The organism is Escherichia sp. MOD1-EC6162, assembly GCF_002965125.1.
Lineage (GTDB): Bacteria > Pseudomonadota > Gammaproteobacteria > Enterobacterales > Enterobacteriaceae > Escherichia > Escherichia marmotae.
The window spans coordinates 57,672-173,014 of sequence record NZ_PTSB01000003.1 but is presented as its reverse complement, the minus strand read 5'-3'; the positions used below and the strand labels follow the sequence as shown (position 1 = coordinate 173,014).

At 50.8% G+C, this 115,343-nt stretch carries 103 protein-coding genes, 7 tRNA genes, 2 pseudogenes and 1 riboswitch (2 of these 113 cut by a window edge); of the genes and pseudogenes, 61 read left to right on the top strand and 51 right to left on the bottom strand.

Going from position 1 to position 115,343, the window contains the following annotated elements:
* Together A9587_RS04630 and A9587_RS04625 are read left to right on the top strand one after the other, a co-directional pair.
* A protein-coding gene (locus tag A9587_RS04630; RefSeq protein WP_123057488.1) for an HAL/PAL/TAL family ammonia-lyase crosses the window boundary here: on the top strand, window positions 1-964 show its 3' portion. Its footprint begins 707 nt before the window's first position; 964 of the gene's 1,671 nt are visible here — the last part of the coding sequence; its start codon lies off the left edge, out of view; it ends in the stop codon at window positions 962-964.
* A 266-nt stretch (window positions 965-1,230) separates the two neighbouring features.
* Entirely contained in the window at window positions 1,231-2,136 is a 906-nt protein-coding gene (locus A9587_RS04625) for a LysR family transcriptional regulator (protein ID WP_001214252.1), read from the top strand.
* A gap of 167 nt (window positions 2,137-2,303) precedes the next feature.
* Here the strand turns inward: A9587_RS04625 and A9587_RS04620 are convergent, their stop codons facing one another.
* The 7 genes from A9587_RS04620 to glmS form a co-directional block, all read right to left on the bottom strand.
* Window positions 2,304-3,956 (bottom strand): class I fumarate hydratase, encoded by a 1,653-nt coding sequence (locus A9587_RS04620; RefSeq protein WP_000042551.1) that lies wholly within the window; start codon window positions 3,954-3,956, stop codon window positions 2,304-2,306.
* 284 nt (window positions 3,957-4,240) lie between these two features.
* Window positions 4,241-4,558: a DUF4387 domain-containing protein gene (locus A9587_RS04615; protein ID WP_000813902.1), complete on the bottom strand. Its 318-nt coding sequence runs from the start codon at window positions 4,556-4,558 to the stop codon at window positions 4,241-4,243.
* Window positions 4,555-5,925, bottom strand: a complete 1,371-nt coding sequence (locus A9587_RS04610; RefSeq protein WP_000101359.1) for an acyclic terpene utilization AtuA family protein — start codon at window positions 5,923-5,925, stop codon at window positions 4,555-4,557. Before A9587_RS04610 ends, A9587_RS04615 begins: the two co-directional genes overlap by 4 nt.
* Before the next feature lie 3 nt (window positions 5,926-5,928).
* The gene (locus A9587_RS04605) at window positions 5,929-7,170 is read right to left on the bottom strand and encodes a methylaspartate ammonia-lyase (RefSeq protein WP_105263748.1); all 1,242 of its coding nucleotides are present in this window, start codon (window positions 7,168-7,170) and stop codon (window positions 5,929-5,931) included.
* Window positions 7,170-8,615, bottom strand: a complete 1,446-nt coding sequence (locus A9587_RS04600) for a methylaspartate mutase subunit E (RefSeq protein ID WP_105263749.1) — start codon at window positions 8,613-8,615, stop codon at window positions 7,170-7,172. The genes A9587_RS04605 and A9587_RS04600 overlap by 1 nt, the downstream gene beginning before the upstream one ends.
* 18 nt (window positions 8,616-8,633) lie before the next feature.
* On the bottom strand, window positions 8,634-10,022 hold the full coding sequence (gene glmL, locus A9587_RS04595) for a methylaspartate mutase accessory protein GlmL (RefSeq protein ID WP_001516005.1): 1,389 nt from the start codon (window positions 10,020-10,022) through the stop codon (window positions 8,634-8,636).
* On the bottom strand, window positions 10,022-10,471 hold the full coding sequence (gene glmS / locus A9587_RS04590) for a methylaspartate mutase subunit S (protein ID WP_105263750.1): 450 nt from the start codon (window positions 10,469-10,471) through the stop codon (window positions 10,022-10,024). The genes glmL and glmS overlap by 1 nt, the downstream gene beginning before the upstream one ends.
* A gap of 1,387 nt (window positions 10,472-11,858) precedes the next feature.
* On the opposite strand from glmS, the gene cydA reads away from it, so the two are divergent.
* The 20 genes from cydA to pnuC all read left to right on the top strand — a co-directional run bounded on the left by cydA (window position 11,859) and on the right by pnuC (window position 23,688).
* A complete protein-coding gene (cydA, locus tag A9587_RS04585) occupies window positions 11,859-13,427 on the top strand; it encodes a cytochrome ubiquinol oxidase subunit I (RefSeq protein WP_001516006.1) in 1,569 nt (522 codons plus the stop codon).
* Window positions 13,428-13,442: 15 nt separating this feature from the next.
* Entirely contained in the window at window positions 13,443-14,582 is a 1,140-nt protein-coding gene (cydB, locus tag A9587_RS04580; protein WP_000568264.1) for a cytochrome d ubiquinol oxidase subunit II, read from the top strand.
* Between the two features lie 14 nt (window positions 14,583-14,596).
* Entirely contained in the window at window positions 14,597-14,710 is a 114-nt protein-coding gene (cydX, locus tag A9587_RS04575; protein WP_000270283.1) for a cytochrome bd-I oxidase subunit CydX, read from the top strand.
* Window positions 14,710-15,003: a cyd operon protein YbgE gene (gene ybgE / locus A9587_RS04570; RefSeq protein ID WP_000034596.1), complete on the top strand. Its 294-nt coding sequence runs from the start codon at window positions 14,710-14,712 to the stop codon at window positions 15,001-15,003. Before cydX ends, ybgE begins: the two co-directional genes overlap by 1 nt.
* A gap of 149 nt (window positions 15,004-15,152) precedes the next feature.
* Complete coding sequence (gene ybgC / locus A9587_RS04565) at window positions 15,153-15,557, top strand: tol-pal system-associated acyl-CoA thioesterase (RefSeq protein ID WP_001098372.1); 405 nt, start codon at window positions 15,153-15,155, stop codon at window positions 15,555-15,557.
* Window positions 15,554-16,246 (top strand): Tol-Pal system protein TolQ, encoded by a 693-nt coding sequence (gene tolQ / locus A9587_RS04560; protein WP_000131311.1) that lies wholly within the window; start codon window positions 15,554-15,556, stop codon window positions 16,244-16,246. The genes ybgC and tolQ overlap by 4 nt, the downstream gene beginning before the upstream one ends.
* Before the next feature lie 3 nt (window positions 16,247-16,249).
* The gene (gene tolR / locus A9587_RS04555) at window positions 16,250-16,678 is read left to right on the top strand and encodes a colicin uptake protein TolR (protein ID WP_000090096.1); all 429 of its coding nucleotides are present in this window, start codon (window positions 16,250-16,252) and stop codon (window positions 16,676-16,678) included.
* 64 nt (window positions 16,679-16,742) lie between these two features.
* Window positions 16,743-17,975: a cell envelope integrity protein TolA gene (tolA, locus tag A9587_RS04550; protein ID WP_001516008.1), complete on the top strand. Its 1,233-nt coding sequence runs from the start codon at window positions 16,743-16,745 to the stop codon at window positions 17,973-17,975.
* Window positions 17,976-18,107: 132 nt separating this feature from the next.
* Window positions 18,108-19,400, top strand: coding sequence for a Tol-Pal system beta propeller repeat protein TolB (gene tolB / locus A9587_RS04545; protein ID WP_010352214.1), 1,293 nt, complete (start codon window positions 18,108-18,110; stop codon window positions 19,398-19,400).
* A 34-nt stretch (window positions 19,401-19,434) separates the two neighbouring features.
* Window positions 19,435-19,956: a peptidoglycan-associated lipoprotein Pal gene (pal, locus tag A9587_RS04540; RefSeq protein WP_001295306.1), complete on the top strand. Its 522-nt coding sequence runs from the start codon at window positions 19,435-19,437 to the stop codon at window positions 19,954-19,956.
* 9 nt (window positions 19,957-19,965) lie between these two features.
* The gene (cpoB, locus tag A9587_RS04535) at window positions 19,966-20,754 is read left to right on the top strand and encodes a cell division protein CpoB (RefSeq protein ID WP_000097584.1); all 789 of its coding nucleotides are present in this window, start codon (window positions 19,966-19,968) and stop codon (window positions 20,752-20,754) included.
* A gap of 164 nt (window positions 20,755-20,918) precedes the next feature.
* Window positions 20,919-20,994 (top strand) — tRNA-Lys (locus tag A9587_RS04530).
* 35 nt (window positions 20,995-21,029) lie between these two features.
* Window positions 21,030-21,105 (top strand) — tRNA-Val (locus A9587_RS04525).
* A 2-nt stretch (window positions 21,106-21,107) separates the two neighbouring features.
* Window positions 21,108-21,183, top strand: a tRNA-Lys gene (locus A9587_RS04520).
* Window positions 21,184-21,234: 51 nt separating this feature from the next.
* Window positions 21,235-21,310, top strand: a tRNA-Val gene (locus tag A9587_RS04515).
* 3 nt (window positions 21,311-21,313) lie between these two features.
* Window positions 21,314-21,389, top strand: a tRNA-Lys gene (locus A9587_RS04510).
* Between the two features lie 48 nt (window positions 21,390-21,437).
* Window positions 21,438-21,513 (top strand) — tRNA-Lys (locus A9587_RS04505).
* 33 nt (window positions 21,514-21,546) lie between these two features.
* Window positions 21,547-21,622, top strand: a tRNA-Lys gene (locus A9587_RS04500).
* A gap of 265 nt (window positions 21,623-21,887) precedes the next feature.
* On the top strand, window positions 21,888-22,931 hold the full coding sequence (gene nadA / locus A9587_RS04495) for a quinolinate synthase NadA (protein WP_016248492.1): 1,044 nt from the start codon (window positions 21,888-21,890) through the stop codon (window positions 22,929-22,931).
* A 37-nt stretch (window positions 22,932-22,968) separates the two neighbouring features.
* Window positions 22,969-23,688 (top strand): nicotinamide riboside transporter PnuC, encoded by a 720-nt coding sequence (gene pnuC / locus A9587_RS04490; RefSeq protein ID WP_001516011.1) that lies wholly within the window; start codon window positions 22,969-22,971, stop codon window positions 23,686-23,688.
* Here pnuC and zitB read toward each other — a convergent pair.
* Together zitB and A9587_RS04480 are read right to left on the bottom strand one after the other, a co-directional pair.
* Window positions 23,685-24,620 carry a CDF family zinc transporter ZitB gene (gene zitB, locus A9587_RS04485; protein ID WP_016261826.1) on the bottom strand — a complete coding sequence of 312 codons (936 nt, stop codon included), beginning with the start codon at window positions 24,618-24,620 and terminating at the stop codon, window positions 23,685-23,687. The two genes, pnuC and zitB, sit on opposite strands and share 4 nt — an antisense overlap.
* Window positions 24,621-24,733: 113 nt before the next feature.
* Complete coding sequence (locus tag A9587_RS04480) at window positions 24,734-25,114, bottom strand: YbgS-like family protein (RefSeq protein WP_105263962.1); 381 nt, start codon at window positions 25,112-25,114, stop codon at window positions 24,734-24,736.
* 315 nt (window positions 25,115-25,429) lie between these two features.
* On the opposite strand from A9587_RS04480, the gene aroG reads away from it, so the two are divergent.
* A complete protein-coding gene (gene aroG / locus A9587_RS04470) occupies window positions 25,430-26,482 on the top strand; it encodes a 3-deoxy-7-phosphoheptulonate synthase AroG (RefSeq protein WP_001109190.1) in 1,053 nt (350 codons plus the stop codon).
* Window positions 26,483-26,654: 172 nt separating this feature from the next.
* On the opposite strand, the gene gpmA is transcribed toward aroG, so the two are convergent.
* The 7 genes from gpmA to modE form a co-directional block, all read right to left on the bottom strand.
* Complete coding sequence (gene gpmA, locus A9587_RS04465; protein ID WP_001295305.1) at window positions 26,655-27,407, bottom strand: 2,3-diphosphoglycerate-dependent phosphoglycerate mutase; 753 nt, start codon at window positions 27,405-27,407, stop codon at window positions 26,655-26,657.
* 202 nt (window positions 27,408-27,609) lie between these two features.
* Window positions 27,610-28,650: a galactose-1-epimerase gene (gene galM / locus A9587_RS04460; protein ID WP_000931379.1), complete on the bottom strand. Its 1,041-nt coding sequence runs from the start codon at window positions 28,648-28,650 to the stop codon at window positions 27,610-27,612.
* A complete protein-coding gene (gene galK, locus A9587_RS04455) occupies window positions 28,644-29,792 on the bottom strand; it encodes a galactokinase (protein WP_105281898.1) in 1,149 nt (382 codons plus the stop codon). Before galK ends, galM begins: the two co-directional genes overlap by 7 nt.
* A gap of 3 nt (window positions 29,793-29,795) precedes the next feature.
* The gene (gene galT, locus A9587_RS04450) at window positions 29,796-30,842 is read right to left on the bottom strand and encodes a galactose-1-phosphate uridylyltransferase (protein ID WP_000191515.1); all 1,047 of its coding nucleotides are present in this window, start codon (window positions 30,840-30,842) and stop codon (window positions 29,796-29,798) included.
* 9 nt (window positions 30,843-30,851) lie between these two features.
* A complete protein-coding gene (gene galE / locus A9587_RS04445; RefSeq protein WP_001516015.1) occupies window positions 30,852-31,868 on the bottom strand; it encodes a UDP-glucose 4-epimerase GalE in 1,017 nt (338 codons plus the stop codon).
* Window positions 31,869-32,128: 260 nt separating this feature from the next.
* Entirely contained in the window at window positions 32,129-33,601 is a 1,473-nt protein-coding gene (modF, locus tag A9587_RS04440) for a molybdate ABC transporter ATP-binding protein ModF (RefSeq protein WP_105263963.1), read from the bottom strand.
* A gap of 67 nt (window positions 33,602-33,668) precedes the next feature.
* Entirely contained in the window at window positions 33,669-34,457 is a 789-nt protein-coding gene (gene modE, locus A9587_RS04435) for a molybdenum-dependent transcriptional regulator (protein WP_001147452.1), read from the bottom strand.
* 128 nt (window positions 34,458-34,585) lie between these two features.
* Here modE and acrZ point away from each other — a divergent pair, with 128 nt between their 5' ends.
* The 4 genes from acrZ (at window position 34,586) to modC (ending at window position 37,425) form a co-directional block, all read left to right on the top strand.
* The gene (acrZ, locus tag A9587_RS04430) at window positions 34,586-34,735 is read left to right on the top strand and encodes a multidrug efflux pump accessory protein AcrZ (protein WP_000891515.1); all 150 of its coding nucleotides are present in this window, start codon (window positions 34,586-34,588) and stop codon (window positions 34,733-34,735) included.
* A 166-nt stretch (window positions 34,736-34,901) separates the two neighbouring features.
* A complete protein-coding gene (modA, locus tag A9587_RS04420) occupies window positions 34,902-35,675 on the top strand; it encodes a molybdate ABC transporter substrate-binding protein (RefSeq protein WP_001516017.1) in 774 nt (257 codons plus the stop codon).
* Complete coding sequence (gene modB / locus A9587_RS04415) at window positions 35,675-36,364, top strand: molybdate ABC transporter permease subunit (RefSeq protein ID WP_000604034.1); 690 nt, start codon at window positions 35,675-35,677, stop codon at window positions 36,362-36,364. The genes modA and modB overlap by 1 nt, the downstream gene beginning before the upstream one ends.
* Before the next feature lie 2 nt (window positions 36,365-36,366).
* Window positions 36,367-37,425, top strand: a complete 1,059-nt coding sequence (gene modC / locus A9587_RS04410) for a molybdenum ABC transporter ATP-binding protein ModC (protein ID WP_105263964.1) — start codon at window positions 36,367-36,369, stop codon at window positions 37,423-37,425.
* Here the strand turns inward: modC and ybhA are convergent, their stop codons facing one another.
* Entirely contained in the window at window positions 37,426-38,244 is an 819-nt protein-coding gene (gene ybhA / locus A9587_RS04405) for a bifunctional pyridoxal phosphate/fructose-1,6-bisphosphate phosphatase (protein WP_000213424.1), read from the bottom strand.
* Between the two features lie 154 nt (window positions 38,245-38,398).
* Here ybhA and pgl point away from each other — a divergent pair, with 154 nt between their 5' ends.
* A complete protein-coding gene (gene pgl / locus A9587_RS04400) occupies window positions 38,399-39,394 on the top strand; it encodes a 6-phosphogluconolactonase (protein WP_016248496.1) in 996 nt (331 codons plus the stop codon).
* Between the two features lie 41 nt (window positions 39,395-39,435).
* Here pgl and A9587_RS04395 read toward each other — a convergent pair whose 3' ends face one another.
* Window positions 39,436-40,389: a LysR family transcriptional regulator gene (locus A9587_RS04395; RefSeq protein ID WP_001516019.1), complete on the bottom strand. Its 954-nt coding sequence runs from the start codon at window positions 40,387-40,389 to the stop codon at window positions 39,436-39,438.
* 183 nt (window positions 40,390-40,572) lie between these two features.
* Between A9587_RS04395 and A9587_RS04390 the strand changes: the two genes are divergently transcribed.
* The 3 genes from A9587_RS04390 to A9587_RS04380 all read left to right on the top strand — a co-directional run bounded on the left by A9587_RS04390 (window position 40,573) and on the right by A9587_RS04380 (window position 45,463).
* Entirely contained in the window at window positions 40,573-41,625 is a 1,053-nt protein-coding gene (locus tag A9587_RS04390) for a 4-oxalomesaconate tautomerase (protein WP_001516020.1), read from the top strand.
* Window positions 41,626-41,700: 75 nt separating this feature from the next.
* Window positions 41,701-43,134, top strand: coding sequence for an anion permease (locus A9587_RS04385; RefSeq protein ID WP_001036492.1), 1,434 nt, complete (start codon window positions 41,701-41,703; stop codon window positions 43,132-43,134).
* A 67-nt stretch (window positions 43,135-43,201) separates the two neighbouring features.
* On the top strand, window positions 43,202-45,463 hold the full coding sequence (locus tag A9587_RS04380; RefSeq protein ID WP_105263965.1) for a hydratase: 2,262 nt from the start codon (window positions 43,202-43,204) through the stop codon (window positions 45,461-45,463).
* Window positions 45,464-46,337: 874 nt separating this feature from the next.
* Here A9587_RS04380 and A9587_RS04375 read toward each other — a convergent pair.
* The 3 genes from A9587_RS04375 to bioA all read right to left on the bottom strand — a co-directional run bounded on the left by A9587_RS04375 (window position 46,338) and on the right by bioA (window position 49,597).
* Entirely contained in the window at window positions 46,338-47,621 is a 1,284-nt protein-coding gene (locus tag A9587_RS04375) for a putative acyl-CoA thioester hydrolase (RefSeq protein WP_001091591.1), read from the bottom strand.
* 151 nt (window positions 47,622-47,772) lie between these two features.
* Complete coding sequence (locus tag A9587_RS04370) at window positions 47,773-48,249, bottom strand: kinase inhibitor (protein ID WP_001516024.1); 477 nt, start codon at window positions 48,247-48,249, stop codon at window positions 47,773-47,775.
* Between the two features lie 58 nt (window positions 48,250-48,307).
* Window positions 48,308-49,597: an adenosylmethionine--8-amino-7-oxononanoate transaminase gene (gene bioA / locus A9587_RS04365; protein WP_001516025.1), complete on the bottom strand. Its 1,290-nt coding sequence runs from the start codon at window positions 49,595-49,597 to the stop codon at window positions 48,308-48,310.
* Window positions 49,598-49,683: 86 nt separating this feature from the next.
* Between bioA and bioB the strand changes: the two genes are divergently transcribed.
* The 5 genes from bioB (at window position 49,684) to uvrB (ending at window position 55,885) form a co-directional block, all read left to right on the top strand.
* The gene (gene bioB, locus A9587_RS04360) at window positions 49,684-50,724 is read left to right on the top strand and encodes a biotin synthase BioB (RefSeq protein WP_000951218.1); all 1,041 of its coding nucleotides are present in this window, start codon (window positions 49,684-49,686) and stop codon (window positions 50,722-50,724) included.
* Entirely contained in the window at window positions 50,721-51,875 is a 1,155-nt protein-coding gene (gene bioF / locus A9587_RS04355) for an 8-amino-7-oxononanoate synthase (RefSeq protein WP_000220206.1), read from the top strand. Before bioB ends, bioF begins: the two co-directional genes overlap by 4 nt.
* Window positions 51,862-52,617, top strand: coding sequence for a malonyl-ACP O-methyltransferase BioC (gene bioC, locus A9587_RS04350; RefSeq protein WP_105263410.1), 756 nt, complete (start codon window positions 51,862-51,864; stop codon window positions 52,615-52,617). Before bioF ends, bioC begins: the two co-directional genes overlap by 14 nt.
* Window positions 52,610-53,290 carry a dethiobiotin synthase gene (gene bioD / locus A9587_RS04345; RefSeq protein ID WP_105263409.1) on the top strand — a complete coding sequence of 227 codons (681 nt, stop codon included), beginning with the start codon at window positions 52,610-52,612 and terminating at the stop codon, window positions 53,288-53,290. The genes bioC and bioD overlap by 8 nt, the downstream gene beginning before the upstream one ends.
* A 573-nt stretch (window positions 53,291-53,863) precedes the next feature.
* Window positions 53,864-55,885 (top strand): excinuclease ABC subunit UvrB, encoded by a 2,022-nt coding sequence (gene uvrB / locus A9587_RS04340; RefSeq protein WP_000042544.1) that lies wholly within the window; start codon window positions 53,864-53,866, stop codon window positions 55,883-55,885.
* A gap of 192 nt (window positions 55,886-56,077) precedes the next feature.
* On the opposite strand, the gene yvcK is transcribed toward uvrB, so the two are convergent.
* A complete protein-coding gene (yvcK, locus tag A9587_RS04335) occupies window positions 56,078-56,986 on the bottom strand; it encodes a uridine diphosphate-N-acetylglucosamine-binding protein YvcK (RefSeq protein WP_001246027.1) in 909 nt (302 codons plus the stop codon).
* 264 nt (window positions 56,987-57,250) lie between these two features.
* A riboswitch (molybdenum cofactor riboswitch) is annotated at window positions 57,251-57,395 on the top strand.
* Between yvcK and moaA the strand changes: the two genes are divergently transcribed.
* The 7 genes and pseudogenes from moaA to A9587_RS25630 all read left to right on the top strand — a co-directional run.
* On the top strand, window positions 57,383-58,372 hold the full coding sequence (gene moaA / locus A9587_RS04330) for a GTP 3',8-cyclase MoaA (RefSeq protein ID WP_010379654.1): 990 nt from the start codon (window positions 57,383-57,385) through the stop codon (window positions 58,370-58,372). Its footprint overlaps the riboswitch before it by 13 nt.
* Window positions 58,373-58,393: 21 nt before the next feature.
* Complete coding sequence (gene moaB, locus A9587_RS04325) at window positions 58,394-58,906, top strand: molybdenum cofactor biosynthesis protein B (RefSeq protein WP_001516030.1); 513 nt, start codon at window positions 58,394-58,396, stop codon at window positions 58,904-58,906.
* 2 nt (window positions 58,907-58,908) lie between these two features.
* Window positions 58,909-59,394, top strand: coding sequence for a cyclic pyranopterin monophosphate synthase MoaC (gene moaC / locus A9587_RS04320; protein ID WP_000080885.1), 486 nt, complete (start codon window positions 58,909-58,911; stop codon window positions 59,392-59,394).
* Complete coding sequence (moaD, locus tag A9587_RS04315) at window positions 59,387-59,632, top strand: molybdopterin synthase sulfur carrier subunit (protein ID WP_001516032.1); 246 nt, start codon at window positions 59,387-59,389, stop codon at window positions 59,630-59,632. The genes moaC and moaD overlap by 8 nt, the downstream gene beginning before the upstream one ends.
* A gap of 1 nt (window position 59,633) precedes the next feature.
* A complete protein-coding gene (gene moaE, locus A9587_RS04310) occupies window positions 59,634-60,086 on the top strand; it encodes a molybdopterin synthase catalytic subunit MoaE (protein ID WP_000852287.1) in 453 nt (150 codons plus the stop codon).
* Between the two features lie 137 nt (window positions 60,087-60,223).
* Complete coding sequence (locus A9587_RS04305; RefSeq protein ID WP_000373618.1) at window positions 60,224-60,928, top strand: Bax inhibitor-1/YccA family protein; 705 nt, start codon at window positions 60,224-60,226, stop codon at window positions 60,926-60,928.
* A 214-nt stretch (window positions 60,929-61,142) separates the two neighbouring features.
* Window positions 61,143-61,259: pseudogene (locus A9587_RS25630) on the top strand (Bax inhibitor-1/YccA family protein); the annotation flags it as partial.
* 211 nt (window positions 61,260-61,470) lie between these two features.
* Here the strand turns inward: A9587_RS25630 and A9587_RS04295 are convergent.
* Genes A9587_RS04295 through A9587_RS04285 form a run of 3 tightly spaced genes read right to left on the bottom strand, consistent with a single transcriptional unit; the run spans window position 61,471 to window position 64,426 of the window.
* Window positions 61,471-62,427 (bottom strand): lysylphosphatidylglycerol synthase domain-containing protein, encoded by a 957-nt coding sequence (locus A9587_RS04295; RefSeq protein WP_105263408.1) that lies wholly within the window; start codon window positions 62,425-62,427, stop codon window positions 61,471-61,473.
* Window positions 62,427-63,668, bottom strand: coding sequence for a cardiolipin synthase ClsB (gene clsB / locus A9587_RS04290; RefSeq protein ID WP_000649633.1), 1,242 nt, complete (start codon window positions 63,666-63,668; stop codon window positions 62,427-62,429). Before clsB ends, A9587_RS04295 begins: the two co-directional genes overlap by 1 nt.
* Window positions 63,665-64,426, bottom strand: a complete 762-nt coding sequence (locus A9587_RS04285) for an endonuclease/exonuclease/phosphatase family protein (RefSeq protein WP_001516034.1) — start codon at window positions 64,424-64,426, stop codon at window positions 63,665-63,667. Before A9587_RS04285 ends, clsB begins: the two co-directional genes overlap by 4 nt.
* 132 nt (window positions 64,427-64,558) lie before the next feature.
* Here A9587_RS04285 and A9587_RS04280 point away from each other — a divergent pair, with 132 nt between their 5' ends.
* Entirely contained in the window at window positions 64,559-64,969 is a 411-nt protein-coding gene (locus tag A9587_RS04280; RefSeq protein ID WP_000871975.1) for a YbhQ family protein, read from the top strand.
* Here A9587_RS04280 and A9587_RS04275 read toward each other — a convergent pair.
* Genes A9587_RS04275 through cecR form a run of 5 tightly spaced genes read right to left on the bottom strand, consistent with a single transcriptional unit; the run spans window position 64,931 to window position 70,572 of the window.
* Window positions 64,931-66,037, bottom strand: a complete 1,107-nt coding sequence (locus A9587_RS04275) for an ABC transporter permease (RefSeq protein ID WP_000469021.1) — start codon at window positions 66,035-66,037, stop codon at window positions 64,931-64,933. The two genes, A9587_RS04280 and A9587_RS04275, sit on opposite strands and share 39 nt — an antisense overlap.
* A gap of 10 nt (window positions 66,038-66,047) precedes the next feature.
* Window positions 66,048-67,181, bottom strand: a complete 1,134-nt coding sequence (locus A9587_RS04270; RefSeq protein WP_016248501.1) for an ABC transporter permease — start codon at window positions 67,179-67,181, stop codon at window positions 66,048-66,050.
* Window positions 67,174-68,910, bottom strand: coding sequence for an ATP-binding cassette domain-containing protein (locus A9587_RS04265; RefSeq protein ID WP_105263407.1), 1,737 nt, complete (start codon window positions 68,908-68,910; stop codon window positions 67,174-67,176). The genes A9587_RS04270 and A9587_RS04265 overlap by 8 nt, the downstream gene beginning before the upstream one ends.
* Window positions 68,903-69,898, bottom strand: a complete 996-nt coding sequence (gene hlyD / locus A9587_RS04260; RefSeq protein ID WP_001516038.1) for a secretion protein HlyD — start codon at window positions 69,896-69,898, stop codon at window positions 68,903-68,905. The genes A9587_RS04265 and hlyD overlap by 8 nt, the downstream gene beginning before the upstream one ends.
* Before the next feature lie 2 nt (window positions 69,899-69,900).
* Window positions 69,901-70,572, bottom strand: coding sequence for a DNA-binding transcriptional regulator CecR (gene cecR / locus A9587_RS04255; protein ID WP_024191852.1), 672 nt, complete (start codon window positions 70,570-70,572; stop codon window positions 69,901-69,903).
* A 228-nt stretch (window positions 70,573-70,800) separates the two neighbouring features.
* On the opposite strand from cecR, the gene rhlE reads away from it, so the two are divergent.
* The gene (gene rhlE, locus A9587_RS04250; RefSeq protein ID WP_000007078.1) at window positions 70,801-72,165 is read left to right on the top strand and encodes an ATP-dependent RNA helicase RhlE; all 1,365 of its coding nucleotides are present in this window, start codon (window positions 70,801-70,803) and stop codon (window positions 72,163-72,165) included.
* A gap of 233 nt (window positions 72,166-72,398) precedes the next feature.
* On the opposite strand, the gene A9587_RS04245 is transcribed toward rhlE, so the two are convergent.
* Complete coding sequence (locus A9587_RS04245) at window positions 72,399-72,881, bottom strand: NADAR family protein (RefSeq protein ID WP_072274915.1); 483 nt, start codon at window positions 72,879-72,881, stop codon at window positions 72,399-72,401.
* Between the two features lie 119 nt (window positions 72,882-73,000).
* Here A9587_RS04245 and dinG point away from each other — a divergent pair, with 119 nt between their 5' ends.
* The 3 genes from dinG (at window position 73,001) to A9587_RS04225 (ending at window position 77,361) form a co-directional block, all read left to right on the top strand.
* Window positions 73,001-75,151, top strand: a complete 2,151-nt coding sequence (dinG, locus tag A9587_RS04235) for an ATP-dependent DNA helicase DinG (RefSeq protein ID WP_001218667.1) — start codon at window positions 73,001-73,003, stop codon at window positions 75,149-75,151.
* Between the two features lie 27 nt (window positions 75,152-75,178).
* A complete protein-coding gene (gene ybiB / locus A9587_RS04230) occupies window positions 75,179-76,147 on the top strand; it encodes a DNA-binding protein YbiB (protein WP_105263406.1) in 969 nt (322 codons plus the stop codon).
* Between the two features lie 140 nt (window positions 76,148-76,287).
* Window positions 76,288-77,361 carry a malate/lactate/ureidoglycolate dehydrogenase gene (locus A9587_RS04225; protein WP_000146184.1) on the top strand — a complete coding sequence of 358 codons (1,074 nt, stop codon included), beginning with the start codon at window positions 76,288-76,290 and terminating at the stop codon, window positions 77,359-77,361.
* 222 nt (window positions 77,362-77,583) lie between these two features.
* Here A9587_RS04225 and ybiJ read toward each other — a convergent pair whose 3' ends face one another.
* The 5 genes from ybiJ to mcbA form a co-directional block, all read right to left on the bottom strand.
* The gene (gene ybiJ, locus A9587_RS04220; protein ID WP_000849310.1) at window positions 77,584-77,844 is read right to left on the bottom strand and encodes a DUF1471 family protein YbiJ; all 261 of its coding nucleotides are present in this window, start codon (window positions 77,842-77,844) and stop codon (window positions 77,584-77,586) included.
* A gap of 263 nt (window positions 77,845-78,107) precedes the next feature.
* Window positions 78,108-78,374: a C4-type zinc finger protein YbiI gene (gene ybiI, locus A9587_RS04215; RefSeq protein ID WP_000146371.1), complete on the bottom strand. Its 267-nt coding sequence runs from the start codon at window positions 78,372-78,374 to the stop codon at window positions 78,108-78,110.
* A 73-nt stretch (window positions 78,375-78,447) separates the two neighbouring features.
* Window positions 78,448-79,125 (bottom strand): PKHD-type hydroxylase YbiX, encoded by a 678-nt coding sequence (ybiX, locus tag A9587_RS04210; RefSeq protein WP_001516044.1) that lies wholly within the window; start codon window positions 79,123-79,125, stop codon window positions 78,448-78,450.
* A 212-nt stretch (window positions 79,126-79,337) separates the two neighbouring features.
* A complete protein-coding gene (locus tag A9587_RS04205) occupies window positions 79,338-81,620 on the bottom strand; it encodes a catecholate siderophore receptor Fiu (protein ID WP_105263405.1) in 2,283 nt (760 codons plus the stop codon).
* Between the two features lie 263 nt (window positions 81,621-81,883).
* Window positions 81,884-82,144, bottom strand: a complete 261-nt coding sequence (gene mcbA, locus A9587_RS24390) for a DUF1471 family periplasmic protein McbA (RefSeq protein ID WP_001516045.1) — start codon at window positions 82,142-82,144, stop codon at window positions 81,884-81,886.
* Between the two features lie 275 nt (window positions 82,145-82,419).
* On the opposite strand from mcbA, the gene rlmF reads away from it, so the two are divergent.
* Entirely contained in the window at window positions 82,420-83,346 is a 927-nt protein-coding gene (gene rlmF / locus A9587_RS04195; RefSeq protein WP_001516046.1) for a 23S rRNA (adenine(1618)-N(6))-methyltransferase RlmF, read from the top strand.
* On the opposite strand, the gene ybiO is transcribed toward rlmF, so the two are convergent.
* The 6 genes from ybiO to rhtA all read right to left on the bottom strand — a co-directional run bounded on the left by ybiO (window position 83,343) and on the right by rhtA (window position 90,147).
* Complete coding sequence (gene ybiO, locus A9587_RS04190; RefSeq protein ID WP_105263404.1) at window positions 83,343-85,568, bottom strand: mechanosensitive channel protein; 2,226 nt, start codon at window positions 85,566-85,568, stop codon at window positions 83,343-83,345. The two genes, rlmF and ybiO, sit on opposite strands and share 4 nt — an antisense overlap.
* A 252-nt stretch (window positions 85,569-85,820) precedes the next feature.
* Window positions 85,821-86,543 (bottom strand): glutamine ABC transporter ATP-binding protein GlnQ, encoded by a 723-nt coding sequence (gene glnQ / locus A9587_RS04185; RefSeq protein ID WP_000569100.1) that lies wholly within the window; start codon window positions 86,541-86,543, stop codon window positions 85,821-85,823.
* Entirely contained in the window at window positions 86,540-87,199 is a 660-nt protein-coding gene (gene glnP, locus A9587_RS04180) for a glutamine ABC transporter permease GlnP (RefSeq protein WP_001159054.1), read from the bottom strand. Before glnP ends, glnQ begins: the two co-directional genes overlap by 4 nt.
* A gap of 108 nt (window positions 87,200-87,307) precedes the next feature.
* Window positions 87,308-88,054: a glutamine ABC transporter substrate-binding protein GlnH gene (gene glnH / locus A9587_RS04175; RefSeq protein WP_105263403.1), complete on the bottom strand. Its 747-nt coding sequence runs from the start codon at window positions 88,052-88,054 to the stop codon at window positions 87,308-87,310.
* 402 nt (window positions 88,055-88,456) lie between these two features.
* Window positions 88,457-88,960 carry a DNA starvation/stationary phase protection protein Dps gene (dps, locus tag A9587_RS04165; protein WP_000100800.1) on the bottom strand — a complete coding sequence of 168 codons (504 nt, stop codon included), beginning with the start codon at window positions 88,958-88,960 and terminating at the stop codon, window positions 88,457-88,459.
* Between the two features lie 299 nt (window positions 88,961-89,259).
* The gene (gene rhtA, locus A9587_RS04160) at window positions 89,260-90,147 is read right to left on the bottom strand and encodes a threonine/homoserine exporter RhtA (protein ID WP_001119539.1); all 888 of its coding nucleotides are present in this window, start codon (window positions 90,145-90,147) and stop codon (window positions 89,260-89,262) included.
* Between the two features lie 233 nt (window positions 90,148-90,380).
* Here rhtA and A9587_RS24385 point away from each other — a divergent pair, with 233 nt between their 5' ends.
* Both A9587_RS24385 and ompX read left to right on the top strand, forming a co-directional pair.
* Complete coding sequence (locus A9587_RS24385) at window positions 90,381-90,446, top strand: protein YliM (protein WP_120795379.1); 66 nt, start codon at window positions 90,381-90,383, stop codon at window positions 90,444-90,446.
* Between the two features lie 52 nt (window positions 90,447-90,498).
* Window positions 90,499-91,014 carry an outer membrane protein OmpX gene (ompX, locus tag A9587_RS04155; RefSeq protein WP_001516050.1) on the top strand — a complete coding sequence of 172 codons (516 nt, stop codon included), beginning with the start codon at window positions 90,499-90,501 and terminating at the stop codon, window positions 91,012-91,014.
* Between the two features lie 50 nt (window positions 91,015-91,064).
* On the opposite strand, the gene opgE is transcribed toward ompX, so the two are convergent.
* Together opgE and mntS are read right to left on the bottom strand one after the other, a co-directional pair.
* On the bottom strand, window positions 91,065-92,648 hold the full coding sequence (gene opgE, locus A9587_RS04150; RefSeq protein WP_001054649.1) for a phosphoethanolamine transferase: 1,584 nt from the start codon (window positions 92,646-92,648) through the stop codon (window positions 91,065-91,067).
* A gap of 267 nt (window positions 92,649-92,915) precedes the next feature.
* A complete protein-coding gene (gene mntS / locus A9587_RS04145; protein WP_001001759.1) occupies window positions 92,916-93,044 on the bottom strand; it encodes a manganase accumulation protein MntS in 129 nt (42 codons plus the stop codon).
* Window positions 93,045-93,229: 185 nt separating this feature from the next.
* Here mntS and mntR point away from each other — a divergent pair, with 185 nt between their 5' ends.
* Window positions 93,230-93,697 carry a manganese-binding transcriptional regulator MntR gene (gene mntR, locus A9587_RS04140; protein ID WP_000091026.1) on the top strand — a complete coding sequence of 156 codons (468 nt, stop codon included), beginning with the start codon at window positions 93,230-93,232 and terminating at the stop codon, window positions 93,695-93,697.
* Window positions 93,694-94,812, top strand: coding sequence for an anion transporter (locus A9587_RS04135; protein WP_105263402.1), 1,119 nt, complete (start codon window positions 93,694-93,696; stop codon window positions 94,810-94,812). Before mntR ends, A9587_RS04135 begins: the two co-directional genes overlap by 4 nt.
* Before the next feature lie 57 nt (window positions 94,813-94,869).
* Here the strand turns inward: A9587_RS04135 and ldtB are convergent, their stop codons facing one another.
* A complete protein-coding gene (ldtB, locus tag A9587_RS04130) occupies window positions 94,870-95,790 on the bottom strand; it encodes a L,D-transpeptidase (RefSeq protein ID WP_001056379.1) in 921 nt (306 codons plus the stop codon).
* Between the two features lie 218 nt (window positions 95,791-96,008).
* Here ldtB and A9587_RS04125 point away from each other — a divergent pair, with 218 nt between their 5' ends.
* Window positions 96,009-97,601 (top strand): ABC-F family ATPase, encoded by a 1,593-nt coding sequence (locus A9587_RS04125; protein WP_000961451.1) that lies wholly within the window; start codon window positions 96,009-96,011, stop codon window positions 97,599-97,601.
* Window positions 97,602-97,822: 221 nt separating this feature from the next.
* Here A9587_RS04125 and A9587_RS04120 read toward each other — a convergent pair whose 3' ends face one another.
* The 4 genes from A9587_RS04120 to A9587_RS04105 form a co-directional block, all read right to left on the bottom strand.
* Window positions 97,823-99,082: a DUF1479 domain-containing protein gene (locus tag A9587_RS04120; protein WP_000144645.1), complete on the bottom strand. Its 1,260-nt coding sequence runs from the start codon at window positions 99,080-99,082 to the stop codon at window positions 97,823-97,825.
* A 150-nt stretch (window positions 99,083-99,232) separates the two neighbouring features.
* Complete coding sequence (ybiV, locus tag A9587_RS04115; RefSeq protein ID WP_016248513.1) at window positions 99,233-100,048, bottom strand: sugar-phosphatase YbiV; 816 nt, start codon at window positions 100,046-100,048, stop codon at window positions 99,233-99,235.
* A gap of 145 nt (window positions 100,049-100,193) precedes the next feature.
* Window positions 100,194-102,626, bottom strand: coding sequence for a glycyl radical protein (locus A9587_RS04110; RefSeq protein ID WP_000209339.1), 2,433 nt, complete (start codon window positions 102,624-102,626; stop codon window positions 100,194-100,196).
* A 5-nt stretch (window positions 102,627-102,631) separates the two neighbouring features.
* Window positions 102,632-103,531 carry a glycyl-radical enzyme activating protein gene (locus tag A9587_RS04105; protein ID WP_001516054.1) on the bottom strand — a complete coding sequence of 300 codons (900 nt, stop codon included), beginning with the start codon at window positions 103,529-103,531 and terminating at the stop codon, window positions 102,632-102,634.
* A gap of 128 nt (window positions 103,532-103,659) precedes the next feature.
* Here A9587_RS04105 and fsa point away from each other — a divergent pair, with 128 nt between their 5' ends.
* A complete protein-coding gene (gene fsa / locus A9587_RS04100; RefSeq protein WP_105224615.1) occupies window positions 103,660-104,322 on the top strand; it encodes a fructose-6-phosphate aldolase in 663 nt (220 codons plus the stop codon).
* 87 nt (window positions 104,323-104,409) lie between these two features.
* Here fsa and moeB read toward each other — a convergent pair whose 3' ends face one another.
* Both moeB and moeA read right to left on the bottom strand, forming a co-directional pair.
* Window positions 104,410-105,159 (bottom strand): molybdopterin-synthase adenylyltransferase MoeB, encoded by a 750-nt coding sequence (gene moeB, locus A9587_RS04095; RefSeq protein ID WP_105263401.1) that lies wholly within the window; start codon window positions 105,157-105,159, stop codon window positions 104,410-104,412.
* Entirely contained in the window at window positions 105,159-106,394 is a 1,236-nt protein-coding gene (gene moeA / locus A9587_RS04090) for a molybdopterin molybdotransferase MoeA (RefSeq protein WP_105263400.1), read from the bottom strand. The genes moeB and moeA overlap by 1 nt, the downstream gene beginning before the upstream one ends.
* Window positions 106,395-106,598: 204 nt before the next feature.
* Here moeA and iaaA point away from each other — a divergent pair, with 204 nt between their 5' ends.
* The 6 genes and pseudogenes from iaaA to A9587_RS04060 all read left to right on the top strand — a co-directional run.
* Entirely contained in the window at window positions 106,599-107,564 is a 966-nt protein-coding gene (gene iaaA / locus A9587_RS04085) for a beta-aspartyl-peptidase (protein WP_000513756.1), read from the top strand.
* Window positions 107,551-109,422: a glutathione ABC transporter ATP-binding protein GsiA gene (gene gsiA / locus A9587_RS04080; RefSeq protein ID WP_010379674.1), complete on the top strand. Its 1,872-nt coding sequence runs from the start codon at window positions 107,551-107,553 to the stop codon at window positions 109,420-109,422. The genes iaaA and gsiA overlap by 14 nt, the downstream gene beginning before the upstream one ends.
* 19 nt (window positions 109,423-109,441) lie before the next feature.
* A complete protein-coding gene (gsiB, locus tag A9587_RS04075; RefSeq protein WP_105263399.1) occupies window positions 109,442-110,980 on the top strand; it encodes a glutathione ABC transporter substrate-binding protein GsiB in 1,539 nt (512 codons plus the stop codon).
* 17 nt (window positions 110,981-110,997) lie between these two features.
* A complete protein-coding gene (gene gsiC / locus A9587_RS04070; protein ID WP_105224614.1) occupies window positions 110,998-111,918 on the top strand; it encodes a glutathione ABC transporter permease GsiC in 921 nt (306 codons plus the stop codon).
* Between the two features lie 2 nt (window positions 111,919-111,920).
* Entirely contained in the window at window positions 111,921-112,832 is a 912-nt protein-coding gene (gsiD, locus tag A9587_RS04065; RefSeq protein ID WP_016248520.1) for a glutathione ABC transporter permease GsiD, read from the top strand.
* Window positions 112,833-113,009: 177 nt separating this feature from the next.
* Window positions 113,010-115,343 (top strand): annotated as a pseudogene (locus A9587_RS04060) (sensor domain-containing phosphodiesterase); it runs 14 nt beyond the window's last position.

Here is a 115,343-nt window from a genome sequence, read left to right as displayed (position 1 = left end):
TGCGATTGAAGCGGTACGGTCGGCACGCCAGTTGCTGAATGTCAGCCCGGTGGTTTTCGCTATGAGTCTGGAAGCGTTGAATGGTAACGTCGCGCCGGTACTGCCGCAGTCGATCGGCGTGCGTCCTTTCCCGCAGTTGGCTGATTCCGCGAAAGAGATCCGCGATGCGTTAATCGGTTCTTATTTATGGCATAAGGATGACAAACGTGCATTGCAGGATCCGTTATCGTTCAGAACAACGGTGTATACCCTTTCTGAGTCGGTACGTGCGCTACATGACGCAGAAGATATCATTACCGTGCAGATCAACAGTTCTGACGATAACCCGGCAACTGTGCTGAATGCTGATAAGGCGTACCAGGATTCCAGCCAGGTCGCGCAATATTTTGTTAAAGATGGCGCAATCAGCGGCGGGATTTTCCCGACGGCAAACTTCGAATCGTTACCTGTTGCGCTTGCCACCCAGCGTTTGACCGTGGCGTTAGTGCATGTTTCGCATAACAGTATGCGTCGCTCGCTGCACCTGGAAGATGATCACTTTACGGGTTTAACGCGCTTCCTGTCGGCACCCGGTAATAAAGGTCACGGCTTTGGTTCGCTGCATATTCCTTTTGTCGCGCTGCATGCAGAAAATGTTGATCTCGCCAATCCTGTTTCTTTCGATATTCAACCGGTTGCCGGAGGCATTGAAGATACCGGTGCCAATAACGACCATGCAGCCAGAAGACTGAAACAGGTGGTTGATAATTTGAACATTATTTATGGCATTGAATTGATGCATTCCGCGCAGGCAATCGATTTGCGGTTGCAAGCCGATCCACAACTGGCATTAGGTAAATCAACAAAAGCGATGTTTACCGCCTACAGAAAAGTCGTGCCATTTGTCGAGCAGGATCGCATCTTTACTCCGGATATTGCAGCATCGCAAAAATTCTTAGAAGGATATGCGATAAATCAAAAATAAAATCGGTGTTGGTTGTTTATCATAATATCCATAGATATGATAATTATCAGTTTAATAGTTTTTCTTAATATTGATTATAATAATCCGAAGGGCGTTTTGCTTTTCGGATTATTATTGCCTCATTAAGGTAATTGCCATGCCGAACGTGCTGGGTTATAAATATCAATCATGATACTTATAAATTATTTATTGCTGCTTTGGTTACCATTACTTAGTAATAAGTAATGTATTTTTGATAGTTTAAACTATTTTTAAGGGACGGCATTATGAGAGGAAAAATACCCAAAACGGAATTGCTGGTGACTTTTGAGGTAGTCGCACGTCATGAAAGTTATACCAGAGCAGCAGAGGAGTTGGCGTTAACCCAAAGTGCAGTATTCAGACAAGTTAGCGCACTGGAAGAGTTTTTACATATATCATTATTTGCGCATTCTAAAAAAAGAATATTCCTTAATGATGCCGGTAAATATTATCTGGGAATTGTTAAAGAAACATTGAATAAACTGGAACGTGACACAAATACAATCATGACCTGGCAACCCACGGTTCAGGTTATTGAGCTTGCTGTCAATCCTACCTTCAGCACGCACTGGTTGATCCCCAATTTACGTGAGTTCAATAAATTGTATCCCGATATTATTGTCAATATCCACTCATTAGCCAATAACGGGGATTTTCTTAATCGGGAATACGATGCTGTCATTATGCGCGAAAATTTTTGCGCCCCCTGGTCGAAGGTAGAATATCTCTTTGAGGAAGAGATTCTGCCAGTATGCAGCGGCAGTTTGCTTTCACTGCCCGATCAAAAGCTGTCCGTTGCAGAACTACTTAGTGAGCTACCTCTTCTGCATCAGAGCACCCGTATTACTGGCTGGGAAGAGTGGTTTGCGCTATCGGGCGTTAGCAGTCCGCTGGTCAATAATGGGCCGCGTTTCGATTTGCTTTCGATGCTGATTGCCGCCGTGCGCTCTAATCTCGGCGTGGCATTGCTGCCGCGGTTCGCTATCCAACACGATTTAGATAGTGGTGATATGGTGATCCCGTGCGATGTGCCCATTCTTACCGGTAATCGCTTCATTATGACGTGGCGGGAAGAGAAGGCTGAATATCCGCACTTGCAGCTCTTTCGTGAGTGGTTGCTGGCAAAATCGGTGGTGCCGGAGGAGATGTAAACCTACGCCTGGCGAAATGCCAGGCGCAGATATTAACCGTCGAGACCTGGTTGTGCCTGATGGGGCAATTTTGCAGTGAGGCGTTCACCTCTTCAGTATCCAGAAAATGGTAAGCCAGCATAAAGATCAGCTCACCCTGCACGACTAAAGCGTAACATTCACTTTCATTAATGCCCCGCAGGGCAACTGGCACAGCGGTGTTGCTGCTCAAACTGGCTAAAGAAATTATTGCCTTTATCATCCACCAGAATGAATGCGGGCAGATTTTCAACTTCCATCATCCACACGGCTTCCATGCCCAGCTCCGGGTATTCCAGACAGCGAAGGCTTTTGACATATTCTTGCGCCAGTAACGCCGCCGCACCGCCAATACTTCCCAGATTAAAGCCGCCATGTTTGTGACAGGCATCGGTGACCTGCTGGCTGCGGTTGCCTTTCGACAACATGACCAGACTGCCGCCCGCTGCCTGAAAGGTATCGACATAACCGTCCATTCGACCGCCAGTGGTTGGCCCCAATGAACCGCAGGCCATGTTTTCTGGTGTTTTCGCCGGCCCTGCGTAATAGACAACATGATGTTTCAGGTAATCCGGCATCGGTTCACCGTTATCCAGTCGCTCTTTAATTTTTGCGTGGGCGATATCGCGCGCCACCACGATTGGCCCACTTAACGACACGCGGGTGCCGACCGGTAACGTGGCGAGATCTTGCATCACGTCACGCAATGGACGATTCAGATCGAGATGCATATGATGCGTGCGATTTTCTTCCCGCATTGATACAGGAATATATTGCCCCGGATTATGTTCGAGTTTTTCCAGCCAGATACCGTGTTTGTTAATTTTGGCCTTAATATTGCGATCGGCGGAACAGGAGAGCGCCATGGCAATTGGGCAGGAGCCGCCGTGGCGTGGCAGACGAATAACACGAATATCATGAGCGAAATATTTGCCACCAAACTGAGCACCAATACCAAATTGCTGGCTGGCGTCGAGCAATGTTTTTTCCAGTTCAACATCGCGGAATGCTTGTCCCTGCTCGTTTCCGCTGGTGGGCAGATTATCGTAGTATTTCGTTGAAGCCAGTTTGGCGACTTTTAACGCTTGATCGGCAGAAAGTCCTCCGACGACAAAGGCGATATGGTAGGGCGGACAGGCGGCGGTGCCCAGCGATTTCATTTTTTCAATTAAAAATGCGGTCAGTTTTTCCGGTTGCAGGAGAGATTTTGTTTCCTGATAAAGCGCGGCTTTATTGGCGGAGCCTCCCCCTTTATTAACACACAGAAAATGGTATTCGTCGCCGGGTACGGCGCTGATATCAATCTGCGCCGGGAGATTGGTTTGGGTATTCATCTCGGTATACATATCCAGTGGCGCATTTTGCGAAAAACGCAGATTATTTTCCTGGAAAGTGCTGTAAATACCTTTGCTCAGGGCTTCAGCATCATTGCACCCGGTCCAGATATGTTGTCCCTTGCTGGCAACAATCGTTGCTGTGCCTGTGTCCTGACAGTTGGGTAATATTCCCTTTGCCGAGACCTCTGCATTTCGCAGTAACTGCAAGGCCACGTATTTGTCATTACTGCTGGCTTGCGGATCGTTAAGAATGCTGGCGACCTGTTGCAAATGAGCAGAGCGTAAGAAAAAAGAGGCTTCATAAAATGCCTGTCGGGCAAGCAACGTTAACGCGTCAGGGGCGACTTTTATTACGTCTTCACCGTCTAACTTCGTTACCATAATATGTTGATCGCTAATTAATTTATATTCTGTACCGTCTTTATCTTGCAAAAACGGATCCTGCCAGACGAATGGTTTAGACATGATCTCTTCTCACGTTGTGGTTATTTTTACCGAATGCTAAGACAGGCCATTTTTCCAGCAGGAGCTGGATGTTTATATCACGTTGTCATTCGGTATTTACTTAAGCATTTTTTGTTTAATTACGTGTGATTTTTAGAGGGACGTAGTTCACCCATTATTTAAGATGTGATAATACCAGCATGCTTCGCAATTTATTTTATTGATATATTTAGATAAATGTACCTGTCATGAATAAATCTGTGCAGGTACATTTATGAGGTTGATAATCTAAAAAATATTAATTATTAAATATCAAAATGAATACTTAATAAAGGTGCGTGTTGCTGTGCACCATAAACATCACTATCACCCACATTTCCGGAAATAATATCTCGTGGCATGACGATTTTTACTGCATTAGAAGGATCAAACCAGACAATACGATGAATAAATTCAGGTTCAACATGATATAAGCCAGCCACCAGTTCTGGGGTTAATTGCCCAGATGATTTAACTCGCTCATAGTTTTCTTTCGTTTTAAATAAAATATCTAAAACCAGTTCATAGGGTCCGGCGTTTTTGGAGCGGATCACCTGCGCCAGTGAACGAATTGACTGTTTCATGCCTGAACTCCTTCCGGCGTCACCTGTTCGATGTGGAAATCAAAACGCAGTGCGTCGTTGGCTTCAATCAGGTGATAGATCGAGAACTCATATACCGGCCCAGCCTGTACATCTGAGGGCGAGAACGGGAAGGCGAGGTTACCTGCGGTAGCGATGCGATTTTCATAGCCATAGTGCAACATGGTTGAACGCACCAGCGAGCAAACGCTATTGGCAATCTCCTGAGTTGGCGCGACGACATCCAGCAGGATCCCCAGTTCGTGTCCGGCAGTTTGCGTGGGTTCATGAGCACCCATGACGCCATTTTTTCCGTACAGGTGGAATGTAATGCGGATGCTGTCATCGTCCAGCGAAAGGTTACTCGCTACGCTTGCTTTCACTTCTTCGATAATTTTGTCGATCCCGGCAATCATAATAGGATCGCGGGTCCCGGCAATGGTCAGGCAGCGGAAGCCAACCCGACGGGCGCCTTCCAGTTTCAGGGCATACGGCGTTTCTTCATGTTTTGAACCGCTGACATACACTTCGCCATCATTGACCGCTTTAAATGTACAGCTCTTTAGATTCAGTACGCCGCCAGGTCCAGGCAGGAAGTACGGATCAGATTTCTCATACAACGTATGCGCGGCGGCGGACGTTTCGGTAAATTTACGCTGTGGATTAAATGTCTTCAGCGTAAAGCCGTTGTCGTCAATGATACCCATTGCACAGTCTGAACCGGAGCCAGGCGTTGCGGCAATGGCCGCGCACTCAAGGATTTTCCCGCAGTGCAGCGCCAGCCCTTCGTCAAACCCCTGCATGATAGGCAGTGCGGCAAAGCAGGCCGGGTCGTAAGCGCGCCCACCCAGAACCACCTGAGCGCCTGCTTTCAGCGCCCGCTGGAAAGGCTCGATCCCCATTTGCGCCACAATGTAGGTACTTTCGTCGATTGCTTCATGGGTTAATGCCGGGACAAAATCCAGCGCCGTGATTTTGCCATTATCCAGCGCTTCGTGGACGAGTGCTTTGTCGACGTCAGCAGGAATCAGCGCCATCGAGAACGAGAGTTTTTCTTCTTGCGCAATTTCATGAATAATTTCACGGCACCACTCCAGATGTGGGGCCGCGCCGGAGCCGCCTGCCGTACCGATTACCACCGGAATGTTGTTCTTCACGCCAGCGGTTATCATGTAACGCAGGTCGCGTTTGACGCCCGCCCGGTCGGTAAAGGCTTTACCCGCCCCCAGGTAATGGGGACCTGGGTCAGATGAACCGGCGTCAACGGCGATCAGATCCGGAGATTCTTCCATCGCCTTATTAAAACTTTCTTCCGGGAAACCATAACCAAGAATGGCTGTTGGCGATAACACTTTGAATTTACGAGCCATCTGTTATCCCTTAGCCTGCAACAGTGCGATAGTACGATTCATTTCGTTGAAGACGATGTTGAGGCCTTCGTCGAAACCCATCCCTGGCTTGACCAGCATACGCATTGGGCGTGCGGCCAGCGCAACGTGCACACAGGTGCGGGCGCTGATCTCTGTTTCGTTGCAGGTACCGCCCTGGTAGGCTTCCATCCCGTGTTTGTTGCAATACAACACTGCGTCAACGATGTTATGAACACCGCCAAGATCCGGCGTTTTAATTTGCACCATATGACAACTGCCTGCATCGGTGAAATCAACGATATCCTGGTAGGTGTTACACCACTCGTCAGCGACAATTTTCACGCCGGAACCGAGGCGCGTCAGCTCTTTGGTGATGGCGGTTAACAAGCGAATTTGATCAGGTTTATTACCGGCATCGACAGGACCTTCAATGTACAGTGGCAAACCTTGTGCTTCGTCTTCCAGACTGGCGATGTATTGGGCGCAGCGCACCGGATCCATATCGAAGATCAGACCGATAGTGCCGTAAACGTCAATGTGCAGGGTAGGGCGATAGCGTGCGCTGGTGCGTTTGCCCAAAATGCGATCCGCCAGCCAACGGATATATTCGCGTAGTTTTTCATCTTTATAGCCCAGCTTCTCTTCAACGTTATTAATCAATGCATGTGGCAGGACATCGACGCCTTTAAGGATCATTTTATCCACAGCGATGTAACGGTCGTCACCGCTTTGACCAAATAACGGAATGGATTCCGCTACGCAGGGTAATTGCCATTCGGCACAAACGACCTCGGTTTTCAGGCGACCGGTTGCCAGCGCGGTGGCGTCAAGTAATGCCTGCGATAAACCATAACGCACGGCAGTGTGCAGCAGGTTGCCGTCAATACGCAGTTTGTCGAAGAAACGGGCATTCGGCAGGAATGCGTCCACATCGCGGCCTTCCAGCAAAGGTTTGATATGCGTGTTGAGGAACGGAATAAAGTGTTCAGCAAGGAATAGTGGATCGCGGCCACCGGCTCCGGAGTATTGAACAGCAGCACAGTCACCGACGGCGACGGCACCGTTTTCCAGAATCAACTGAACTGAAACGCACTCCCCGGCCTGGCGCACAGCGCTAAAACCGGGCGTTACTGGCTCCCCGGTATAAAAAAAGCCGTCATGACCCGCTCCGTTTTTTATCGCCTGCTGGTCGTCGAAATAGAACGATGAGTAACCAGCGGTGAAAAGGGCCTGTTTTATTTTCATTATGGTCTTCCTATTAATTTGCTGTGGGATACGGCATTGATGTCATCTACAACCATCTGGAATGTCGGTTGGCGTCCTTCAACGCGTGCGCGTTCGGCAACGTAATCGTGGTGGAGGTCAAGAATCTCTTTTGGCAGAGGAACGGCTCCGGCTTCAAGTACGCGGATAGCCCCGGTGTTGTCACGAACCGGAAGAAGTTTGCCCGCGTTGCAGGCGGCTGGCGCAAAGGGTACATCCAGTACACCCGCTTCAAAAGCCAGCACTGTACCGCGCGCGATATCACCATTGCCCAGTTCGAACACTTTATTCAGGACGGCACGAACTTCACTTTTAATCAGCTCAATTTCCAGTTCAACCACAGGGCATGGCGGGAATTTTTGATCGCTGACCATATTGAGCATTTGACGGGAGGCTTTCAGCCCCTGCACGTTGGCGGCGGCGGTAGGTATACCCCATGCTTCATGTGGGCTTTTGGTGATAACTTTAGTTGCGCCCGACATGCCTGCTACCGCCGCGCCCCAGGAGATAATGGCGAACGCTTTCGATTCGTCTTCCGGAAAACCGTCCATCCACTGGTGGAACACCGTACTTAACTCGTAGTCTGTATAACCATTGTTTTGGAAGTATTCGTGCGCGAGTTCACGTAGAGACCGGATCGCCGCAATATCTTGTGTCAGGCAGCCGACCTGGCCATAACCAACAGTGATAGATTTTACGCCTTGTTCCAACGCCAACAGGCCCTCGATAATCGCAACAGAGTGCGAGATAAATGGCGGGATCAGCGTTCCAGTCAGTGGGCCAAATGGTTCGCGGTTGATACGAATGCCATGTTCTTCATACAACCCCATTAAGCGGTCGCAGTACTGCCAGTCGCGGATAGATTTTTCCAGCGTTACACGTTTGGCATACGGAATATTGTAGGAAATGCCGCCGCCTTCATAACTGGTGAAGCCACTGGCCATTGAGATTTCAGCCAGCAGGCGCGCATCTGGCGTGCCGTGGCGGATCTGTAACGGTTTTTGCAGGGTTTCGGTCAGACGGCGGCACGCTGCGACACCGTGGTTAACCACCGGTAAACCGTTCAGTTTAGATGTTCCGGCTTCGATGGACTTCTTAATTCCCACCGCCGCTTCTTCGTAACGATTCAGACGGGTGTAGGCATCAATGGTGCTCGGCAGCAGATCGCACTCTTCTTGTAGTGTTTTCAGTAGTTCAATGTGTTCGTCCATCAGCGCCACGCCAGCGCGCGGCTGGCTAAGTGTTTTACCTTCCAGGTCTGCTTTCAGCAGGGCAAGGGAGAAGCGTTTATGTTCAGGTATGGTTTGTTGGTATTTAACGCCATCTTCGAATTTTTCAACGTCCTTGCCAGTTTCCCAGGTTTTCAGTACCTGTTGCCGCTCGGCCATGAATTCGTCATGGGTTAATTTCTTGTTTCGAAGTTCCATTGGTTGCTGCCTTAATTGTTATAGGGTTAAGCATTGAATACTGGTGAGCGCAGCGGCTTGCGGGTCTACTCTGGCGACGTTTGCCAGCAGTGGAAATAGCCCCTGTGAATCACGGTAATATTCAAATTGAGTCGGTAAGAGAATGCGTTTGCCGTCGTCGTTTAACTCGCGGTACTTCAGCCAGTGATGAATATCAAACTGGCTGGCGCGCGACAGCCATCCACCGGAGCCGATGACTTTGTGCACGGTGGTAAGGTCGCGTCCCATTTGTAAATCAACATTACCGACGCAGGTGCAGACTTCTTTTTTGGTGCCCGCATGACGTTCTGTGGCGTAACCCACGCACAGCCCGGCCAGCACAGCATCGAAATATTTTTCTTCTGTGTTAGCGGGTAAGTATTCGGGATGAGCGGCCAAATGACGAAGGTAATGATAAAAAGCCTCCTGCTGCACGGGTTGCTGAGCAAAGATCATATTGACTAAGTCTTTTGCGTTTTCACCAACCACCGCCGCCGAGACGCGCATCCCCAGATCGCCTTCTACGGTTCGTTTTATGAATGGTTCTGGTACGCCGTGCAAAACGGTATCTGGCGCGAGATGATTAATGCAGGCGGAATAGACGTCGGTGGTTGCGCCGCCCATGTCGAGAAGAATGAACTCTTTCCAGTGACTATTTACATTGCTGATGGCCTTTACCAACTCATAGACCGTCCACGGTGTCGGCATCGGTTCTTCGCCCGTTTCATCAACAATGACATCCAGTCCTTTTCCTTTAACAATACGTTTGAGAAAAATGTCGCAGATGGCCTGACGCGCGGCCAAAGGGGTTGGATGGTCAAGGTCAGGCAGGACGTTATCGACGATAGTCAGCTCTTTATGCCCAAGGATGGCTTGCACTTCATCCTGAATATCCCTGTTTCCGGCATAAATAATGGCGCAGTCGAGTTTTGATTCTGCCAGCACGCGGGCGTTATTCAGTCCGTAACTTTCTTCACCGCCGTCGGTGCCGCCGGTGAACAACAGGATGTCTGGCGGTGTCTCTTCCAGCGCCTGAATATCACGGCGGTTCAGCTTGTAGGCGTAATATTGCGTGATTTTAGCGCCAGCAGAGTGAGCGGTTACTTTCGCAGTTTCCAGGGTGATAGAAGGCACTAACCCCATTGCAGCGACCGCCAGTCCCCCTTTGGCTGAGGAGGAATACTTCAATGCAACCTCACCGCAGTTTAACAGGGGGAGGGCATTATCTACGTTTAACACCTGGTTCAGGCTGGAGAAAAAACCTTCCGCCAGATGGTGCGTGGTGGTTGGAGTCAGAACGTGGTTAACCAACGTTAACGCGTCCCCCTCCCGAGTGAAGAGGGCTGCTTTGGTCCACGTCGATCCAATATCGACAGAGACAATTTGCATCAGATTGCCTCTTCGAGAATGTGTATTTCTACGTCATGACGTTGGTTGATATCGTTGGTCATCAGTTGGCAGACATCTTCTAAGTCATGGCTGGGGGCGAAGACGCGATCAAAACCCATTTCTTTGAATTTGATTTCCACGTCAGCGAAGTCATGTTTACCCACCACCAGGTTACCGCCCACATAAAGCAGAATGTCACCCAGCCCGCGCTCGATGCAGCGTTCACGCATGCCCAGACAGTCGATATCGCCATGACCATAGATAGAGGAAACCACAATCGCGTTAGCGCCAGTTTCAATGGCGGCATCAATATATTCGTCCTGGCTGACCATAACGCCCAGATTAATGACCCTGAAGTCATGGGTGGTAAAAACACGATCCAGAACTTTATTGCCTACTGCATGGCAGTCAGCGCCAATAACGCCAATCACAAGTGTTGCTTTCTTCATGGGTAATCCTTTGTAAGACAGAGAGTAAAATAAGTTACACACGTTGTATTTATGGCCATACATAACGGCACATGCTTAATATCACTGGAGTTTCTTTGCCCAGTCATTAGGATGCAATTGATCTATTTTCAAAATATCTTTCGTAAAATGCTTGTTTATAATGTGTGTTTAAATAGGTTAGAAAATTCAATGCGTTGCGATGCCTTGCGCCATTGATTTTAATTTTTTTTAAATTCTATTGATCTAATATGTTGATATAATTGTGATCAACATCTAATTTGCATTTTGGGCACACTTTTAACCCCTATAAAGGCAATTAAAAAAGTTTGATGTATGTATCCAATACTATTCGCTTCTGGCTTAACGCAGAATTGTAAAAATAATGTTGTAAGTAACAAGTAGTTAATATCCTGCACAGGTTTATGCCATTCGTTGGAGCTAATCAACTTTACGCCATAGGAGTATTTTTTAGAGGCAGGGTAACGTATTGTTCGAAGGAATCTGGAGTTTTATAACACTCACTTACAATCCCACTTCGTTGTTTCGTGTTGCTGTTAAATGAATAACAATATTCTATATATAACAGCCTGCGGTAGACTTACTTGCTGAATTACCTGCTATTTTTCTTAATTGTTAATTGCTGAATTAATCGTAGAGGACAAGAGCGGGAAAATACCTATACCCTATAATTTCGCTTAAAAAATTTTCGTCCCGCCTGACTATACCCAATACATCTATCCCTGTAAGTGATTATTACCAGAGAAACAATAAAATAATGGACTCATAGGAATGTGCTCATAAAGACAACAATCGATTAACTTTGATAAAAATATGTTATGTAAAATGGCAACAAATTGGCTACTCTAACTAATTAGTATTATAAAAAGTCGATAAAGCAGCTCTGTTAAATAAAATACTGGTTTTTTATCTATATCTCTCCATTGCGATAATAATTATGCATTTATGGTTTACAATATGTTAACAATAAAATTACTAACAATCTCTAATTCACACATAATTAACATATCTGATTGATTTTGATATAAATCAATTTTTAATTCTTGAAAAAAATCTGCAAAACACGATAAATTGTCGTAGATCAAATTGGTGAGATGGTGACAATTTCGCTATAAATTGATCACTGTCGAAAAATGCAAATTTGTTCAATAAAAACCTGTTTATTGTAAGGATTTTGCGGCGTAATATAATTGCGGGATCAATTTGGTTTATTCATTAACATGTTTGTAACTTTTTATCATTGTCTTTTCCTCTTTTGATGAAATGGCAACGATAGGGGCGAGCAAATAATTTTGTATTGGGGCATGCGTGTGACCCTTTCTAACGGGGTTCACTCTCGGAGTCTTCATGCGATGAGCAAGGAGTCATGATGTTAGATATAGTCGAACTGTCGCGCTTACAGTTTGCCTTGACCGCGATGTACCACTTCCTTTTTGTGCCACTGACGCTCGGTATGGCGTTCCTGCTGGCCATCATGGAAACGGTCTACGTCCTTTCCGGCAAACAGATTTATAAAGATATGACAAAGTTCTGGGGCAAGTTGTTTGGTATCAACTTTGCTCTGGGTGTGGCAACCGGTTTAACCATGGAGTTCCAGTTCGGGACTAACTGGTCTTATTATTCTCACTATGTAGGGGATATCTTCGGTGCGCCGCTGGCAATCGAAGGTCTGATGGCCTTCTTCCTCGAATCCACCTTTGTAGGTCTGTTCTTCTTCGGTTGGGATCGTCTGGGTAAAGTTCAGCATATGTGTGTCACCTGGCTGGTGGCGCTCGGTTCAAACCTGTCCGCACTGTGGATTCTGGTTGCGAACGGCTGGATGCAAAACCCAATCGCGTCCGATTTCAATTTCGAAACTATGCGTATGGAGATGGTGAGCTTCTCCGAGCTGGTGCTTAACCCGGTTGCTCAGGTGAAATTCGTTCACACTGTTGCGTCTGGTTATGTGACTGGCGCGATGTTCATCCTCGGTATCAGCGCATGGTATATGCTGAAAGGCCGTGACTTCGCCTTCGCAAAACGCTCCTTTGCTATCGCTGCAAGCTTCGGTATGGCTGCTGTTCTGTCCGTTATTGTTCTGGGTGATGAATCCGGTTACGAAATGGGTGACGTGCAGAAAACCAAACTGGCTGCTATTGAAGCCGAGTGGGAAACTCAACCTGCGCCTGCTGCCTTTACTCTGTTCGGTATTCCTGATCAGGAAGAGCAGACGAACAAATTTGCAATCCAGATCCCTTATGCGCTGGGTATCATCGCTACACGTTCTGTGGATACGCCGGTTATCGGCCTGAAAGAGCTGATGGTGCAGCACGAAGAACGTATCCGTAACGGGATGAAAGCGTACTCTCTGCTTGAGCAACTGCGTTCTGGTTCTACCGACCAGGCTGTACGCGATCAGTTCAATAGCATGAAGAAAGATCTCGGTTATGGTCTGCTGCTGAAACGCTATACGCCGAATGTGGCGGATGCGACTGAAGCGCAGATTCAACAGGCAACCAAAGACTCTATTCCACGTGTAGCACCGCTGTACTTCGCGTTCCGCATCATGGTGGCGTGTGGCTTCCTGCTGCTGGCAATTATCGCGCTCTCCTTCTGGAGCGTAATCCGCAACCGTATCGGTGAGAAAAAATGGCTGCTGCGCGCCGCGCTGTACGGTATTCCGCTGCCGTGGATCGCTGTAGAAGCGGGCTGGTTTGTTGCCGAATATGGTCGTCAACCGTGGGCTATCGGTGAGGTGCTGCCTACCGCAGTGGCGAACTCGTCGCTGACTGCAGGCGATCTCATCTTCTCTATGGTTCTGATTTGCGGCCTGTATACCCTGTTCCTGGTGGCAGAAATGTTCTTAATGTTCAAGTTTGCACGCCTCGGCCCAAGCAGCCTGAAAACCGGTCGCTATCACTTTGAGCAGTCTTCCACGACTACTCAGCCGGCACGCTAAGACAGGAGTCGTCAAATGATCGATTATGAAGTATTGCGTTTTATCTGGTGGCTGCTGGTTGGCATTCTGCTGATTGGTTTTGCAGTCACTGACGGTTTCGACATGGGGGTGGGCATGCTCACCCGTTTCCTCGGTCGTAACGACACCGAGCGTCGAATTATGATTAACTCCATCGCCCCACACTGGGACGGTAACCAGGTTTGGCTGATCACTGCAGGCGGCGCATTATTTGCTGCCTGGCCGATGGTCTATGCCGCTGCGTTTTCCGGCTTCTATGTCGCGATGATCCTCGTGCTGGCATCTTTGTTCTTCCGTCCGGTCGGTTTTGATTACCGTTCCAAGATTGAAGAAACCCGCTGGCGTAACATGTGGGACTGGGGCATCTTCATTGGTAGCTTCGTTCCGCCGCTGGTGATTGGCGTGGCGTTCGGTAACCTGTTGCAGGGTGTACCGTTCAATGTTGATGAATATCTCCGTCTGTACTACACCGGTAACTTCTTCCAACTGCTCAATCCGTTCGGCCTGCTGGCTGGTGTGGTAAGCGTCGGGATGATCATCACTCAGGGTGCAACCTATCTGCAAATGCGCACCGTTGGTGAACTGCACCTGCGTACCCGTGCAACGGCTCAGGTGGCGGCGCTGGTAACGCTGGTGTGCTTCGCACTGGCTGGCGTATGGGTGATGTACGGTATCGACGGTTATGTTGTGAAGTCGACAATGGACCATTACGCAGCATCTAACCCGCTGAATAAAGAAGTGGTTCGTGAAGCTGGTGCATGGCTGGTGAACTTCAACAACACGCCAATTCTGTGGGCTATTCCGGCTCTGGGGGTGGTTCTACCACTGCTGACTATCCTGACTGCGCGTATGGATAAAGCCGCGTGGGCGTTTGTGTTCTCTTCTCTGACACTGGCCTGCATCATTCTGACTGCGGGTATTGCAATGTTCCCGTTTGTAATGCCGTCCAGCACCATGATGAATGCAAGTCTGACAATGTGGGATGCAACTTCCAGCCAACTGACGCTTAACGTCATGACCTGGGTTGCGGTGGTTCTGGTGCCGATCATTCTGCTCTACACCGCCTGGTGTTACTGGAAAATGTTCGGACGTATCACCAAAGAAGATATTGAACGTAACACCCACTCTCTGTACTAAGTAAGGAGCTAAAAATGTGGTATTTCGCATGGATTCTGGGAACGCTTCTTGCCTGTTCATTTGGGGTAATTACCGCGCTGGCGCTTGAGCACGTCGAATCAGGCAAAGCCGGTCAAGAAGACAGTTGATGAGTAAGATTATCGCAACCTTGTATGCGGTAATGGACAAGCGCCCTCTGAGGGCGCTTTCCTTCGTGATGGCGCTTCTGTTAGCAGGATGTATGTTTTGGGACCCATCACGTTTTGCCGCGAAGACCAGTGAGCTGGAAATCTGGCATGGATTATTGCTGATGTGGGCCGTCTGCGCAGGCGTTATTCACGGCGTGGGGTTTCGTCCGCAGAAGGTTCTTTGGAAAGGGATTTTTTGCCCATTGCTTGCTGATCTTGTTCTCATTGTAGGGCTGATTTTCTTCTTCTTTTAAATCAGAATTCTCTTTAAAAATTTATGGGCCGTTGAGGGTCCATAAATTTTTACGCTCCCTTAACTTACCCTCATTCCCAAACCTCAATCGCACGCGTATAGTAGCAGCGTTTAAAAGTTCTAACTTTTGTTGCATTACCGGGATGTAAAGTGAATACAACGCTGTTTCGATGGCCGGTTCGTGTCTATTATGAAGATACTGATGCCGGTGGTGTGGTGTACCATGCCAGTTACATCGCTTTTTATGAAAGAGCACGCACAGAGATGCTGCGCCACCATCACTTTAGCCAACAGGCACTGATGGCTGAACGTGTTGCCTTCGTGGTGCGTAAAATGACGGTGGAATATTACGCACCTGCACGGCTCGACGATATGCTCGAAATACAGACTGAAATAACATCAATGCGTGGCACCTCTTTGGTTTTCACGCAACGTATTGTCAACGCCGAGAATACTCTGCTGAATGAAGCTGAGGTTCTGATTGTTTGCGTTGACCCACTCAAAATGAAGCCTCGTGCGCTTCCTAAGTCTATTGTCGCGGAGTTTAAGCAGTGACTGACATGAATATCCTTGATTTGTTCCTGAAGGCTAGCCTTCTGGTTAAACTTATCATGTTGATTTTGATTGGTTTTTCAATCGCATCCTGGGCCATTATTATCCAGCGGACCCGTATTCTTAACGCTGCAGCGCGTGAAGCCGAAGCGTTTGAAGATAAATTCTGGTCTGGAATCGAACTTTCTCGCCTCTATCAGGAGAGCCAGGGAAAACGGGATAATCTCACTGGGTCGGAACAAATCTTTTACAGCGGGTTCAAAGAATTTGTGCGCCTGCATCGTGCCAACAGCCATGCGCCAGAAGCAGTGGTGGAAGGGGCTGCACGTGCGATGCGTATCTCTATGAATCGTGAGCTGGAAAATCTGGAAACACACATTCCGTTTCTCGGTACGGTGGGTTCTATCAGCCCGTATATCGGTTTGTTTGGTACAGTCTGGGGGATCATGCACGCTTTTATTGCCCTTGGTGCGGTGAAGCAGGCAACACTGCAAATGGTGGCTCCCGGTATCGCAGAAGCGTTGATTGCCACGGCAATCGGTCTGTTCGCCGCTATTCCGGCGGTTATGGCTTACAACCGTCTTAACCAACGCGTAAACAAACTGGAACTGAATTACGATAACTTTATGGAAGAGTTTACTGCGATTCTGCACCGCCAGGCGTTTACCGTTAGCGAGAGCAACAAGGGGTAAGCCATGGCCAGAGCGCGTGGACGAGGTCGTCGCGATCTCAAGTCCGAAATCAACATCGTACCGTTGCTGGATGTACTGCTGGTGCTGTTGCTGATCTTTATGGCGACAGCACCCATCATTACCCAGAGTGTGGAGGTCGATCTGCCAGACGCTACTGAATCGCAGGCAGTGAGTAGTAACGATAATCCGCCAGTGATAGTTGAAGTATCTGGTATTGGTCAGTACACCGTGGTGGTTGAGAAAGATCGCCTGGAGCGTTTACCTCCAGAGCAGGTGGTGGCAGAAATCTCCAGTCGTTTCAAGGCTAATCCGAAAACGGTCTTTCTGATCGGTGGCGCAAAAGATGTGCCTTACGATGAAATAATTAAAGCGCTGAACTTGTTACACAGTGCGGGTGTGAAATCGGTTGGTTTAATGACGCAGCCTATCTAAGCATCTGCGTTTCCCTTGCTTGAAAGAGAGCGGGTAACAGGCGAACAGTTTTTGGGAACCGAGAGTGTCAAAGGCAACCGAACAAAACGACAAGCTCAAACGGGCGATAATTATTTCAGCAGTGCTGCATGTCATCTTATTTGCGGCGCTGATCTGGAGTTCGTTCGATGAGAATATAGAAGCTTCAGCCGGAGGTGGCGGTGGTTCGTCTATCGACGCCGTAATGGTTGATTCAGGTGCGGTAGTTGAGCAGTACAAACGCATGCAAAGCCAGGAGTCAAGCGCGAAGCGTTCCGAAGAGCAGCGCAAGATTAAGGAACAGCAGGCAGCCGAAGAACTCCGTGAAAAGCAAGCGGCTGAACAGGAACGCCTGAAGCAACTTGAGAAAGAGCGGTTAGCTGCTCAGGAACAGAAAAAGCAGGCTGAAGACGCCGCCAAACAGGCTGAGTTAAAGCAGAAGCAAGCGGAAGAAGCGGCAGCGAAAGCTGCGGCAGATGCTAAAGCGAAGGCCGAAGCGGATGCCAAAGCAGCAGCCGAAGCGGCGAAGAAAGCGGCTGCGGATGCGAAGAAAAAAGCGGAAGCAGAAGCTGCCAAAGCCGCAGCCGAAGCGCAGAAGAAAGCTGAGGCTGAAGCCGCCAAAGCTGCTGCGGCACTGAAGAAGAAAGCCGAAGCTGCAGAAGCCGCCGCTGCTGAAGCAAGAAAGAAAGCAGCGGCTGAAGCTGCTGAAAAAGCGAAGGCTGAAGCTGAGAAGAAAGCGGCTGCTGAAAAGGCTGCGGCTGATAAGAAAGCAGCGGCAGAGAAAGCTGCAGCTGATAAGAAAGCAGCAGCAGAGAAAGCCGCAGCCGAGAAGAAAGCAGCAGCGGCAAAAGCGGCTGCTGAAAAAGCCGCTGCAGCTAAAGCGGCCGCAGAGGCAGATGATATCTTCGGTGAGCTAAGCTCTGGTAAGAATGCACCGAAAACCGGTGGTGGGGCGAAAGGGAACAATGCTTCGCCTGCCGGGAGTGGTAATACTAAAAACAATGGCGCATCAGGTGCAGATATCAATAACTATGCCGGGCAGATTAAATCTGCTATCGAAAGTAAGTTTTATGACGCATCGTCTTATGCAGGCAAAACCTGTACGCTGCGCATAAAACTGGCACCAGATGGCATGTTACTGGATATCAAACCTGAAGGTGGCGATCCCGCACTTTGTCAGGCTGCACTGGCAGCAGCTAAACTTGCGAAGATCCCGAAACCACCAAGCCAGGCAGTATATGAAGTGTTCAAAAACGCACCATTGGACTTCAAGCCGTAATCGCGATGTTGGCCGTCACGGCGGTTAATATCAGACATCGGTTGTCGCGGGGTTCTGGTAGTTTTGTGTATTTGAGTTTGTTAACATTCTGCTAAATTATCGTGGACTATCTGTCCGGATAAGGGAGATATGATGAAGCAGGCATTACGAGTAGCATTTGGTTTTCTCATACTGTGGGCGTCAGTTCTGCACGCTGAAGTCCGCATTGTGATCGACAGTGGTGTAGATTCCGGTCGTCCTATTGGTGTCGTTCCTTTCCAGTGGGCAGGGCCTGGTGCGGCACCTGAAGATATTGGCGGCATTGTTGCTGCTGACTTGCGTAACAGCGGTAAATTTAACCCGTTAGATCGCGCTCGTCTGCCACAGCAGCCGGGTAGCGCGCAGGAAGTTCAACCCGCAGCATGGTCTGCACTGGGTATTGACGCTGTGGTTGTAGGTCAGGTCACTCCGAACCCGGACGGCTCTTACAATGTTGCTTATCAGCTAGTTGATACCGGTGGTGCTCCGGGTACTGTACTTGCTCAGAACTCATATAAAGTTAACAAGCAATGGCTGCGTTATGCTGGCCATACCGCCAGTGACGAAGTGTTTGAAAAACTGACCGGCATTAAGGGTGCGTTCCGTACTCGTATTGCCTACGTTGTTCAGACCAACGGTGGTCAGTTCCCGTACGAATTGCGCGTATCTGACTACGATGGCTACAACCAGTTTGTGGTTCACCGTTCTCCGCAGCCGCTGATGTCTCCGGCGTGGTCACCAGACGGTTCTAAACTGGCATATGTCACCTTCGAAAGCGGTCGTTCCGCGCTGGTTATCCAGACGCTGGCAAATGGCGCTGTGCGTCAGGTGGCTTCATTCCCGCGTCACAACGGTGCGCCAGCGTTCTCACCGGATGGCAGCAAACTGGCGTTTGCCCTGTCTAAAACGGGTAGCCTGAACCTGTACGTAATGGATTTAGCTTCTGGTCAGATTCGTCAGGTGACTGATGGTCGTAGCAACAACACTGAACCGACCTGGTTCCCGGATAGCCAGAACCTGGCATTTACTTCTGACCAGGCAGGTCGTCCGCAGGTTTATAAAGTGAATATCAACGGCGGTGCGCCACAACGTATTACCTGGGAAGGTTCGCAGAACCAGGATGCGGATGTCAGCAGCGACGGTAAATTTATGGTAATGGTCAGCTCCAATGGTGGGCAGCAGCACATTGCCAAACAAGATCTGGTAACGGGAGGCGTACAAGTTCTGTCGTCAACGTTCCTGGATGAAACGCCAAGTCTGGCACCTAACGGCACTATGGTAATCTACAGCTCTTCTCAGGGGATGGGATCCGTGCTGAATTTGGTTTCTACAGATGGGCGTTTCAAAGCGCGTCTTCCGGCAACTGATGGACAGGTCAAATTCCCTGCCTGGTCGCCGTATCTGTGATAATAATTAATTGAATAGTAAAGGAATCATTGAAATGCAACTGAACAAAGTGCTGAAAGGGCTGATGATTGCTCTGCCTGTTATGGCAATTGCGGCATGTTCTTCCAACAAGAACGCCAGCAATGACGGCAGCGAAGGCATGCTGGGTGCCGGCACTGGTATGGATGCGAACGGCGGTAACGGCAACATGTCTTCCGAAGAGCAGGCTCGTCTGCAAATGCAACAGCTACAGCAGAATAATATCGTTTACTTCGATCTGGATAAATACGATATCCGTTCTGATTTCGCTCAAATGCTGGATGCACACGCAAACTTCCTGCGTAGCAACCCGTCTTACAAAGTCACCGTAGAAGGTCACGCGGACGAACGTGGTACTCCGGAATACAACATCTCCCTGGGTGAACGTCGTGCGAACGCCGTTAAGATGTACCTGCAGGGTAAAGGTGTTTCTGCTGACCAGATCTCCATCGTTTCTTACGGTAAAGAAAAACCTGCAGTACTGGGCCATGACGAAGCGGCATACTCCAAAAACCGTCGTGCGGTACTGGTTTACTAAGAGAATTGCATGAGCAGTAACTTCAGACATCAACTATTGAGTCTGTCGTTACTGGTTGGTATAGCGGCCCCCTGGGCCGCTTTTGCTCAGGCACCAATCAGTAGTGTCGGCTCAGGCTCGGTCGAAGACCGCGTCACTCAACTTGAGCGTATTTCTAATGCTCACAGTCAGCTTTTAACTCAACTCCAGCAGCAACTCTCCGATAATCAGTCCGATATTGATTCCCTGCGTGGTCAAATTCAGGAAAATCAGTATCAACTAAATCAGGTCGTGGAGCGGCAAAAGCAGATCCTGTTGCAGATCGATAGCCTCAGCAGCGGTGGTGCAGCGACGCAATCTGCCAGCGTTGAGCAAAGCGGGGCGGCGGCAACAACGCCAACGGCTGATGCTGGTACTGCGAGTGCTGGCGCGCCGGTGAAAAGCGGTGATGCAAACACTGATTACAATGCAGCTATTGCACTGGTGCAGGATAAATCCCGCCAGGATGATGCGATGGTGGCATTTCAGAATTTCATCAAAAATTATCCTGATTCAACTTACCTGCCAAACGCCAATTATTGGCTGGGTCAGTTAAACTACAACAAGGGTAAGAAAGATGATGCGGCGTACTATTTTGCTTCGGTAGTGAAAAACTATCCGAAGTCACCGAAGGCTGCAGATGCGATGTTTAAGGTCGGCGTCATCATGCAGGACAAAGGTGACACTGCGAAAGCGAAAGCCGTGTACCAACAGGTTATCAGTAAGTACCCTGGTACTGATGGCGCCAAACAGGCACAAAAACGTCTGAACGCCATGTAATGCATAACACGCGACCAGAAGTCGCATTATTTCTGGTCGTGTCGTGCGAATCATAAGCAGTTGAGTGATCTACATCGAAATTTTTGTTGCGCTCAAATCTGAAATCAGTAATATATGCCGCCGTTGCCACGGGATATCAAACAAACCGAAAGCAACACTAAAGTGGGTCGTTAGCTCAGTTGGTAGAGCAGTTGACTTTTAATCAATTGGTCGCAGGTTCGAATCCTGCACGACCCACCACTAGCATAGTTAGTTGTAGTATCCAGCGTAGTATCGGGTGATTAGCTCAGCTGGGAGAGCACCTCCCTTACAAGGAGGGGGTCGGCGGTTCGATCCCGTCATCACCCACCACCGGGTCGTTAGCTCAGTTGGTAGAGCAGTTGACTTTTAATCAATTGGTCGCAGGTTCGAATCCTGCACGACCCACCACTAATTATGGTGGGTTAGGTGGAAACAGTTAGTAGTATCCAGCGCAGTATCGGGTGATTAGCTCAGCTGGGAGAGTACCTCCCTTACAAGGAGGGGGTCGGCGGTTCGATCCCGTCATCACCCACCACTCGGGTCGTTAGCTCAGTTGGTAGAGCAGTTGACTTTTAATCAATTGGTCGCAGGTTCGAATCCTGCACGACCCACCAATTTTAATAATTGGCACCGAGTAAAAATCTTTCAGGTAACACCCGTATGGGTCGTTAGCTCAGTTGGTAGAGCAGTTGACTTTTAATCAATTGGTCGCAGGTTCGAATCCTGCACGACCCACCATCCTGAATGATTAAAGCAGTATAATCCCGCAAGGGGTCGTTAGCTCAGTTGGTAGAGCAGTTGACTTTTAATCAATTGGTCGCAGGTTCGAATCCTGCACGACCCACCAATGTGAAAAGGCACCCTAAAGGTGCCTTTTTGCTATCTTAACATCCCTCGATTTTAATTCGTAAGTTCCCACGCTTGATGAGTGAATAACCTTATGTAGGTCGGATAAGCGCAAAGCGTTGCATCCAATATCACGTACGTAATTCTTGTGACTTTTCCCTGCCATTCGGTTATCTTGTTTAGCATATAAAACAAATGAAATCGGTAATAGCGATATCACGCTTCATATCGGTTTAAATGTTAAGTCTGCAAAACGAGATAGCAAAATGAGCGTGATGTTTGATCCTGAAGCAGCGATTTATCCTTTCCCAGCAAAGCCGACGCCGTTAAGCATTGATGAAAAAGCGTATTACCGCGAGAAAATAAAACACCTGCTGAAAGAACATAATGCGGTTATGGTCGCCCACTACTACACCGACCCTGAAATCCAACAACTGGCGGAGGAAACCGGCGGCTGCATTTCCGATTCGCTGGAAATGGCGCGCTTTGGTGCAAAGCATCCTGCTTCTACGCTGTTAGTTGCTGGGGTGAGATTTATGGGAGAAACCGCCAAAATCCTCAGCCCGGAAAAAACAATTCTGATGCCCACACTTAAGGCCGAATGTTCACTGGATCTCGGGTGCCCCATTGAAGAATTTAACGCATTTTGTGATGCCCATCCCGATCGTACTGTCGTCGTCTACGCTAACACGTCTGCTGCGGTAAAAGCGCGTGCAGATTGGGTGGTGACTTCAAGCATTGCCGTCGAACTTATTGATCATCTGGATAGTTTGGGGGAAAAAATCATCTGGGCACCAGACAAACATTTGGGGCGTTACGTGCAAAAACAGACGGGCGCAGACATCTTATGCTGGCAAGGTGCCTGCATCGTTCATGATGAGTTTAAGACTCAGGCGTTAACCCGCTTACAAAAACAATACCCTGACGCTGCCATACTGGTACATCCGGAGTCACCCCAGGCCATTGTCGATATGGCCGATGCGGTCGGTTCCACAAGTCAGTTGATCAATGCTGCGAAAACATTGCCGCATCAACGGCTTATTGTGGCGACGGATCGGGGGATCTTCTACAAAATGCAGCAAGCGGTGCCTGACAAGGAGCTACTGGAAGCGCCAACCGCTGGCGAGGGTGCAACCTGCCGTAGCTGTGCGCATTGCCCGTGGATGGCCATGAATGGCCTCCAGGCCATCGCAGAGGCATTAGAACAGGGAGGAAGCAAACACGAGGTTCATGTTGATGAAAAGCTGCGAGAGAGGGCGCTGGTGCCGCTCAACCGTATGCTGGATTTTGCGGCTACACTACGTGGATAGCTGACAATAAGGCATCATGCTACGCATTGGAGGAAAGATGGATTTTTTTAGCACACAGAACATTCTGGTTCATATACCGATCGGTACTGGCGGTTACGATCTCTCATGGATCGAAGCGGTAGGGACGATCGCTGGGTTACTGTGTATTGGCCTTGCCAGCCTGGAGAAGATCAGCAACTACTTTTTTGGTCTGATCAACGTTACCTTGTTTGGCATTATTTTCTTTCAGATTCAATTGTATGCCAGCTTACTGCTGCAGGTATTTTTCTTTGCCGCTAACATTTATGGCTGGTATGCCTGGTCGCGACAAACCAGTCAGCATGAAGCCGAGTTGAAAATTCGCTGGCTGCCACTGCCGAAGGCATTAACCTGGTTGGTTGTTTGCGTCGTTGCCATTGGTCTGATGACGGTATTTATCAACCCGGTATTTGCGTTCCTGACCCGCGTGGCGGTAATGATTATGCAAGCGTTGGGTCTACAAGTGGCGATGCCAGAATTGCAACCAGACGCCTTCCCATTCTGGGATTCCTGCATGATGGTACTCTCCATCGTGGCAATGATCCTGATGACACGTAAATACGTCGAAAACTGGTTACTGTGGGTCATTATTAACGTGATCAGCGTGGTGATTTTCGCCTTGCAGGGGGTTTATGCCATGTCGCTGGAGTATCTGATCCTGACCTTTATTGCCCTGAACGGCAGCCGGATGTGGATAAACAGCGCACGCGAAAGAGGTTCACGCGCGCTGTCTCATTAATGGTGATGATGTGAATGGCCGGAAACCCCTTGATTAAGGTGGCAATCCGGCCCATGACAAGGCTGATATTCCATCTGAATCGTGGCGTGCTCAATCTGATAGTTGTCCATCAGATAGTGTTGGATCTTGTCCAACAATGCGTCGTGATCGTGTGGCGGGATCACCTGCACATGCAGCGTCATTACTGGCTTCTCGCCCACCATCCACACGTGTACATGATGCACATTGCGCACTTCCGGGATTTCCCGGCACATGCGGCGCTTCAGTTCAGCGATATCCAGCGAAACCGGCGCACCTTCAAGTAATTCATTCACGCTGTCTTTCAATAATCGCCAGGCACTGCGCAGAACCAGAAGTGAAACGAGAATGGAAAGAATAGGGTCAGCAGGCGTCCAGCCGGTCCAGATAATAATCAACGCCGCGATGATAGCGCCGACAGAACCCAGCAGATCCCCCAGGACATGCAACGCTGCCGCGCGTACATTGAGATTTTTCTCTTCACTGCCACGATGCAGCAACCAGAAAGAAAGCACATTCGCCAGCAATCCAGCCACGGCAATAGTCATCATCATACCGCCTTCAACCGGACGTGGCGTGCGGAAGCGTTCTATCGCCTCCCAGACAATCAAAATAGTAATCACCACCAGGGCGATGGCATTTACAAACGCCGCGAGGGTGGTCAATCGAAGCCAGCCGAAAGTATGGCGAATGGTGGGGGGACGACGGGAAAATTGAACGGCAAGTAGGGCGAAAAGCAGGGCGGCAGTATCGGTCAGCATATGACCCGCATCAGCCAGCAATGCCAGAGAACCGGAAAGAAAGCCGCCAATAACTTCAACCAGCATAAAACCGGCGGTAACGCCGAAAGCATATAACAAGCGACGAGCATTATTATCTTCTGGCAGATGTGCGGAAGTGTGTGAGTGCGCCATGACGAGTCATCCCTTAATTAATCTCACTTAACTTTATGACATCATACTGCTTTTAGAAGGGAAAAATTAAAAGGGAGAGACTCCGCTCTCCCTGTATTGGCTTTATTGCAGGATTACTGTGTTGTACCGTCGGTTTTGGTATCGACATCATTGTTGATGCCATCACCGGTTTGGACTTTTTTATTGATGTCCGGACAGCGACCATCTTTGCACATCGTATTTTTGTGCTCTTCATCTTTGGTCATGCCATCATTATCCATTGATGAACCGTTCGGGTGCAGCATGGTGCTGCCCGAGTTGCTATTAACCCCGCTATTATCGACGTTATTTGGCGCGACATTTTCACGGGCATCTGGGGCAACCTGGCCCGCATCAGCCGCAGCGTTTGCCTGGCCGTTATTAGTTTGTGCGCCGCTATCGGCAGCCAGTGCAGCTCCGCTGGCAAGACTAAGAGTGGCAGTCAGAAATAGAGTGGCCAGTTTTGTCATTTTCATACGATGCTCCTGTTATGGTCGTTATGTCGGATAACCTCTTCCAACAGTGCATTTGCAGGTGATTGTCAGGCAATGGTTTAAGATTTCAGCCAGAAGAATAAATCCAGCAGAGAATCTTGAAAAAATTAATAAACAAAGAAGTTACAGTTAGAAATTGTAGGTGAGATCTCGTTTTTCGCGACAATCTGGCGTTTTTCTTGCTAATTCCAGGATTATTCCGTTCATAGTGTAAAACCCCGTTTACACATTCTGACGGAAGATATAGATTGGAACTATTGCATTCACTAAATTAAGTATGGCAACTCTGGAACAGACATGAATTATCAGAACGACGATTTACGCATCAAAGAAATCAAAGAGTTACTTCCGCCCGTCGCACTGCTGGAAAAATTCCCCGCTACCGAAAATGCCGCGAATACGGTTGCCCATGCCCGTAAAGCGATCCACAAGATCCTGAAAGGTAATGATGATCGCCTGTTAGTGGTGATTGGCCCTTGTTCAATTCATGATCCTGTAGCCGCTAAAGAGTATGCAACCCGCTTGCTGGCGCTGCGTGAAGAGCTGAAAGACGAGCTGGAAATCGTCATGCGTGTCTATTTTGAAAAGCCGCGTACGACAGTGGGTTGGAAAGGGTTGATCAACGATCCGCATATGGATAACAGCTTCCAGATCAACGACGGTTTGCGCATTGCTCGTAAATTGCTGCTCGACATTAACGATAGTGGCCTGCCAGCAGCAGGTGAGTTTCTCGATATGATCACCCCGCAGTATCTGGCCGACCTGATGAGTTGGGGCGCAATTGGCGCACGTACAACCGAATCGCAGGTTCACCGTGAACTGGCGTCTGGTCTTTCTTGCCCGGTAGGATTCAAAAATGGCACCGATGGCACGATTAAAGTGGCTATTGATGCCATTAATGCTGCTGGTGCGCCACACTGCTTCCTGTCAGTGACCAAATGGGGTCATTCGGCAATTGTGAATACCAGCGGTAACGGCGATTGCCATATCATTCTGCGCGGCGGTAAAGAGCCTAACTACAGTGCGAAACACGTTGCTGAAGTGAAAGAAGGGCTGAAAAAAGCGGGTTTACCGGCGCAGGTGATGATTGATTTCAGCCATGCAAATTCGTCCAAACAATTCAAAAAGCAGATGGAAGTTTGCGCTGACGTTTGCCAGCAGATTGCCGGTGGTGAAAATGCCATTATTGGCGTGATGGTGGAAAGTCACCTGGTTGAAGGGAACCAGAGTCTGGAAAGCGGTGAGCCGCTGGCCTATGGCAAGAGCATCACCGATGCCTGCATTGGCTGGGAAGATACCGACTCTCTGTTACGTCAACTGGCGAACGCCGTAAAAGCACGTCGCGGATAAGGTTTATAGTCCCGACCTGCGAATCGCCATGACTGTACGTTTGTAGGCCTGATAAGACGCGTAGCGTCGCATCAGGCAATGTGCTCCGTTGTCAGTTACGTACGCCTTGTGCAAAAACAAAAAAAGCCGACTCACTTGCAGTCGGCTTTCTCATTTTTTCAACGGATTACGCTTACTTTGCTTTACCCTGGTTCGCAACGGCCGCTGCTTTCGCCGCGATCTCGTCAGCATTACCCAGGTAATAACGTTTCAGAGGTTTGAAGTTTTCGTCAAACTCATACACCAGCGGTACGCCAGTCGGGATATTCAGCTCAAGGATCTCTTCTTCACTCATGTTATCGAGATATTTCACCAGCGCACGCAGGGAGTTACCATGTGCCGCGATGATCACGCGCTCACCGCTCTTCATGCGTGGCAGAATGGTTTCATTCCAGTAAGGGATCACGCGGTCAATGGTCAGCGCCAGGCTTTCCGTCAGCGGCAGCTCTTTTTCGCTCAGTTTAGCGTAACGCGGATCGTGGCCCGGATAACGCTCATCATCTTTAGTCAGTTCCGGCGGAGTTACCGCAAAACCACGACGCCACTGTTTCACCTGCTCGTCGCCATATTTTTCAGCGGTTTCCGCTTTGTTCAGACCCTGCAACGCACCGTAGTGACGTTCGTTCAGTTTCCAGGATTTCTCAACGGGCAGCCATGCCTGATCCAGTTCGTCCAGCACATTCCACAGAGTATGGATAGCGCGCTTCAGCACAGAGGTGTAAGCAAAGTCAAAGCTGTAACCTTCCTCTTTCAGCAGCTTGCCTGCTGCTTTTGCTTCGCTTACGCCTTTCTCAGACAGATCCACGTCGTACCAACCGGTGAAACGGTTTTCTTTATTCCACTGGCTTTCGCCATGACGAACCAGAACCAGCTTAGTTACAGCCATATACTTACTCCTCAAATCATTATTTAATGATAATAATTCTCATTATATTGCCGTGGGATAACAACAGCAATGCTTACGCATAACCATAGCGAAAATAGTGTCGCAGTGTAAGGTTGTTGTGAATATTGAGTTGCAAATATGTCTTCATTTGCTGGCAAGATGAACGATACGATGAGAAAGCCCTCATATTGAGGGCTTGAAGTCACTGTGCAATAAACTGATATTCCGTCTGGCTGGAATACTCTTCGCCTGGGCGTAAGAAACAGTCCGGCTGCGGCCATTCAGGATGGTTCGGGCTGTCCGGCAAAAACTCGCTTTCCAGCGCCAGACCTTGCCAGTCGGCGTAAGGTTCAGTTCCCCGCGAGGGTGTGCCGCCAAGGAAGTTGCCGGAGTAAAATTGCAAAGCCGGAGCGGTGGTGTAGACCTTAAGCTGCAATTTCTCATCTGCTGACCAGACATGCGCTGCCACTTTCTTGCCATCGCCTTTGGCCTGCAACAAGAACGCGTGATCGTAACCTTTCACTTTGCGCTGATCTTCGTCGGCAAGAAACTCACTGGCGATGATTTTGGCGCTGCGGAAATCAAAAGACGTACCGGCAACAGATTTCAGTCCGTCGTGCGGAATACCGCTTTCATCTACCGGCAGATATTCGTCAGCCAGAATCTGCAGCTTGTGATTACGCACGTCAGACTGTTCACCGTCGAGGTTGAAATAGACGTGGTTAGTCATATTCACCGGGCAAGGCTTATCAACCGTGGCGCGATAGGTGATAGAGATACGGTTATCATCGGTCAGACGATACTGCACCGTCGCGCCGAGATTACCCGGAAAGCCCTGATCGCCATCTTCTGAAGTCAGGGCAAACAGCACCTGACGATCGTTCTGATTTACAATCTGCCAGCGACGTTTATCGAATCCTTCCGGGCCGCCGTGTAGCTGGTTGACACCCTGACTTGGCAACAGCGTTACAGTTTCGTCGTCAAAGGTATAACGGCTATTGGCGATACGGTTGGCATAGCGACCAATAGAGGCCCCCAGAAATGCGGCCTGATCCTGATAGCATTCCGGGCTGGCACAGCCGAGCAGCGCCTCGCGGACGCTGCCATCGGAAAGCGGAATACGGGCGGAAAGTAAAGTTGCACCCCAGTCCATCAGCGTGACTACCATCCCTGCGTTGTTACGCAAAGTTAACAGTCGGTACGGCTGACCATCGGGTGCCAGTGCGGGAGTTTCATTCAGCACTGTCCTGCTCCTTGTGATGGTTTACACACGTAAAAAGTCTCTTTAATGCCTGTTTTTGCTTCATATTGTTCAGCAACAGCGTGCTGTACTGCAGGCACCAGTTCTTCCGGGATCAGCGCAACAATACAGCCGCCAAACCCACCACCGGTCATGCGCACGCCCCCTTTGTCGCCAATCACTGCTTTTACGATTTCTACCAGGGTGTCAATTTGCGGTACGGTGATTTCGAAATCATCGCGCATAGAGGCATGAGACTCCGCCATCAACTCACCCATACGTTTCAGGTCGCCTTGCTCCAGCGCGCTGGCAGCTTCAACGGTACGGGCGTTTTCGGTCAGAACGTGACGCACGCGTTTTGCGACGATCGGATCCAGTTCATGCGCTACGGCGTTGAACTCTTCAATGGTGACATCGCGCAGGGCTGGCTGTTGGAAGAAACGCGCACCGGTTTCACACTGTTCACGGCGGGTGTTGTATTCGCTGCCGACCAGAGTGCGTTTGAAGTTACTGTTGATAATCCCCACCGCCACACCTTTCGGCATGGAAACAGCTTTAGTCCCCAGTGAGCGGCAGTCGAGCAATAATGCATGATCTTTCTTGCCCAGAGCGGAAATCAACTGATCCATGATCCCGCAGTTACAGCCCACAAACTGGTTTTCAGCTTCCTGACCGTTAAGCGCGATTTGTGCGCCGTCCAGCGGCAGATGGTAAAGCTGTTGCAATACAGTACCGACTGCGACTTCCAGCGAAGCGGAAGAACTTAACCCGGCACCCTGCGGCACGTTGCCGCTGATCACCATGTCCACGCCACCAAAGCTGTTATTGCGCAGTTGCAGATGTTTCACCACGCCACGGACATAGTTGGCCCATTGGTAGCTGTCATGCGCGACAATGGGCGCATCAAGAGAAAACTCGTCAATCTGATTTTCATAATCGGCAGCCATAACGCGTACTTTGCGATCATCACGCGGCGCACAGCTAATCACCGTTTGATAATCAATCGCGCAGGGCAGAACAAAACCATCGTTGTAGTCGGTGTGTTCACCAATTAGATTCACGCGGCCAGGCGCCTGAATGGTATGAGTGGCAGGGTAGCCAAATGCGTTGGCAAACAGAGATTGTGTTTTTTCTTTCAGACTCATTTCTTACACTCCGGATTCGCGAAAATGGATATCGCTGACTGCACGCAAACGCTCTGCTGCCTGTTCTGCTGTCAGGTCTCGCTGGGTTTCTGCCAGCATTTCATAACCGACCATAAATTTACGCACGGTGGCAGAGCGTAACAGAGGGGGATAAAAGTGCGCGTGCAACTGCCAGTGTTGGTTCTCTTCGCCATTAAACGGCGCACCGTGCCAGCCCATCGAGTAAGGGAAGGAGCACTGGAAAAGATTGTCATAACGACTGGTCAGCTTTTTCAACGCCAGTGCCAGATCGCTGCGCTGGGCGTCGGTCAAATCGGTGATCCGCAGAACATGGGCTTTGGGCAGCAGCAACGTTTCGAACGGCCAGGCAGCCCAGTAAGGCACCACGGCTAACCAGTGTTCGGTTTCAACAACGGTACGGCTACCATCAGCCAGTTCACGCTGGACATAATCCACCAGCATGGGGGATTTCTGTTGGGCGAAATATTCTTTTTGCAGGCGGTCTTCGCGCTCAGCTTCGTTAGGCAGGAAGCTATTTGCCCAAATCTGTCCGTGCGGATGCGGGTTCGAGCAGCCCATTGCCGCCCCTTTGTTTTCAAACACCTGCACCCACGGGTACGTTTTTCCCAGCTCTGCGGTTTGTTCCTGCCAGGTTTTGACGATTTCCGTCAACGCGGCAACGCTTAACTCTGGCAGCGTTTTACTGTGATCCGGTGAAAAGCAGATCACCCGGCTGGTGCCACGTGCGCTCTGGCAACGCATCAGCGGATCGTTGCTTTCTGGTGCATCTGGCGTGTCAGACATCAATGCCGCAAAGTCATTGGTGAAAACGTAAGTCCCGGTGTAATCGGGGTTTTTATCGCCTGTAACCCGCACATTACCTGCGCAGAGGAAGCAATCAGGATCGTGCGCAGGCAACACCTGTTTAGCTGGCGTTTCCTGCGCCCCCTGCCAGGGGCGCTTTGCGCGATGCGGTGAAACCAGAATCCATTGCCCGGTGAGCGGGTTATAGCGGCGATGTGGATGATCAACGGGATTAAATTGCGTCATGGTCGTTCCTTAATCGGGATATCCCTGTGGATGGCGTGACTGCCAGTGCCAGGTGTCCTGCGCCATTTCATCGAGTGTGCGCGTTACGCGCCAGTTCAGTTCGCGGTCGGCTTTGCTGGCATCCGCCCAGTAGGCCGGGAGGTCGCCCGCACGACGCGGTGCAAAATGATAGTTAACCGGCTTTCCGCAGGCTTTACTGAAGGCATTAACCACGTCCAGCACGCTGCTGCCTACGCCTGCACCGAGGTTGTAGATGTGTACGCCTGGCTTGTTCGCCAGTTTTTCCATCGCCACGACGTGACCGTCCGCCAGATCCATTACGTGGATGTAATCGCGAACACCAGTGCCATCTTCGGTCGGATAATCGTTACCAAAAATAGCCAGAGAGTCGCGACGGCCTACAGCAACCTGGGCGATATATGGCATCAGGTTATTCGGAATACCTTGCGGATCTTCGCCCATATCGCCCGACGGATGCGCACCAACCGGGTTGAAGTAGCGCAGCAGAGCAATGCTCCAGTCCGGCTGGGCTTTTTGCAGGTCGGTAAGGATCTGTTCCACCATCAGCTTGCTTTTGCCGTAAGGGCTTTGCGGTGTGCCGGTCGGGAAGCTCTCAACGTAAGGAATTTTGGGTTGATCGCCATAGACGGTGGCGGAGGAGCTGAAGATAAAGTTTTTGACGTTCGCGGCGCGCATGGCGCTAATCAGACGCAGGGTGCCATTGACGTTGTTATCGTAATATTCCAGCGGTTTTTGTACCGACTCGCCAACGGCTTTCAGCCCGGCGAAGTGGATCACGGTATCGATAGCGTGATCGTGCAGGATCTCGGTCATCAACGCTTCGTTGCGAATATCGCCTTCAATAAATGTCGGATGTTTGCCGCCTAAACGCTCGATAACAGGCAGTACACTGCGCTTACTGTTACAGAGGTTATCAAGAATGATGACATCATGACCGTTTTGCAGTAATTGCACACAGGTATGACTTCCAATGTAACCGCTACCACCGGTAACCAGAACTCTCATAATTCGCTCCATCAGGCTTATGGTATGAAATAACCATAGCATAACAAAGATGCGAAAAGTGTGACATGGAATAAATTAGTGGAATCGTTTACACAAGAATTTAGCCATCTTTTATGTGCGATTAAGCGATTATAAAACAGAGAGTTGGTGAATGATTGCGTCTTTTATCTGAAAAAAGAGGTGTTTTCATGCCTGGATGTGTCTAACCGTAGGCCGGATTAGGTGTTTACGCCGCATCCGGCACAGTCAGCATTACAGACTTAGCTTATTTTTGTCAGCGTATAGCGATAGAGGTCGCCATCCGGCACGAACTCCAGCCGATGGGTAATACAGGCTGGTGCATCTTCAGCGTGGTGCGAAACAAACAACAACTGCGTTTCACCTTCGCTAATCAGTATATCCACAAAACGGCGGATAAGCTGGCGATTCAGCGGGTCAAGCCCTTGTAAAGGTTCATCGAGAATAAGCAATGTAGGATGCTTCACCAACGCCCGCACGATTAACGCCAGACGCTGCTGTCCCCAGGAAAGACTATGGAAGGGCGCGTCAGCGGTGCGTTTATCAATGCCGAGAATATCCAGCCACTGTTGCACCAGTTTTTTCTGGCGATCTGAAACGGCCTGATAAATGCCAATGGAATCAAAATAACCAGAAAGGATCACGTTGCGCACGGTAGTACTGACGCGGTAATCCAGATGCAAACTACTGCTGACGTAACCGATATGCTTTTTGATATCCCAGATGGTTTCACCGCTGCCGCGACGCCGTCCGAAAAGCGTCAAATCGTTGCTGTAACCTTGCGGATGATCGCCAGTAATCAGGCTTAATAACGTCGATTTTCCCGCGCCATTTGGCCCGACAATTTGCCAGTGTTCACCAGGATTCACCTGCCAGCTAAGGTTGTTAAGAATAGGGCGATCGTTATAAGAAACCACGCCGTTGTTTAGTACAATTCGTGGTTCGCTGGCGGGTAAGGTGTGACGTGCTGAAGGCTCATCCGGCTCTGGTAGATGCACGCCATCAAGCCGCTCACTGTGTGCCAGTTGGGCGACGAGAGCCTGCCGGAGCAGTTCCTCTTTAGCGCCAGTTTCCGTTAATGTGCAATCCGCCAGCACACCGGCAAACTGGACAAATTCCGGGATCTCATCGAAGCGATTGAGTACCAATACCAGAGTAATCCCTGACTGATGTAACGAAGCGAGTAGTTCTGCCAGTTGCTGACGTGAGGCAACATCAAGACCATCGAACGGTTCATCTAAAATCAGCAAGTCAGGCTCCGACATCAGCGCCTGACACAAAAGGGTTTTGCGCGTTTCGCCAGTAGAAAGATATTTAAAACGTCGGTCGAGGAGAGCGGTAATGCTGAACTGTTGCGCCAGTTGAGCGCAACGCTGAGTATCCTTAACTTCATCCTGAATGATCTCTGCCGTGGTGCGCCCGGTGTCATCTTCGCCAGGGCTGAGCATATCGGTGTTATTACGCAGCCATTCATCGCTGACGAGCTTTTGCAATTGCTCGAAGGAGAGACGAGTGATGTGGGAAAACTGGCTTTGCCGTTCGCCTTTCAATAGCGGAAGTTCACCTGCCAGCGCGCGAGCCAGCGCCGACTTCCCGCTACCGTTAGAACCGACAAACGCCCAACTATCACCCGCGTTTAAATTTAGCTGATGCAATTGCAGCGTTTTTGTGTCGCTAAGACGAAACGTGCCTTGCAAAATTTGCAACGATGACATTTTGTATCCCATTTTGTGCAGCGATTACTGACAGGGATACGTGTTTCATAACAAATTGTCAACACGCTTAACACAGCGTGGCGATAATCACACTGTCGGCGTTAAAGTAAGCCGTGACATTTTGCCCTTGCTTAAGAGATGCGGCTTCATTTACCGGCACCGTGGCGCACAGGGTTTGCCCGTCTGGTAACGCCATTAATACTTCGCACTGTTCCGCGCCGCGCTCAATATGACTAATAATACCCGGTAATTGGTTGTCGGCACCCTGGGCCACCGTGTCATCCTGGGTAATGTTCACCCACGGCGCTTTCAGCAGAATCAACACTTCTTTGCCTTCATCCAGCCCCAGACGCGCGCCACTTTGCGCGGTAATTGCGACTTTTAACCGTGTTTTGCCGTCGGCCAGTAAGACATCAACATGTTGTTGAACGTCATCATGATCGCGTGCGGTGATGGTGCCGAACCATTGGTTACGGGCGCTGGTTTGCAGTGAGAAACGTGAGATAGCTGCCAGCAGGCTGTTCAGCGGCAGGGCGTCATCGTCACTTAACACATCAAAGGCTTTTTGCTGGATCTGGGCGAGAAGATCGTAAAGCTGAATCAGCCGCTGACCATAGCGGGTCAGTACCGCACCGCCGCCGCCTTTTCCACCCGTTGCACGCTCAACCAGCGTATGCTCACTTAACTGATTCATCTCGTTAATGGCATCCCAGGCGCTTTTATAGCTGATACCGGCATCTTTTGCCCCCTGGCTGATGGAACCGGAAAGCGCGATGTGCTTTAGTAGCGAAATGCGGCGTGGGTCGGCAAAGAGCTTTTGTTGAAGCTTAAGAGTGAGAAGGATTTCGGCCTGCATAACAATGTCCTGGCAAAAGTCTTATTGTGACGGAAAATGAGCGCCACGCAAAGCTGACCGCACAAAAGGGGAGTGCTTTTCTGTGCTTAGCGGTTAGAATAATGACAGGACTATATCTGGAGTTGACCATGTTAGAGTTATTAAAAAGTCTGGTATTCGCCGTAATCATGGTACCTGTCGTGATGGCCATCATCCTGGGTCTGATTTACGGTCTTGGTGAAGTATTCAACATCTTTTCTGGTGTTGGTAAAAAAGACCAGCCCGGACAAAATCATTGATTCCATGAATGCCCGCTCAGTCGGGCATTTTCTTTTTCCTCAACTTCCTGCTTTTCCTGCCGATATTTTTTCTAACTACCTCTCAAAGGTTAACAATAACTGCTGGGAAAATTCTGAACTTGCCGTTATATTGACGCCTACATAACGTTAAATAAAGGGGTTACAAATGGCTCGTAAATGGTTAAACCTGTTTGCCGGGGCGGCGCTCTCTTTCACCGTTGCTGGCAACGCGTTGGCGGATGAAGGGAAAATCACGGTTTTTGCTGCAGCATCACTGACCAACGCGATGCAGGATATCGCCACACAGTATAAAAAAGAGAAGGGCGTGGATGTCGTTTCTTCTTTTGCCTCTTCTTCTACCTTAGCTCGTCAGATTGAAGCTGGCGCACCAGCGGATCTGTTTATTTCTGCCGATCAGAAATGGATGGATTATGCAATTGATAAAAAAGGGATTGATACCGCCACGCGTCAGACATTGCTCGGCAATAGCCTGGTCGTTGTAGCACCGAAAACCAGCGAGCAGAAAGAGTTCACCATCGATAGCAAAACTAACTGGACCACTTTACTGAATGGCGGTCGCCTGGCTGTTGGTGATCCGGAACATGTTCCGGCTGGCATTTATGCGAAAGAAGCTCTGCAAAAACTGGGCGCATGGGATACCCTCTCCCCGAAACTGGCTCCGGCAGAAGATGTTCGCGGGGCACTGGCGCTGGTTGAACGCAATGAAGCACCGCTGGGCATTGTTTACGGTTCTGACGCGGTTGCCAGCAAAGGGGTAAAAGTGGTTGCTACCTTCCCGGAAGATTCGCATAAAAAAGTGGAATATCCGGTTGCTGTCGTGGAAGGGCATAACAATGCGACAGTGAAAGCATTTTACGATTATCTGAAGGGACCGCAGGCAGCGGAAATCTTTAAACGTTACGGATTTACAACTAAGTAATGATACTGACCGATCCAGAATGGCAGGCAGTTTTATTAAGCCTGAAAGTTTCTTCCCTGGCTGTGCTGTTTAGCCTGCCGTTTGGGATCTTTTTTGCCTGGTTACTGGTGCGCTGCACGTTTCCGGGCAAAGCTCTGCTCGACAGTGTACTGCATCTACCTCTGGTGTTACCGCCAGTGGTCGTCGGTTACTTGCTGTTAGTTTCGATGGGGCGGCGCGGATTTATCGGTGAACGTCTGTATGACTGGTTTGGCATTACCTTCGCGTTTAGCTGGCGTGGCGCAGTCCTCGCTGCCGCAGTCATGTCTTTTCCACTGATGGTGCGGGCGATTCGTCTGGCGCTGGAAGGGGTTGATGTCAAACTGGAACAGGCCGCAAGAACGCTGGGGGCCGGGCGTTGGCGCGTTTTCTTTACTATTACCTTACCGCTGACGTTGCCGGGAATTATCGTCGGTACGGTACTGGCTTTCGCACGTTCGCTCGGTGAATTTGGCGCCACCATCACCTTTGTTTCGAACATTCCTGGCGAAACGCGGACCATTCCTTCTGCCATGTATACCCTGATCCAGACTCCTGGCGGCGAAAGCGGCGCGGCAAGACTTTGTATTATCTCTATTGCGCTGGCGATGATCTCCCTGCTGATCTCGGAATGGCTGGCCAGAATCAGTCGTGAACGGGCGGGGCGTTAATCATGCTGGAATTGAATTTTTCCCAGACTTTGGGCAACCATTGCCTGACCATTAATGAAAAGCTGCCAGCTAATGGCATCACCGCTATCTTTGGTGTTTCCGGTGCGGGAAAAACCTCGCTAATTAACGCTATCAGTGGGCTGACTCGTCCGCAAAAAGGGCGAATTGTCCTCAATGGTCGGGTATTAAATGATGCCGAAAAAGGTATCTGCCTGACGCCGGAAAAGCGTCGCGTTGGCTATGTTTTTCAGGATGCGCGGCTGTTTCCGCATTACAAAGTGCGTGGCAATCTGCGCTATGGCATGGCGAAAAGCATGGTCGATCAGTTCGACAAACTGGTGGCGCTTTTAGGTATTGACCCCTTGCTTGACCGCTTACCGGGCAGTCTTTCCGGGGGCGAAAAACAGCGCGTGGCGATTGGTCGGGCCTTGCTGACGGCTCCGGAATTACTGTTACTGGATGAACCGCTGGCGTCGCTGGATATTCCGCGTAAACGCGAACTGTTGCCTTATTTGCAACGTTTGACGCGGGAAATCAACATTCCAATGCTCTATGTCAGCCATTCACTGGATGAGATCCTTCATCTGGCAGACCGGGTTATGGTGCTGGAAAACGGTCAGGTGAAAGCCTTTGGTGCACTGGAAGACGTCTGGGGCAGTAGCGTGATGAATCCGTGGCTGCCGAAAGAGCAACAAAGCAGCATTCTGAAAGTGACGGTACTGGAGCATCACCCGCATTATGCGATGACCGCGCTGGCGCTGGGCGATCAGCATTTGTGGGTTAATAAGCTGGACGAACCGCTGCAAGCCGCGCTACGTATTCGCATTCAGGCATCCGATGTCTCTCTGGTTTTACAACCACCGCAGCAAACCAGCATCCGCAACGTGTTGCGCGCAAAAGTGGTCAACAGTTATGACGATAACGGTCAGGTGGAAGTCGAACTGGAAGTCGGCGGTAAAACGCTGTGGGCGCGTATTAGCCCGTGGGCCAGGGACGAACTGGCAATCAGACCGGGTCTGTGGCTGTACGCGCAAATTAAAAGTGTGTCGATAACTGCCTGATTAAATCAGGTGGCTATAAATGAACTGGGCAATGCTGTCAGTGGTATTGTCACCAATCACAATGTTGGCGCGAGCTTTTACCGCGTCATCAGCATTGCCCATTGCCACACCTGTGCCAGCAGCTTCCAGCATACTGATATCATTAAAGTTATCGCCAAATGCAATCACGTTTTCCATTGACCAGCCTTGTGCTTCAATCCATTTCGTCAGACGTTTGCCTTTACTATTACCGCCGCGCGCAATATCAACCTGATCGTGCCAGGACCATTCACACTCCAACCCCAACTCGTGTTCAACATGTTTACCAAAATGCTGCAATTGCGGCAGATCATCGTGCGTCAGAGCGAATTTCCACACCGCATTAACTTCTTGTGCCGTCTCGGCCAGTGAGGCGACCTGGGTAAAAGTCGGACGTTGTTCCGGTGGCAGTGTCTGTGCCCAGTTAGAGGTACGAATAACATGCCCGGTCGGGTGCTCATAAACCATCGCATCATCCACATACATCAGACCGTGAATGTGGTGTTCATTCAACATCTCAATGAGTTGCAAGGCCTTGTTGACGGGCATTGGGTCAGCTTCCAACACAGTTTTTGCATGATAATCATACAAATAGGTGCCATTACAGCAAATAGCAGGTGTATCCAGCGCCAGTGCCTGATAAAAAGGGTGGATAGCGACGTGATGGCGACCCGTGACGATAATCAATTGATAGCCAGCCTCGCGAGCGCGGGCAAGTGCTTCTATTGATGAAGGAAGTAGGGTCTTTTTCGGGGTCAATAAGGTGCCGTCTAAGTCGAGAGCAATCACGCGTGTGGTCATGGCGTTTTCCAGATTAAGGTTAAGAATTTTCGTTTAAGTGAATGGTACACCGATACCACTATCGGACAAAATTCTGCGCTTTAATTCAGCATTCACCGCCAAAAGCGACTAATTTTAGCTGTTACAGTCAGTTGCTAAATGCAAAGGAGCATTCATGAAGCAAACCGTTTATATCGCCAGCCCTGAGAGTCAGCAAATTCACGTCTGGAACCTGGATCATGAAGGCGCACTGACGCTGACACAGGTTGTTGATGTCCCGGGACAGGTGCAGCCGATGGTGGTCAGCCCGGATAAGCGTTATCTCTATGTTGGCGTTCGTCCGGAGTTTCGCGTACTGGCGTATCGCATTGCACCAGACGATGGCGCACTGACATTCGCCGCAGAGTCGGCGTTGCCGGGTAGCCCGACCCATATTTCCACCGATCATCAGGGACAATTTGTTTTTGTCGGCTCTTACAACGCAGGCAATGTAAGCGTAACGCGTCTGGAAGATGGCCTGCCAGTGGGCGTGGTCGATGTGGTTGAGGGACTGGACGGCTGCCATTCCGCCAATATTTCGCCGGATAACCGCACGCTGTGGGTTCCGGCATTAAAGCAGGATCGTATTTGCCTGTTTACGGTCAGCGATGACGGTCATCTGGTGGCGCAGGATCCGGCAGAAGTGACTACCGTCGAAGGTGCCGGCCCACGTCATATGGTGTTCCATCCAAACGAACAATATGCTTATTGTGTCAATGAATTAAACAGCTCAGTTGATGTCTGGGAACTGAAAGATCCGCACGGCAATATCGAATGTGTACAGACCCTGGATATGATGCCGGAAAACTTTTCCGACACCCGTTGGGCGGCTGATATTCATATCACTCCGGATGGTCGACATTTATATGCTTGTGACCGTACCGCCAGCCTGATTACCGTCTTCAGCGTCTCGGAAGATGGCAGTGTGTTAAGTAAAGAGGGCTTCCAGCCAACTGAAACCCAGCCGCGCGGCTTTAACGTCGATCACAGCGGCAAGTACCTGATTGCTGCCGGACAAAAATCTCACCACATCTCAGTGTACGAAATTGTCGGTGAGCAGGGGCTGCTGCATGAAAAAGGTCGCTATGCGGTCGGACAGGGGCCAATGTGGGTAGTGGTGAACGCACACTAACCGTTGACTTACCCGGCGCTGAATCTATTGCGCCGGGCGTATTAACTCATCTCCTGTAACGCATGTCTCTGGCGTTCGACGATATTGGTCCACAAATTGTCTTTATCGTCAGTCCACAAATTAATCAGTAAGGCAAAAAAGCGTTCTGCCGCTGGAGAAAGTACGGCATCTTTGCGGCGAATAATCCCCAATGTCCGACGAATAACCGGTTCCACCAGCGGAATACCGATGATAGAAGAATAGGGCGCATGGGGCATTGCCAGACCAGGAAGCGCCGAAATCCCCAACCCCGCCTCAACCAGTCCTAATGACGTCGAAAGATGACGCACTTCGTAAAACCAGTCCAGCTTCCAGGGCTTGTCGGCCAGTTTTTGCTCAATCAGCAGTCGGTTGCCGCTGGAGGAGCGTACACCAATCATTTTGTAACCCGCCAGTTCCTGCCATTCCACTAGCTGCTTTTTGGCTAATGGATGGTCACGCCGACAGGCCAGCACGAACGGCTCGTTGACCAGTGGGGTAAAATCAATGGATGAATTTGTGATGTTGTTCATGTTTATGCCAAAGTCAGACTCGTTACATAGCACCGACTCCATGCAATTATTCGTGCCTTGTTCCAGAATCCGCACTTTAATATTGGGATATAGCTCATTAAATTTGCCGATCGCCAACGGTAAAAAATAGAACACCGCGGTTGGAATACACGCTAATGTCACCATTCCTCGATGATGAGCATTCATGCCACGAATATTAAAAAGAGTTTCATCAAATTTATTTATTAATCCCCGAGCCTCTGGTAGCAGCATTTTTCCCGCTTTTGTTAAAGTAACCTTGCGAGTTGTACGCTCAAAGAGCTGGATATGTAAATCCTCTTCCATCTTTTTTATTCTGCGTGTTAATGCAGGTTGCGTAATATTAAGTAATTTAGCGGCGTTGTTAAATGAACTGGACTCTGCCAGCGTGACAAACGCCTTCATACTTGATAATTCATGCTTCATTACTACTCCGAAAAATGGAACCTGTGCTTTTTAGTAATTTACAGTTAAGCAGTTTAACTGCAATTTAATTACTTAAATTAATGAAAAAATGTTATTAATCGTTGAGCTAAAGTCATTAGAGATGCTTTGCCCTTAATGTGACCATATCGCAATAAGTTATGTTTTTAAATTGAGGGCATTATTATGAAAAAAATACCCTGCGTGATGATGCGAGGTGGAACCTCGAGGGGGGCGTTCCTGTTAGCGGAACATTTACCCGAAGATCAAACGCAGCGCGATAAAATATTGATGGCAATTATGGGTTCCGGGAATGATCTGGAAATTGACGGTATCGGCGGCGGTAATCCGCTGACCAGTAAAGTCGCCATTATTAGCCGTTCCAGCGATTCGCGTGCTGATGTCGATTATTTGTTTGCACAGGTAATCGTCCATGAGCAGCGTGTCGATACTACGCCTAACTGCGGCAATATGTTGTCTGGCGTTGGGGCATTCGCGATTGAAAATGGTTTGATCACTGCAACGTCACCGGTTACTCGCGTGCGTATCCGCAACGTCAATACTGACACACTCATCGAAGCTGATGTGCAAACGCCAAATGGTGTCGTCGAGTACGAAGGTAGCGCCAGAATTGACGGCGTGCCAGGAACTGCCGCACCGGTCGCGCTCACTTTCCTGAATGCCGCAGGGACGAAAACTGGAAAAGTTTTCCCGACGGATAAACCGATTGATTATTTTGACGATGTTCCGGTGACCTGTATCGATATGGCCATGCCGGTGGTCATTATTCCTGCTGAATATCTTGGAAAAACAGGCTATGAATTGCCTGTGGAATTAGATGCTGATAAAGCATTATTAGCCCGTGTTGAATCTATCCGTCTGCAAGCCGGTAAAGCAATGGGGTTAGGAGATGTCAGTAATATGGTAATTCCTAAACCCGTGCTTATTTCCCCAGCGCAGAAAGGCGGTGCGATTAATGTACGTTATTTTATGCCGCATTCTTGTCATCGCGCGCTGGCGATAACCGGAGCTATTGCCATATCCAGTAGCTGTGCGCTGGAAGGCACGGTCACCCGGCAAATTGTTCCTTCAGTGGGTTACGGCAATATCAATATTGAACACCCCAGTGGTGCGCTTGACGTTCATTTAAGTAATGAAGGTCAGGATGCCACAACGTTACGTGCATCTGTTATTCGGACGACCAGAAAAATATTTTCCGGTGAAGTTTATCTTCCCTGAAAAATTTCTTTGTCGTGATAAGGACAATCAATAAAGGAATTCTGTATTAATAATACAGAAAGTGCAGGATATTAAATGAATAAAAAATCATTATGGAAGCTAATTCTGATATTAGCGATCCCGTGTATTATTGGCTTTATGCCAGCCCCGGCAGGATTAAGTGAACTGGCGTGGGTGCTTTTTGGTATTTATCTGGCAGCAATTGTAGGGCTGGTCATCAAGCCTTTCCCGGAACCTGTCGTGCTGTTAATTGCGGTTGCTGCCTCGATGGTGGTGGTGGGTAACTTATCTGGTGGAGAGTTCAAAACCACCGCCGTACTAAGTGGATACTCTTCCGGTACAACCTGGCTGGTATTCTCTGCGTTCACCTTAAGCGCCGCGTTTGTTACCACCGGCTTAGGTAAACGTATCGCTTATCTGCTGATTGGTAAAATTGGTAGCACTACCCTGGGACTGGGTTACGTTACCGTATTCCTCGATCTGGTACTGGCTCCGGCAACACCGTCTAACACCGCGCGTGCTGGCGGTATCGTATTGCCGATTATCAACAGCGTGGCGGTGGCTCTGGGTTCTGAACCGGAAAAAAGCCCGCGTCGTGTTGGGCATTACCTGATGATGTCCATTTACATGGTCACCAAAACCACCAGCTATATGTTCTTTACCGCAATGGCGGGGAACATCCTGGCGCTGAAAATGATCAACGACATTCTGCACCTGCAAATTAGCTGGGGTGGGTGGGCGCTGGCTGCCGGTTTGCCTGGCATCATTATGCTGCTGGTCACTCCACTGGTGATTTACACCATGTATCCACCAGAAATCAAAAAAGTGGATAACAAAACCATCGCCAAAGCGGGTCTTTCTGAACTGGGGCCGATGAAAATTCGCGAAAAAATGCTGCTCGGTGTATTTGTGCTGGCGCTGCTGGGGTGGATTTTCAGTAAGACTCTTGGGGTTGATGAATCTACCGTGGCTATTGTTGTTATGGCGACCATGCTGCTGCTGGGTATTGTGACCTGGGAAGACGTGGTTAAAAATAAAGGCGGCTGGAATACCTTAATCTGGTACGGCGGTATTATCGGCTTAAGCTCACTATTATCGAAAGTAAAATTCTTTGAATGGTTAGCCGAAGTCTTTAAAAATAATCTGGCATTTGATGGTCACGGTAACGTTGCCTTCTTCGTGATTATTTTCCTTAGCATCATTGTGCGTTATTTCTTCGCTTCCGGTAGTGCCTATATCGTAGCTATGTTACCGGTATTTGCCATGCTGGCGAATGTCTCCGGTGCACCGTTAATGTTAACCGCGTTGGCTCTGCTGTTCTCCAACTCCTACGGCGGCATGGTCACTCACTATGGCGGCGCGGCAGGTCCGGTCATCTTCGGCGTGGGTTACAACGATATTAAATCCTGGTGGTTGGTCGGTGCGGTACTGACGATATTAACTTTCCTGGTACATATCACCCTCGGTGTATGGTGGTGGAATATGCTGATCGGCTGGAACATGCTGTAAATATTCTCAAATATCCCTTCATTATCTTTCTGCGCACTTTACGGTGCGCAGATATCTGGAGTCTCTGATGATCAAGTTGTCTGAAAAAGGCGTGTTTCTCGCCAGTAATAACGAAATAATTGCCGAAGAATATTTCACTGGCGAAATAAAAAAAGAAGAAGCCAAAAAAGGCACGATTTCCTGGTCTATTCTCTCTTCCCATAATACGTCAGGAAATATGGACAAACTTAAAATTAAGTTTGATTCATTGGCCTCACACGATATTACCTTTGTCGGGATTATTCAGACCGCCAAAGCCTCCGGGATGGAGCGTTTTCCGCTGCCGTATGTGCTGACCAATTGCCATAACTCATTGTGTGCAGTGGGTGGCACTATTAATGGCGATGACCATATTTTTGGTTTATCGGCAGCTCAGCGTTATGGCGGCATTTTTGTGCCTCCGCACATTGCGGTAATCCATCAATATATGCGTGAGATGATGGCAGGCGGCGGAAAAATGATCCTCGGGTCAGACAGCCATACCCGCTACGGTGCGTTAGGTACGATGGCGGTTGGTGAAGGCGGCGGCGAGCTGGTTAAGCAACTGCTGAATGACACCTGGGATATCGACTATCCGGGCGTAGTAGCGATACATCTGACCGGCAAACCAGCCCCCTATGTCGGGCCGCAGGATGTGGCGCTGGCGATTATCGGCGCGGTGTTCAAAAACGGTTATGTCAAAAACAAAGTGATGGAGTTCGTGGGGCCGGGTGTTGCGGCTCTCTCTACCGATTTCCGTAACAGCATTGACGTGATGACCACTGAAACCACCTGTTTAAGCTCCGTCTGGCAAACTGATGACGAAGTGCATAACTGGCTGGCGCTGCACGGTCGCGGTGAGGATTACAGCCAGCTTAATCCACAGCCAATGGCTTATTACGACGGCTGTATTAGCGTTGATTTAAGCGCCATCAAGCCAATGATTGCGCTGCCATTCCATCCGAGCAACGTCTATGAAATTGACACGCTGAACCAGAATCTGACTGACATTCTGCGTGAGATTGAAATTGAGTCCGAACGCGTAGCGCATGGTAAAGCCAAACTCTCGCTGCTGGATAAAGTGGAAAATGGTCGCCTGAAAGTGCAGCAGGGGATTATTGCGGGTTGCTCTGGCGGTAACTATGAAAACGTCATCGCCGCAGCAAATGCGCTGCGCGGTCAATCTTGTGGCAACGACACTTTCTCGCTGGCGGTTTACCCGTCATCACAGCCGGTGTTTATGGATTTAGCCAAAAAAGGCGTAGTGGCGGATTTGATTGGCGCAGGCGCAATCATCAGAACCGCATTCTGCGGCCCATGTTTTGGCGCGGGTGATACGCCAATCAACAACGGTTTGAGTATTCGCCACACCACGCGTAACTTCCCGAACCGTGAAGGCTCTAAGCCAGCCAATGGCCAAATGTCAGCGGTGGCGTTGATGGACGCTCGTTCTATCGCCGCAACTGCCGCAAACGGTGGGTACTTAACTTCTGCCAGCGAACTCGACTGCTGGGGCAACGTGCCGGAGTACGCCTTCGATGTAACTCCGTATAAAAACCGTGTTTATCAGGGCTTTGTGAAAGGGGCGACTCAGCAACCGCTGATCTACGGGCCGAACATCAAAGACTGGCCAGAATTAGGTGCGCTGACTGACAATATCGTCCTTAAAGTGTGTTCGAAGATCCTCGACGAAGTGACCACTACCGACGAATTGATTCCTTCCGGTGAAACCTCTTCGTATCGTTCAAATCCGATTGGTCTGGCGGAGTTTACTTTGTCACGCCGCGATCCGGGTTATGTCGGCAGAAGTAAAGCCACTGCCGAGCTGGAAAATAAACGTCTGGCGGGGAACATCAGCGAGCTGGCAGAGGTGTTTGCGCGCATTAAGCAGATTGCTGGTCAGGAGCATATTGATCCGCTGCAAACTGAAATTGGCAGTATGGTCTATGCGGTGAAACCAGGCGATGGTTCTGCGCGTGAACAGGCGGCGAGTTGTCAGCGTGTGATTGGCGGTCTGGCGAATATTGCTGAGGAATATGCGACTAAACGTTACCGTTCTAACGTCATCAACTGGGGGATGTTACCGCTGCAAATGGTGGAAGTGCCGAGCTTTGACGTGGGGGATTACATTTATATTCCAGGCATTAAATCGGCGCTGGATAATCCCGGTACGACGTTCAAAGGTTACGTGATCCATGAAGATGTGCCAGTAACAGAAATTACACTCTATATGGAGAACCTGACTGCCGAAGAGCGCGAAATTATCAAGGCGGGGAGTTTGATTAACTTCAATAAAAACCGTCAGATGTAAAAAGCGTCATGTGAATGTAGGCCGCATCCGGCACTTATTGTCGGATGCGATGCTTGCGCATCTTATCCGACCTACGAATCGCATTGAACCGTAGGCCGGATAAGGCGTTTACGCCGCATCCGGCACTTATTGTCGGATGCGATGCTGGTGCATCTTATCCGACCTACAAATCGCATTGAACCGTAGGCCGGATAAGGCGTTTACGCCGCATCCGGCACTTATTGTCGGATGCGATGCTTGCGCATCTTATCCGACCTACGAATCGCATTGAACCTGTAGGCCGGATAAGGCGTTTACGCCGCATCCGGCACTTATTGTCGGATGCGATGCTGGTGCATCTTATCCGACCTACGAATCGCATTGAACCGTAGGCCGGATAAGGCGTTTACGCCGCATCCGGCACTTATTGTCGGATGCGATGCTTGTGCATCTTATCCGACCTACAAATCGCATTGAACCGTAGGCCGGATAAGGCGTTTACGCCGCATCCGGCACTTATTGTCGGATGCTTGCGCATCTTATCCGACCTACGAATCGCATTGAACCGTAGGCCGGATAAGGCGTTTACGCCGCATCCGGCACTTATTGTCGGATGCGATGCTGGTGCATCTTATCCGACCTACGAATCGCATCGAACCTGTAGGCCGGATAAGGCGTTTACGCCGCATCCGGCACTTATTGTCGGATGCGATGCTTGCGCATCTTATCCGACCTACGAATCGCATTGAACCGTAGGCCGGATAAGGCGTTTACGCCGCATCCGGCACTTATTGTCGGATGCGATGCTTGCGCATCTTATCCGACCTACGAATCGCATCGAACCTGTAGGCCGGATAAGGCGTTTACGCCGCATCCGGCCAATAGTTAACAGCGCTTACTTCTTCGCCTCTGCAACCACTTTGCTACCCACGCCGCGGTTATTGTATTCCCACATACGGTTGTAGTTTGTGTCATTCAGATTGCGCTGCACTTCGTCATCATCATCAACGCTGCCGGTGTTACCCGCAAACGGACGATTAGAGATCACCGCATCGGCCCACGGTTTGACAGTGTTGAAGCCTTCGTTGATCACACTGTCACGGATTACCACCTGACCGTTGGTATTGGCATCAACATCCAGCGAGCGGCCTAATTGCGCGACACCATCACCAGAAGCATTGAAACGGCTGTTTACCGCGAGGAAACCGTAATAGATGTTAGACAGCGTCGCCGGTGCAAAAACATACGCTTCCTGCTGGGTACGAGAGTTCACCACGCGGAATTCGGTGTTATCGAACACCACTGCGCCACGACCGGAAACGATATCCACATCCCCTTCAATGTAGCTATTTGTCACCAGTGTACGCGGCTGGCGATTGGTTTCCAGACGGTTCTGCACACCGCTGTTGGTGACAAAGAAGGTATTCTGACGACCGAGAATATTGACGTTATTGATCTGCACTTTATCGCCATCGGTACGCAGCGCCACCGCCGGATGATTACCCGCATCTACGCTATCGCCCAGGGTGTTTTCGATGGTCAGATTTTGCAGTTGCAGACCATTGTTTTGCGACCAGAAGACCGCAGAACACAGTACACCGATACTGTCGCTGCGTTTGCTCTGGCAGCTATCGTACATATACCACGCTGGTTTACCTGGCATATATTTGCCGCGTGGGTTGACGTCGTGACGCCAGTCGGCAGGACTCATTCCACCATCAAGGGAAAGCCCAATTTTGACATCAATCGGTTTTTCACCCGTACCGTACAAAGTGATTCCACCCGGAGCTGCAGGAACGTAAACCGTGCCTTCATACTCACCTGGCAGCACGGCAATATACTGGCGCTTATTGGTGCGCTTGATAATTGCCGCATCCACCGCAGCCTGAATGGTCGTGTGCGTCACACCTTGTGTACCCGCTGGTCCAACAACAAAGTCAGGTTGCGCGGGCAGGGTAATCGGTGAAGGGTTCCACGCTGCAGCACCTGGCGTCAGTGAGGAGAAATAGTGCTGCGCATCGAAATTCTGCGCTTCTTTTGCCGACAGAATCGGGCGAGAAGACGTACCAGGCGCGGTTTGATCAGAAGGACGTTGATCGGGCGGTGTTGAGCTACAGGCGGTCAGCGTCACGCCAAAAGCCAGTGCCAGCGCCAGACGGGAAACTGAAAATGTGTTCACAGGTTGCTCCGGGCTTTGAAATGGAAAAATGAATCCGTTGAAGCCTGCTTTTTTATACTAACTTTAGCGAAACGGGAAGGTAAAAAGACAAAAAGTTGTTTTTAATACCTTTAAGTGATGCCAGATGGTATCGCGCCATCTGGCAGAGTATTTAACTGAACATCGCGGTAATCGAGGCACTTGCCAGAGAGTGGAAATGGACGTTAAAGCCGACCATCGCGCCGCTGGCACCTTCATCGACATCAATACGTTCTACATCCAGTGCGTGAACGGTAAAAATGTAGCGATGGGTTTCGCCTTTCGGTGGCGCAGCGCCATCGTATCCGGTTTTACCAAAATCGGTACGCGTCTGCAAAACACCGTCTGGTATAGCCACCAGATCAGAGCCAAACCCTTGCGGCAATACGCGGGTATCGGCAGGCAAGTTAACAACTACCCAGTGCCACCAGCCAGAACCCGTTGGCGCATCCGGATCGTAACAGGTGACAACAAAACTTTTGGTTCCCGCAGGAACGTCGTCCCACGCCAGGTGCGGCGAAATATTATCGCCATCGTAGCCCATGCCATTAAAGACATGACGATGCGGTAACTTATCGCCATCGCGCAGATCATTACTGATGAGTTTCATGAACCCTCCTTTCTTGTTTGCAGAAAGTGTAGCCAGAAACACTCACGCTGACTTCTCGTTATTGGCAAAAAAATGTTTCATCCTGCACCGCTCGGTTAACGGCTGCCGTCAGGCGCTGTAACTGTTCCGGGCGAATAATATAGGGTGGCATCAGGTAGATAAGTTTGCCAAATGGCCGGATCCATACCCCCTGTTCGACGAAGAATTTTTGCAGAGCCGCCATATTTACCGGGCGTGTGGTTTCGACCACACCAATAGCCCCCAGCACGCGGACATCGGCAACCATTTCGGCGTCACGGGCGGGTGTGAGTTGCTCGCGTAGTTGTGCTTCAATAGCCGCTACCTGCTGCTGCCAGTCGCCAGATTCGATAATCGTCAGGCTGGCGTTTGCTGCTGCGCAGGCCAGCGGATTACCCATAAAAGTTGGCCCATGCATAAAGCAGCCAGCTTCGCCGTTACTGATGGTTTCCGCAACCAGGCGCGTAGTGAGTGTGGCGGAAAGCGTCATTGTGCCGCCCGTTAAGGCTTTGCCGAGACATAAAATATCCGGTGCGATACCCGCATGTTCGCAGGCAAAAAGTTTGCCGGTACGGCCAAAACCGGTGGCAATTTCGTCAGCAATCAGCAAGATACCTTCGCGATCGCACATTTTGCGGATTCGTTTTAACCACTCCGGATGGTACATACGCATCCCGCCTGCGCCCTGAACAATAGGTTCAATGATTACGGCAGCGATTTCATGACGATGCGCCGCCATTAGCCGCGCGAAGCCCACCATATCGCGCTCATCCCATTCGCCGTCCATACGGCTTTGCGGGGCGGGAGCAAACAAGTTTTCCGGCAGGTAGCCTTTCCACAGGCTGTGCATTGAGTTGTCCGGATCGCACACCGACATCGCGCCAAAAGTATCGCCATGATAACCATTGCGGAAGGTCAGAAAACGCTGGCGCGTTTCGCCTTTGGCCTGCCAGTACTGCAACGCCATCTTCATCGCCACTTCTACCGCCACGGAACCGGAGTCCGCGAGAAAAACGCACTCCAGCGATTCCGGCGTCATTGCCACCAGTTTGCGGCACAGCTCAATGGCTGGCGCATGGGTAATACCGCCAAACATCACGTGTGACATGGCATCAATTTGCGATTTCATCGCGGCATTGAGCTGTGGGTGATTGTAGCCGTGGATCGCCGCCCACCAGGAAGACATACCGTCAACCAGGCGTCTGGCGTCAGACAAAATCAGTTCGCAACCTTCTGCGCTCGCCACTGGATAAACCGGTAGTGGGGAGGTCATGGATGTGTACGGGTGCCAGATATGGCGTTGGTCAAAGGCAAGATCATCCGTTGTCATAATCGACTTGTAAACCAAATTGAAAAGTTTTAGGTTTACAAGTCTACACCGAATTAACAACAAAAAACACGTTTTGGAGAAGCCCCATGGCTCACCGCCCACGCTGGACATTGTCGCAAGTCACAGAATTATTTGAAAAACCATTACTGGATCTGCTGTTCGAAGCGCAGCAGGTTCACCGTCAGCATTTCGATCCTCGCCAGGTACAGGTCAGCACTTTGCTGTCGATTAAAACCGGCGCTTGTCCGGAAGATTGCAAATACTGCCCGCAAAGCTCTCGCTATAAAACCGGTCTGGAAGCTGAGCGGTTGATGGAAGTCGAACAGGTACTGGAATCAGCGCGCAAAGCGAAAGCGGCTGGCTCGACGCGCTTCTGCATGGGCGCGGCGTGGAAAAATCCGCACGAGCGCGATATGCCGTACCTGGAACAAATGGTGCAGGGGGTAAAAGCGATGGGCCTGGAAGCGTGTATGACGCTGGGCACGTTGAGCGAATCCCAGGCGCAGCGCCTCGCGAATGCCGGGCTGGATTACTACAACCACAACCTTGATACCTCGCCGGAGTTTTACGGCAACATCATCACTACACGCACTTATCAGGAGCGTCTTGATACGCTGGAAAAAGTGCGCGAAGCCGGGATCAAAGTCTGTTCTGGCGGCATTGTTGGTTTAGGTGAAACGGTGAAAGATCGCGCCGGATTATTGCTACAACTGGCGAATCTGCCGACGCCACCGGAAAGTGTGCCGATCAACATGCTGGTGAAGGTGAAAGGCACGCCGCTGGCAGATAACGATGATGTCGATGCCTTTGATTTTATTCGTACCATTGCAGTGGCGCGGATCATGATGCCGACCTCATATGTGCGTCTTTCTGCCGGACGCGAGCAGATGAATGAACAGACTCAGGCGATGTGCTTTATGGCTGGGGCTAACTCGATTTTCTACGGCTGCAAATTGCTGACCACGCCGAATCCGGAAGAAGATAAAGACCTGCAACTGTTCCGCAAACTGGGGCTGAATCCGCAACAAACCGCCGTTCTGGCGGGCGATAACGAACAACAGCAGCGTCTGGAGCAGGCGCTGATGACCCCGGACACTGACGAATACTACAACGCGGCAGCCCTATGACCTGGCAGGAGAAAATCGACGCGGCGCTTGATGCGCGGCGCGAAGCTGATGCCCTGCGTCGTCGCTATCCGGTGGCGCAGGGAGCCGGACGCTGGCTGGTGGCAGATGGTCGCCAGTATCTGAACTTTTCCAGTAACGATTACCTCGGTTTGAGCCATCATCCGCACATCATCCGCGCCTGGCAGCAGGGCGCGGAACAATTTGGTGTCGGTAGCGGCGGTTCCGGGCATGTCAGCGGTTATAGCGTGGTGCATCAGGCGCTGGAAGAAGAACTGGCGGAGTGGCTGGGCTATTCGCGGGCGCTACTGTTTATCTCCGGTTTCGCTGCCAATCAGGCGGTCATTGCCGCGATGATGACGAAAGAGGATCGCATCGTTGCCGACCGTCTTAGTCATGCTTCGTTGCTGGAGGCTGCCAGTTTAAGTCCGGCGCAGCTTCGCCGTTTTAGCCATAACGATGTCACTCATCTGACGCGTCTGCTTACAGCCTCCTGTCCGGGGCAGCAACTGGTGGTGACAGAAGGCGTGTTTAGCATGGACGGTGATAGCGCGCCGTTGGCAGAAATCCAGCAAGTAGCGCAACAGCACAACGCCTGGTTAATGGTCGACGATGCCCACGGGACGGGCGTTATCGGTGAGCAGGGGCGCGGCAGTTGCTGGCAGCAAAAGATGAAACCAGAATTGTTGGTGGTGACTTTTGGCAAAGGATTTGGCGTCAGTGGGGCGGCGGTACTTTGCTCCGATAGCGTGGCAGATTATCTGTTGCAGTTTGCCCGCCATCTTATCTACAGCACCAGTATGCCGCCCGCTCAGGCGCAGGCATTACGTGCATCGCTGGCGGTGATTCGTAGCGAAGAGGGTGACGCACGGCGGGAAAAACTGGCGGATCTGATTGCACGTTTTCGTAGTGGAGTACAGGGTTCGCCATTTACTCTCGCGGACTCATGCAGTGCCATCCAGCCATTAATCGTTGGTGATAACGCTCGCGCGCTACGCCTGGCAGAAAACCTGCGTCAGCAAGGTTGCTGGGTGACGGCGATTCGCCCGCCAACCGTACCCGCTGGCACCGCGCGGCTGCGCCTGACTTTAACCGCAGGGCATGAAATACCGGATATCGACCGTCTGCTGGAGGTGCTGCATGGCAACGGTTAATAAGCAGGCCATTGCGGCGGCATTTGGTCGGGCAGCCTCACAGTATGAGCAATACGCAGAGTTGCAGCGCCAGAGTGCCGACGCCTTACTGGCAATGCTCCCGCAACGCCAGTACGCCCGGGTGCTGGACGCTGGTTGCGGGCCTGGCTGGATGAGCCGCCGCTGGCGTGAACGTAGCGCACAGGTGACGGCACTGGATCTCTCTCCGCTTATGCTTGTACAGGCACGTCAGCAGGATGCCGCACATCATTACCTGACGGGGGATATCGAATCCTTACCGCTGGCGAACACGACGTTTGATCTCGCGTGGAGCAACCTTGCCGTGCAATGGTGCGCTGAATTATCTACGGCATTACGCGAGCTTTATCGGGTAGTGTGTCCTGGCGGAATTGTGGCGTTTACCACCCTGGCACAAGGCTCATTACCAGAGCTACATCAGGCATGGCAGGCTGTAGACGCACGCCCCCACGCTAATCACTTTTTACCGCCAGCAGAAATTGAACGGGCGTTGAAAGGTTTTCGTCATCAATACAATATTCAACCCATTACGCTGTGGTTTGATGACGCACTCAGCGCCATGCGTTCACTGAAAGGTATTGGTGCAACGCATCTTCACGAAGGGCGCGACCAGCGAGTATTAACACGTTCACAGTTACAGCGATTGCAACTGGCCTGGCCGCAACAACAGGGGCGATACCCTCTGACTTATCATCTTTTTTTGGGAGTGATTACTCGTGAGTAAACGCTTTTTTGTTACCGGGACGGACACCGAAGTGGGGAAAACCGTTGCCAGTTGTGCGCTTTTACAGGCCGCTAAGGCTGCAGGTTACCGGACAGCAGGTTATAAACCGGTGGCCTCCGGCAGCGAAATGACTGCAGAAGGTTTACGTAACAGCGACGCGCTGGCGTTACAGCGCAACAGCAGCTTGTACCTGGATTACGCCACGGTAAATCCTTACACCTTCGCTGAACCTACTTCGCCACATATCATCAGCGCGGAAGAGGGGAGACCGATTGAGCCGAAGGTAATGAGCGCCGGATTACGCGCGCTGGAGCAACAGGCTGACTGGGTGTTAGTGGAAGGTGCTGGTGGCTGGTTTACGCCGCTTTCTGCTACTTTCACTTTTGCCGATTGGGTGAAGAGCGAACAACTGCCGGTGATTCTGGTCGTTGGGATAAAACTGGGCTGCATTAATCACGCGATGCTGACAGCACAGGCAGTACAGCAGGCTGGACTCACTCTCGCAGGCTGGGTGGCAAACGATGTCACGCCGCCAGGCAAACGGCATGTCGAATATATGGCCACTCTCACACGAATGATTCCTGCACCGCTGCTGGGGGAAATCCCCTGGCTTGAGGAAAATCCAGAAAGTGCGTTAACCGGAAGATATATCACTCTCACTTCACTGAAGTAGCAAAAAATTGGTTGAATTGCGAGCGAGCTGGCGTTTTCAGTCGTCCGTAATTTAACCAATCAAAGGCTAAAAAAATCGCGAAAAAATTTTTACCCCTGCATTATACGATTAGTATGGGAATTGCCCAAGCGGCTGGACATAGGGGCTGCAGGCAGTTATCCACTATTCCTGTGGATAACCATGTGCATTAGAGTTAGAAAACGTAATGTAAGCGAGAGAATACGCGGCCTGCACGCAAATTGGCGCTAAAGACGGCTTAAAGAAATATATGTTATTTTTTAATTGGTTAGATAAATGCAATGGCTGTCAGGAAAGTGTCATCTCCTGCAATAAATCCGTCATCAGCCATCTTGACAAATGTTAAAAAAGCCATTGCTCTGGGGATAACCCTGCAACACTGGCGTTTTATCTCGTCACTGCGTCAATTTTGCCTACGGTTGACACCTTAGTTTACGGCGTAACAGAGATATTGTGGTGTGAGCCTGTTTTTTTATCCAGTGTTATTTGTTGGCATTATTAATCATGACGAGTAAAATTACACACCTGCCCGCCCACTCCTTCAGGTAGCGACTCATGAGTAAACCATTCAAACTGAATTCCGCGTTCAAACCTTCTGGCGATCAGCCGGAGGCGATTCGCCGCCTCAAAGAGGGGCTGGAGGATGGCCTCGCGCACCAGACTCTGCTCGGTGTGACGGGGTCGGGGAAAACCTTCACCATTGCTAATGTCATTGCTGATCTGCAACGCCCAACGATGGTGCTGGCACCCAACAAAACGCTGGCAGCGCAACTTTATGGTGAGATGAAAGAATTCTTCCCGGAAAACGCGGTGGAATACTTCGTCTCCTACTACGACTACTATCAGCCGGAAGCCTACGTACCAAGCTCTGATACGTTTATTGAGAAAGATGCCTCGGTAAACGAACATATTGAACAGATGCGTCTTTCAGCAACCAAAGCGTTGCTGGAGCGGCGGGATGTTATTGTTGTTGCGTCAGTTTCCGCTATTTATGGTCTGGGTGATCCTGATTTATATCTCAAAATGATGCTGCACCTCACGGTCGGCATGATTATCGACCAACGTGCGATCCTGCGTCGCCTGGCGGAGTTGCAATATACCCGCAATGACCAGGCATTCCAGCGCGGGACCTTCCGCGTGCGTGGTGAAGTGATCGACATTTTCCCGGCGGAGTCCGACGACATTGCGCTACGCGTGGAGCTGTTTGATGAAGAAGTTGAACGATTGTCGTTGTTTGATCCATTAACCGGGCAAATCGTTTCAACAGTCCCACGTTTTACCATCTACCCGAAAACGCACTATGTTACGCCGCGTGAACGCATTGTGCAGGCGATGGAAGAGATCAAAACAGAACTGGCGGACCGACGCAAAGTGCTGCTGGAAAACAATAAACTTTTGGAAGAGCAGCGTCTGACTCAACGAACCCAGTTTGATCTGGAGATGATGAATGAGCTGGGCTACTGTTCGGGGATTGAAAACTATTCGCGCTTTCTCTCCGGGCGTGGACCTGGCGAACCACCGCCGACGTTATTTGATTACCTGCCTGCCGATGGTCTGCTGGTGGTCGATGAATCTCACGTCACCATTCCACAAATTGGCGGAATGTATCGCGGTGACAGGGCGCGTAAAGAGACTCTGGTGGAGTATGGTTTCCGATTGCCATCGGCGCTGGATAACCGTCCGCTGAAATTTGAGGAGTTTGAAGCGCTGGCTCCACAAACGATTTATGTTTCTGCGACGCCAGGTAATTACGAACTGGAGAAATCCGGTGGTGACGTGGTGGATCAGGTGGTGCGTCCGACTGGCTTGCTCGATCCGATTATCGAAGTGCGTCCGGTAGCGACCCAGGTCGATGATCTTCTTTCGGAGATTCGCCTGCGTGCGGCAATTAACGAACGCGTTCTGGTGACGACGTTGACCAAGCGAATGGCGGAAGATCTAACGGAATATCTGGAAGAACACGGTGAGCGCGTGCGTTATCTTCACTCCGACATTGATACCGTTGAGCGTATGGAGATTATCCGCGACTTGCGTCTGGGCGAGTTCGACGTACTGGTGGGGATCAACTTACTGCGTGAAGGTCTGGATATGCCGGAGGTCTCATTGGTGGCGATCCTCGATGCTGACAAAGAAGGGTTCCTGCGTTCAGAACGTTCGCTGATCCAGACCATTGGCCGTGCGGCGCGTAACATCAACGGCAAAGCGATTCTCTACGGTGATAAGATAACCCCGTCGATGGCGAAAGCGATTGGCGAAACGGAACGTCGTCGTGAGAAACAACAGCGGTACAACGAAGAGCATGGTATTACGCCACAAGGTCTTAATAAAAAAGTGGTCGATATCCTGGCGCTGGGGCAGAACATTGCCAAAACCAAAGCGAAGGGCAGAGGGAAATCGCGCCCGATTGTTGAGCCGGATAATGTGCCGATGGATATGTCGCCAAAAGCGTTGCAGCAGAAAATCCATGAGCTGGAAGGGCAGATGATGAAACATGCGCAAAACCTCGAATTCGAAGAGGCGGCGCAAATCCGTGACCAGTTGCATCAGTTGCGTGAGCTGTTTATTGCCGCGTCGTGACGAGATGAAGAAGCAGGAATGTTCTTCTGGTTTGAGGCTAATGAGAACGCAAAATTGCCTGATGCGCTACGCTTATCAGGCCTACATGATCTCTGCAATATATTGAATTTGCGCGGCTTGTAGGCCGCATCCGGCATGGATAACGTGCACTTTGTCAGCAATATGAATCCGGAATTCTCTTCCGGCTTCCCGTTAACCCAATGCCTGTAACGCCTTTTCCAGTGCGTTATGTAACAACTGGCGGTCATGGCGATAGGGGATATCGCTGGCCTCCAGTACGTCCTGAATCACTATTCTGTCGCTGACCGCAGAAACATCCACTTTCGGCCCAACGACTACGGCATCAATCACTTTCTTCCCGACATACTGTTCCATAATCGCCAGCTTATTTTCCAGCTTCAGATTCGCCGCAGGCAGGCTCAATTCACGCCCCAGATTGCCGATATAAACCATCGGCGCTGGCGTGCGGCGTAATGCCTGTGCCATTTCCTTAAGCAGCAGAATTGGCATCAGGCTGGTATAAAAACTGCCAGGTCCGATAAGGATCAGATCTGCGTCATTGATAGCATGAACCGCTTCACGCGTTGCGGGCACATTCGGGGTTAAGAGCAATTCCTGAATTGGCGTAGTTAACTGGTCGATATTGACCTCGCCATAAACTTCATGCCCCTGATCGTCAATGGCCATCAGATCAACGGGATGCTCTGACATCGGAATTAATTGCGCGTCCACTTTCAACAGATTACGAATTAAATTGATGGCTTCCAGAGGCCGCACGCTAAGGTGATCCAGCGCCTTTAACATCAAGTTTCCGAGATTATGACCGGAAAGCTCGCCATTGCCGCCAAAACGGTATTCAAACATCGCGGAGGCGACGCTCGGTTCCGTTATCAGTTGGTTGAGGCAGTTGCGCATGTCGCCCCAGGCAATGCCGCCTTCTGAGCGGCGAATACGGCCTGTTGAACCGCCATTATCGGTGGTGGTGACAATGCCCGTTAAACGAGAGCCTAAAGATGAAAGTGATGAAAGAACGCGTCCTAATCCATGCCCTCCGCCGAGTGCAACAACACGATCAAGGTCAGCCAGCGTACGATTGCGCATATAGATTCCTGAAGTCAGATTATCCGCGCTACAGTAGCGCAACTGACAGGGAAACGGCAATTAACCTGCCAATATTGAGGATACAAATATTTTCTTCTACCTCTAAAGGACGAGGTTCGCTGTGCATCCCTGATGATGTATATCAAAGTAAAACCGTCATATTCCCTTATTCTGTAGCGAAATAGCACGATCATGACGCTATATATATGATTACATAGCGGAAAGTGTGAATGGTAAAAATCTCATTTACACGCTAGTATCGACATAACCACTAAACACTCTAGCCTCTGCACCTGGGTCAACTGATATGGTGCTTTGGCCGTGACAATGCTCATAAAGATTGCCACCAGGGCGAAGGAAGAAATGACTTCGCCTCCCGTATCTGGAAAGGTGTACATGGCTTCACAACTGACTGATGCATTTGCGCGTAAGTTTTATTACTTGCGCCTGTCGATTACCGATGTGTGTAACTTTCGTTGCACCTACTGCCTGCCGGATGGCTATAAGCCGAGCGGCGTCACCAATAAAGGCTTTCTGACCGTCGATGAAATTCGCCGGGTTACTCGCGCCTTCGCCAGTTTGGGCACCGAAAAAGTACGTCTGACAGGCGGTGAACCGTCTTTACGCCGCGACTTTACCGATATCATCGCAGCCGTGCGGGAAAACGACGCTATTCGTCAGATTGCGGTCACCACCAATGGTTACCGCCTGGAACGCGACGTGGCGAACTGGCGCGATGCCGGACTGACGGGGATTAACGTCAGTGTCGATAGCCTCGACGCTCGCCAGTTTTATGCTATTACCGGTCAGGATAAATTCAACCAGGTGATGGCGGGGATTGATGCCGCATTTGAAGCCGGGTTTGAGAAGGTCAAAGTCAATACCGTGCTGATGCGCGATGTCAATCATCACCAGCTCGACACCTTTCTGAACTGGATCCAGCATCGCCCCATCCAGTTACGTTTCATCGAACTGATGGAAACGGGCGAGGGTAGCGAACTTTTCCGTAAGCACCATATCTCTGGTCAGATTCTGCGTGACGAACTGCTGCGTCGCGGCTGGATCCATCAACTTCGTCAACGCAGCGACGGCCCCGCGCAAGTCTTTTGTCATCCGGATTACGCCGGAGAAATCGGCCTTATCATGCCGTATGAAAAAGATTTCTGCGCCACCTGCAACCGTCTGCGCGTCTCCTCCATTGGTAAACTCCATCTCTGCCTGTTTGGTGAAGGCGGCGTTAACCTGCGCGATCTGCTGGAAGATGATGCCCAGCAACAGGCGCTGGAAGTACGTATTTCAGCGGCGCTGCGGGAGAAAAAACAGACCCATTTCCTGCATCAAAATAACACCGGTATTACGCAAAACTTATCGTACATTGGCGGCTAAAACGTCAAAAGGAGAGATCAGATGAGTCAGGTAAGCACTGAATTTATCCCGACCCGTATTGCTATTCTTACGGTTTCTAATCGTCGCGGTGAAGAAGACGATACCTCCGGTCATTATCTGCGCGATTCGGCGCAGGAAGCGGGCCATCACATTGTCGATAAAGCGATTGTTAAAGAAAACCGCTACGCCATCCGCGCGCAGGTATCTGCGTGGATCGCCAGCGACGATGTGCAAGTGGTGCTGATTACTGGCGGCACCGGACTGACGGAAGGCGATCAGGCACCAGAAGCGTTGCTGCCGCTGTTCGATCGTGAAGTCGAAGGCTTCGGTGAAGTATTCCGTATGTTGTCATTCGAAGAGATTGGCACCGCAACGTTGCAATCTCGTGCGATAGCGGGCGTTGCTAACAAGACACTGATTTTCGCTATGCCGGGTTCGACCAAAGCGTGCCGCACCGCATGGGAAAATATCATCGCGCCGCAACTGGATGCCCGTACACGTCCATGCAATTTCCATCCACATTTGAAGAAATAAGTATGTCGCAACTGACTCATATCAACGCCGCTGGCGAAGCGCACATGGTGGATGTCTCCGCCAAAGCGGAAACTGTACGTGAAGCACGGGCGGAAGCCTTTGTCACCATGCGCAGCGAGACGCTGGCGATGATCATCGATGGTCGTCACCACAAAGGCGACGTATTTGCCACCGCGCGGATTGCCGGTATTCAGGCGGCAAAACGTACATGGGATCTGATCCCACTGTGTCACCCGCTAATGCTCAGTAAAGTTGAAGTCAATTTGCAGGCAGAGCCGGAACACAATCGGGTACGTATAGAAACCTTATGCCGCCTGACCGGGAAAACCGGCGTCGAAATGGAAGCGTTAACCGCGGCCTCGGTGGCGGCGCTGACCATTTACGATATGTGTAAAGCCGTGCAAAAAGATATGGTGATTGGTCCGGTACGCCTGCTGGCGAAGAGCGGCGGCAAGTCGGGTGACTTTAAGGTGGAAGCGGATGATTAAAGTTCTTTTTTTCGCCCAGGTGCGCGAGCTGGTGGGGACCGATGCAACCGACGTTGCCGCGGATTTTCCAACCGTTGAAGCGTTACGCCAGCACCTGGCAGCGCAGAGCGATCGTTGGGCGCTGGCGCTGGAAGATGGCAAATTACTGGCTGCCGTCAACCAGACGCTGGTGAGTTTCGACCATCCGCTAACTGACGGCGACGAAGTGGCTTTCTTCCCGCCGGTAACCGGAGGCTAAGATGGCTGAAACCAAAATTGTTGTCGGACCGCAGCCGTTCAGCGTAGGGGAAGAGTATCCGTGGCTGGCTGAGCGTGATGAAGACGGTGCGGTGGTCACCTTTACCGGTAAGGTGCGTAACCATAACCTGGGTGACAGCGTAAAAGCATTAACCCTCGAACACTATCCGGGAATGACTGAAAAAGCACTGGCGGAAATCGTTGATGAAGCGCGTAACCGCTGGCCGCTGGGGCGAGTCACGGTGATTCATCGTATTGGCGAATTATGGCCGGGTGATGAAATCGTTTTTGTCGGCGTTACCAGTGCGCATCGCAGTAGTGCGTTTGAGGCCGGGCAGTTTATTATGGATTATCTCAAAACCCGCGCACCGTTCTGGAAGCGCGAAGCTACGCCGGAAGGTGACCGCTGGGTCGAAGCGCGGGAGAGCGATCAGCAGGCAGCAAAACGCTGGTAGTTTTTTGTTGGCCGGATAAGGCATAGAGCTGCATCCGGCAATTTCACCGTACCGGACATACGTTTACGCTGCGGCGATGCACACCCTCATCATTTGCAGTATCCTTTAGATATTCCTTATATCTTCAGGAGATCTTCATGGACAGATTCCCACGTTCTGATTCAATCGTACAAGCCAGGACTGGCCTGCAAACCTATATGGCACAGGTCTATGGCTGGATGACCGTTGGCCTGTTGTTGACCGCGTTTGTTGCCTGGTATGCTGCTAACTCCGCCGCCGTGATGGAGCTGCTTTTCACCAACCGCATCTTTTTAATTGGTCTGGTAATAGCGCAATTAGCTCTGGTAATTGTGTTATCAGCGATGATTCAAAAGCTCAGCGCGGGTGTGACAACCATGCTCTTTATGCTTTATTCGGCGCTGACAGGTCTGACGCTTTCCAGCATTTTCATTGTCTACACCGCCGCCTCTATCGCCAGTACTTTCGTTGTTACCGCCGGAATGTTCGGTGCGATGAGTCTGTACGGCTACACCACGAAGCGCGATTTAAGCGGCTTCGGCAATATGCTGTTTATGGCGTTAATCGGCATTGTCATCGCCTCGCTGGTGAACTTCTGGCTGAAAAGCGAGGCGTTGATGTGGGTGGTGACCTATATCGGAGTGATTGTCTTTGTCGGCCTGACCGCCTATGACACCCAGAAACTGAAAAATATGGGTGAGCAGATTGATACCCGCGACACGTCGAACCTGCGCAAATATTCAATTCTTGGTGCATTAACGTTGTATCTCGACTTCATCAACCTGTTCCTGATGTTGCTGCGGATTTTTGGCAACCGCCGTTAATTCCGTTTCCCCTCCAAATCCCGGCCTGGCGTCGGGATTTTTTCTAATTAAAACGACAATGAATAAAAGCCTGTTATAAAATGCGCCCATGACATGGGGGCGCATCCATAAATATAATTTTTTGTATATATGGCTTAAGTAAAGATATCAATAAGATAAATGCTGCCATTGCAGGTGTAATGTATCTTTTTTTAATCTCTTTGGTGGTGATTGTCGTTGCGCTTTTATAGGGGCGTTAACTCTCTATTATTATTTTATCGGCTTCTTCGGGATTCTTGCAGCAATAGCTATAACACTTGTTTGGCAAAGGCATACGCGGTTTTTTCATTAGTCATAGAAAAATAGGTAAATTTCTTTCTTGGGTAAAATTGTGAGGAAACGCAATGAGCCCGATGCGCTACGCTTAGCAGGCACAGAGTGGAATTGTAATCTATTAATTTAGCCCGGTTTTGTAGGGCGGATAAGGCGTTTACGCCGCATCCGCCATGAACAAATAGCACGTTGCTAACAATCTGCACAAACCAAAAGAACTTAACCGAACTTCACATCGCCGCTTCATTTTTCGCCCGTAGCTTCTTCGCCTGGCTTTCCAGCAACAGGTAACAGATCAGCGCCAGCAGCAGCGGGATAAAGTAATACAGCACACGGTAAGCGAGTAGGGCGGCGATAATTGTGCCTTTGGATGTATTCTCTCCTGCCAGTAGCGCGATAAACACCGCTTCCAGCACGCCAATCCCCGCCGGAATATGCACGATGACACCAGCAATACTACTAACCAGTAACACGCCTAAGACAAAGAAATAATTCAGGCTTTGGTCAAGTAACAGCCAGATAATTGCCCCCATCACCATCCAGTTAACGCTGGAAATCAGCATCTGAGCGAGGGCGAATTTCCATGAAGGCAGCACCAGCTTTTGCCCTTTGATGGTCATATGGCGGTGCTTCGCGAAAGCGCAAAACCATAAATAAACCGCGATAATCATCAGTAAGCCAATGCCGAGAATACGCAGCGTGGTTTGATCGACATACCAGTGATCCGGTAACTCCACCACGCCTGCGGTAAAAATAATCCCGGCTAATAAAATATAGCCCAGCCAGTTGGTGGTAATACTCAGCGAGAAAATGCGTGTGATGGTGCCGCCCGGTAATCCCAGACGCGAATAAAGGCGATAACGCATCCCAATCCCGCCGACCCAGGTACTGAGCGTCAGGTTGAAGGCATAGCAGATAAATGACACCAGCATCACCTGGCGCTTCGCCAGTTTGTGACCGCAGTAGAAACGGGCGAGCAGGTCATAGCAGCCGTAAATCAGATAACTGACGACCACCAGCCCGACCGCACTCAATAGCACAACGCGGTTATAGTCGCGGATGACCTTCCAGACCTCTTCCCAGTCCACTTTTTTGGCGTAGACCACCAGCAACACAATCACCGCGATAAAAAATAGCCAGGTAAGGATCTTCTTTGCTAAGCGCCAGCGAGGATGGGATTTACTCATCAGGGCTTTACCCCCGTATTTTCTGTTTCTACCCGATCCTGCGTTTCCATTGCCGGTTGCGCGGGCGGCTCAACCTGTGCCAGACGCGGCGTATGCGCCGGAAGCCAGCCCACCAGCGCCGGGAAGTGGCGCAAAAAGTGGAATGCCAGCACGCTTTTAGTCAGATTCCACCAGGTGCGTTTTGGCAGCATACTTTCATCTACCTGCCGACAATCGGCGGCGATGATGCCATTAAGATTGTCGCGTAGCGTCTGGTTAAAATTACGATCGTAGATGATGACGTTAGCTTCGAGATTCAGCGACAAACTGAGCGGATCGAGATTACTGGAGCCTACCGTCGCCCAGTGATCATCCATTAACGCCACTTTGCCGTGGAGCGGGCGGCGGCGATACTCAAACACTTGAACGCCGCCTTTAACCAGATAGTTATAGAGCAAACGCGCGCCAACCCTGACAATCGGCATATCTGGTTCACCCTGAATAATCAGTTTGATCCGCACCCCGCGCCGTGCCGCTTTACGTAAGGCGTGTAAAAATCGATAGCCGGGAAAGAAGTAGGCGTTGGCGATAATCACTTCCCGCCGCGCCTGAGTGAGCATTTTCAAATAGTGGCGCTCGATATCGCTGCGATGTTCTTCGTTATCGCGCCAGACCAGCAATACCTGCGCTTCCCCCGGTTGGCGGTTTTCTTCCGCTTTATGGTGACGTCGCCACCAGCGGCGTGCCGCGCTCTGCCCAGGCAAGTTTTCCAGCTCAAACTGCAGAATATCTTCAACAATCGGCCCTTCCAGCCGCACCGCGTAATCCTGTTTGGCCTGTGGGCCGTAGCTGGACATATGCTCGGCGGAGTAATTTATCCCGCCGATAAAGGCGATTCGTGTATCGATGACCACAATTTTGCGATGCATCCGGCGGAACACATTCGTGCGCATACCGAACAGGCGAGGACGAGGATCGTAATAACGAAATACCACGCCAGCCGCGGTCAGTTCGCTGACAAATTCATCGCTGAGATCTGGCGAACCATAGCCATCCAGCAAGACTTCCGCTTTAACCCCACGTTGCGCCGCTGCCAGCAGCGCCGCATGTAGCTGTTTGCCGACGTCATCTTCAAACCAGATAAATGTCTCAAGGATGATGCGTTGCTCTGCTTCGTTAATCGCTTTAAACACAGCAGGGTAATATTGCTCGCCGTTTTCCAGTAACTGAATCTTGTTCCCTTCGCGCCAACCACATTTCATAGATGGATCTCCACACTCAAAGGGGCATGGTCAGAAAGATGTCGCCAGGTCCGCAGCGGCAGCGCTGTGGGCGCACTGGCACTGGCGTTTTTGACGTAAATCCTGTCCAGACGAAGAACGGGAAATTGCACCGGAAATGTTCGCGCCGGGCGTCCGTGGGCGCGGGTAAATATCTCATCCAGCCCAGCCAGTACTTTTAAGGGATGATTGGCTTTTTGCCGCCAGTCGTTGAAATCTCCCGCGACTAATACTGGTTCGCCGTTCGGTAGTTGATTCACCCATTCAGCAAGCATCGCAAGCTGCGCCTGACGGTGCGCCTCCCGCAAGCCGAGATGCACGCACATCACATGAATCGCTTTCCCCGTGACTGGCGGAACAATGCGGCAATAAAGCACGCCGCGCTTTTCCGCGCCATCGACCGAAACATCGCGATTCTCATAATGTTCAATGGGATAGCGTGACAGCACCGCGTTCCCGTGATGCCCTTCCGGGTATACAGCATTACGTCCGTAGGCAAAATCACTCCACATGGTGTCGGCAAGAAACTCGTAGTGCGAAGTATCGGGCCAGTTCTTCACATGCAGTGGATGGACTTCGTGCGCCCCCATCACTTCCTGCAGGCAGACGATATCGGCGCTGACGGCACGCACGGCGTCGCGAAGTTCCGGCAAAATGAAGCGTCGGTTAAATGCTGTAAAGCCTTTGTGAATATTGATGGTGAGCACCTTGAACGAAAAATGTTGTGTTTGGTCGGGCATAATTTTCCTGTTTTTGCCTCTTATCTCATTGAAATAGTGTAGTCGGCGTCACAAAAAGGTGCGGTCTTACGGAATTTTCCGTAAAGTTCGGTACTCTGAATTAGTAGAGATAAATTCTTCAGGAGAGAAGCCATGAAGTGGCAACAACGCGTTCGTGTCGCAACTGGCCTAAGTTGCTGGCAGATTATGTTGCATTTACTGGTAGTGGCGCTGCTGGTTATGGGCTGGATGAGTAAGACGCTGGTTCATGTCGGCGTAGGGTTATGCGTGCTGTATTGTGTAACAGTAGTGATGATGCTGGTGTTACAGCGTCATCCTGAGCAACGCTGGCGCGAGGTAGCAGATGTGCTGGAAGAGTTGACCACCACCTGGTATTTTGGCGCGGCGCTGATTGTGCTGTGGCTGTTGTCCCGCGTGCTGGAAAATAACTATTTGCTGGCAATTGCAGGGCTGGCGATCCTTGCCGGCCCGGCGGTAGTGTCGCTACTGGCGAAAGATAAAAAGTTACATCACCTTGCGTCTAAACATCGCGTACGCCGCTGATCCTGTTGTGGCCGTTATCACCAGTAACGGCCACAAACTATTCCACACAATATCCAGACTCGCATCCTTCAAATAGATCTGCTTGGTAATGTCTGTAAAGTGGCGGATAGGGTTAATCCACGTCAGGTTTTGCAGCCATACTGGCATGTTCTCCACCGGCGAAACGTAACCGGAAAGCAGGATTGCAGGCATCATAAAGACAAATACGCCGATAAACGCCTGCTGTTGCGTTGAACAAAGTGATGAAATCAACAGACCGAAGCCCACCAGCGATAAACCGTAAATCACCATCGTAAAGTAGAACAGCGCCAGCGAACCAGCGAAGGGGATTTGATACGCCCAGATACCAATCGCCAGCACAATGGTGGCCTGGAACGTGGCGACAATTAACGCAGGGACGGCTTTACCAATAAATATCTGCCAGGTGGTGAGGGGCGAAACCAGCAACTGATCGAGCGTTCCCTGTTCACGTTCGCGGGCAACAGAAAGCGAAGTGACGATCATTACGCCGATAGTGGTGATCATGGCGATCAGTGATGGCACCACGAACCATTTGTAGTCGAGGTTCGGGTTATACCAGTTGCGCACCACCAGCTCGCTGTTGTTTGGCTTCGGCTTTCCTTCCAGCAGCTCCTGCTGATAGTTTTTGACGATTTGTTGCAGGTAGTTAGCAGCGATTTGCGCACTGTTGGAGTTACGTCCGTCGAGAATTAATTGCAACGGCGCGGTCTGGAAGGTATCCAGTTTGCGCGAGAAATCAGGCGGGAAGCGCACCAGCAATAACGCCTTTTGCGTGTCGATGGTCGGGCGGATCTCCTGTGGACTTTTCAGCAGCAACACATGGGTAAAGGCGCTGGCGCGGGCAAAACGTTGGGTCAGTTCTACCGAATGTGCGCCGTTATCTTCGTCGTAAATGGCGATGGTGGCGTTGGTTACTTCCAGCGTGGCGGCGAACGGGAACAGGATCACCTGAATCAGCACGGGTAAAATCAGAATCGCGCGCGTCTGCGGTTCGCGCAGCAGCGACTGCAACTCTTTGCGAATTAACGTCCATAAGCGATGAAACATGCTCTTCTCCCTAATCCAGTCGACGTTTGGTTTTCAGCCACGTCAGACCGATAAACATCACCGCCGAAGCGATCAAAAACAGCACATTCACGACCAGCACTACCGGAATATTCCCGGCGAGAAACAGGCTTTGCAGGGTGCTGACGAAATAACGTGCGGGAATAATGTACGTCACCGCGCGGATCACCGCAGGCATACTGTCGATCTGAAAAATAAAGCCAGAGAGCATAATCGACGGCAAGAACGCGGCGTTCAGTGCGACTTGTGCGGCGTTGAACTGGTTGCGGGTAATCGTTGAAATCAGCAGCCCCATCCCCAGCGTACTGAGTAAAAACAGGCTGGAGATAAAAAACAGAATCAGCAGCGAACCGCGATATGGCACACCGAGAATAAATACCGACACCAGCATACACAGCAGCATTGCCAGCATGCCGAGGACGTAATAGGGGAGCAGCTTACACAGCAGCAGTTCCGTGCGGGTAATCTCCGTAGAGAGCAAAGCCTCCATAGTGCCGCGTTCCCACTCCCGCGCCACCACCAGCGAGGTGAGGATCGCGCCGATCACCGTCATGATAATGGTTACAGCACCGGGAATAATAAAGTGCTGGCTAATCGCCGCCGGGTTAAACCAGTAGCGAGTCTGGACATCAATAAGCGGCTCAAAAGTCTGCCCGTTGTCTTCCGCTCGCTGCATTTGCCAGATCTGCCAGATCCCTTCGACATAACCCTGCACAAAGTTGGCGGTATTTGGCTCGCTGCCGTCGGTAATCACCTGAATTGGCGCGGTGGCGTTGGCACGCTCCATCTGTTCCGCGAAATCCACCGGAATCACCACCAGACCACGAATTTTCCCCGCCTGCATTTTGGCGATTAATTCCTGACGATTATCGCTGATAGTGGCGTCGATATAAGGTGAGCCTGTCATGGTGTGGGTGAAATCCAGCGCCGCTTCGCTACGCTGTTCAAGCAATATTCCGACCCTCAGCTTGCTGGAGTCGAGGTTAATGCCGTAGCCAAAAATAAACAGTAGCAACAGCGGGATCACCACCGCGATCAGCCAGCTACTCGGATCGCGAATGATCTGCCGCGTCTCTTTAACGCACAGCGCTCGCACGCGACGCCAGGACAGGATCGGATTACTCATTGCCATGCTCCTTATCCCAGTCGTGGATCAACTGAATAAAGGCTTGCTCCATCGTGGGGTCGGGTTGCTCATCGTTGGCCGATTGCGCTTTCAAATCGTCCGGCGTGCCGCTGGCAATCAGTTTCCCGCGATACACCAGTCCGATGCGGTCGCAATATTCCGCTTCATCCATAAAGTGGGTGGTGACCATCACCGTGACACCTTTCTCTACCATGCTGTTGATATGTAGCCAAAACTCGCGGCGGGTGAGGGGATCGACGCCGGAAGTGGGTTCATCGAGAAACAGAATATCCGGTTCATGCATCAACGAGCAGGCCAGCGCCAGCCGCTGTTTAAAACCTAATGGCAGTTCATCGGTAGCATGTGAGGCAATGCTTTTCAGGCCGAACGCCTCGCTCATACGGGTGATTTTTTCAGTCTGCTCCCGACCGCGTAAGCCATACACGCCGGAGAAAAAGCGTAAATTCTGTTCGACTGTCAGGTTGCCATACAGCGAAAATTTTTGCGCCATATAGCCGAGATGCTGGCGCGCTTTACCGGAACTCTCTTTCAGATCCATTCCCAGCACCAGCGCCTGACCGGAGGTCGGCACCAGCAAGCCGCACATCATCTTAAAGGTGGTGGATTTCCCCGCACCGTTTGGCCCCAGCAAACCAAAGATTTCACCGCGTTTGACGGCAAAATTGACGTGATCGGTGGCGGCAAAATCGCCAAACTTCTTGGTCAGCTCTTTCGCTTCGATCACCGTCTCGTCCGGTGAGCCTTCTACCGTATGCAATATTGCGCCCAGCGGTGATTCTGAGGTTCCGGCACCGCCCAGCAAATCAATAAACGCATCTTCAAAGCGAGGTGTGGTTTCGTTGATGTTGATTTCCGGCATTCCGTCGGCGCGGCGAATATCGTCTGGTGTGGCCTCTTTTTTGAGGATCAGACGTACTGATTTTCCCTGAATCATCCCGTCGCTGACCTGCGGCAGTTTCAGCGTTCGTTGCAGCAGTTTGCGGTTGCTTTCGTGCGGGCTGGTCATCAGAAAGCTACGTCCGGCCATGGTTTGCGTCAGAGCCTTCGGTTCTCCCTGATACAGCAACTCACCTTCGTTCATCAGCAATACGTCACGGCACTGTTCGGCTTCATCGAGATATGAGGTACTCCAGAGGATCAGCATCCCTTCGCCTGCCAGTTCGTGCACCATCTGCCACAGCTCGCGCCGTGAGATGGGGTCTACGCCGACGCCAGGTTCATCGAGCAGCAACACTTTCGGCTCGCCCACCAGGGTACAGGCCAGCCCGAGTTTTTGTTTCATCCCGCCAGAGAGCTTACCCGCCAGGCGTCCGGTAAATGGGCCAAGAGAAGTAAACTCCAGCAGGCGAGCAAACGTCTGTTTTCGCGCTTCACCGGTTACGCTGCGCAAATCCGCGTACAGATTAAGATTCTCCATCACCGTGAGATCTTCATACAGACCGAATTTCTGCGGCATATAGCCGAGCACCGCGTGTAACGCAGCGTCGTTTTTGATCGGATCAAAGCCAATGACCGTAGCACTGCCGTTGTCGGGTTTCAGTAACCCGGCCAGCATCCGCATCAACGTGGTTTTACCCGCGCCATCCGGCCCCACCAGCCCCGTAACATAACCGGCATGAATGGTACAGTTGAGCGGTGCGACGGCGGGCTTGTCCATACCCGGAAAGCGTTTTTCCAGGCCGTTTAGCGTGATAACGGCATCATTCATGTCCTGCCTCGTCACCGAATTGCACCGTTACTGGCATTCCCTGGCGTAACGCATCATCGGCGTCGGTCACCACAATCCGCAGGCGATAGACAAGGTCGGTGCGCAGATCCGGCGTTTCGACGGTTTTCGGGGTAAATTCAGCGGTTGGCGAAACGAAACCAATCTGCCCGTGATACGGCTTGTCCGGGCGACCATCGGTATAGAGCAGCACTTTGCGGCCTGGCTGGGCCTGGTCGAGATTGCGCTCATCGACATAGGCACGCACCCACACCGGACGCGTTAGTGAAACGGTAAACACCGTGCCACCTTCATTGAGCACTGTGCCAGGCTCTACCGCGCGGGTTAACAGCGTGCCATCAGAGGGGGCTACCAACGTTGAGTCCTGTAAATTCAGCTCCGCCTGCGCCAGTTGCGCCTGCGCCTGTTCCAGGCTGGCTTTCGCCTGGGCGATGTCCTGTTCACGGTTACCGGAACGGTACTGACGCAATTTATCCTGTGCTGATTTCAGCGTTGCCTGGGCCTGGTCGCGCGAGGAGCGGGCATTTTCCAGGTCGTTTGCCGAAATAGTGCGGCTTTTCCACAATCCTTGCTGACGAGCATAGAAATTCTGCGCATAGTCGTAAGCGGCCTGCGCCTGTTTTACGGCAGCGGCAGCCTGGGCGATTTCTTCATCGCGATAACCGGCAAGCATCAGATCATATTGTGCCTGCGCCACCGAAACGCCTGCTTTCGCCTGCATCAGCGCAATCTCATACGGCTTGTGATCCAGTTCGCCCAGCACCTGACCCGCTTTGATGGCATCACCTTCGTCTACCGCCAGAGATTCAACGCGACCACCGACACGGAAGCTAAGATTAACAGTGCGAATATCCACGTTGCCATACAGCGTCAGGCCGTTATCCTGGCGGCTTTGATACCACCAGTAGCCTCCGGCAACCACGGCGGCAAGTACCACTACCGCCAGTCCAATCACGACAGGTTTTTTCATCACTACAAACTCCTTTGCGATAATCCTTGCAAAATCAGGTCGATATGACAGGTTACCGTCTGGTTAATCAGTTCGGTCTTTTCTTCATCGAACGCGGTCCAGCCGGTACGTAACAGAATCGTTTCTTTGCCGAGACGAAACGCCAGAATCTCGCCAATCAGCGCATGAGTATGGAGGATCATGCGGGTATCGTTGGCGTCACAGCCGGTCCAGGCGGCAATCAGGCGCGTAAGGTGGCTGTGTAGCGGACTAATCACCTGTTCATGCACCAGATGGTAGGCCGCCGTGGGAGAGAGCTGCTCACGGGAGATAAACTTGCTGAGGTTGACGGTATCATCCTGGGTGAGCAGTTGAATCATGTTCCTGCAAGCGCGAAGGATCAGTTCGCGGATAGCGGCGCGATCCGGCTGTGGTTGTGCGAACAAGCGTTCGGCTTCCTCGGCGTGCGGACGGAACTGCTCGCCAATAAAATCGGCAATCCACTGGGCGCAGGCGAGGTATAAATCTTCTTTCGAACCGAAGTAATAGGTGATGGCTGCGATATTCTGCCCGGCCTGGGCGGCGATATCGCGGGTGGTGGCGTTCATTCCATACTCACCAAACTGTGCCAGTGCCGCAGCAATTAGCTGTTTTTTGGCCTGTTCACCTTTGGTTGTCATGGCAGGACTATTCATCGCACAGCCCATTCTTAATCAAATGATTGATTAAGATTATGACTCATTTTTAGCGTTGTCCAGTATGGCTAAAAATTTTAGCAACGCCAGTCACAGGGATAATTTATGCGCTGCGTCACAAAAACTGCTACACTCCGCTCCCTCATGACATTGTGGTTTTTGTCATTTTCCTTTTCAGTATCTCCCTGAAAACTACACCGGTAACGGTCGGGGCGGTTCGGAGTAGTTATGTCTTTCGATTCTTTGGGTTTAAGCCCTGATATCCTGCGCGCCGTTGCCGAGCAAGGTTACCGTGAACCCACCCCTATTCAGCAGCAGGCGATCCCCGCAGTACTGGAAGGCCGTGATCTGATGGCCAGTGCCCAGACCGGCACGGGTAAAACAGCGGGCTTTACGCTGCCGCTACTGCAACACCTGATTTCCCGTGAGCCGCACGCCAAAGGGCGTCGTCCGGTTCGTGCGTTGATCCTCACCCCGACCCGTGAACTGGCGGCGCAGATTGGCGAAAACGTCCGTGATTACAGCAAATACCTGAACATTCGTTCGCTGGTGGTGTTTGGCGGCGTCAGCATTAACCCGCAGATGATGAAACTGCGCGGCGGTGTTGATGTGCTGGTGGCAACGCCCGGGCGTCTGCTGGACCTGGAACACCAGAATGCGGTGAAACTGGATCAGATAGAAATCCTCGTCCTTGATGAAGCTGACCGTATGCTCGATATGGGCTTTATCCACGATATTCGCCGTGTGTTAACAAAGCTGCCCGCGAAACGCCAGAACCTGCTGTTCTCCGCGACTTTCTCTGACGAGATTAAAGCGCTGGCAGAAAAACTGCTGCATAACCCGCTGGAAATCGAAGTGGCGCGCCGTAATACCGCCTCTGAGCAAGTGACCCAGCACGTTCATTTTGTTGATAAGAAACGCAAACGGGAATTACTGTCGCACATGATTGGTAAAGGTAACTGGCAGCAGGTGCTGGTGTTTACACGTACCAAACATGGTGCCAACCATCTGGCAGAACAGCTAAATAAAGATGGCATCCGCAGTGCGGCGATCCACGGTAATAAATCGCAAGGTGCGCGTACTCGTGCGTTGGCCGATTTTAAATCGGGTGATATTCGTGTGCTGGTGGCGACCGATATCGCCGCGCGTGGCCTGGATATCGAAGAGTTGCCACACGTCGTCAACTATGAGCTGCCAAACGTACCGGAAGATTACGTGCACCGCATCGGGCGTACCGGTCGTGCCGCAGCCACCGGCGAAGCGTTATCGCTGGTGTGTGTTGATGAGCACAAACTGTTGCGCGATATCGAAAAACTGCTGAAAAAAGAGATCCCGCGTATCGCTGTTCCGGGCTATGAGCCGGATCCGTCAATTAAAGCCGAACCGATCCAGAACGGTCGCCAGCAACGCAGCGGCGGCGGTCGTGGGCAGAGCGGTGGTCGTAGTCAACAGCAACCGCGTCGCGCAGAAAGCGGTGCGAAGGCTGGTAACGCGAAGCCTGCAGCAAAACCGTCTCGTCGTCTTGGTGATGCCAAACCGGCAGGCGAGCAACAACGTCGCCGCCGTCCGCGTAAACCTGCCGCAGCTCAGTAATCTTTTATGCCGGGTAATGCCCGGCATCTGAGACTGATGACAAACGCAAAACTGCCTGATGCGCTACGCTTATCAGGCCTACGTGGTTCCTACAATATATTGAATTTTAACAACTTGTAGGCCGGATAAGGCGTTCGCGCCGCATCCGGCATATCACTACAAGCGCTAGTCAGCAATTTGCAAGCGCGGCAAAAAGATTTCTCTGTTTTACCGCCCACAAGCCACCCGATGCGTTACTTCTCCGCAGCCAATTGTTCGCGCAGCTCCATTAAAAGGTAGCCCAGGCGATTCTTGCCCTGACCATTACCGCCATCTCCCCAGTAAGCATCATTTTTCGTATGCTCAACCAGTTTCGCTGACGCGGTTGCCAGCAGGAGCGCGCGCAGTTCTGCGTGTTGTTCGAATTTAGCGCGAAGCGCTTTGCGCATCACCTCTTCTTTTATCGACTCCCAGTTTTTACGCAGGGGCTTAGAACGGTCACGCCCCATACGCGCGGCGATCATGGGTGAGGAAATCCGGCGGATCTCTTCGTGGTATTTTTCATCAAGGAACTTTTGTGCCTGAAAATAGTGTTCTGAGGTGGGCCAGGTTTTGCCGTCAATCTTGATGGCCCAGGCGGCAAAGTTAGAAAAATCCCCGTAGTCGTCACTGGTGCTGTAGAAATTTATGATGGTGTCTTGCATGACGTGTTGAATCCTTTGTTGTCGAACAGGAATTAGACCGTATTATCCTGGCGGTTATTGCGAGCCACTTTCCAGAAACAGAAAAATCATTACCCCTGAAAACTGAAAAATGCCACAATATTGGCTGTTTATACAGTATTTCAGGTTTTCTCATGGCATTAACCGCCGCGCTTAAAGCGCAAATTGCCGCCTGGTATAAGGCGCTTCAGGAACAGATCCCCGACTTTATTCCCCGTGCGCCGCAGCGGCAGATGATTGCGGATGTCGCCAAAACACTGGCCGGAGAAGAAGGGCGGCATCTGGCGATTGAAGCCCCCACCGGCGTTGGGAAAACGCTCTCCTATTTGATCCCCGGCATCGCCATTGCCCGCGAAGAGCAAAAAACGCTGGTGGTGAGTACCGCTAACGTGGCGTTGCAGGATCAGATCTACAGCAAAGATTTGCCGCTGCTGAAAAAGATCATTCCCGATCTAAAATTCACCGCCGCTTTCGGGCGTGGGCGCTACGTTTGCCCGCGTAACCTGACGGCGCTCGCCAGTACCGAACCCACACAACAGGATCTGCTCGCGTTTCTCGACGATGAACTGACACCGAACAATCAGGAAGAACAAAAACGTTGTGCAAAGCTGAAGGGCGATCTCGATACTTATAAATGGGATGGCCTGCGCGATCACACTGATATCGCCATTGATGACGATCTCTGGCGTCGTCTGAGTACCGACAAAGCCAGTTGCCTCAACCGTAACTGTTATTACTACCGCGAATGTCCGTTTTTTGTTGCCCGCCGGGAAATTCAGGAAGCGGAAGTGGTAGTGGCAAACCATGCGCTGGTGATGGCGGCGATGGAAAGCGAAGCGGTATTGCCAGAACCGAAAAATTTGCTGCTGGTGCTGGATGAAGGTCATCACCTGCCGGACGTGGCGCGGGATGCGCTGGAAATGAGCGCGGAAATTACTGCACCCTGGTATCGGCTACAACTGGATCTGTTCACAAAACTGGTCGCCACCTGCATGGAGCAGTTTCGCCCGAAGACCATTCCACCGCTGGCGATCCCTGAACGGTTGAATGCGCATTGTGAAGAGTTATATGAGCTTATCGCCTCTTTAAACAACATCCTCAATCTCTATATGCCTGCCGGGCAAGAGGCAGAGCACCGTTTTGCGATGGGCGAATTGCCGGATGAAGTACTGGAGATCTGCCAGCGGCTGGCAAAACTGACCGAGATGCTGCGTGGTCTGGCTGAGTTATTCCTCAATGATTTAAGTGAGAAAACCGGTAGCCATGACATTGTGCGTTTGCATCGACTGATTTTGCAGATGAACCGCGCGCTGGGGATGTTTGAGGCGCAGAGCAAACTCTGGCGGCTGGCGTCTCTGGCGCAATCTTCTGGTGCGCCGGTAACCAAATGGGCGACGCGGGAAGAACGCGACGGGCAGCTACATCTCTGGTTTCACTGTGTGGGGATCCGCGTCAGCGATCAACTCGAAAGGCTGCTGTGGCGCAGTATTCCGCACATTATTATCACTTCTGCAACCTTGCGTTCGCTGAACAGTTTTTCGCGTTTGCAGGAGATGAGTGGGTTGAAAGAGAAAGCGGGCGATCGCTTTGTGGCGCTGGATTCCCCCTTCAACCACTGCGAACAGGGCAAAATTGTCATTCCGCAGATGCGTTATGAACCGTCCATTGACAACGAAGAGCAGCATATTGCCGAAATGGCGGCCTTTTTCCGTGAGCAGGTAGAGAGCAAAAAACATCTCGGCATGTTGGTGTTGTTTGCCAGCGGGCGGGCGATGCAGCGATTTCTCGACTATGTGACGGATTTACGTCTGATGTTGCTGGTGCAGGGCGATCAGCCTCGCTACCGCTTAGTTGAACTGCATCGTAAACGCGTTGCTAACGGTGAGCGCAGTGTATTGGTAGGTTTACAGTCTTTTGCCGAAGGCCTTGATCTGAAAGGTGACCTGCTAAGTCAGGTGCATATTCATAAAATCGCCTTTCCCCCCATCGACAGCCCGGTGGTGATCACCGAAGGAGAATGGCTAAAAAGTCTTAATCGTTATCCCTTTGAGGTACAAAGCCTGCCGAGCGCCTCGTTTAACCTGATTCAGCAAGTTGGGCGTCTGATTCGAAGCCACAGTTGCTGGGGTGAAGTGGTGATTTATGATAAACGCTTGTTAACCAAAAACTACGGCAAGCGGTTACTTGATGCCTTACCGGTGTTTCCGATTGAGCAACCAGAAGTCCCTGAAGGTATAGTTAAAAAGAAAGAAAAAGCAAAATCCCCACGCCGTCGGCGGCGTTAATGATGTGAGTCAGGTAAGGAGTCATAAATGGACTATCGCAAAATCATCAAAGAGATCGGGCGCGGCAAAAACCATGCGCGCGATTTAGACCAGGATACGGCGCGCGGCCTGTATGCCCATATGCTCAACGGTGAAGTACCTGACCTTGAGTTGGGCGGCGTATTGATGGCGCTGCGTATCAAAGGGGAAGGGGAAGCAGAGATGCTCGGCTTTTACGAAGCCATGCAAAATCACACCATCAAGTTGACGCCCCCTGTTGGCAAGCCGATTCCTGTTGTTATTCCCAGTTACAACGGTGCACGGAAACAGGCCAACCTGACGCCATTGCTGGCGATCCTGCTGCACAAACTCGGTTTTCCAGTAGTGGTTCACGGTGTTAGCGAAGATCCGACCCGCGTGCTGAGCGAAACCATTTTCGAACTGATGGGGATTATGCCAACGCTGCACGGCGGCCAGGCGCAGGCGAAGCTCGACGAACATCAACCTGTGTTTATGCCTGTAGGCGCGTTTTGCCCGCCGCTGGAAAAACAACTGGCGATGCGCTGGCGGATGGGCGTGCGTAACAGTGCGCATACGCTGGCGAAACTGGCGACGCCATTTGCTGAAGGTGATGCGCTGCGTCTTTCCAGTGTTTCGCATCCGGAATATGTCGGGCGGGTGGCGAAATTCTTTAACGACATCGGTGGGAGGGCGCTGTTAATGCACGGCACCGAAGGCGAAGTGTATGCAAATCCGCAACGCTGTCCGCAAATCAATCTGATTGATCGCGAAGGAACGCGGGTGCTGTATGAAAAACAGGACGATGCAGGCAGTGAGCTACTGATACTGCCAGAAGCAAAAGACCCGGAAACCACCGCGAAGTGGATTGAGCGTTGTCTGGCAGGCAGCGAACCGATTCCCAAATCACTAAAAATCCAGATGGCTTGCTGCCTGGTGGCGGCGGGCGAAGTGGCATCCGTTAGCGATGGCCTGGCGCGCGTTAAGCAATCATTTTAATTTCTCCCCCTGCCGGATGATGAGCGTCATCCGGCCTTTACTCCACAGCAACATGAAATTGCAGCATATTTATTGACCTTCCCGCGTGCGGCGCGCAGCATAAAAAAGCAACAGGCATATAACATAAACAGGAGTTAACTATGGCAAGTGGTCATCGCTTTCATGCCCGGACGCTGCACAACTTTATTCTGACTGTGTTTCGTCAGATGGGTAGCGAGGAACAGGAAGCAAAACTAGTAGCAGATCATTTAATTGCGGCAAATCTGGCAGGGCATGATTCACATGGGATTGGCATGATCCCGAGCTATGTGCAGTCCTGGCGACTGGGTTCTTTGCAAATCAACCATCACGCTAAAATTGTCAAAGATGCGGGGGCAGTGGTCACGCTTGATGGTGATCGTGCATTCGGTCAGGTGGCGGCGTACGAGGCCATGACACTTGGCATTGAAAAAGCGCGTCAGCACGGAATTGCTGCTGTGGCACTGCGTAACTCTCATCATATCGGGCGTATCGGTTACTGGGCGGAACAGTGCGCAGCGGCGGGGTTTGTCTCTGTTCACTTTGTGAGCGTAGTGGGGATTCCGATGGTGGCACCGTTCCATGGTCGCGATCGTCGCTTCGGCACCAATCCGTTCTGCGTGGTCTTTCCACGAAAGGATAACTTCCCGCTGTTGCTTGATTATGCCACCAGCGCCATTGCATTTGGCAAAACCCGTGTCGCCTGGCATAAAGGTGTGCCCGTACCGCCAGGCTGCCTGATTGATGTTAACGGCGTGCCGACGACCAATCCGGCAGTGATGCAGGAGTCACCGTTGGGATCACTGCTGACCTTTGCCGAACATAAAGGTTATGCCCTGGCGGCGATGTGCGAAATTCTTGGTGGTGCGCTTTCCGGTGGCAAAACGACCCATCAGGAAACGTTACAAACCAGCCCCGATACCATTCTTAACTGTATGACCACCATCATCGTTAACCCGGAATTGTTCGGCGCGCCAGATTGTGCAGAGCAGACCGAAGCCTTTGCCGAGTGGGTGAAAGCTTCGCCGCATGATGAAGATAAGCCGATTTTGCTGCCAGGCGAATGGGAAGTAAATATGCGCCGTGAACGGCAGGAGCTAGGGATCCCGTTAGATGCCGGGAGCTGGCAGGCGATTTGTGACGCGGCGCGGCAAATTGGTGTACCAGAAGCGACGTTGCAGACTTTCTGCCAATAGTCAGCCAGCGAAAAAAAGCCCGTCCAGTGACGGACGGGCAAACAAGGGTAACATAGGATCAATGAGGGTTAGAGCACATGCGTCTGTCGGTAAACAGACAGGGAAATTCTTTTGCCGGATGCCGGTCAACGGTTCGGATTTTGTAGGCCTGATAAGACGCGGTAGCGTCGCATCAGGCACTTGTTGCCGGATGCGACGTAAACACCTTATCCGACCTGTGAATTACTTATAGATAACCGCAGTTCCGCTTAATTTATTGTTGTTGGTGGCAGAAGTAATGCTGTATCCACTGGCACCAGCCGCCGCAGCTTTTTCTGCCAGTTTTGCTTCCAGCGCGTCGAGGGTGGATGCGCCATCGGCAGAAACTACGCCGATTTTATTCATGCTTTGTGCCTGGGATGCCGTTACCGGTTGTGCCGCGAACACGCCAAATGACAGAGTTGAAAGAGCCATAGCAGCAACAACAGTATTGATAGTTTTCATAATTAATCTCTCGCAGGTGATTTTGTTTAAGTGACGTTGTTTCGTCGATGTGATGAGTATCACGTTTTTTCACGAGAGATAAAATCGAAGAGAATTGACCGCCTTGTTCAAATAAATTGATTGATATCTAAGATGCTGATAATTCATCTATTTGTCGTGCTTATGATTCAATTTTGTACCGCGTGTCAGTTACGGCTGCGTTAAAGGCACGGAATGCCACGCAAAATGCAAATTATACTTGCTGTACTCCATGCCAGTTGTAGTTAACGTAACTGGCTGTCCTTCGATCCTCTGCGATTATATCCTGTATAAGAATGTTTTTGTAAATCTTTCTCCTGCTGGCAGTGGATGCATAAGCGCACGCCAGGAATGGCTTCCCGACGGGCCTGCGGGATGGGAGCACCGCACTCTTCACATTCATACAGGCTTTCACCACGCGGGATTTCATCCCGAGCGCGGGCAACCGCATCTTCAATTGTACTGTTGATCTGTTCGTTGACGGCGTCATCATTAGCCCAACCGGATGCCATATCATCCTCCCCATATCAATGCTTGTACAATTAAGTGTAGCTAATATAGGGACAAACTCCGGCAGTTCAATTGTCATATCTCCGACCATTCTCGCAGCAGATTGTGATAAAGATTGAGTAGCGACAGGATTTCTTCACCTTCACCAAAGCGGTTTTTCAGCGACTGAATGTTGTTGTCCAAATCGAACAGCATGGCGCGCTTTTTATCATCGCGGATCATCGACTGGATCCACATAAACGAGGCCATCCGCACGCCGCGCGTGACGGGCGTTACGCTGTGCAGGCTACTCGAAGGATACAACACCAGATCGCCTGCCGGGAGTTTTACCCGATGCTGCCCGAAGGTGTCATTGACGACCAGTTCGCCGCCTTCATAGCTTTGTGGATCGCTCAAAAACAGCGTCGCAGAAAGGTCTGTGCGCATCCAGCCGTTTTGCGGATGACTGCGTACTGCGCCATCCACATGAAAACCATAGGTTTCATTGTTCTGATAACGATTAAACAGCGGCGTGGATAGGGTACGCGGCAAGGCAGCGGCAAAGAACAGAGCATGTTGGTTAACCGCGTTAAGCACCTCAGTTTGCAATGCGGCATATAACGCGCTGCGGGTGTCCACTTGCTGATTGCTCTTAACTTGTGCGCCCTGCGCGCCAGTGGTGACACGACCATCAATCCATTCGGCTTGTTCCAGTTGTTCACGAAGACGTGCGACGTCCTGTGGCGATAACACGCCGGGAATGTGGTACATCATACAAGTTCTCCAAAAAGTGGGGCTTTCACCCCACACCGATTTTTAACAGCAGGTGCTTTGTTCATGCCGGATGCGGCGTGAATGCCTTATCCGGCCTACCAAATGATGTGAACTCAACGTGTTGCACAACCTTGTAGGCCTGATAAGCGCAGCGCATCAGGCAGTCCTGTTCTCGCCATCAATCTTAGTAAGCCCTGCGCCCCATATCTGAATCAGAAATGCATATTGGCGGTGAGCAGGAAGGTTCTTGGCTCGCCCGGATGATAGCGGTAGCCGCTCTTGTTAATCGAGGCCACGTAATTGGTATCAAACAGGTTGTAGACGTTTAACTGGAAATCGAGGTTGCGATTGACGCGATAGCCCAATTTGGCATCGGCAACCCAATAACCTTCAGTAAACGCCGGAGTTCCCACCGCGCCGTCAGAACCTTTATGCATACTGCCGATATAGCGTGCGCCTGCACCAATGGAGATATCATCCGTTGCCTGATACTGGCTCCATAAGGTAAAGGCGTGTTCTGGCGTATACGGCAGTGATGACGAACCATCCTGAGCCACGTCCGCACCATTTTTAATGGTCGCTTTTTGCTGGGTATATCCGCCAATCACCTGCCATGCGGGAGTGATATTTCCAGCCACGGAAATCTCATAGCCTTCGACGCGCTTTTTACCGTACTGCGAGTAAGTCCCGTCGTCGTTTTGCTCAACTTCATTTTCGATATCGGTACGGAACAGCGCGGCAGTTAGTAGCAAGCGTTTATCCAGCACTTGCCATTTGGTGCCAATTTCGCTGGTCTTCGCTTTTTGCGGTTTAAAGTCGGTGCGGTTGGCGCTGTTACCGCTGCCAGACTGTGCAAGAGCGAAGTTGCTGCCGCCAGGCGGTTGTTGGGAAACAGCATAGTTGACGTAGACATTGCCATTTTCCGTCAGATGATACAGCGCCCCGGCTTTCCAGTTGACCAGATTGCCCGACCTGGCGGTGTCGACGGTGGTGACCGGAGAACCGTTTGCCGCGCCAGTTGGGCAGGTGACGGCACCGCGACCACTGCCGCCGCAGGCGGTAGCACTGTCATATTCAGTATGATAATTGTCCAGACGGATCCCGCCGTTCAGCTCAAAATCACGGGTGATTTGCAGCGTATCGAAGGCATAAATCGCGAAGGTATCTGTCTGGCCGTTAGCATTGGCACCGTTGCGCGTCAGACTGCCAGGATGAATGCTGCTGTCAGGATGGTAAATGTTCACCGGCGGTAACGTCACCGGATTAACGCCGTAGTTGGTCTGCGTTTCGCGGGTAAATTCCACGCCGGTACTGACATCATGGGCGATTGAACCGGTATAGAACGCCGACGTCAGGTTAGTCTGGTTGGTGAGGATTTTATTACTCACATCTTTAGTATTCGCCGTGCGTGACCACGTCCAGCTATCCACATTGCTGGTGGGCTGGGTAATATTCGATGCTCCGCCCATAATCGCCGTCATCAGATAATCCTGCTTCACGCGCGACCAGCGGGTGGTATTACGAATGGTGGTGTTATCGCTGATGTCATGTTCAAAACGCATAGTGGCGGTATCGGTGGTCGAATCGTCGTAATCGGAGTCCGTACCATAAAAGTTATGCGTATCCACCTTACCGGAATGGTTCAGTGCCGCCGTTCCTGCAGAAGGTGCGGAATAACCCGGCAAACCAATGGTCGGAATGCCGCCGTCCGGCGTGTTGTGCTGGGTAACGTGTAAATAGTTGAGATACAAACGCGTCGACGTACCGAGGCCTAATGCCACAGAAGGGGCGACGCCGTAACGTTCATTTTTAACCTTTTCGCGCCCGGCATCGTGCGTTTTTTCGCCCATCACATTCAGGCGCACTGCGCTGGTGTCACCAATCACCTGATTGACGTCCAGTGTGCCGCGACGGAACCAGGCGCTACCAATACTGGCAGAGGCGTCAATACCTGAGTCATTACGCGGCTGTTTACTGATCATATTGATCGAACCTGTCGGCGCGCTGCGTCCGTAATCGGTGCCGGATGGGCCTTTAATGACTTCCACCTGTTCGGTATTGAAAGTGTCACGTGAGACACTACCAATATCGCGGATGCCATCAATATAAATGCTGTTAGAGGTATCCGCACCGCGCATATAAATGGCGTCGCCGGTAGTGGAATTACCATTCTCACCGGCAAAAAATGCGCCCACGCCAGGTACGTTTTTTAGCGCGTCAGTAAGGTTGGTTGCGCCCTGATCTTTTATCACCTGTTCAGAAATCACCGTCATTGTGCGGGTGGTATCGATGACCGGGCGGGAGAATTTTGGATCGGCAGATTTAAGTGGCGCATAAAGCGAAGGCGTCGATGCCTCGACAACCAGTGTATCATCAGTGTTTTGTTGCCCTTCTGCGGCGAGAGCCTGTGGCACAGGCGTGATGCCGATACAAAGACCGGCAAAGAACGTGAGCGAATGAAAGGGTCTGGCAGGGAAATTGCGATTGTTTTCCATTTGGCAGGTGACTTTTTCTTATATGTTTAAATTTTCACTGTCACGAGAAAGCGTCTCTGCGGATGCGATGCCACTGTTAATCCCGTAATAGTAATCTTGAAGTGATAATAATTTTGATAAGCATTATCACCTGGCGCGATTTTCTATCACCCATTGCGTGAAAAATAAATACATTTATTTACATTGTGTTCATATTTGATGTTTTTTGCTTACAAAACAGGCGAAAACTGCATCCAGAGGCGAATGCAGTTGCGTTGGTGTGGTTATTTGTAGATGGTTGCAGTACCGAACATCTGATCATTTCCGCCTGCGGAATTAATGACATAACCTTTCGCGCCTTGTTCGCGCGCTTTTTCTGCCAGTTTTTCCTCCAGATCGCTTAGGTTAGATGCACCGGTTGCCGAAACGGTTCCGGCTGGCCGTAGTTGACCGCTGTCCTGGTTACTCAGAGGTTGCGCGGCATAAGCCGTGAAGGTGATTCCGCTCAGGACGGTGGCAAGCAGTAGTGCGAGGCACTTTTTCATAATGACATCCTCATAAATACAACGAGTAGTGCCTGATAAGTGTAGGTCTCCTGCGTGATGAGAATGACGCAAAAAATTGACAGAGATGTGCTTGTTTTTTGAATGATGTATTTTTACAAAACCAGACAAATCAATGACATGCAGGGGGCTGATTTTTATGGTGAATTGCTGAAAAATGCAGTCAGGTTAAGGTTTTGAGTCATGTTAAACGCAGCCAGATATTTACCCTGCCGCGTTATGCGGGTATCTTACGCCGCTGCTTAAAGGAGAATGCTATGTCCGCCCAGAAACCGGGGTTGCACCCGCGCAACCGTCATCACAGCCGCTACGATCTCGCCACGCTCTGTCAGGTGAATCCTGAACTGAAGCAATTTCTCACGCTTACCCCTGCCGGTGAGCAAAGCGTAGACTTCGCCAATCCGCTGGCGGTGAAGGCGCTCAACAAGGCGTTGCTGGCACATTTTTATGCCGTGGCGAACTGGGATATTCCTGACGGTTTTCTGTGTCCGCCAGTACCTGGCCGGGCGGATTATATTCATCATCTTGCCGATTTACTGGCTGAGGCGACCGGAACAATTCCGGCCAGTGCCAGCATTCTGGATATCGGCGTTGGCGCGAACTGTATTTATCCGCTGATTGGCGTACATGAATATGGCTGGCGTTTTACCGGTACTGAAACTAACAGTCAGGCGTTAAGCAGCGCGCAGGCGATCATCAGCGCCAATCCGGGGCTTAACCGCGCCATCCGCCTGCGTCGGCAAAAAGAGAATAGTGCTATTTTTAACGGCATTATCCATAAAAATGAGCAATATGACGCAACCTTGTGTAACCCGCCGTTCCACGACTCTGCCGCGGCAGCGCGTGCTGGTAGCGAGCGCAAACGGCGTAATCTCGGATTAAACAGAGACGATGCGTTGAACTTTGGCGGTCAGCAGCAGGAGCTGTGGTGCGAAGGCGGTGAAGTGGCTTTCATCAAAAAGATGATTGAAGAGAGTAAAGGCTTTGCGAAGCAGGTAATGTGGTTCACCTCGCTGGTTTCTCGTGGCGAAAACTTACCGCCGTTGTATCGTGCTCTGACGGATGTTGGCGCGGTAAAAGTGGTCAAAAAAGAGATGGCCCAGGGGCAAAAGCAGAGCCGCTTCATTGCCTGGACCTTTATGAACGACGAACAGCGTCGTCGTTTTGCCAATCGTCAGCGTTAAAGTGTCGGTTCTCCCGGTAGTAATGGTTCTGCCGGGGTAACGCCCGGAGCAGGCAGCACTTGATAAGTCTGTACCGGTGCGCGAACACCCGCCTGGTCGAAATGTTTTTTTACCTGGCTGTCGAGGGCAAAACGTACCGTCCACTGTTTGAGTGGCAGCGTGGTAAACGAAACACGCAGTGTAAACGCGGTATTGCTTAAGCCAACAATTCCGGCAAAGTTAGGTTCACCGATAATCAGCCCGCGAACTTCTTCATTTTCCATCACTTCCGCCACGGCATCTTTTAGCGCCTGATTGGCTTTATCGGCATCTTCATGACGATCAACATCGTAATTCGCCACCACAGAGCCAATGCCGCGGACAAAGTTGGCAAAGGTGGTTATCGAGGACCACGGAATAATGTGATAAGCCCCGGTATCCTGGCGCACGCCCACGGATCGAATCGACATGCGTTCAACCGTGCCGGTCAGCGGCCCGATGGTGACTAAATCTCCGGTATTCATGCCGTTTTCAAACTGAATAAACACCCCGGTAATAATATCTTTCACCAGCGTTTGCGAACCGAAGGAAATCGCCAGCCCTAACGCTCCGGCTCCTGCCAGTAGCGGCGCAATATTGACGCCAATTTCCGACAACACAATCATAATGGTGATGGTACTGATTACCACCGCCAGCGCGTTGCGAAACAGTGTCAGCAGGGTACGCGTGCGGGCGCTGGGCAGCGGGCGACCATGAATATCCGAAGCCAGCCGATTTTCGATCAAACTGGCGAGTACCGTCCAGCCAACTGCCGAGAAGAAAAGGATGAGAGCGATGCGGATCAGGATATCCACCGTTTTCTGCCCCGCGCCGTTTTGCAGCCAGTTCCAGAAATCGAACAGTCCCCAGGCGCTGAATAGTAGCATCACCGCTACGTACACTGTCAGAATACGTGCCGTTTTCAGCGCCGCCGACAGCCAGCCGTTCAGCCGTTTTTGCAGTTCCGGATAGTTACGCTGAGTGTGTGGCGAAAGGGTAATGGTTTTTGCCAGCCAGCGAGAAAACATACCGGAAACAAACGCCGCGATCCCAATAATCGCCAGGCTACGCACCGTCGCGCCCATCATAAATTTCAGGCTGTTTCCTGGGTCAAATAACGAGAAGAAAAACAGCACGATAAAATAGGCGCTTGCCAGCCAGTGCCACACCAGCGCAAAAGCACGAATAAACAGACTGAAAAAGGCCAGTGAGTGTTCCGCGAAGTTGAGCAAATGCTGGGTAATCTCTTTTTTATTACGGAATATCAGATACAACGCCCACACCGTCATACACAGCATGATGATGACGTTCGCAAGTGCCCCGATTTGCACATTCACCTGGTTTGAGATAATCGGTACAGCCACAATCAGGCCATAACCAATCAGGCCGCTTAGCCAGCTAAGGCGGCGGCACCAGTAGCGGGCACTCTCATCCTGAATAGAGAATGGACGCAGTTCAGCAACGTTCGGGCAGAAAATCAGGCGTAAAACAGCTTTGAAAAATTCAATCAGGGCGAAAGCATTGAGAAACAGACTCTGTTGAAAAGCAATGGTGCGGCTGCCCGCATTCAGGTTGTCGCTTAAAACCTGACCGACAAATAATGTCAGTGCCAGTAACAGCAGGTCGATAATAAACGCACCGATAATCATCGCCGGAAGCTGCAACCAGTTACTGCGCTCACGATTTTTCTGCCGCGCCCACAGACCCATTTTGCGATATAACGGCAGTGCGCACAGGCGAACCAGCCAGTAAAAACTAAACACTAAAACGGCCAGCATGGAAAAATGGGTAAGGGCGTTGCTGAAGGTTTGCGGATTAAACGGTTTATGTGGGGAGCCAGTAATATTGCGATAAAGTTGCCCGAAGCGTGCGGAGAGAGCTTCACCATAATGGCGACTGACTTCGGTCACCTTTTGTAGCACGGTTTGCTCTTCAACCAGCGTTGGCGGCACGATCTTCGGTACGGGTTCCGCGGGGGGCGTGGCGGCGACGGTGCGTAACTGATCGACCAGCTCTTTGCGCGAGGTGTCATTATCCAGCACATCCGCCAGTGCACCATAGGCCGCTTTTTTTTGTTCAATATCCGGTTCCGGAGCCGGTTCAGTCGTTGGGGCCGTTGTCGTTGTGGTTGTAACGCCGGGTATGGATACCGCGTGGGCAGGTGCGCCCAGCAGGCAGAAGAGGATGAACAGGATCCACCGCATGACTCCTCCAGTGAGAAAATAGAGCAAAAAGATAAGTATAGATGCTGGGGGAGGGGGAATTTTAAATGAGAGGAATCTGGTGTTCCTCCCTTTCGGGTGAAAGGGAGGAAGGGATATTAAGCAGGTTGCTGATAACGTGCGGGCTTTTTTGCCGAATGCGGCGTGAACGCTCCTACAAATTTATGCAATTTCAATAAGTTGCTATATATTCTGTAGGACTGATAAGCGTAGCACATCAGGCCATGTGTCTTATTAAGAGACGTGCTGTAAAAATTCCTGCAAACGCTGGCTTGGCGGATTCTTGATCAACACCTGTGGATTGCCATCTTCCGCAATCCGGCCTTTGTCGATAAAGATAAGACGTGAAGCCACTTTTTCGGCAAAACCGATTTCGTGGGTTACGATCACCATCGTCATACCTTCCTCTGCCAGATCCTGCATGACCTTCAGCACTTCATGGCGCAGTTCCGGATCAAGAGCCGATGTCGGTTCATCGAACAACATCATTTTCGGCTTCACCGCCAGCGCACGGGCAATCGCCACACGCTGTTGCTGACCACCAGAAAGCTCGGAAGGGTAGTGATGCGCGCGTTCCGCGAGGCCAACTTTTGCCAGCAGTTCACGCGCCAGTTTTTCTGCGTCTTCTTTGTTTGCACCACGCACGCGCAGCGGGCCAAACATTACGTTTTCAAGCGCAGTCAGGTGCGGGAAGAGGTAAAACTGCTGGAACACCATGCCTGCTTCCTGGCGAATCAGACGCTCGTCAACTTTCGGATCGTTAACCTTCAGGCCATCGACAATCAGATCGCCGGAGGTGATTTCTTCCAGTTTGTTGATGCAGCGCAGCAGGGTCGATTTACCCGAACCGGATGGTCCGATAATCACCACCACTTCGCCCTGGCTAATGTTCAAATCGATATTGTGCAGCACCTGGGTTGGCCCAAAGTGCTTGGAGACGTTTTTAAATTCAATCACAGGATTTTCATCCTTCTTTCCAGACGACGCAGAACAAAGCTCAGCACCAGGGTAATAATCAGATAGAACACCGCTACGGCGCTCCAGATCTCAAGGGCGCGGAAGTTACCGGCAATAATTTCTTGTCCCTGACGGGTCAGTTCCGCCACGCCGATAACAATAAACAGCGAGGTGTCTTTAATGCTGATGATCCACTGGTTGCCCAGTGGCGGCAGCATACGGCGCAGTGCCAGCGGTAAAATGACGTAGCGAATGGTTTCCCAACGTGAAAGACCGAGCGCCAGCCCGGCTTCACGAAAACCTTTGTGGATTGACAATACCGCTCCACGGGTAATTTCCGCGATGTACGCGCCGGAGTTGATCATGATGGTGACCACCGCCGCAGTAAACGGATCGATACGTAAGTCGTTAAACGCCATCGGCAGGGCGAAGTAGATAAACATTACCTGGACGACGATAGGTGTCCCGCGGATCACTTCAATAAAGACCAGCGCGACGTGGTTGGCTATCCAACCACCGAAGGTGCGTGCAAAACCAGCCGCCAGGCCGATCACCAGGCCGCCAGCCAGACCGAGGACAGAAATCCACAGAGTCATTTTAGCGCCTTCGATCAGAAGCGGAATGGCCGGCCAGATGGCACTCCAGTCAAACTGCATATGTTGTTCCTGTTACCGTGGTGTAAATACCCTGAGCCAGAAGACTGGCTGGGCGAAACGCAGGCCCGGTATGCAAAAGGCCACCGGGCCATAAATTAAAGGCAATAATTATTTCGGCTCAGTACCGAACCATTTTTTGTAGATTTCGTTGTAAGTTCCGTTCTCGCGCAGGGTTTTCAACGCGCCGTTGACCTTGTCACGCAGTTCGTCGCTACCTTTCGGGAACGCAATACCGTATTGCTGAGCTTCCAGGGAGTCACCTACCGCTTTGAACTGGCCGTTACCGGCGGTTTTGATGAAGTACAGAATGTTTGGTGTATCGTGCAAAACAGCGTCTGCGCGGTTGGTGCCCAGTTCCATATAGGCGTTATCAATATTCGGGAACTGACGTAGATCTTTGGTTTTGATGTTAGTTTTTGCGTAATCAACGGAACCCGTGCCGCTCTTCACTGCAACGACTTTACCGTCGAGATCTTTCACGCTTTTCACATCGTTATTGTTGGCTTTTACCATCACCAACAGGCCGCTTTTGTAGTAGCCGTCAGAGAAATCGATCGCTTTTTTACGCTCGTCGGTAATAGTGATGCCCGCCAGTGCCAGATCGATGTTTTTGGTTTGTAATGCCGGAATAATGCCGCTGAAATCCATCGGTTTCAGTTCGTAATCCAACTTCAGTTCTTTAGCAATTGCCGCCCACAGATCGACATCAAAGCCCACGTATTTGTCGCCCTGTTTAAATTCAAACGGAACGAAAGCGGTATCTGTCGCGACAACTAATTTTTTATCCGCGGCATGAGAAGAAACCGCAAAAGCCAGGGGCAGTGCAGCCAGTGAAACTTTTAATACAGACTTCATAGCATTTCCTTTTTTCTATCCACGGGACGATCCCCTGCGTGACATTCATATATATGAAAAAATCGTGCCAGTTTTGCAACCCGTTGATTTTTCGAGATGCGACAAAATCTTACTGCACGATCTATGGGGCAACGCCCCCAGATTGCACCATTCTGGGGCACCAAAGTGGTGCGCTAAAATTGTGCAGTCAGCACAATGATCATTTAGCGTAAATCCTGATGAAAAAACAATCCTTATGTAACGATTGTGTGATGTTGTGGATACAAAAAATTTACTTATTCAGCCGGGGACGGTAGATGAATGCACTAAAAAAGTGCATTAAGAAGGGCAGCAAAGCAAAACGGCCTCCTGTCAGGAAGCCGTTTCATTGCGTACTAAAGTTTTGAACCATCAGCGATGGATTTATTCGATGTTAGATTCGATAAACCACAGGAATTTATCCAGGTCGCGGGAAGCGGCGGTCAGAATATCCGCAGTGTCATCATCTTTTGCTTCCCCGATTGCTTTACGTACGTCATTGGCGACAATCGCGTAACGGTCTGCCAGTTCTTTCAGGTGATCCTGAACGTTGTGGATGTCCAGCGGGTAGCTTTTCAGCGGTGTTTTGCTATTGATAACTTGAGTGGTGCCAAGGGCAACGCCGCCCAGTTGTACCGCACGTTCCGCCATGGTATCCAGGTGATCAATCAGGGCTGTACGGAAGCCATCCAGCATTTCATGTACGGCAATGAAGTTAGCGCCGCGCATATTCCAGTGCGCTTGTTTAGTAATCAAAGAAAGATCAATAAACTGGATAACCTGACGATTTAGCAACTCTACTGTTGCTTTCTTCTCGCTGTCAGAGACATCGTTGCGGGTATAAAGCAGATTGGTCGCTTTTGATTTAACTAATTTAGCGGTACTCATAATTTCATATCCTCTTGATGTTATGTCCCAGCAATTAACGGGATTAAGTATAGCACCGGCTATGTATTTCGCTATTGTGGCTGTTCCTATCGCACTAATAGCGGTAATAAACGTGAAAAATAAAATCTGATATAAATTCAGTAAGTTATATGTAATGATAAGAACGATTCTTATTTATTTGTTCATCAGAAGCTTTCGGAATAAATATGCTTTTGTATAACCGGATATATAAGGCCGTAGCAGGTGAAAAAAAGCGGAATATTCTGCATGGTTATGCATAACCATGCAGAATTGTAAATTTAAGTAATATCTAATTCTTCTATTTTGTTCTCTTTGCGTGCTGTCAGCGTGGAGCCCATTGAAGCGGCAATGATAGCGCCGAGTGCCAGAAGCTGTATCGGCGTCAGCATCTCACCGAGGAAAATCATCCCGGAAATGGCGGCCAGCGCCGGTTCCATGCTCATCAGAGTGCCAAATGTTCGCGTCGGCAAACGGGTGAGGGCAATCATCTCCAGCGAGTAGGGCAGAGCGGTCGAGAGGATTGCGACAGCCAAACCCAATGGAACCACTGCCCAGTGCCAGAGAGCCTCTCCGGCCTGTAACGCGCCAATTGGCACGAAAATTAACGCCGCAATCAGCGAGCCAACTGCCACCGTTGCAGGGCCGTGTTCAGCACCCGCACGTTGCCCACTTAATATGTAGATAGCCCAACAAGCACCGGCACCGAGAGCCAGCGCACAGCCGGTTAAATCGACATGGGAAACATCTTGCCCCAGCGGCAGCAGGAACCACAGACCGAGCACTGCCAGCAAAACCCAAACGAAATCTACCGGACGACGCGAGGAGAACAGCGCCACCGCCAGTGGTCCGGTGAACTCCAGCGCAACCGCAATTCCTAGTGGTACGGTCTGAATAGAAAGATAAAAAAGATAGTTCATTCCACCCAGCGATACACCGTAAAACAACAGTGGCAACCGTTGTTCTTTGGCAAAACGCAGCCGCCACGGCTTAAAGAAAGCGATAAGAATCAGTGTCCCCAGAGCAAGACGCAGTGCAGTAACCCCGGGCGCGCCAACCAGTGGAAAAAGAGATTTTGCTAATGAGGCTCCACCCTGAATAGATGCCATGGCAACGAGCAATATTAATATCGGTAACCACACCGGCATTTTACGTAATGACCCTGGCATCATTTCTCCCATAAGTTTGTATAGTAAGGTAAAGCGTGGAGTGTACTGGATATACCGCAGGCTGGTTGAGCATTTGTTGAAAAATTTTTCCCCGTTTTGACTAAAATGCGCCAGGATTGATTGACTCATTAGTCTGATGATTAGGAATAATCTGGATGAGTGAGAGTGAAAATATGCGTAATACTTACGCAATTCACTGAAAAAATGATTTAAATTTAGATGGATAGCGGCATGTGGAAACGTTCTGTTACATGAAATGGCCCGTTAGACATCACAAATCGCGAAGAGTTTCCCATTAATTTTTGATATATTTAAAGCTTAGGACTTATTTGAATCACATTTGAGGTGGTTATGAAAAAAATTGCATGTCTTTCAGCACTGGCCGCAGTTCTGGCTTTCACCGCAGGTACTTCCGTAGCTGCTACTTCTACCGTTACTGGTGGTTATGCTCAGAGCGACGCTCAGGGCAAAATGAACAAAATGGGCGGTTTCAACCTGAAATACCGCTATGAAGAAGACAACAGCCCGCTGGGTGTGATCGGTTCTTTCACTTACACTGAAAAAAGTCGTACTAACAGTGCAGGCGATTACAACAAAACCCAGTACTACGGCATCACCGCAGGTCCGGCATACCGTATCAATGACTGGGCGAGCATCTATGGTGTAGTCGGTGTTGGTTACGGTAAATTCCAGGATACTAACTACCCGACCTTCAAACACGACACCAGCGACTACGGCTTCTCCTACGGTGCGGGTCTGCAGTTCAACCCAATCGAAAACGTTGCTCTGGACTTCTCTTACGAGCAGAGCCGTATTCGTAACGTTGACGTAGGCACCTGGATTGCCGGTGTTGGTTACCGCTTCTAATCACTTCGGTGATATAAAAAATCCGCCTCTCGGGGCGGATTTTTTTTGTCTCAAGATTTGGGATCGAATATATCGGTTCCGAGATGGTTGTAATCCACCTTCTGTAACTGGAAGTTTGTGATGTATATCGGCCCGGCTTTCTTTTCAGAAATAAACGGGTATTTGATGTTAATTTCCTTCGCTTTTATCCCCGTCCACTGTGAGAAAAAGCCTAAGAAGTCATTGGCTGAACGGCGTGCTTTAATTACCCGATGCGCTTTATCGTCGCTTGAAATGACCATAAAAGGCACCTGGAAATTTTGCTGATATTTATCGTCGTGAGCCAGATACTGGACTTCTTTACCGCGTTCCTTAAAGGCCAGACCGTGGTCAGAAAAGTAAACCATAGAGAAACTGTTACCGCTGTTGCGTAACTGGTCATAAAGTTTGCGCAGTAAGTCGTCCGTTTGCGTCATGGTGTAGAGATAGCATGACGTTTCTTTCGATTGTACGAAGGTTTCGTATTTGCCTTGTGTCCGGTCGCAGGCCTGCGGATGTGAGCCCATCAGATGTAAAACAATCAGTTGCGGTTGCGAGTGTTCTTCCGCCAACACCTGAGCGGTCATTTGCAGCAACGCTTCGTCTTTGGTGTTCTTATCGGCTTCAAAATTCCCTTCTTTCAGGAAGTACACTTCATCCGCACGTTTGGCGATGCTGGCGATGGCGGTATCGTATTCACCAATTTGTCCCTGATTGGAAAACCACCATGTCTGAAAACCCGCGCGGTTGGCAAGGGTGACAAAGTTATCCTGAAACTGTGGCTTGCCATCGACCACGCGGTTAAGCGTTAAGCCGAGCGATTTTTGCGTGGAACCACTGGCGGCAATGTAATCGGCAAAAATCAGGCCGTTAACGCTGCTGGCAAACGGGGTGTTGTTCCAGTGGCCGCCAAAGGCACCAAGCGCGTCGCGCCGCGCACTTTCACCGATCACCACCACATAAGTGTGGTATTTCGGCTTAACTGCCGTAATCGTCCAGGTGTCTTTCATCCCGGAAAGTTTCGCCATCCGTTCTTGCTCTTCAATTACCTCGTTATTGTTAACGATGACATCCTTAGCAAAACGAAATACCGGATAGCCAGTATCTTTCAGTTTAAATACGCCGCCCCAGGCCAGGTTTTGAACCGGAGCGACAAAAAATGTCGCCACACTGAATACCAGGCACAGGCTGTCGAATTTATTCCAGCGCGCTTTTTCACTCTCTTTTTTTCGCCGGACAGCAATCACGCCGAGCGCAAAAATAAATAAGCCGACCAGATAGCTGTACCACGGAAAAATCGTCAGGATTTCAGTCGACTCTTCCATATTTGTGGAGTGCAATGCCAGCAATGTATTGAAGTTAGGCGCGCCGTAGGCCTGAGCAAAGGGGAAATAACAAGCTGCCACTAACGAACTGACGCCGATCAGGACTTTTTGCACGCGAGGCAATGTCCGCCATAGCAAAAGCAAAATAGCCGTAAACGCGGCGGTGTAGAGCAAACTGAAGGGATAGCCTAAGCCGAGATTAATTAATAGCGACTGTAAAAAGTAGAACGCAGTCCACGGGCTAAATACCCGGCTACGGGTAACAAGCGATTCTTTGAGGGTTAAATTCATATGCCACTATCGTAACAAACGCCATGTGCTCACCCTGGCGTCAAGGGTCAATACCTGCAAGAGTGCGAGAAGAGAGTGGAGTGGTCCGCATCCGCGAGCCGCAATATACGCAGGGCTGCAAGAAGATAGAGCGAGCCGCCGCTCAGGTCAACTACTGACGAAAAAATCTTTTGCGAAGAGGATAGCAAATCCGACAAAAAGTGGGGTTTTTCAAGCCAAACAATGTTTCTGCTAAAAGCTGGAGTGAAGCGGCGTACCGCGACGCCGCTATTTATTGGAGGGTTTATCTTGCTGCGGTTTGTTGTTGACCATATCGCACAACATCGAGAGCAGCATTAACCGCACTTTAAAGGGGGAGTAACTAAACACGCGTATACACCTCTTGAACTCATTCATAAGACCTCCTGACTTGCTAATCCCGTCGATCCATGAGGGATGATTGCATTACATACAGATATAGCACAGGCTATATTATATAGCTATTGCTAAAACGTTAAATTTTTGTGCCTTCACAACTCTGGTTTACAATGTGCGCACGAAATGAGAGCGCTATATATGTGTCACCATAATGAGGAAGCACAATGAGTCGTCGCGCAGGTACGCCAACAGTAAAAAAAGTGACGCAGTTAGTGAACGTGGAAGAGCACGTTGAAGGGTTTCGCCAGGTCAGAGAGGCACATCGTCGCGAGCTTATCGACGATTACGTTGAGCTGATTTCTGATTTGATTAGAGAAGTGGGAGAAGCACGTCAGGTTGATATGGCCGCCCGTCTGGGCGTCTCTCAACCGACGGTGGCTAAAATGCTCAAGCGGCTGGCAACAATGGGGCTAATTGAAATGATCCCCTGGCGAGGCGTGTTTTTGACTGCGGAAGGGGAAAAGCTGGCGCAGGAAAGCCGTGAGCGGCATCAGATTGTCGAAAATTTCTTGCTGGTGTTGGGCGTCAGCCCGGAAATCGCCCGTCGTGACGCGGAAGGTATGGAACACCATGTCAGTGAAGAGACGCTGGACGCCTTTCGTTTGTTTACCCAGAAACACGGTGCCAAATGAGCCTGCCTTTTTTACGCACGCTACAAGGCGATCGTTTTTTTCAGTTATTAATTCTTGTTGGCATCGGATTAAGTTTTTTCGTTCCTTTCGCACCAAAGTCCTGGCCTGGCGCTATCGACTGGCACACCATCATCACCTTAAGTGGCCTGATGCTGCTGACCAAAGGTGTGGAGTTAAGCGGTTATTTTGATGTGCTGGGGCGTAAAATGGTGCGCCGTTTTGCCACTGAACGTCGACTGGCAATGTTTATGGTGCTGGCGGCGGCGCTACTTTCTACGTTTCTGACCAACGATGTTGCGCTGTTCATTGTTGTTCCGCTGACCATTACGCTAAAGAGACTGTGTGAGATCCCGGTTAATCGGTTGATTATATTCGAGGCGCTGGCGGTGAATGCCGGATCGCTGCTGACGCCGATAGGCAACCCGCAAAATATTCTTATCTGGGGACGCTCTGGCCTTTCGTTCGCCGGTTTTATTGCACAAATGGCACCGCTGGCTGGCGTGATGATGCTGACACTATTGCTGCTGTGCTGGTGTTGTTTCCCTGGAAGGGCGTTGCAGTATCATACTGGTACGCAAACGCCGGAGTGGAAGCCGCGACTGGTGTGGAGTTGTCTGGGACTGTATATCGTTTTTCTTACGGCGCTTGAGTTGAAACAAGAGCTATGGGGGCTGGTGATTGTAGCAGCGGGATTTGCGCTGCTGGCACGTCGCGTGGTGTTGAGTGTGGACTGGACGCTGCTGCTGGTGTTTATGGCGATGTTTATCGACGTCCATTTGCTGACCCAACTTCCAGCTTTACAGGGCGTGTTGAGTCACGTGAGTTATTTATCCGAACCCGGATTATGGCTAACGGCAATTGGTTTATCGCAGGTGATCAGTAATGTGCCGGGCACAATTTTGCTGCTGAACTATGTGCCGCCGTCGTTGTTACTGGCCTGGGCGGTAAATGTCGGGGGTTTTGGTTTGTTACCGGGATCGCTGGCAAATTTGATTGCACTGCGTATGGCGAACGATCGTCGTATCTGGTGGCGTTTCCATCTCTATTCGATACCAATGCTGTTGTGGGCGGCGCTGGTAGGATACGTTTTGTTAGTTATGCTCCCGGTTGGATAAGCGCTGGAAAATAAAAAAGGCGGATTATCAGTCCGCCTTTTGCTTAAGTTTTGAAGATTAATTCAGACGAACTGGCATCCCGGAACGGTTTTGAATAGCCTGGTCCAGAACCGCCTGATCAACATCTGGCTGACCGGTCACGGTCTGTACGCTCTTCGTCAGGGTAATTGGTACAATTTCCTGACCTTCAAACTGAGCTTCGGTCGTAGACAGCGGGTTATGGACTTCAATATAACGGCTGCCGTCTGGCTCGGTGGTCGCTTTCACTGGTTCATCAATAAACTGTACGCGCGTACCAACAGGCACTTTCTCGAACAGGAATTTGATATCTTCGTTACGCAGACGCACACAACCGTGGCTTACACGCAGGCCGATACCAAAGTTGGCGTTGGTGCCGTGGATAGCGTACAGGCGACCGATGTACAGAGCGTACAGCCCCATTGGGTTATCCGGACCAGCCGGAACAACAGCCGGAAGCGGTTCGCCTGCTGCACGGTATTCCGCATGCATTTTGGCGGTCGGTGTCCAGGTCGGGCCGGCTTTCTTACGTTCTACTTTGGTGGTCCAGTTGATAGGCGTGTCTTTACCTAACTGACCAATCCCGATCGGCAGCACGATAACGGTGTTAGTCCCTTTCGGATAGTAATACAGACGCATCTCTGCGCTGTTAATTACAATACCTTCATGAACCGTGTCTGGCAGGATCAGTTGCTGCGGAATGTTCAAGACGGTGCCGCCTTTCGGCAGGAAGGTATCCACACCAGGGTTCGCTTCCATCATATTGGAAAGCCCCATCTGATACTCGGCCGCAAAATACTCCAGCGGCTGGGTATTGCCTTCTGGAATGGTGATCACCTGATTCTGACCAACCAGGCGACTCCCGTCGGTTGGCAGAGGATAAGTTACCGCTGACGCGGTACTGCAAAAGCCGACAACAGCGAAGGCCGCTGCGAATAACGTTTTCAATTTCATATTCATGTTAAGCGAGATTTCGTGCCTGGCAGGCCATTAGGTTGAGAATATTAGAGTATTGGAAGCGCATTATATGTTCATTCCTGCTAACAGTGAAATCAGATGTGTACGAAATCACATTTTTTGCCTTTGGGAAGAGTGTAGACCTTAAGCGGCGAGCGGGATCTTCTTTCAGACTTATGGCATAATACGCGGTTTGTCATATCTCTTTTCAGGATACGCCTGTGTTAGTTTCCAGTAACGTCACCATGCAGTTCGGCAGTAAGCCGTTGTTTGAAAACATTTCCGTCAAATTTGGCGGCGGCAACCGTTACGGCCTGATTGGCGCGAACGGTAGTGGTAAATCCACCTTTATGAAGATCCTCGGCGGCGACTTAGAGCCGACGCTGGGCAACGTTTCCCTCGATCCCAACGAGCGCATTGGTAAACTGCGCCAGGATCAATTTGCCTTTGAAGAGTTCACCGTGCTGGATACGGTGATCATGGGGCATAAAGAGTTGTGGGAAGTGAAACAGGAGCGCGACCGCATCTATGCTTTGCCGGAAATGAGCGAAGAAGATGGCTACAAAGTTGCCGATCTGGAAGTGAAATACGGCGAAATGGACGGTTACTCTGCGGAAGCACGCGCCGGTGAGCTGCTGCTTGGCGTGGGTATTCCAGTGGAGCAACACTACGGCCCAATGAGCGAAGTGGCTCCAGGCTGGAAACTGCGTGTGTTGCTGGCGCAGGCGCTGTTTGCCGATCCTGATATTCTCCTGCTCGACGAACCAACCAACAACCTGGACATCGATACCATTCGTTGGCTGGAGCAGGTGCTGAACGAGCGTGACAGCACCATGATCATCATTTCGCACGACCGTCACTTCCTCAATATGGTCTGTACGCACATGGCGGATTTGGATTACGGTGAGCTGCGCGTTTATCCGGGTAACTACGATGAGTACATGACGGCGGCGACCCAGGCACGCGAACGCCTGCTGGCTGATAACGCCAAGAAGAAAGCGCAGATTGCCGAGTTGCAGTCCTTTGTAAGCCGCTTTAGCGCCAACGCGTCGAAATCTCGTCAGGCGACTTCACGTGCGCGTCAGATTGATAAAATCAAACTGGAAGAGGTGAAAGCCTCCAGCCGTCAGAACCCGTTCATTCGTTTTGAGCAGGATAAGAAGCTGTTCCGTAATGCGCTGGAAGTAGAAGGCCTGACTAAAGGGTTTGATAACGGTCCGCTGTTTAAAAATATCAACCTGCTGCTGGAAGTGGGTGAAAAGCTGGCAGTACTCGGCACCAATGGCGTCGGTAAATCGACCCTGCTGAAAACGCTGGTAGGGGATCTGGAACCGGACAATGGTACTGTAAAATGGTCAGAAAATGCGCGTATTGGTTACTACGCACAGGATCATGAATATGAGTTCGATAATGATCTGACCGTGTTTGAATGGATGAGCCAGTGGAAACAGGAAGGCGATGACGAGCAGGCGGTACGCAGCATTCTCGGTCGTTTGTTGTTCAGCCAGGACGACATCAAAAAGCCTGCTAAAGTACTTTCCGGTGGTGAAAAAGGCCGTATGTTGTTTGGTAAGTTAATGATGCAGAAACCGAATATTCTGATCATGGACGAACCGACCAACCACCTGGATATGGAATCCATCGAGTCGCTGAACATGGCACTGGAACTGTATCAGGGCACGCTGATCTTTGTTTCTCACGACCGTGAGTTCGTAAGCTCCCTGGCGACCCGTATTCTGGAAATCACTCCGGAACGCGTGATCGACTTTAGCGGCAACTACGAAGATTATCTGCGTAGCAGAGGGATCGAGTAAGTTATTGCCCGTCACCCCGATACAGTCGGGGTGACGGCGGCTGAGGACAAACGCAAGATTGCCTGATGCGCTACGCTTATCAGGCCTACGCAGTCCCTGCAATATATTGAATCTGCAAGATTTTGTAGGTCGCATCCGGCATTAACAAAGCGCACGTTGTCAGCTCTCTGAGTAACATCGAACCGACTTCCTTAACCTCACTTCCACTAATCTATCAACTTTCACACGTCCATGCCCAGCGCGCGTTTACCGTGAACGTTCAGATCCTCCAGCGTAAAGCGGCCTTCCCAGTTTGCTTCATAATCTTCACGTGGGAAGTCACCCGGCGAGACGCCTTTTTCCAGTGCCTTTCTGACCTTGTGCGCATAAGCCCGGTTTTTCTCGCACATCGGCGCGGCGGGAATATACATCACGTTCCCCCAGCCTTGTTGATTGTCTACCGGCGCGACGGAGTGAATCACATCGCAGTGCCACCAGACGGAATCCCCCGCTGTTATTGCCGGAATTGACGTGAGTGCTTTTATCAACAATGGGTGCCATTTCTCTGAAATTGGCAGAACCTTACCAGGCGCGACACCGCACAGCTCGTCGTCCGGTACGTCATCCAGTAACGGACGCAGTAAAACGTATGCCATCGCTTCCGGGATTGGCACCACATGTAATAATCCCTGGCCAGGCAACATATCGGAGAGCGCCGTCCAGCCCTGAAACGTGCGGAACACCGAACATTTGGTGGTGTTATCTACGGTGTATTCTTCTACATCGGTACGATGCGCAGCATCCCACGGATCATAATCATCAAAATTACCGTTGAAAACATTGGCAAAAACGCGCTGATAAGCGGGTAATAGCCAGCGTTCCAGAGCACCAGAATCGGTGTGTGCGCCCAGACCTTTGGACGTCGTGCCTGGTGGGCGACGGCGAATTCTGTCCGGATAAATCACGCTGACATCGGGATCAAACCATTGTTTGCCGTTGCTTTCAGATTTCCACAGGCGGTTAAGGAAAGATTGAACCGCAGACATATTGTCGCTCTGTCGCGCTTGCATCTGCGCCTGTGACCAGTAAATGGGATAGATTTCGGGGCGAGAAGCCTCCAGCGAACCGAAAAAACTGTCGCCAGGACCTCTATATACATCATCAAAGTGATTGGCATCAAGGTAGTCGAGCATTGCGCGATCCCACGCCAGCGCCTGCTCACGAGGGAAATGGCCTTTTATTACCGCACAACCGCGGCGCTTAATTTCATTGCGAGTGACATTGTTTACTGTACCGGCTGCAATATCCCTATAAGAGATCTCCGGCCAAACCGGCAATCCTTGTGCTTTCAGGGCATCTATTTCTGCTACACGCGCTTCGATTTTTGCTGAGAGTTTATCGAAGACATGTTGCACATCACCGATCTGCTGTCGCAGCTCCGCTTTCATCTTACGGATAGCCGCTTTCGTATCTGTTGGCAGTGTCTCACAGGTAAAAGTCATATCAACCTCACATCTTTCATTCGAAAGTAAAAATGATTACGATTGATACTTTAAGTTAAAAATAAGTTAACGCAAGATAAAAATCTTGAGTCACTGCACAAAGCGAGAAAAAAGAGAGAGGCCGGAGGGGGCGCTCCGGCCAGGGGAAGATTACTTATTGAAAGGATCTGTGTTATCCAGCACCGCCTGAATCACATTCAGCGCGCCGTCATGATTATTATCATCGGTAGTGTAACGGGCGATGTGTTTAATGTTTTCCGCTGCATTGCCCATCGCAAAAGAATAACGCGCCATTTTCAGCATCTCTGCGTCGTTACCGCTGTCGCCAATTGCCACCACATTTTGCGGCGACAGATCCCAGCGTTTCAGTAACCGTGAAATGCCGTTCGCTTTATGCAGGCCGGGAATAATCAGGTCGATAAACCCAAAGCCACTGGTAACGGGTTTCATTATGCCGTCGAGCGCAACGTGCAGTTTGTCAACTACCAGCGGGATCTGCTCATCCGGCAGGTTAAGTGAAAACTTGAACAGAACATCATCAATGTCCTGATAATCTTTTACCGGTTTCAGGCGATGGTAGTGTTTTGCCATCAATGCAACGAATGATTCAGGGGCATTTTCACTGATGTATGCACTTTGCAGACCGCAGGCAACAAAATTGAGCTGTTTATCTTTCAGTAGTTCACCAATGACAATTCGAGATTCATGCGGGGTCAGTTCGCCGTGGAACAACTGCTTGCCATGTTCGTAGACCAGCGCGCCATTTTCCGCGACAAAAGAGATCTCATTCTTTAGCTCAGGAAAGAAGGAAATGAGCTGGTAATACTGGTTACCGCTGGCGACAACGAACTCGATGCCGCGCTTTTTCAGCTCCTGATATTGCGCCATAAAACGTGCCCGATTGTACGTTTTGGCATCGTTAAGAAAAGTACCGTCCATGTCTGTGACGATAACTTTTACGCTCATATGTGTGCTCCTGGCTCAAAAATGAAACCGTAACAGTGTAATAACAATGTGACGTGGAGCACAAATTATATTTCGAATGAAAGTAAGGGGGAATTGATTATGTGAATGATTTAGCCCGGTAACGACGGCTACCGGGCGGAGAGGACTACAGCATATGTTCGGTACGGGCGATGATATCGTCCTGAGCGTCAGGAGAGAGCGCGGTGAAGAAGGCGGAATAGCCTGCTACACGTACCACCAGATCGCGATACTGATCAGGATGTTTTTTTGCTTCCAGCAGTGTTTCGCGGGAAACGATGTTGTACTGAATATGCCAGCCTTTATGCACTTCGAAGAAGGTACGCAGCAGAACCATCAGCTTCTGCTTGTCGGACTCATTCTCCAGTGTCGCCGGATTCAGTTTCTGGTTGAGCAGTACACCACCAAGAATCGACGCCGTAGGCAGTTTACCTACCGAACCAATCACCGCCGTTGGGCCGAGGTGGTCGGTGCCGGAGGCCGGGCTTGCACCTTCCGCCAGAGGCGTATGTGCTTTACGCCCATCCGGTGTCGCCATCGTCTGTGCACCAAACGGTACGTTCGCGGAGATAGACGACGTACCTGCGTAATAGTTACCGCCAACCGGGCCACGACCGTAGCGCGGATTATGGTACTGCTTCAGTTCATCGATATAGGTCTGATAAGCGCGAGCCAGCAGTGTATCGACGGTATCATCGTCGTTGCCGTACTTCGGCGCGCCATTAATCAGACGCTGACGCAGTTGCTCGTGAGTCAGCCCTTCAAAGTCATCCGCCAGCGCGGCAGCAAGCTGTTGCTGACCAATCGCGCCTTGTTCAAACACCAGTTTTTTCACAGCGGCCAGGCTGTTACCCAGGTTGGCAATACCGACCTGTAAGCCAGAAACCCAGTCATATTTCGCGCCGCCTTGCTTAATACTTTTCGCTCGCTCAATGCAGTCATCTACCAGCGCCGAGCAGAGAATATCGTGTACGTTCTCTTCCAGCATGGTGTCGACGACATATTCGATTTCGATCGATTTGCGCGTGTAGTAACGGATTTGTGTATCCCACGCGTCCATGACTTCATCGAAGTTGTTGAAGTTACCCGCTGACAACGCTTTTTCTTGTGGCAGGAACACTTTGCCGCTGGTGGCATCACGACCACCTTCCAGCGCCGCCAGCATTACGCGGGCGAAGTTGATAAAGCTCATGCCGGTGCAGCGATAGCCCCATTTGCCGCCGACGGCAGTTTCGATACAGCCAATTGCCGCGTAATCGTAAGCGTCCTTCGGTTCAATACCGAGTTTAATAAATTCCGGGATCACGATTTCATCGTTGTTAAATGCCGGCATCCCGAAGCCACAGCGGATCACTTGCACGCAGGCATCGAGGAAATCGTTACTCATTCCCGCGTGGTAACGCACGCTGAGGTTAGGCTGAGTTGAACGCAGGCGACCACAGGATTCGAGGATTGCGTAGGAGAGCGGATTCACTGCATCCATCGGCTGACCATCAACCAGGTTTTGCCCACCGATGGTGACGTTCTGATACAGCGGGCTACCGGCAGAGGCTTTGGAGTGCGAACCGGAGCGGATTTTGTTCACTTCCAGCAACTTCAGCCAGCAGCTATGCAGCATCTCAATGGCGTGTTCACGATCCAGCGTCTGGTTGAGTTCAACGTCGCGACGATAGTACGGATAGAGATACTGATCCATACGACCAAACGATACCGAGTGACCGTTGGATTCGATCTGCAAAATCAACTGGATGAAATAGCATAATTGCAGCGCTTGCCAGAAAGTCTGCGGTGGCTGGTGGGCGATGAGATCGCAGTTTTCGGCCATTGCCAGCAGTTCATCGCGACGGCTTTCGCGGGTTTCGGTGGCTGCCATTTCACGCGCCAGGGCGGCGAAACGTTCAATGTGTTCACTGACTGCCACCAGCACGATATCAATGGCTTTCAGGAATTGCTCGCCGTGCAAATCTTCCAGTACCGTCAGGTTAATACGCGAGCGGCGCTCCGCCACTTTTTCGCGCAGACCATCAAGCCCTTTTTCCAGCAGCAGCGGGAAATTGACCGCCAGGTGCGCATCGCCGGAGGTCATATTGCCTTCCGCTTTAATGATGCCGGTTGCCAGCAGGCCTTTTTGCTCATCGGTAAACATGCCATAGCAGCGATCCTGTACGGTTTGACCGCGCCACCACGGGCAGACTTCATGTAGAACACGTTTGTTCTCTTCGCTCACCGCAAAACCAGCGCCGGGACGATCCGCCAGATCATCAATCTCTTTTTCGATCCACGACACGGTATATTCCGGGAAGATCGGCGCGGCGCGGACTTCGCTTGCCTGGTTGCCGATGATCAACTCATCGTGTTTGATCCAGATGGTGCGATTAGCCAGGTGATGCGCCAGCGCCAGCGCGCGACGAACCGGGATTGGCTTATCGAGATGTTGTTGATACATCTCGGTATAGTGCTGTGCGCGCTCGGTACAAACCGGTGGTTTCACAATATGTACCAGCGCATTTTTGTGCGCTTTAATGCGGTCGCTGAGCGTATCCAGTTTCAGTGTTGTCATGATTGTTATCCTCGTAAGGTCGCGGTTAACCCTTTCTGGCAGGCATACTGCTGGGCAAAGTCGAGCAGTTCTGGCGCATCAAGCGGTTTTTCCGGGGCGTCATAGGGCAGATTAAGTAAGTGATATTTGTTGATGCCCAGCGTGTGGTAGGGCAGGAAATGAATTTCACCAACCTGTAGTTCATCGGCGGCAAAATCGGTAATGGCTTTCACTGCGGTTTCATCGGCATTAAAGCCCTGAATCAGCGGTACGCGGATGATGATTTTTTTCCCTGCCGCCGCAAGTTTTTTCAGGTTATCCAACACTCTGGCGGCGTTACCGTCGGTCCATTGTTTAAACGGTGCGTCGGCAACGTGTTTTAAATCGGCAAGAAACAGATCGATATAAGGCAGGGAAGGCGCGATATATTTCCACGGCACATGCAGACAGGTTTCCACTGCGGTATGAATACCGGCTTCGTGGCTGGCTTGCAGTAACGCCGCCGCCATTTCCGGCTGCATAAACGGCTCCCCGCCAGAAAGCGTTAAACCGCCGCCGCTGCGATCGTAAAACGGTTTGTCGCGCAGGACGGTCGCCATGATCTCCTCAACGTTTTTTGTTTCACCGCATACGGTCAGTGCCTGAGTTGGGCAGCAGTCGGTCAGCGCGCTCAGATGCTCAGGCGTTAACTTTTCACGATGGATAAGTAAACCATTCAGCGCTCGCTCAATCACTTCCGGGGCCGCCTTAGCGCACAGCTCGCAGCCTTCCAGGCACAGACGTGCGTCATACAGCAGATCCTGCGTGCGGGCGCGGCTTTCCGGGTTCTGACACCAGCGGCAGCCCAATGAGCAGCCTTTAAGAAAAACTACGGTGCGGATACCGGGACCGTCGTGGGTCGAGTAGCGTTGAATATTGAAGATCATAGATGCCCCTCTGTTTCGTTCAAACATTAAATAGCTTTCGAATGAAAGTTAAATTGATGTGCATCAACTGTTCAGAGGGTTTTTTCGTGATAGTCTGATTTCATACAAAAGTACATTTGAGGATGGCTATGGAACTGTATCTGGATACTTCAGACGTTGCTGCAGTGAAGGCGCTGGCGCGTGTTTTCCCGCTGGCGGGTGTGACCACTAACCCAAGCATTATCGCTGCAGGCAAAAAGCCGCTGGAGGTTGTGCTTCCGGAACTTCACGAAGCGATGGGGGGGCAGGGGCGTTTGTTTGCCCAGGTAATGGCTACCACCGCTGAAGGCATGTTGAACGATGCACGCAAACTGCGTTCTATTATTGCGGATATCGTGGTTAAAGTACCGGTGACCGCCGAGGGGCTGGCAGCCATCAAGATGTTAAAGACGGAAGGGATCCCAACGTTGGGCACGGCGGTGTATGGTGCGGCGCAAGGTCTGCTGTCAGCGCTGGCGGGTGCGGAATATGTTGCGCCTTACGTGAACCGTATTGATGCCCAGGGCGGAAGTGGTATTCAGACTGTGACCGATTTGCATCAGTTGCTGAAAATGCATGCACCACAGGCGAAAGTGCTGGCGGCGAGTTTCAAAACCCCGCGTCAGGCGCTGGACTGCTTACTGGCAGGATGTGAGTCAATCACGCTGCCGCTGGATGTTGCGCAGCAGATGATTAGCTATCCGGCGGTCGATGCCGCCGTGGCGAAGTTTGAGCAGGACTGGCAGGGGGCGTTTGGCCGGACGTCGATTTAACAGGACGTTCACCATCCTCAAAAATTGATTATGACGTGGCGGAGTGCACCGACGCCTGCCGCGTCTTATCAGGACTACAGGCGACAATTACTGTCCGCACACCTCACATCCAGGATTGCGCATCAGCTTCATTTCGCGAAACTGACAGGTCATCGCATCGTACATCACGATTTTCCCATTGGCAGGTTTGCCATAACCTGCCAGCAGTTTGATCGCTTCCATTGCCTGCAACGAACCAATTACGCCGATCAACGGAGCCATTACGCCTGCTTCCACGCAGGTTAACGCGTTTTCGCCAAACAGACGACTCAGGCAACGGTAGCACGGTTCACCATCCTGCCAGGTAAAGACGGTGATTTGACCTTCCATACGAATCGCCGCGCCAGAAACCAGCGGCACCTTTGCGGCAAAACAGCCCGCGTTAAGTTGATTACGCACCGTGACATTATCTGTACAGTCGAGCACCAGATTGTGTTTTGCAATCAACGCAGCAAGTTCAGCGTCGTCAAGCAGCGTATTCACCGGTGTAATCGCGATGTGAGGATTGATTCGCGCCAGTGCCTCACGGGCGGATTCAACCTTCGGTTGCCCGACCGTGGCATCACTGTGTAGTGTCTGACGTTGCAGATTCGAGAGCGAAACGGTGTCAAAGTCGAGCAACGTCAGGTTGCCGATGCCCGCACTTGCCAGATATTGCGATGCTGCACACCCCAGCCCGCCCAGGCCAACGACCAACACGCGAGAATCTTTCAGCGCTTCCTGACCGTCAAAATCAAAACCACGCAGGATGATTTGCCGGTTATAGCGCAGCATCTCCTGATCGCTGAGTTCCGCCATTACAAGCCCCCGAACAACGCGTTAAATGGCTCGACTTCTACCCATTCGCCCGCTTCTACATTTCCGCGATCGCGTTCCAGCACGATAAAACAGTTACCGAGACTAAAAGAACTAAAAATATGCGAACCCTGATGTCCGGTGGTCGACACTTCCAGTTCGCCGTTGGCGTTGCGTTGTAGCACGCCACGCTGGAAATCAAGACGTCCGGGGGATTTCTTCAGTCGAGATACTGTGCGTACGCGCTGACGCGCTGGCAGGCCGCTGGCGGTGTTGCCGCTTAATTTTGCCAGTAACGGTTGTACCAGTTGATAGAAAGTCAGCGTCGCAGAAACCGGGTTGCCCGGCAGGCCACAGAACCAGCTATTAGAGAGTTTGCCGAACGCAAACGGTTTGCCTGGTTTAATCGCCAGTTTCCAGAATGCGATTTCGCCCAGCTCTTCGAGAATGTTTTTGGTGTAATCCGCTTCACCAACCGAAACGCCGCCGGAACTGATCACCACATCCGCCTGACTGTCAGCTTCAATAAATGCCGCACGTAATGCGTTCGGATCGTCACGGATAATCCCTAAGTTAATTACCTCGCAACCTAACTGTTCCAGCATCAGGTGCACGGCGAGACGGTTGGTATCGTAGATTTGACCATCACCCAGCGGCTGACCGGGTAACTGTAACTCATCACCCGTGGAAAATAGCGCCACACGCACTTTGCGAATCACCGGAACTTCGGCAATCCCCAACGAAGCAATCACGGGCAGTTCGGCAGTAGTCAGGCGAGTACCTCTCGGGAAAACAACTGCTCCCGCGGAGATATCCTCACCGCGTCGACGAATATTTTGCCCGCGACTTACTTCAGCGGTAAAACGTACGCCATTGTCCGTTTGTTCAGTCTGTTCCTGCATTACCACTGCTTCACAGCCTTCCGGCACCGGCGCGCCGGTCATAATACGAATACAGGTGCCAGCAGGCCACTCGCCATGATACGGCTGACCCGCAAACGACTTACCGGCGACGGGCAGTGGTTGACCGGAAGCAACATCGGCTAAACGAACCGCGTAGCCGTCCATTGCGGAGTTATCAAACCCAGGGACATCCAGCGGCGAAGTGACATCGCTTGCCAGAATGCGACCAAAACACTGTACCAGTGGCAGCGTTTCCTGGGTAGTCAGAGGGGTAACGCGAGAAAGCATCTCATTAAGCGCGGTGTCGAGCGGCATCAAACCGGTGGTAAATTCCATGAAAACACTCCTGCGGAGGCAAAATCGAATTTGCTTATTATGTCAGAAAAACGCCCCGGACTGTATGCCACCTCGGGCGTAGCGTGGGTTCCTGCCTTTACATGCCATATACATCTTTCTATATTCAAAAATTGAATGAGTAATTCATAAAAATTCTGATATTTATAGCAAAAGTGGCGAGCCACCCTTTAATGGACGAAAACTATGGGCAAAGCAGTCATTGCAATTCACGGTGGCGCAGGCGCAATTAGCCGCGCGCAGATGAGTCTGCAACAGGAATTACGCTACATTGAGGCGCTGTCTGCCATTGTTGAAACCGGGCAGAAAATGCTTGAAGCGGGCGAAAGTGCGCTGGATGTGGTAACAGAAGCTGTGCGCTTGCTGGAAGAGTGCCCACTATTTAACGCCGGTATTGGTGCTGTCTTCACCCGTGATGAAACTCATGAGCTGGATGCCTGTGTGATGGATGGTAACACCCTGAAAGCCGGTGCGGTCGCGGGCGTCAGTCATCTGCGCAATCCGATTCTTGCTGCCCGTCTGGTGATGGAGCAAAGCCCGCATGTGATGATGATTGGCGAAGGAGCGGAAAATTTTGCTTTTGCTCATGACATGGAACGCGTCTCGCCGGAGATTTTTTCCACGCCTTTGCGTTATGAACAACTGATGGCGGCGCGTGAGGAAGGGGAAATGATCCTCGACCATAGCGACGCACCGCTGGATGAAAAACAGAAAATGGGCACTGTGGGCGCTGTGGCGTTGGATCAATACGGCAACCTGGCGGCAGCCACGTCCACGGGGGGAATGACTAACAAATTACCCGGTCGGGTCGGTGACAGCCCGCTTGTCGGTGCCGGGTGCTACGCCAATAACGCCAGCGTGGCGGTTTCTTGTACCGGTACGGGCGAAGTCTTCATTCGTACGCTGGCGGCATATGACATCGCTGCGTTAATGGATTACGGCGGTTTAAGTCTCGCGGAAGCCTGCGAGCGGGTAGTGATGGAAAAACTCCCTGCGCTTGATGGCAGTGGTGGTTTAATCGCTATCGATCATGAAGGTAACGTCGCGTTACCGTTTAACACCGAAGGAATGTATCGCGCCTGGGGCTATGCAGGCGATACGCCAACCACCGGTATCTACCGTGAAAAAGGGGACACCGTTGCCACACAGTGATGAGCTTGATGCCGGTGATGTGCTGGCGGTTGAGAACCTCAATATTGCCTTTATACAAGACCTGCAGAAAATGGCTGCGGTTCGCGGCCTCTCTTTTAGTCTGCAACGCGGCGAGACGCTGGCGATTGTTGGCGAATCCGGTTCCGGCAAGTCAGTTACAGCACTGGCGTTGATGCGTCTGCTGGAACAGGCGGGCGGTTTGGTACAGTGCGATAAAATGCTGTTGCGGCGGCGCAGCCATGAGGTGATTGAGCTTAGTACGCAGAGCTCCGGGCAAATGCAGCATATACGCGGCGCAGATATAGCGATGATTTTCCAGGAGCCGATGACGTCGCTAAACCCGGTATTTACTGTGGGTGAGCAGATTGCTGAGTCTATCCGTTTGCATCAAAACGCCAGTCGTGAAGAAGCGATGGTGGAGGCGAAGCGGATGCTGGATCAGGTTCGCATTCCGGAAGCACAAACCATTCTTTCACGTTATCCCCATCAACTCTCCGGAGGGATGCGCCAGCGGGTCATGATCGCAATGGCACTGTCATGTCGCCCGGCGGTGCTGATTGCCGATGAGCCGACCACCGCGCTGGATGTCACCATCCAGGCGCAGATCCTGCAATTAATCAAAGTATTGCAAAAAGAGATGTCGATGGGCGTCATCTTTATCACTCACGATATGGGCGTGGTGGCAGAGATTGCCGATCGGGTGCTGGTGATGTATCAGGGCGAGGCGGTTGAAACGGGCAGCGTCGAACAGATATTTCATGCGCCGCAGCACCCCTATACCCGTGCACTGCTGGCTGCTGTTCCGCAGCTCGGCGCGATGAAAGGGCAAGATTATCCCCGTCGTTTTCCGCTGATATCACTTGAACATCCGGCTAAACAGGAAAGTCCTGTCGAACAGAAAACGGTGGTGGATGGCGAACCTGTTTTACAGGTGCGTAATCTGGTTACCCGTTTCCCTTTGCGTAGCGGGTTGTTGAATCGCGTAACGCGAGAAGTGCACGCCGTTGAGAAAGTCAGTTTTGATCTCAGGCCTGGTGAAACGCTGTCGCTGGTGGGCGAATCTGGCAGCGGTAAATCCACTACCGGACGGGCGCTGTTGCGTCTGGTCGAATCGCAGAGCGGCGAAATTATCTTTAACGGTCAGCGAATCGATACTCTCTCGCCCGGTAAACTTCAGTCGTTGCGCCGCAATATCCAGTTTATTTTTCAGGATCCTTACGCCTCGCTGGATCCTCGCCAGACCATCGGTGATTCGATTATCGAACCGCTGCGCGTACACGGTTTATTGCAAGGTAAAGAAGCTGCTGCACGCGTTGCGTGGTTGCTGGAGCGCGTTGGCCTGTTACCTGAACACGCATGGCGTTACCCGCATGAGTTTTCTGGTGGTCAGCGTCAGCGCATCTGCATTGCCCGTGCGTTGGCGCTGAATCCGAAAGTGATTATTGCCGATGAAGCCGTGTCGGCGCTGGATGTTTCTATTCGCGGGCAAATTATCAACCTGTTGCTTGATCTTCAGCGTGATTTCGGTATCGCGTATCTATTTATCTCCCACGATATGGCAGTCGTGGAGCGGATCAGTCATCGCGTGGCGGTGATGTATCTCGGGCAAATCGTTGAGATTGGCCCACGGCGCGCGATATTTGAAAATCCGCAGCACCCTTATACGCGTAAATTACTGGCGGCAGTTCCGGTGGCGGAACCGTCCCGACTGCGACCACGGCGCGTACTGTTGTCGGACGATCTTCCCAGCAATATTCATCTGCGTGGCGAAGAGGTTGCCACCGTCTCGTTACAATGCGTCGGACCGGGGCATTACGTCGCACAACCACAATCAGAATACGCATTCATGCGTAGATAACATTCAGGCGGAGAATAAAATGGCAAGAGCTGTACACCGTAGTGGGTTAGTGGCGCTGGGCATTGCCACAGCGTTGATGGCATCTTGTGCATTCGCTGCCAAAGATGTGGTTGTGGCGGTGGGGTCGAACTTCACCACGCTCGATCCGTATGACGCGAATGACACGTTATCGCAGGCTGTGGCGAAATCGTTTTATCAGGGGCTGTTCGGTCTGGATAAAGAGATGAAGCTGAAAAATGTGCTGGCAGAGAGTTATACCGTCTCTGATGACGGCCTCACTTACACCGTGAAATTGCGCGAAGGGATTAAGTTCCAGGACGGCACTGACTTCAACGCTGCGGCGGTAAAAGCGAATCTGGATCGAGCCAGCGATCCGGCGAATCATCTTAAACGCTATAACTTGTACAAAAATATTGCCAAAACTGAAGCGGTCGATCCGACAACGGTGAAGATTACGCTCAAACAGCCGTTTTCCGCGTTTATTAATATTCTCGCTCATCCGGCGACAGCAATGATTTCACCTGCGGCACTGGAAAAATATGGTAAAGAGATCGGCTTTCATCCGGTCGGAACCGGGCCGTATGCGTTGGATACCTGGAATCAGACCGATTTTGTGAAAGTGAAGAAATTTGCGGGTTACTGGCAGCCCGGTCTGCCCAAACTGGACAGCATTACCTGGCGTCCGGTGGCGGACAACAATACCCGGGCGGCAATGTTGCAAACCGGTGAAGCGCAGTTTGCTTTCCCTATTCCTTATGAACAAGCCGCGTTACTGGAGAAGAACAAAAATATCGAGCTGATAGCCAGTCCGTCGATTATGCAGCGTTATATCAGCATGAACGTGACGCAAAAGCCGTTCGATAATCCGAAAGTGCGTGAGGCGCTGAATTACGCCATCAACCGTCAGGCGCTGGTTAAGGTGGCATTTGCAGGATATGCAACGCCAGCTACCGGTGTTGTACCTCCGAGTATTGCCTACGCGCAAAGTTATCAACCGTGGCCTTACAATCCGGCTAAAGCACGTGAGTTACTGAAAGAGGCGGGGTATCCCAACGGTTTCAGTACCACGCTGTGGTCATCACATAACCACAGCACCGCGCAGAAAGTGCTGCAATTTACCCAGCAGCAGTTAGCGCAGGTAGGGATTAAAGCCCAGGTGACGGCGATGGATGCCGGACAACGGGCGGCGGAAGTGGAAGGAAAAGGGCAGAAAGAGAGCAATGTGCGGATGTTCTACACGGGGTGGTCGGCATCGACCGGCGAAGCTGACTGGGCGCTTTCGCCGCTGTTTGCTTCGCAGAACTGGCCACCGACGCTGTTTAATACCGCGTTTTACAGCAATAAGCAGGTGGATGAAGACCTTGCTCAGGCACTGAAAACCAACGATCCGGCGGAAAAGGCACGCTTGTATAAGGCGGCGCAGGATATCATCTGGCAAGAATCGCCGTGGATCCCGCTGGTGGTAGAAAAACTGGTGTCGGCACACAGTAAAAACCTGACCGGTTTTTGGATCATGCCAGATACAGGCTTTAGCTTTGAAGACGCGGATTTGCAATAAGCAACGCAGGGAGTGGAATGCTTAATTACGTTATCAAACGCTTACTGGGATTGATCCCGACGCTGTTTATCGTCTCGGTGCTGGTGTTTTTGTTTGTCCATATGCTGCCCGGCGATCCGGCGCGATTGATTGCCGGCCCCGAAGCCGATGCTCAGGTTATCGAACTGGTGCGCCAGCAACTGGGGCTGGATCAGCCGCTGTATTACCAGTTCTGGCACTACATCAGCAACGCCGTACAGGGGGATTTTGGTCTGTCGATGGTGTCGCGTCGTCCGGTTGCCGATGAGATTGCCAGCCGCTTCATGCCTACATTGTGGCTGACTATTACCAGTATGGTTTGGGCGGTGATATTTGGTATGGCGGCGGGGATTGTGGCCGCCGTCTGGCGTAACCGTTGGCCGGATCGATTGAGCATGACCATCGCGGTATCGGGGATTTCCTTCCCGGCATTTGCGCTGGGGATGCTTTTGATTCAGGTGTTCTCCGTTGAGTTGGGGTGGCTGCCGACTGTTGGTGCAGACAGTTGGCAGCACTACATTTTACCCTCCCTGACACTTGGCGCAGCGGTGGCGGCGGTGATGGCGCGTTTTACCCGTGCTTCATTTGTCGATGTCTTAAGTGAAGATTATATGCGTACCGCGAGGGCGAAAGGGGTGAGCGAAACCTGGGTCATCCTCAAACATGGGTTACGTAATGCGATGATCCCGGTGGTTACCATGATGGGCTTACAGTTTGGCTTCTTGCTCGGCGGCTCCATTGTCGTGGAGAAAGTCTTTAACTGGCCCGGACTTGGACGTTTACTGGTCGATTCGGTAGAAATGCGTGATTACCCGGTGATTCAGGCAGAAATTCTGCTTTTCTCGCTGGAATTTATTCTTATCAACTTAGTGGTGGATGTGCTTTACGCTGCCATTAACCCGGCTATCAGGTACAAGTAAGGATGCGATTATTTAACTGGCGACGTCAGGCGGTGTTAAACGCTATGCCACTGGTAAAACCTGACCTGGTACGTACACCGTGGCATGAGTTCTGGCGGCGTTTTCGTCGTCAGCATATGGCGATGAGCGCCGCATTGTTCGTTATCTTATTGATTATAGTGGCTGTTTTGGCGCGCTGGATCGCTCCTTATGACGCCGAAAATTATTTTGACTATGACAACCTGAATAACGGCCCCTCTTTGCAGCACTGGTTTGGCGTCGATTCACTGGGGCGCGACATTTTCAGCCGTGTCCTGGTGGGGGCGCAAATCTCGCTGGCGGCTGGCGTATTTGCGGTGTTTATTGGTGCGGCGATTGGGACGTTGCTGGGCTTGCTGGCAGGATATTATGAAGGCTGGTGGGACCGACTGATCATGCGCATTTGCGATGTGCTGTTTGCGTTTCCCGGTATTTTGCTGGCTATCGCTGTTGTCGCGGTGTTGGGAAGTGGCATTGCTAACGTGATTATCGCCGTCGCTATCTTTTCCATTCCGGCGTTTGCCCGATTGGTGCGCGGCAACACACTAGTGTTGAAACAGCAAACCTTTATTGAATCAGCACGCAGTATTGGTGCCAGCGATGTGACTATTTTGTTGCGTCATATCTTACCGGGGACAGTCTCTTCCATCGTCGTGTTCTTCACCATGCGTATTGGCACCTCGATTATTTCCGCCGCCAGCCTGTCGTTTCTCGGCCTTGGCGCGCAGCCGCCGACGCCAGAGTGGGGGGCGATGCTCAATGAAGCGAGAGCGGATATGGTTATCGCGCCGCATGTGGCGGTTTTTCCGGCACTGGCCATTTTTCTGACCGTGCTGGCTTTCAACTTGCTGGGCGATGGTTTACGCGATGCGCTGGACCCCAAAATTAAAGGATAATCACGGTTGAATATTGCTTGAAAGGGTTATCACCTCGCAGGAAATTATTGCCTGAAGCAAGTGTTGTAACTTTTTGCTGATTTTGTAGAATCTGGTCATTTAGTTAAAAAGTCGCTGTGGGGAACTATTTATGCAGCGGCACAGCGTACTGGCAGTTATTTTGTTAAATGTATTAACATGCTGAGTTTATACGAAAAGATAAAGATAAGGCTGATAATTTTATTTTTATTGGCTGCGCTGTCATTTATTGGTCTTTTTTTCATCATTAACTATCAGTTGGTATCGGAACGTGCGGTAAAACGTGCCGATAGCCGCTTTGAACTTATTCAAAAAACGTTGGCTATTTCTTTAAAGATATTGAACGTTCGGCCCTGACGTTAAAAGACTCACTCTATTTGTTGAAAAACAGTGAGGAGATTAAACGTGCTGTTATTCTGAAAATGGAAATGATGCCATTTTTAGATTCAGTGGGACTGGTGCTGGATAATAATAAATATTATCTCTTTTCGCGGCGGGCGAACGATAAAATCGTTGTTTATCATCAGGAAAAGGTTAATGGGCCGCTTATCGATGAGGCGGGGCGCGTTATTTTTTCCGATTTTAACCCGTCGCAACGTCCGTGGTCTGTATCCTCGGATGGCTCTGACAGTAGCTGGAATCCGGCATACAATTGCTTTGATCGCCCGGGTAAAAAATGTATTTCTTTTACGCTACGAATTAACGGCAAAGATCGTGATTTGCTGGCTGTTGATAAAATTCACGTCGATTTAAATTGGCGATATCTGAACGAATACCTTGATCAAATCAGCGCAACGGATGAAGTCCTGTTTCTGAAACAAGGTCATGAAATCATTGCCAAGAATCAACTCGCTCGCGAAAAATTGATTATTTATAATAGCGAAGATAGTTATAATATTATTGATTCTGTTGATATAGAATATATCGCAAGGAAATCGGCAGTTCCTAATAATCCATTGTTCGATATCTATTTTTATTATCCTACGGGGGATTTATTTAACGCATCAGACAAACTCTTTTATTTACCATTTGCTTTCATTATTATCGTATTGCTGGTGGTTTACTTAATGACCACCCGTGTGTTCCGTCGACAATTTTCCGAAATGACAACGCTGGTCAATACGCTGGAATTTTTACCCGACTCTGCGGATCAAATGCAGGCACTGAAAATTCGTGAAGGCGATGCAAAAGAGATTATCAGCATCAAAAATTCGATCGCGGAAATGAAAGATGCAGAAGTTGAGCGTTCAAATAAATTGCTCTCGCTGATCTCCTACGATCAGGAAAGCGGGTTTATCAAAAATATGGCGATTATTGAGTCAAACAATAATCAGTATCTGGCCGTTGGGATCATCAAACTGTGCGGACTGGAAGCCGTCGAAGCGGTGTTTGGCGTTGAGGAACGCAACAAAATCGTCAGGAAACTGTGTCAGCAAATTGCCGAGAAATACGCGCAATGTTGCGATATTGTGACATTCAATGCCGATCTCTATTTATTATTGTGTCGGGAAAATGTAGAGATTTTTACCCATAAGATCGCGATGATAAACGATTTCGACAGTAGCTTTGGCTACCGCAATCTGCGTATACATAAATCTGCCATTTGTGAACCTCTGAAAGGCGAAAATGCCTGGAGCTACGCAGAAAAACTAAAACTGGCGATTTCCAGTATCCGCGATCATATGTTCTCTGAATTTATTTTCTGTGATGATGAGAAACTCAGAGAAATTGAAGAAAATATCTGGATTGCGCGCAATATCCGTAATGCAATGGAAAAAGGCGAGCTATTTTTGGTCTATCAACCGATTGTTGATATTAATACCCGCGACATTCTGGGAGCTGAGGCGCTGTGCCGCTGGGTTTCAGCAGAGCGGGGGATAATCTCGCCGCTGAAGTTTATTGCTATCGCTGAAGATATCGGTTTTATCAATGAACTGGGTTATCAAATTATTAAAACGGCGATGGGGGAATTCAGACATTTTAGCCAGCGTGCGGAACTGCAGGAAGGTTTCTTACTGCATATTAATGTTTCGCCCTGGCAGTTAAACGAGCCACACTTTCATGCGCGTTTTACAGCTATTATGGAAGAACATGAGCTGAAAGCGAATAGCATCTGTATTGAGATCACTGAAACAGTGATTGAACGTATTAATGAACATTTTTATCTCAATATTGAACAACTGCGTCAACAAGGAGTACGGATATCGATTGATGACTTTGGTACAGGTTTGTCAAACCTGAAGCGTTTTTATGAAATTAATCCTGACAGCATAAAAGTAGACTCGCAATTTACCGGCGATATTTTCGGCACTGCGGGAAAAATTGTACGCATTATCTTCGACCTGGCCCGCTATAACCGGATCCCGGTAATTGCAGAAGGTGTTGAGAGCGAAGAGGTTGCGCGTGAATTAATCAAATTAGGGTGTGTTCAGGCCCAGGGGTATCTATATCAGAAGCCGTTGCCATTCTCTGCCTGGGACAAAAGTGGAAAGT

Coding starts and splice junctions, on each gene's coding strand:
- moaC (WP_000080885.1), top strand. CDS start 58,909: ATGTCGCAACTGACTCATATCAACGCCGCTGGCGAAGCGCACATGGTG.
- A9587_RS04295 (WP_105263408.1), bottom strand. CDS start 62,427: ATGAGTAAATCCCATCCTCGCTGGCGCTTAGCAAAGAAGATCCTTACC.
- galT (WP_000191515.1), bottom strand. CDS start 30,842: ATGACGCAATTTAATCCCGTTGATCATCCACATCGCCGCTATAACCCG.
- A9587_RS04390 (WP_001516020.1), top strand. CDS start 40,573: ATGAAAAAAATACCCTGCGTGATGATGCGAGGTGGAACCTCGAGGGGG.
- A9587_RS04120 (WP_000144645.1), bottom strand. CDS start 99,082: ATGACTTTTACCTGTGAGACACTGCCAACAGATACGAAAGCGGCTATC.
- rhtA (WP_001119539.1), bottom strand. CDS start 90,147: ATGCCAGGGTCATTACGTAAAATGCCGGTGTGGTTACCGATATTAATA.
- tolR (WP_000090096.1), top strand. CDS start 16,250: ATGGCCAGAGCGCGTGGACGAGGTCGTCGCGATCTCAAGTCCGAAATC.
- clsB (WP_000649633.1), bottom strand. CDS start 63,668: ATGAAATGTGGTTGGCGCGAAGGGAACAAGATTCAGTTACTGGAAAAC.
- aroG (WP_001109190.1), top strand. CDS start 25,430: ATGAATTATCAGAACGACGATTTACGCATCAAAGAAATCAAAGAGTTA.
- A9587_RS04305 (WP_000373618.1), top strand. CDS start 60,224: ATGGACAGATTCCCACGTTCTGATTCAATCGTACAAGCCAGGACTGGC.
- A9587_RS04275 (WP_000469021.1), bottom strand. CDS start 66,037: ATGTTTCATCGCTTATGGACGTTAATTCGCAAAGAGTTGCAGTCGCTG.
- bioC (WP_105263410.1), top strand. CDS start 51,862: ATGGCAACGGTTAATAAGCAGGCCATTGCGGCGGCATTTGGTCGGGCA.
- A9587_RS04395 (WP_001516019.1), bottom strand. CDS start 40,389: ATGAAGCATGAATTATCAAGTATGAAGGCGTTTGTCACGCTGGCAGAG.
- ybhA (WP_000213424.1), bottom strand. CDS start 38,244: ATGACCACACGCGTGATTGCTCTCGACTTAGACGGCACCTTATTGACC.
- glmL (WP_001516005.1), bottom strand. CDS start 10,022: ATGCAAATTGTCTCTGTCGATATTGGATCGACGTGGACCAAAGCAGCC.
- A9587_RS04605 (WP_105263748.1), bottom strand. CDS start 7,170: ATGAAAATAAAACAGGCCCTTTTCACCGCTGGTTACTCATCGTTCTAT.
- A9587_RS04615 (WP_000813902.1), bottom strand. CDS start 4,558: ATGAAACAGTCAATTCGTTCACTGGCGCAGGTGATCCGCTCCAAAAAC.
- A9587_RS04205 (WP_105263405.1), bottom strand. CDS start 81,620: ATGGAAAACAATCGCAATTTCCCTGCCAGACCCTTTCATTCGCTCACG.
- dinG (WP_001218667.1), top strand. CDS start 73,001: ATGGCATTAACCGCCGCGCTTAAAGCGCAAATTGCCGCCTGGTATAAG.
- ompX (WP_001516050.1), top strand. CDS start 90,499: ATGAAAAAAATTGCATGTCTTTCAGCACTGGCCGCAGTTCTGGCTTTC.
- pal (WP_001295306.1), top strand. CDS start 19,435: ATGCAACTGAACAAAGTGCTGAAAGGGCTGATGATTGCTCTGCCTGTT.
- gsiD (WP_016248520.1), top strand. CDS start 111,921: ATGCGATTATTTAACTGGCGACGTCAGGCGGTGTTAAACGCTATGCCA.
- A9587_RS04380 (WP_105263965.1), top strand. CDS start 43,202: ATGATCAAGTTGTCTGAAAAAGGCGTGTTTCTCGCCAGTAATAACGAA.
- mntR (WP_000091026.1), top strand. CDS start 93,230: ATGAGTCGTCGCGCAGGTACGCCAACAGTAAAAAAAGTGACGCAGTTA.
- cydX (WP_000270283.1), top strand. CDS start 14,597: ATGTGGTATTTCGCATGGATTCTGGGAACGCTTCTTGCCTGTTCATTT.
- mcbA (WP_001516045.1), bottom strand. CDS start 82,144: ATGAAAAAGTGCCTCGCACTACTGCTTGCCACCGTCCTGAGCGGAATC.
- cydA (WP_001516006.1), top strand. CDS start 11,859: ATGTTAGATATAGTCGAACTGTCGCGCTTACAGTTTGCCTTGACCGCG.
- galE (WP_001516015.1), bottom strand. CDS start 31,868: ATGAGAGTTCTGGTTACCGGTGGTAGCGGTTACATTGGAAGTCATACC.
- A9587_RS04370 (WP_001516024.1), bottom strand. CDS start 48,249: ATGAAACTCATCAGTAATGATCTGCGCGATGGCGATAAGTTACCGCAT.
- cpoB (WP_000097584.1), top strand. CDS start 19,966: ATGAGCAGTAACTTCAGACATCAACTATTGAGTCTGTCGTTACTGGTT.
- modF (WP_105263963.1), bottom strand. CDS start 33,601: ATGTCATCGTTGCAAATTTTGCAAGGCACGTTTCGTCTTAGCGACACA.
- A9587_RS04280 (WP_000871975.1), top strand. CDS start 64,559: ATGAAGTGGCAACAACGCGTTCGTGTCGCAACTGGCCTAAGTTGCTGG.
- A9587_RS04110 (WP_000209339.1), bottom strand. CDS start 102,626: ATGACAACACTGAAACTGGATACGCTCAGCGACCGCATTAAAGCGCAC.
- A9587_RS04105 (WP_001516054.1), bottom strand. CDS start 103,531: ATGATCTTCAATATTCAACGCTACTCGACCCACGACGGTCCCGGTATC.
- glnP (WP_001159054.1), bottom strand. CDS start 87,199: ATGCAGTTTGACTGGAGTGCCATCTGGCCGGCCATTCCGCTTCTGATC.
- gsiC (WP_105224614.1), top strand. CDS start 110,998: ATGCTTAATTACGTTATCAAACGCTTACTGGGATTGATCCCGACGCTG.
- A9587_RS04480 (WP_105263962.1), bottom strand. CDS start 25,114: ATGAAAATGACAAAACTGGCCACTCTATTTCTGACTGCCACTCTTAGT.
- A9587_RS04265 (WP_105263407.1), bottom strand. CDS start 68,910: ATGAATGATGCCGTTATCACGCTAAACGGCCTGGAAAAACGCTTTCCG.
- hlyD (WP_001516038.1), bottom strand. CDS start 69,898: ATGAAAAAACCTGTCGTGATTGGACTGGCGGTAGTGGTACTTGCCGCC.
- opgE (WP_001054649.1), bottom strand. CDS start 92,648: ATGAATTTAACCCTCAAAGAATCGCTTGTTACCCGTAGCCGGGTATTT.
- bioF (WP_000220206.1), top strand. CDS start 50,721: ATGACCTGGCAGGAGAAAATCGACGCGGCGCTTGATGCGCGGCGCGAA.
- rhlE (WP_000007078.1), top strand. CDS start 70,801: ATGTCTTTCGATTCTTTGGGTTTAAGCCCTGATATCCTGCGCGCCGTT.
- ybiJ (WP_000849310.1), bottom strand. CDS start 77,844: ATGAAAACTATCAATACTGTTGTTGCTGCTATGGCTCTTTCAACTCTG.
- galK (WP_105281898.1), bottom strand. CDS start 29,792: ATGAGTCTGAAAGAAAAAACACAATCTCTGTTTGCCAACGCATTTGGC.
- yvcK (WP_001246027.1), bottom strand. CDS start 56,986: ATGCGCAATCGTACGCTGGCTGACCTTGATCGTGTTGTTGCACTCGGC.
- bioB (WP_000951218.1), top strand. CDS start 49,684: ATGGCTCACCGCCCACGCTGGACATTGTCGCAAGTCACAGAATTATTT.
- moaD (WP_001516032.1), top strand. CDS start 59,387: ATGATTAAAGTTCTTTTTTTCGCCCAGGTGCGCGAGCTGGTGGGGACC.
- gsiB (WP_105263399.1), top strand. CDS start 109,442: ATGGCAAGAGCTGTACACCGTAGTGGGTTAGTGGCGCTGGGCATTGCC.
- A9587_RS04625 (WP_001214252.1), top strand. CDS start 1,231: ATGAGAGGAAAAATACCCAAAACGGAATTGCTGGTGACTTTTGAGGTA.
- moaA (WP_010379654.1), top strand. CDS start 57,383: ATGGCTTCACAACTGACTGATGCATTTGCGCGTAAGTTTTATTACTTG.
- dps (WP_000100800.1), bottom strand. CDS start 88,960: ATGAGTACCGCTAAATTAGTTAAATCAAAAGCGACCAATCTGCTTTAT.
- A9587_RS04285 (WP_001516034.1), bottom strand. CDS start 64,426: ATGCCCGACCAAACACAACATTTTTCGTTCAAGGTGCTCACCATCAAT.
- glmS (WP_105263750.1), bottom strand. CDS start 10,471: ATGAAGAAAGCAACACTTGTGATTGGCGTTATTGGCGCTGACTGCCAT.
- moeB (WP_105263401.1), bottom strand. CDS start 105,159: ATGGCGGAACTCAGCGATCAGGAGATGCTGCGCTATAACCGGCAAATC.
- modE (WP_001147452.1), bottom strand. CDS start 34,457: ATGCAGGCCGAAATCCTTCTCACTCTTAAGCTTCAACAAAAGCTCTTT.
- ybiV (WP_016248513.1), bottom strand. CDS start 100,048: ATGAGCGTAAAAGTTATCGTCACAGACATGGACGGTACTTTTCTTAAC.
- zitB (WP_016261826.1), bottom strand. CDS start 24,620: ATGGCGCACTCACACACTTCCGCACATCTGCCAGAAGATAATAATGCT.
- cydB (WP_000568264.1), top strand. CDS start 13,443: ATGATCGATTATGAAGTATTGCGTTTTATCTGGTGGCTGCTGGTTGGC.
- A9587_RS04600 (WP_105263749.1), bottom strand. CDS start 8,615: ATGGAACTTCGAAACAAGAAATTAACCCATGACGAATTCATGGCCGAG.
- ybiO (WP_105263404.1), bottom strand. CDS start 85,568: ATGCGGTGGATCCTGTTCATCCTCTTCTGCCTGCTGGGCGCACCTGCC.
- A9587_RS04385 (WP_001036492.1), top strand. CDS start 41,701: ATGAATAAAAAATCATTATGGAAGCTAATTCTGATATTAGCGATCCCG.
- fsa (WP_105224615.1), top strand. CDS start 103,660: ATGGAACTGTATCTGGATACTTCAGACGTTGCTGCAGTGAAGGCGCTG.
- pgl (WP_016248496.1), top strand. CDS start 38,399: ATGAAGCAAACCGTTTATATCGCCAGCCCTGAGAGTCAGCAAATTCAC.
- pnuC (WP_001516011.1), top strand. CDS start 22,969: ATGGATTTTTTTAGCACACAGAACATTCTGGTTCATATACCGATCGGT.
- modA (WP_001516017.1), top strand. CDS start 34,902: ATGGCTCGTAAATGGTTAAACCTGTTTGCCGGGGCGGCGCTCTCTTTC.
- A9587_RS04270 (WP_016248501.1), bottom strand. CDS start 67,181: ATGAGTAATCCGATCCTGTCCTGGCGTCGCGTGCGAGCGCTGTGCGTT.
- modB (WP_000604034.1), top strand. CDS start 35,675: ATGATACTGACCGATCCAGAATGGCAGGCAGTTTTATTAAGCCTGAAA.
- moaE (WP_000852287.1), top strand. CDS start 59,634: ATGGCTGAAACCAAAATTGTTGTCGGACCGCAGCCGTTCAGCGTAGGG.
- ybiB (WP_105263406.1), top strand. CDS start 75,179: ATGGACTATCGCAAAATCATCAAAGAGATCGGGCGCGGCAAAAACCAT.
- ybgE (WP_000034596.1), top strand. CDS start 14,710: ATGAGTAAGATTATCGCAACCTTGTATGCGGTAATGGACAAGCGCCCT.
- gpmA (WP_001295305.1), bottom strand. CDS start 27,407: ATGGCTGTAACTAAGCTGGTTCTGGTTCGTCATGGCGAAAGCCAGTGG.
- ybiI (WP_000146371.1), bottom strand. CDS start 78,374: ATGGCATCCGGTTGGGCTAATGATGACGCCGTCAACGAACAGATCAAC.
- mntS (WP_001001759.1), bottom strand. CDS start 93,044: ATGAATGAGTTCAAGAGGTGTATACGCGTGTTTAGTTACTCCCCCTTT.
- moaB (WP_001516030.1), top strand. CDS start 58,394: ATGAGTCAGGTAAGCACTGAATTTATCCCGACCCGTATTGCTATTCTT.
- nadA (WP_016248492.1), top strand. CDS start 21,888: ATGAGCGTGATGTTTGATCCTGAAGCAGCGATTTATCCTTTCCCAGCA.
- iaaA (WP_000513756.1), top strand. CDS start 106,599: ATGGGCAAAGCAGTCATTGCAATTCACGGTGGCGCAGGCGCAATTAGC.
- A9587_RS04610 (WP_000101359.1), bottom strand. CDS start 5,925: ATGGCTCGTAAATTCAAAGTGTTATCGCCAACAGCCATTCTTGGTTAT.
- rlmF (WP_001516046.1), top strand. CDS start 82,420: ATGTCCGCCCAGAAACCGGGGTTGCACCCGCGCAACCGTCATCACAGC.
- bioA (WP_001516025.1), bottom strand. CDS start 49,597: ATGACAACGGATGATCTTGCCTTTGACCAACGCCATATCTGGCACCCG.
- acrZ (WP_000891515.1), top strand. CDS start 34,586: ATGTTAGAGTTATTAAAAAGTCTGGTATTCGCCGTAATCATGGTACCT.
- modC (WP_105263964.1), top strand. CDS start 36,367: ATGCTGGAATTGAATTTTTCCCAGACTTTGGGCAACCATTGCCTGACC.
- tolB (WP_010352214.1), top strand. CDS start 18,108: ATGAAGCAGGCATTACGAGTAGCATTTGGTTTTCTCATACTGTGGGCG.
- ybiX (WP_001516044.1), bottom strand. CDS start 79,125: ATGATGTACCACATTCCCGGCGTGTTATCGCCACAGGACGTCGCACGT.
- A9587_RS04225 (WP_000146184.1), top strand. CDS start 76,288: ATGGCAAGTGGTCATCGCTTTCATGCCCGGACGCTGCACAACTTTATT.
- cecR (WP_024191852.1), bottom strand. CDS start 70,572: ATGAATAGTCCTGCCATGACAACCAAAGGTGAACAGGCCAAAAAACAG.
- ldtB (WP_001056379.1), bottom strand. CDS start 95,790: ATGAATATGAAATTGAAAACGTTATTCGCAGCGGCCTTCGCTGTTGTC.
- uvrB (WP_000042544.1), top strand. CDS start 53,864: ATGAGTAAACCATTCAAACTGAATTCCGCGTTCAAACCTTCTGGCGAT.
- A9587_RS04620 (WP_000042551.1), bottom strand. CDS start 3,956: ATGTCTAAACCATTCGTCTGGCAGGATCCGTTTTTGCAAGATAAAGAC.
- A9587_RS04135 (WP_105263402.1), top strand. CDS start 93,694: ATGAGCCTGCCTTTTTTACGCACGCTACAAGGCGATCGTTTTTTTCAG.
- glnH (WP_105263403.1), bottom strand. CDS start 88,054: ATGAAGTCTGTATTAAAAGTTTCACTGGCTGCACTGCCCCTGGCTTTT.
- moeA (WP_105263400.1), bottom strand. CDS start 106,394: ATGGAATTTACCACCGGTTTGATGCCGCTCGACACCGCGCTTAATGAG.